Here is a 112,529-nt window from a genome sequence, read left to right on the forward strand (position 1 = left end):
AGGAACGCGCAGGCGGTCATCCCGTCCAATCCATCCCGCGCCAGGAAGCATAGCCTCGACAGGCACCTCTACGCTCAGCGCCACCTGATCGAATGCTGCTTCTCCAAGCTCAAGCAGTTCAGGCGTGTCGCGACCCGCTTCGAGAAGACCGCGCGAAACTACCTCGCCATCGTCACAATCGCTGCCATCGTCCTGTGGATCAGGTAACTGTCCACACCACCTAGAGCACGTTCCGTTCAAATGGCATCGCCATTTGAACGGTAAAACGTTCTCTATCAAAGTGTTAGAGGGTGATTCACCGATCAGATTGAGTCAATCTGATCGGATCACGCTCTAAGCGGGGACGGGCGCGAGGTGATCCTCGCGCCGAGCCCGGTCAGATCAGCAGGTCGCGCTTCTCGGTCACGGTCGCGTCCGGGCCGAGCCGGTAGACGATGGGCGCGCCGGTGGCGAGTTCGCGCTTCATGATGCCGGCCGGGCTGAGCTTCTCCAGCACCATCACCAGGGCGCGCAGCGAGTTGCCGTGCGCGGCCACCAGCGTGCGCTCGCCGCGCAGCACGCCCGGCAGGATCTCCTGCACGAAATAGGGCAGGGTGCGGGCCACAGTGTCCCGCAGGCTCTCGCCGCCGGGCGGCGGCACGTCATAGGAGCGGCGCCACACGTGCACCTGCTCCTCGCCGAATTTCGAGCGGGCATCGTCCTTGTTCAGGCCGGAGAGCTCGCCGTAGTCGCGCTCGTTCAGGGCGGGGTCGGCGATGGTCTTCAGGCCGGTCAGGCCCATCTCGCCCAGCACGAGGGCGCAGGTGCGCTGCGCGCGGGTGAGGGCCGACGTATAGGCGATGTCGAAGGACAATCCCTCCGCCGCCAACAGGGCGCCCGCGCGGCGCGCCTCGGCGACACCCTGCTCCGTCAGGTCGGGATCGCGCCAGCCGGTGAAGAGATTCTTGAGGTTCCACTCGCTCTGTCCGTGCCGGACGAGGACGAGAAGCCGGTCCATGGGCGTGATCCTTGCGTGACGCGAGGGCGCCGGCGGCCCGGCCGGGCGCGGCGTCCCTCAAACAGGAAGCCGGCGACACATATCCGAGCGCCGGCGAAAACTCAAAGGCGGCCCAGGATCGCAGGTGCCGGCGGGCTCATGCCACGGGCCTGGTCCTTGATCGCTCCGGGCGGGCCTCGCTCAGTCCGTGATGCCGAGCACGTCGGCCATGGAATAGAGACCCGGCTCGCGGCCCTTGGCCCACTTGGCAGCGGCCAGCGCGCCATTGGCGAAGATGCTGCGGTCCTCAGCCTTGTGCACCAGTTCGATGCGCTCGGACGGGCCGGCGAAGATCACCGCATGCTCTCCCACCACGGAGCCGCCGCGCAGGCTGGCGAAGCCGATGTCGCCGGGCCGCCGGGCGCCGGTGTGGCCGTCCCGCGCCTTCACCGTCCAGTCGGCAAGGCTCACCCCGCGACCGGCGGCCGCAGCCTCGCCCAGCAGCAGGGCGGTGCCGGAGGGCGCGTCTACCTTGCGGGCGTGGTGCATCTCGACGATCTCGATGTCGAACTCAAGGCCGAGCGCCGCCGCCGCGCGACGGGTCAGGGCGGCGAGCACGTTGACGCCGAGACTCATGTTGCCGGACTTCACCACGGCGGTGCGGCGGGCGGCGGCCTCGATGGCCGCATTCTCCGCCGCCGAGAAGCCGGTGGTGCCGATGACGACGGGAATGCCCGCCTCGGCCAGCCGCTCGGCGAGGCGCACGGAGGCGGCCGGGGAGCTGAAGTCCACCACCGCGTCGGTGCCGTTCAGCGTGCCGGCGGCATCGCTCTCCACCGTGATGCCGGTGGGCTTCAGCCCGGCGAGGACGCCGGCGTCCTCGCCCAGATGGCTGCTGGCGGAATGTTCCAGCGCGCCGACCAGGGCGAAGCCGTCGCCCTTGATGACCGCGCGCAGCAATTCCTGGCCCATGCGGCCGCCGGCTCCGTTGATGACCACGCGCAGATCGGACACGTGAACCTTCTCCCTAGGTGTTGGCGACGGGCCGGATGGCTCCGGCGGGGTCAGCCTGGTTGCGGGCCGTCATAGCCGGGGATGACGAGAAGGTCCGCTTCCGATACCGCCTGGCGAATGGCCAGGGCCTTCTGGTAGAGCGGCGAGCGATAGCATGCGAGCGCCGTCTCCACATCGGGAAAGCGCATCACGACGTTTCGGCCGCGCGCCGTCCCCTCGACGATCTCGATCCGCCCGCCGCGGGCGAGGGGGCTGCCGCCGTAGGCGGCCGTGGCTTCGGTGGCGAGGGCGGCATAGGCCTTGTAGCGTTCCGGGTCGCGCACTGCGACGCGCACGACCCAGTAGCCGGGCGCTGTCGCATCAGTGGGGGGCGGCGGCACCGGGGCGCCTTCGAGCACGATCACGTCGGCGGTGGAAAAAGGGCGGCGCAGGGCGATGGCCGCCTGATAGGCGGGGTCGCGGTAGGCGGCGAGCGCCGCATCGAAGCTGGGGAATTCCACCACCACGTTGTGGGATCGCGTCCGCCCTTCCATGGCGGTGAAGGGGCCGCCCCGCACGACGAAACGTCCGCCATGGGCGGCGATCGGCGGGCCGTTGGCGCGCCGATAAGGCGCGCAGGCTTCCATGTCCGGCACGTCGATGGCGGCCACCCAATAGCCTTTCGGCGTCGGTTCCTGAGCCATGGTCTCCCCCCTTGCTTCCGGTTCCGTCCGGCTCTCTGTCTGGGCGCACCCCGTCAGCCGAGGGCCAGCGCCAGTTCTTCCAGGATCGCCTGCGCCGCAGCCGAAGGATCGGCGGCTTCCGTGATCGGCCGGCCGACGACAATGCGGTTGGCCCCGGCGGCGATGGCGGCGCGGGGCGTGGCGATGCGCTTCTGGTCGCCCACGTCGGCCCCGGCGGGCCTTACGCCGGGCGTGACGATCTGGAAGCCGCTCCCCGTGGCCGCCCGGACCATGGCGGCGTCGGTCGGCGCGCAGATGACGCCGGCGATGCCGGCCTCCTGCGCCTGGAGCGCCCGGCGGCGCACCGTTTCCTCGACGCCCTGGGCATAGCCTGCGGCGGCGAGGTCCGCCGCGTCATAGGAGGTGAGGACCGTGACGCCGAGTACCTGGAGGGCGCTGCCCTGGGCGCCCCGGGCGGCGGCGGCCATCGTCTGAGGATAGGCATGGACCGTGAGCAGCGCGACGCCGCGCTCGGCGGCGGCCGCGACGGCCCGCTCCACGGTGTTGCCGATGTCGTGCATCTTGAGGTCGAGAAAGATCTTCTTGCCGGCCTCGATCAGGTCGGCGGCCAGGTCGAGGCCGCCGCCGACGGTGAGCTCAAGGCCGATCTTGTAGAAGCTTACCGCGTCGCCCAACTGCCAGACCATGGCCTCGGCCGCTGCGACATTGGGGAAATCGAGGGCGACGATCAGGCGGTCGCGGATGTCGGCGGAAATGTCGGTCACGGGAGCGGAGCCTCTTCCAGGGAGCGCCAGCGGTCCGGCGCGTCTGTGGCGGTCTGACGGAACCAGCATCCGCCACCCACCGGCGGCTGGTCATGGGCACGGGAAATGGTCTGGCCGGCGAGATGGCAGAGCAGCAGCGTGCCCACCCCGCCATGCCCGACGAAGAGGGTCGGAGTGCCCGGGGCCTCGGCCAGGGCGAGCCGCACGCCGCGGACGATGCGGTCCTGGGCATCCACCGCCCGCTCCCAGCCGCGCGCACTGTGCTCCGGATCGGCGAAGAAGGCGTTGGCCACCTGCTGGAATTCCGCCTCCGGCAGATAGCCGGTGGCGGAGCGGTCGTTCTCGTGCAGGCCGGGCCGTACCTCCTCCACCAGGCTCAGGGCGGCGGCGAGGATGGCGGCGGTCTCCCGCGCCTTGGCCTCGGTGGAGGACACCACGCGGCCGTAGGCCATCAGCGCCGGCTCCCGGGCGAAGGCCTCGGCGCGGGCGCGCCCCTGCTCGGACAGGCCCCAGTCGGGAACCGGCACCGCCGGGTCGATCCGGACCTGGGGATGGCTCACATAAAGGAAGGGGGTCATGGCCGGGCCCCGCGACCACTGCGCGCCGGGCCTCGGCCCGGTGGCTTCAGGGGTGGAATGCAGCGCCTCAGGCGGTCGGGCGGCGATAGGCCCACACGCGCGCGGGCGGCAGGTTCCACCACACGCGCGGCGAACGCTCGCCATGGATCTCGCCGGGCTTCAGCGGCACCGGGGAAACCACCGCATAGGTGAACTGCACGAAGGGCGCGCCGGGGCGCGACAGATCGAAGGCCTCGTTCACCATGCGGTCGCGTTCCTGCGGCGACTTGGTGAAGAGCGGCAGCGACGAAATGGTGCCCACCGCCGGCACGTCCAGGCGGCCGTGCAGCGTGTCATAGAGCGCGTAGGCGTCGCCGTGGATCACGGTCACGCCGGGATAGCGCTTGCGCAGCAGCCCGCAGAACTCGCGATTGTATTCGATGAGCACTAGGCGCTCGGGCGCGAAGCCGCGGGCCAGGAGCGCCCGGGTCACGGGTCCGGTGCCGGGGCCGAGTTCGATGACCGGCCCTTCCAGGCGCGGATCGAGATAGCTCGCCATCATCTTGGCGAGCGCTCGCCCGGACGGCGACACGGCGCCCGTCTTGAGCGGGCTCTGGAACCAGGATTGCAGGAAGCGCATCTCGTCATTGAGATGGGGCTTCACGGACACGCCGCGACGATGCGGGGATTGGAGCATTCGGTCGGCTCCGGCCAGGGACAAGCAAACGGTCACTGGCGATTAGACGGGAACGGACACCGGGTCAAGGCGCCCCTGACGGAAGCCGTCGGGGCGCCGCACGTCTGCCTTTAAGTCAGGCGTTCAGGAAGTTGCCCAGCTCGGCGCGGAATTCCGGTGCGATGTCCGGCCGCGAGAGGGCATAGGCCACGTTGGCCATGAGGAAGCCGATCTTCGAGCCGCAGTCATAGACCGCGCCATCAAAGCGCACCGAGAAGAAGCGCTCGCGTTCCATCAGCTTCAGCATGGAATCGGTGAGCTGGATCTCGTTGCCCGCGCCCTGCTCCTGCTTCGCCAGCAGGTCGAAGATGGTCGGCTGGAGGATGTAGCGGCCGGAAATGGCGAGGTTGGTGGGCGCCGTGCCCAGGGCCGGCTTCTCCACCATCTGGGTGATCTCGTTGCCGCAGGCGCCGACTTCCTTGCCAACGCCGACGATGCCGTACTGGTTGGTCTGGTCGTCCGGCACCTCATAGACCGAGACGACGTTGCCGCCGGTGCGGTTGAAGGTCTCCACCATGCTGGTGAGGCAGCCCTTGCCGTTGCCGTTGGGCAGATGGAGCATGTCCGGCAGCAGCAAAGCGAAGGGCTCGTCGCCGATCAGGTCGCGGGCGCACCACACCGCATGGCCAAGGCCGAGGGGGAGCTGCTGGCGGGTGAAGGATGTGGTGCCGGCCTTGGGCGTGTCGCGGTCGAGCTGCGCCAGTTCCTTGGTCTTGCCGCGGTCGGCCAGGGTCTTCTCCAGCTCAAACTGGCGGTCGAAATGGTCCTCGATGACCGCCTTGTTGCGGCCGGTCACGAAGACGATGTGCTCAATGCCGGCGGCCACCGCCTCGTCCACCACGTGCTGAACCACCGGGCGGTCCACCACGGTCAGCATCTCCTTCGGCACCGCCTTGGTGGCGGGCAGGAAGCGCGTACCAAGGCCGGCGACCGGCAGGATGGCTTTGCGGAGCGGCTTGGGCATGGGCAAACACCGTAGGTTTCGGAAGGTCAGGACGGGGTTGGTAACACAGGTCAGATGTCAGCGGCAAAACAACGGCGAAGCTCGAAAATAGTTGCAAAACAAATGCGTTTTGCCGGTGCGCCGCATGGATTGACGGGCTGTTCCCGCTGCCGCAGTTTCTCCGGCGACAGCCAAGGAGGACGGTACATGGCGGTGCTGGTTACGGGCGGGGCAGGCTATATCGGCAGCCACATGGTGCTCGCCCTCGTCGATGCCGGCGAGCCGGTGGTGGTGCTGGACAATCTGTCCACGGGCTTCCGCTGGGCGGTGCATCCGAACGCCACCTTCATCGAGGGCGACGTGGCCGACGGCGCCTTGGTGGCCCGCATCGTCGCCGAGCACGAGATCACGGCGGTGGTGCATTTTGCCGCGCGCATCGTGGTGCCGGATTCGGTCGCCGATCCGCTCGGCTATTATTACGCCAACACCGTGAAGACCCGCGCCTTGCTGGAGGCGGTGGTGGCCGCGGGCGTGCCGCACCTGATCTTCTCCTCCACCGCCGCGGTCTACGGCATGGTGGGCAACGAGCCGGTGGCCGAGGATGCGCTGCTCTCGCCCATCTCGCCCTACGGCCGCTCCAAGCTGATGAGCGAATGGATGCTGGAGGACACCGCGGTGGCCTTCCCGCTGCGCTATGTGGCGCTGCGCTATTTCAACGTCGCTGGGGCGGATCCCGCCGGGCGGTCGGGCCAGTCCACCGCCGGCGCCACCCACCTCATCAAGGTCGCCTGCGAGACCGCGCTCGGCAAGCGGTCGGGCATGTCGGTCTACGGCACCGATTATCCGACCCCGGACGGCACCTGCCTGCGCGACTACATCCATGTCAGCGACCTGGTGGCGGCCCATCTCGATTCGCTGATCTACCTCAGGCAGGGCGGCGCCAGCGCGGTGTTCAACTGCGGCTACGGGCGCGGCTATTCCGTGCTGGAGGTGATCGACACGGTGAAGTCCGTGTCGGGGGTGGATTTCTCCGTCACCTATGCGCCGCGCCGTCCGGGCGATCCTGCCGCCATCGTCGCCAAGGCGGAGAAGATCCGCGGCACGGTGGGCTGGACGCCCCACCTCGACGATCTTCCCACCATCGTGCGCAACGCGCTCGACTGGGAGCGCGGCCTCGACCGGCGGCGCAACTGAGCCCGCCGCCTCCGGTCCCGCAGTTGTGAGCGGATGCCGGAGGCGACCGTGGCACAAACTTGCCTTACGTTAACCCTGGCGCAACCATATTCGCTGCCCATTAGCCTGGAGGACCACCGGGCCGCGGCATGCCGCGGCAAAAAGGGCGGAGCGATTGCGGTGACCAAGACCGATACGACCACGACGACGACGGGGAACTGCGGGCCGACCGCCAAGGGCGGATGGGCGGCGGCCTTCGCGGTGGCTGCCTCGGTGTTCGCCATCGTTCCGGCCGGCGCGCAGGCGCAGACCACGGGCTCCATCTTCCAAGGTTTCCAACCCTTCCAGGCGCCGCAGCCGGCCGCCCCCGAGCGCGCCGGCCATCCGCTGATGCAGCCCGAGGCGATCGCCCAGGCGCAGGCCAACTTCCCGAACTGCATCGCCGCCATGCAGCCCCTGGCCCAGGCCAAAGGCGTCTCGCCGGCGAGCTACGCGCGCCTGACCGCCGGGCTGGAACCCGACATGAAGATCATGGACTTCATGGACAGCCAGCCGGAATTCTCCAAGGCCCTCGGCGACTACGTCACCATGCTGGTGAGCGAGAACCGCGTCACCAAGGGCAAGGAGATGCTGGCCAAGTACAAGCCCATCTTCGATCGCGTTGAGAAGGCCTTCGGCGTCGACCGCTACGTGGTGGCGGCCATCTGGGGCATCGAGACCAGCTACGGCGACCCCAAGGGCATCGGCGGACGCTCGGTGCTGCGGTCCACGGCGACGCTGGCCTGCATCGGCCGCCGGCAGGATTATTTCCGCGACGAATACCTCGCCACGTTGCAGATCATCGACAAGGGCGACGTTCCCGCCGACCACATGAAGGGCTCCTGGGCCGGCGCCTTCGGTCCGACCCAGTTCATGCCCACCTCGTTCCAGCGCTATGCGGTGGATTTCGACGGCGACGGCCACCGCAACGTGGTGGATTCCATCCCGGATGTGATCGCCTCCACCGCCAACAACCTCAAGCTCGACGGCTGGCAGTTCGGCCAGACCTGGGGCTATGAGGTCGAGTTGCCGGCGAACTTCGATTATCGCTACGTGGACCGCACCAAGCGCTATTCGCTCGGCCAGTGGGCTTCGCTCGGCGTCCGCCGGGCCAACGGGCAGGCCTTCCCGCGCTCCACTGACACGGCTTTCCTCCTGCTGCCCGCCGGGGCCAAGGGGCCGGCCTTCCTGATGCTGCCGAACTTCGGCGCCATCCTGAAGTACAATCCGGCGGATGCTTATGCGCTGGCCATCGGCCATCTGTCCGACCGGCTGCGCGGCGGTGGCAATTTCGTCCAGGCCTGGCCGGCGGAGGAGCGGGCGCTGAGCCGCACCGAGCGCATGGAGTTGCAGACCCGCCTGGTCCAGATGGGTTACGACATCGGCACGGTGGACGGCGTCCTCGGCCAGAAGACGCGCGTGGCGGTGCAGAACTTCCAGGTGCGCGCCGGCCTGGTGCCGGACGGCTACCCCAATGTCGAGGTGCTCCAGCGGCTGCGGCAATAGGCGCGACGCCGGAGCCGGCGCGCGCCGGCGGCTTCGGCCTCAGCCCGCGGCGCGGGGCAGGCTGACCCTGAGGCGTGCTCCCCCGCCCGGCCGGCCCTCGATGCCGACGTTGCCGCCGAGGTTTTCCACGATCTGCTTCACGATGGTGAGGCCGAGCCCGGCGCCGCCGGTGTCGCGGCTGCGCGAGGCATCGAGGCGGTAGAAGGGTTCGAACACCTTCTGCCGTTCCGCCTCCGGAATGCCCGGCCCGTCGTCCTCCACCACCAGTTCCACGCTCTGCCCCCGCGTAGCCACCCGGATATCGGCGCCGCCGGCATATTTGAGCGCATTGCCCATGAGATTGGCGACCACGCGCCGCAACGCCGGTGCGGCGCCGGCCACCGGGCAGGGCCCGTCCGGCGCAGCCATCTCCACCGCAGCTCCCTCCGCGCGGCGCGCCGCGCATTCCTCCACCGCGATGGCCGCCAGATCCGTCGAGGCGCCGGCCGGCGCGGAGAAGGAGCCGCGCGCGAACGACAGCGCGTCGTCCAGCAGGTTCTGCATCTCTTCCAGATCCGCCTGCGCCCGGGCGGTCTGCGGCCCTTCGGGGAGCAGTTCGACCCGCAGCCGCAGCCGGGTCACATAGGTCTTGAGGTCGTGGCTGAGCGCGCCGAGCACGAGGCTGCGGTTGCGGACCAGGTCGACGATGCGCTGCTGCATGGCGTCGAAGGTGGCGATCAGGCGCCGCACGTCCGGCGCGCCGCGCGGGGTGATGGCCTGCGCTTCGAGGCGCGTGCCGAAGCGCTCCAGCGCGGCGGACAGGTCGGACAAGGGCCTGGTCTCGCGGCGGATCGCCAGGACCGCCGCCAGCGCCACCGCCACGCCGAGCAGCCCGGCGAACAGCCCCACCGGCACGCCGAACAGGCGGGCGGTCAGGTCGCCGGTGGCCTCCACCTCAAGATAATCGCCGTCGGCGAGGCCGATGACCAGATTGAGGTGCGCGCCGCGCCATTGCGCCAGCAAGGGCAGCAGCTTGGCCCCGTACTGTCCCCGCGTGTCGATGGTGGCGGAAACGAACCGGGACGGGGGCGCACCGATCTGGGCCCGCAGGCGGCGCTCCACCACGGGCATGGTGTCGGAGGCCGGCCGGGGCGCGGGCGGCTCGGTGACGAGGCGGGCGAAGAAGCCGGGGGCGGTTGCCGCGCGCAGCACCAGGGGGCGGTCGGCCGCCGGCACACGGTCCAGCAACTCCACGAGCGCGCTCACCTGGCCCATCATTGGGCCGAGCGTGGCGCCGGCTGCCGCGCCCCGGCGATCCACGAAATAGGCCATAGTCATGAGGATCTGCCCCAGCACCAGCGCCCCCGCGACGATGAGGGCAAGGCGGGCGGCGAGGCCGAGACGGGCCATGGGTCAGCGCCCGGTGGTCACGGTGGCGGAGAACAGATAGCCGCCGTTGCGCACGGTCTTGATGAGCTGGGCGGCGTCGGCATCCACCGTCGCGAGCTTGCGCCGGAGCCGGCTGACCGAGACGTCAATGGTCCGGTCGAACGGATCGGCATTGCGGCCTCGCGTCCAGTCGAGAAGCTGCTCGCGCGAGAGCACGCGGCGCGGCCGCTCCAGGAAACAGGCCAGCAGCTCGAACTCGGCCGAGGTCAGGTCCACCTCCGTGCCGTTCGCGGTCTGCACGCTGCGGGCATCGAGATCGGCCACCAGCCCGGCGAATCCCACCGTGCGGCGCGGTGCGGGCACGGCCATGTCGGAGGCGGCGGGCACCGAGCGCCGCAGCACGGCCCGGATGCGGGCCAGCAGTTCGCGGGGATTGAACGGCTTGGGCAGGTAATCGTCGGCGCCCACCTCCAGGCCGACGATGCGGTCCACGTCGTCGCCCTTGGCGGTGAGCATCAGGATCGGCAGGTCGCCGCGTGCCCTGAGGCGACGGCAGATGGAAAGCCCGTCCTCGCCCGGCAGCATGATGTCGAGAATGACGAGATGCGGCCGCTCCTCGGCCAGCGCCGCGTCCATGGCCCGGCCGTCCTCGGCCATGCGCGGGACATAGCCTTCCCGCGCCAGGAAATCTGCCAACAAGGAGCGGATCTCGCGGTCGTCCTCGACGATGAGGATGGTCTTGGCGGCGGGGGCGGGAGCGGACATGGGGCCAATCTAGAGCCGGCCTGCGGCAAGGCAAACGGATCCGCGCGGACGTTACAAATCGTTACGTTCTGCCGCTCGCCTGACATCCGCCTGCGATCTCGACCGCGCATGGTCGCCGTCATGGAAGCGGTGCCGCCGATGACTGGAGGGGCCGATGGCCGGAATGACGAAGGCTGCGCCGACCGGGCGCCTGCGTCCCATCCTGCTCGCCGGAGCACTGCTGGCGATCTGGGGCGCGGATGCCTCGCAAGCCGCCACGTGGAGCCGGAGCGGCAGCGTGACGACGGCCCGCGGCACCTCTTCGGGCAGCGTCTCCGGCGCCTGCGCAGCGGGCACCTGCACGCGCGCCGCCACGGTGTCCGGGCCCTATGGCGGGACGGCGAGCCGGTCCGGCAGCATCACCCGGACGGGGCCGCACGCCTATTCGTATGCACGCACCACCACAGGTCCCTATGGCGGCAGCGTGTCCCGCAGCGGCTGGGTCGGCTGGTACTGACCCCCGCCGCCGGACCGGAGTGGATCGCCCCCCGCTTCGGTCCGGCGTCTCTTCTTCCAGGAGGAAACGACGATGACCTTGCGTTCGCACACTTTGCGTCCCCGCGACCTGCTGCTGCCGGCCATGGTGGCGGTGCCCGCGCTGTTCGCCGCCCTTGCCGGCCCGGCCAATGCCCAGGCGAATTCCCAGGCCGCGCAGATGATCCAGAAGGCCTGCGGCGCCGATATCAAGAAGCTCTGCGCCGACGTGCAGCCGGGCGGCGGCCGCATCATGCAGTGCATGAAGGCGAACGAGGCCGAGCTGTCGAGCACCTGCAAGTCGGCGCTGGCGACGGCCAAGACCAGCGCCGGCCGATAGGCGCAACCGCCATTCGCCCGCGCATCGAGGCGCGGGCGAATGGCGAGGGTTCGGTGCTCAGCCCTTGCCGCGCAGGGCCGGGTCGCCATAGCCGCCGCCGGTGGGCGTGACGATGATGACCGCTTCCCCGGCGTCCAGCTTGGTCTGGTCGCAGCCTTCCAGCTTCTCCATCGTGCCGTCGTTCCGGCGCACATAGCCCTCGCCCAACGCGCCCGGCTCGCCGCCGTGCAGGCCGAACGGTCGTACCCGACGGTGGGACGAGAGCAGGGCGCACTCCATCGGTTCGAGGAAGCGGATGCGGCGATAGGTGCCGCCGCCCGCGTTCCACCGGCCCTTGCCGCCGGAGCCCTCGCGCACGTGGAAATCCTCCAGCAGCACCGGGAAGCGCGTCTCCAGCACTTCCGGATCGGTGAGGCGCGAGTTGGTCATGTGCACGTGCACGCCGTCGGTGCCGTCGAAGCCGGGACCGGCGGGCGAGCCGGAGCAGATAGTCTCGTAATATTGGTAGATGTCGTTGCCGAAGGTCAGGTTGTTCATGGTGCCCTCGGAGGCGCCCATGGCGTCGAGCGCCCCGAACAGGCAGTTGGTGACCGCCTGCGAGGTCTCCACATTGCCCGCCACCACCGCCGCCGGATAGCGCGGCGACAGCATGGAGGCTTCCGGCACGATGATGCGGATCGGCCTGAGGCAGCCGGCGTTCATCGGGATCTCGTCCTCCACCATGACGCGGAAGACATAGAGCACCGCCGCGCGGGTGACGGGCTCGGGCGCGTTGAAATTGGTGGGCTGCTGGGGCGAGGTGCCGGTGAAATCCACCGTCGCCTCGCGCTTCTCCCTGTCCACGGAGATCTTCACCTTGATGACCGTGCCCTGGTCCATCTCATAGGTGAATTCGCTGTCGGAGAGCCGGTCCAGCACGCGCCGCACGCTCTCGGCGGCATTGTCCTGCACGTGGCCCATATAGGCCTTCACCACATCGAGGCCGAAGGTGGCGATCATCTTGTTGAGCTCGCGCACGCCCTTCTCGTTGGCCGCGATCTGGGCCTTGAGATCGGCGACGTTCTGCACCGGGTTGCGGGCCGGGTATTTCGCGCCGGTCAGCAGGCCCACCAGTTCCGCCTCGCGGAAATGGCCTTGGTCCACCAGCTTGAAATTGTCGATATAGACGCCTTCTTCCTCGATATTGGTGGCCAGCGGGCTCATGGAGCCCGGCGCGACGCCGCCCACGTCCGCATGGTGGCCGCGCGAGGCGGCCCAGAACAGCAGCTCCGAGCCGTCCGCATTGAACACCGGCGTCACCACCGTGATGTCGGGCAGATGGGTGCCGCCATTATAGGGCGCGTTGAGCGCGAACACGTCGCCGGGCCGCACGTTGCCGGCATTCTCGCGGATCACGGTTTCCACCGAGCGGTCCATGGAGCCGAGATGCACGGGCATGTGCGGCGCGTTCGCCACCAGTTCGCCGGCGCCGGAGAAGACCGCGCAGGAGAAGTCCAGGCGCTCCTTGATGTTCACCGAATAGGCGGTGTTCTGGAGCGTCACGCCCATCTGCTCGGCGATGGACATGAAGAGATTGTTGAACACCTCCAGCATCACCGGATCGGCCTTGGTGCCCACCGCGCCCTGACGCACCAGCACTTCCGTGCGGGCGAGCAGGAGGTGGTCCTTGGCCGTCACTTCGGCGCGCCAGCCGGGCTCCACCACCACGGTCTGGTTGGGCTCGATGAGAATCGCCGGCCCCTGCACCGCCATGCCGGGCCGGAAATCGGCGCGCAGCACCACGGGAGCCTCATGCCAGGCGCCGCGCGAGAAGAAGCGGGAATGGCGCGTCGCGCGCGGGGCGGAGGTGTCGAGCGGCCGGTCCGGCTCGTCGATGCCGGCCCCGCCACCGGAGGATTGCACCTCGATGGCCTCCACCACCACTGGCTTCTCCGGCGAGATGAAGCCGAACTGGGCGCGGTGCTTGTCCTCGAACTCGGCCATCATCGCCGTCACCTCGGCGAGGGTGACGGGCAGGGCCGTGTCCGTGCCCTCGTAACGCAGATGCAGCTTGGCCTCGTTGGTCACGGCGGCGCCGGTGACGCCCTGGCCGGCGAGTTCCGCCACGGTCTCGGCGGTGAGCGTGTCACGCAGGGCCGCGATGGTGGGCAGGGCTGCCGCCTCCAGTCGCGCGCCCACCGCCTTGGTGCGCAGGGCGCGGATGTCGGCGAGGCCCATGCCATAGGCCGACAGCAGGCCGGAGAAGGGGTGGATCAGCACCTTGGTCATGCCGAGCGCATCCGCCACCAGGCAGGCGTGCTGGCCGCCCGCGCCGCCGAAGCAGTTCAGCGCGTAGCGCGTCACGTCATAGCCGCGCTCCACCGAGATCTTCTTGATGGCATTGGCCATGTTCTCCACCGCGATGGTGACGAAGCCGTCCGCCACTGCCTCCGGCGCGCGACCGTCGCCGATCTCGGCGGCCATCGCTTCGAACTTCGTCCGCACCGCGTCGGCGTCCAGCGGCTCGTTCTGCGCGGGGCCGAAGATGCGCGGGAAGAAGTCGGGGATCAGCTTGCCCAGCATCACGTTGGCGTCGGTGACGGCGAGCGGGCCGCCGCGCCGATAGCAGGCGGGGCCGGGGTTGGCGCCGGCGCTGTCCGGGCCGACGCGGAATCTTGCGCCGTCATAGTGCAGGATGGAGCCGCCGCCCGCCGCCACGGTGTGGATGCGCATCATGGGCGCGCGGATGCGCACGCCGGCCACTTCGGTATCGAAGGCCCGCTCCAGCTCGCCGTCGAAATGGCACACGTCGGTGGAGGTGCCGCCCATGTCGAAGCCGATGATGCGCGGCAGGCCGGCGAGTTCGCCGGTCTTGGCCGCACCCACCACGCCGCCGGCGGGACCGGAGAGCAGGGCATCCTTGCCCTGGAACAGGTCCGCCGCGGTGAGGCCGCCGGAGGACATCATGAACATGAGGCGGATGGCCGCGCCGGTTTCCTCGGTGCCGGCGCCCAGCTCGTCCGCCACCTGGCGCACATAGCGGCGCAGGATGGGGGAGAGATAGGCATCCACCACCGTGGTGTCGCCGCGGCCCACCAGCTTGATGAGCGGCGAGACCTCGTGGGAGACGGAAACCTGGGCGAAGCCGATCTCGCGGGCCAGCGCCGCCACGGCCGCCTCGTGCGCGGGGAAGCGGTAGCCGTGCATGAGGACGATGGCCACGGCCTCGATGCCGTCCGCCTTGGCGGCCAGGAGCCCGGCGCGCACTGCCGACAGGTCGGGCGTCTGCTCCACCGTGCCGTCGGCGCGCACGCGCTCGTCCACCTCCAGCACGCGCTCGAACAGCATGTCCGGCTTGACGATCTTCTTGGCGAAGATCTTCGGCCGGGCCTGGTAGCCGATCTTCAGCGCATCCTTGAAGCCGGAGGTGGTGACCAGCAGCGTGCGGTCGCCCTTGCGCTCCAGAAGGGCATTGGTGGCGACCGTGGTGCCCATCTTGACGGCAGAAACCAGACCTTGGGGAATGGGCACGCCCGCCGGCAGGCCGAGCAACTCGCGGATGCCGTGCACGGCGGCGTCGCGATAGGCCTCGGGATTTTCGGAAAGGACTTTGTGAGCAAGCAATGTTCCGTCAGGCTTACGGCCGACGATATCGGTGAAGGTGCCGCCGCGATCGATCCAGAATTCCCAGTTTGCGGGGGCTTCCGCCGCGCGGATCGTCATGGCCTGCTCCTCATGGCATGCTCTTTGCTGTTACGTAACGTCCGGATAGGCTGGCCGGCGCATGCCATGCCGGCGAGGGCCGACAAAGCCATGGCGCCATAGCTTCGTCAACGATTTGTTGACAAAACATATAAAAGACATAAATATGCCGCTATTGCGCCAAGAACTCTTCCCCAGAGGATCTGCATGACCAGCGAAGTTCTTCGATGGCCGGTCGCCGATACGGTCCGTTTCAAGTCGGAACCACACCAGGGGCAGGGTTGCCTCCGAAAGGTCGGGGATCGATGATCCGGCGCTTTCTCGACGCGCTCTACCTGGGCGCTGGATGGTTGGCCGGGCTCTTCCTGCTGGCGATCTTCATTCTCATGATGCTGCTGTCCGTGGGGCGGCTCGTCAGCGTCAATATCCCGGCCGGCGATGATTTCGTTGCCTGGTGCATGGCCGCGAGCGCCTTCCTCGGGCTCGCGCACACGTTCAAGTCCGGCGAGCTGATTCGCGTCGGCTTGCTGACGGAAAAATTGCAGGGCACGACGAAGCGGGTCTTCGAACTCATCAGCCTTGTCATCGGTACCGGCTTCACCGGCTTTTTTGCCTGGCACGCCAGCGTGATGACCTACCAGTCCTGGCTGTTCAACGACATGGCCCAGGGCGTGCTGGCCGTGCCGCTGTGGATTCCTCAGCTCGGCTATTGCGGCGGTCTCATCATCCTCACCATCGCCTTCGTGGACGAACTGATCCACGTGCTGTTGGGCGGCGAGCCCCGCTATGAGAAACCGCCTGCCACCACCGCTGAGGAAGTGGTGGAGCGTGCCGTGCAGAGTGGGATCTGAGCCATGGAAATGATCGAGATTTCCGCGCTCCTCCTGGTGCTGCTCGCGGTGCTGCTGGGCGCCGGCGTATGGATTGCCATCTCGCTGCTCGCGGTGGGCTATGTGGGGATGCATTTCGTCGGCGGGGGCATTCCCACCGGCTCTGTGCTCGCCACCACCATCTGGGGCAACTCGGCCTCGTGGACGCTGGCGGCCCTGCCGCTCTTCGTCTGGATGGGCGAGATTCTTTATCGCACCCGCATCTCGGAGGAGATGTTCCGCGGACTGGCGCCGTGGCTCAACCGCATCCCCGGCCGCCTGCTGCATGTGAACGTGCTCGCCTGCGGCATTTTCGGCTCGGTGTCCGGCTCCTCGGCCGCCACCTGCGCCACGGTGGCCAAGATTGCGTTGCCGGAGCTGAAGAAGCGCGGCTATGACGACATGGTGAGCCTCGGCTCGCTGGCCGGCGCTGGTACGCTCGGCATTCTCATTCCGCCGTCCATCACCATGGTGGTCTATGCGGTGGCGGCCAACGTCTCCATCATCCAGGTGTTCCTGGCCGGCTTCCTGCCCGGGTTTCTGGTGATGGCGCTGTACTCCGGCTACATCGTGGTGTGGTCGCTGCTCCATCCGGACCGCAATCCGCCGGGCGAGCCGCCGATGCCGCTTCGCGAAAAGCTGAGGGAATCGGCCAACCTCATCCCGGTGGCATTGCTCATCTTCCTGGTGTTCGCCTCGCTGATGTTCGGCTGGGCCACCGCCACCGAATGCGCCGCATGGGGCGTGCTGGGCTCGCTGGCCATCGCCTGGTGGCAGGGCGCCCTGTCCTGGCCGGCCTTCTGGACCAGCATCATGGGGGCGACGCGGCTCACCTGCATGATCATGTTCATCCTGGCGGGGGCGTCCTTCATGTCGACGTCCATGGCGTACACGGGCATCCCGCTCGCGCTCGCCAGCTGGGTAGACAGCCTGCACCTGTCGCCTTACGCGCTGATTGCCGCTCTTACGGTGATGTACATCATCCTCGGCGCGGCGCTCGACGGGCTGTCGATGATCGTGCTGACCACCACCGTGGTCATCCCCATGATCAAGACCGCCGGCTTCGATCCGGTGTGGTTCGGCATCTTCCTGGTGCTGGTGGTGGAGATGGCGGAGGTCTCGCCGCCGGTGGGCTTCAACCTCTTCGTCCTGCAGACCATGTCGGGGCGGGATTCCAATACGGTGGCGCTGGCCTCGCTGCCGTTCTTCTTCCTTCTGGTGGCGGCCGTCGCCATCATCACCGTGTTTCCGCAGATCGTCATGGTCCTGCCGGAGATGGCCTTCGGAAAATAGCGGCGGCGGGCGCCAACCCGCCGCCATCACATGCTCGACGACAACCAGGGGACAACAAGACATGACAGCCTTGATCCGCTCGCTCGGTTCCGTGCTCGCACTCGGAGCCCTGGTGGCCGCCGGCCCCGTGGCCGCACAGACCAAGTGGAATCTGCCCAGCGCCTATCCGCTGGACAATTTCCACACCGAGAACCTGATGCAATTCTCCAAGGACGTGGAGGCTGCGACCGGCGGCAAGCTGGTCATCACCGTCCATGCCGGCGCCTCCCTGTTCAAGGCGCCCGAGATCAAGCGCGCGGTCATGACCGGCCAGGCCCAGGCGGGCGAGGTCATCATGTCGCTGCATGAGAACGAGGATCCGATCTTCGGCATCGACGTGGTGCCCTTCCTTGCCACCTCCTACCCGGCGGCGATGAAGTTGTGGCTGGCATCCAAGCCCGCCGTCGAGAAGAAGCTGGCCTCCCAGGGTCTCAAGCTGCTCTACACGGTGGCCTGGCCGCCGCAGGGCCTGTTCTCGAAGACCCCCATCACCAAGGTCGAGGACCTGAAGGGGGCCAAGTGGCGCGCCTACAATGTCGGCACCTCGCGCATCGGCGAGATGGTCGGCGCCCAGGCGGTGACCGTGCAGCAGGCTGAGCTTGCCCAGGCGCTCGCCACCGGCGTCGTGACGGCGCTGATCACTTCGGGCGCCACCGGCTATGACGTGAAGATCTGGGAGAGCATCAGCTATTTCTACGACACCCAGGCCTGGTTGCCGAAGAACATGATCTTCGTGAACCAGGCGGCGTTCGACGCCCTCGACAAGCCCTCCCAGGAAGCCGTGCTCAAGGCCGCCGCCGCCGAGGTCCGGGGCTGGAAGACCTCCGAGGAGAAGAGCACATGGTTCCTCCAGCAGCTCACCGCCAAGGGCATGACGGTTGCCCCGCCGAGCCCTGAACTGAAGGCGGGCTTCGAGAAGATCGGCAAGCAGCTCACCGCCGATTGGGAGAAGAAGGCGGGCGAGAACGGCGTTGCCATCATCAAGGCATACGAAGCCATGAAGTGAGCGGACGGTATCGACCATCCGCACCGTCTTTAAGCCAGGGCCGGCCGCCAGCGGCCGGCCCTGCGGAAACGTCCGCCGTTCCGCATTCGATCGGCGGCGGTGCTATCTTTCCGCGGCCGGCATGAACCGGTGGACGCCGGGAGCCCGTCATGACCAAGCGTTCGCACGAGGACATCGCCAAGCCCCTGTCGGGGTTGGGTTCCATCGTCTCCTCCGCGCATCTGGCCGAAGGCGCCCTGCCGGCGCTCTCCGAGGTGGAGTTCGGCCTCAACATGATCTCCCATGCCTACGGGCGGTGGATGGTCCGCTGCATGGCCGCCGCCGGCATTCCCGATCTGTCGGCTCTGGACGTCCAGGTGCTGCATCATGTGGTGCATCGCGACCGGCCGAAGACCATCGCCGATCTGTGCCTCGTGCTTGATGTGGAGGACACCCATCTCGTCACCTATGCCGCCAAGAAGCTCCAGGCGCTGGGCCTGGTGTCCGGCGGGCGGCGGGGCAAGGAGAAGACGCTGAGCGCCACCGTCACCGGCAAGAAGGCGTGCGCCCGCTATCGCGAGGTGCGCGAGGCGCTCCTGTCCACGGCAGTGGCGGCGACCGGAATCGCGCCGGACAAGCTGTCCGAGATCGCCGCCGTCCTGCGCGCCCTGTCGGGCCATTACGATCAGGCGGCCCGTTCCGCCGCCAGCCTCTAGGGACGGCCTGAGGCGGAAGGCGCCGTCGCCAAACCGCCGCTTTCGTGGGACGTTATGGCCCGATGGCAACGGGACCCCTGGGCATGGCGCCCCTGCACTCGACGTCCGGCATGATGGCGTTGCTCCGGAAGGCCGCCCGGCTTCCGGCGCTGCTGGCGCTTGTCCTGCTGGTGGCCGTCGGTACGCGTCCCGCCCCGGCCATGACGTGCGGCGACGTTCCGGTTGCCGCCCATATGATGGCTTCCGCCGTTCCTCATCCCCATGCCGCGCCGGATGTGCCGTCCGCGCATGAGACCCACCTGCATGGCGATGCGGCCCGCGCGGCGGATGCGGGCCATGGGTCCGCCGGGCATGACCATGCCCAGCCCTGCTGCCATACGGGCTGCCCCGCCTGCCTCGCGCAGGTGCCGGCCGCGCCCCTGGCCGTCCGCATGGTGGCGGATCCCGCCGCCATCGCCCTCGGCGCCACGCCGCTTCCGGCGGGCATCGTCCTGGCCCCGCCGCGCGCGCCACCCAAAGCCGCCTGATCATTCGATCCCGCTCTCCCGCGGCGCCGTCCGGCGCGCGGGAGGCTTCGGCTCATGCCCGGCAGGCTCCAGAGAGCGCCGGGCGCTTTGGTCAAGAGGACATTCCATGAACCGCCGTGAACTGATCCTGGGCGCGCTCGCCGCTGGCGTGGCCTTGCCGTCGCTCGAATCCGCATGGGCACAGGCCGTGCCGCCGGCCGCCCCGTCGCCCATGCCGCTCGCCGTCACCCGCCGCACCCTCGAGGTGAACGGCAAGGCGGCTTCCGTCTTCGGCCTCGCCCGGCCCGACGGCACGCCCGGCCTGACGCTGAATGCCGGCGAGGCCTTCCGTGTCGCGCTGTCCAACGCCGCCGACGCGCCGACCCTGGTGCACTGGCACGGCCTGACCCCGCCCTGGGCGCAGGATGGCGTGCCGGACATGCCCGCGCCGCTGCTCGCCCCGGGGGAAACCCGCCAGTATGACTTTCCGGCCGGTCCCGGCGGCACCCATTGGATGCACGCCCACACCTTGCAGGAGCAGGCGCTGCTCGCCGCCCCGCTGATCGTGCGCACGGCGCAGGACCAGGCGGCCGACGAGCAGGAGGTGGTGGTGCTGCTGCACGACTTCTCCTTCACCCCCGCCGAGGAACTGCTGGCGCGCCTGCGCGGCGGCGGACAGGGCGCCGTGAGCCCCGGCGCCATGAACCACGGCGCCATGGGCCAGGCTTCCATGGATCTGGCGTCGAAGAACCACGGCTCCATGGGCGGCATGTCCATGCCCATGTCGTCCATGCCCATGGCGGGCATGTCGCACGGGGCGATGGGGCATGGCGCGGGGGGCGGCATGGATCTCAACGACATCGCGTTCGATGCCTATCTCGCCAACGACCGCACGCTGGACGACCCGCAGGTGGTGCGGGTGGAGCGGGGCGGGCGGGTGCGGCTGCGCCTCATCAACGGGGCGACCGCCACCGCCTTCACGCTGGACAGCGCCGGGCTCGAGGGCGAGCTGATCGCCGTGGACGGCCAGCCGGTGGCGCCGGTGCGGGGACGGCGCTTTCCCATCGCCATGGGGCAGCGGCTGGATGTGCGCTTCGCCCTGCCGCAGGCGGGCGGGGCCTTTCCCCTGCTCGCTTTGCGGGAGGGCGCGCCGGAGCGCACGGGCGTCATCCTGGCGACGCCCGGGGCGGCGGTCGCCCGGCTTCCGGCCGCGGGCGAGGCGGCTGGGCCGGTGATCGACCTGGCGCTCGAGCAGGCGCTGCGGCCCCTCGCGCCGCTGCCGGCCCGGACGGCGGACCAGCGCTTCCAGGTCGCGCTGTCGGGCAATATGGCGGGCTATGACTGGAGCATCGGGGATGGCGCGCCGCTGGCCGTGCGGCGGGGCCAGCGGGTGGAGATCGCCATGCGCAACGCCTCGATGATGATGCACCCTATGCACTTGCACGGGCATCATTTTCAGGTGGTCGAGATCAATGGGCGGCGGCTGTCCGGGGCGGTGCGGGACACCGTGGCGATGCCGCCCATGAGCGCCGTGACCATCGCCTTCGACACCGACAACCCGGGCCGCTGGGCCTTCCATTGCCACCACCTCTACCACATGGCGGCGGGCATGATGTCGTTCGTGGCCTATGAGGGCGTCGGCTGAGGCGCCGGGTCGGGACCCGGCTTTGGACGCGGACTTACCCGAACGCGACACCGTGTCTCGCGACACCGGCCCGGCCCCGCCAAGGGCCGGTGCCGGCGGGATTTTCCGGCGCGGGGCGCGGCGGAACGGCCGCCGCGCCGATGCGATGAACGCGCCACTTCCCCCGCCGCCGCGAACCGTTCGACACATGTCGCGCGGCGGTGGTTTCCAGTTACCTTGACGGATGATCTCCCCCTCCCGCCGCCCGGCCGGCGACCGGCGGACGGACGACGGGAGGGGGGCTCAGCCGGCGGCGGGCTGGCGGGTGGTGGCGGCGAGGCCCCCGTCCACCAGCAGCTCGGTGCCGGTGATGTAGGCGGCGCGGTCGGAGGCCAGGAACAGGGCCGCCTCGGCGACATCGAAGGCGGTGCCCATCCGCCCCAGCGGGCATTGGCCGGCGCGCAGCGCCTTCATCCGGTCGAGATCCGCCGCGCCATAGGCGCCGGCCACCGTCTTCTCGATGCGCGGCGTGTCGATGAGGCCGGGGATGATGGTGTTGGCGCGGATGCCGTAGGGCGCGTTCTCCACCGCCAGCAGCCGCAGGTACTGGATGACGGCCGCCTTGGTGGTGCCGTAGGCGAGGTGGGGATAGCCCACGTCCCGCAGCCCGGCGATGGAGGAGGTGGCGAGGATGACGCCGCGCCCCCGCGCCCGCATGGCCGGCAGCACGGTGGCGGCGGCCAGGTGCAAGGCGGTGAGGTTGGCGTCGCAGATGCGGCGCCAGTCGGCCGGCGAGGTCGCCTCGGAGGGCCCCGCCTTGCCGATGCCGACGTTGAAATAGAGCACGTCGATCCGCCCATGCCGGGCGAGCACCCCGTCGAGCGCCCCGGCCAGGGCGGCGTCGTCGGTCACGTCGAGGGCGACCGCCGTGGCGGCGGCCCCGGTCTCTTGGCCGGTCTCCTGGGCGCCCGTCTCCTCGCCGCCCGTCTCCTGGGCGAGGAGGCGGCAGGTCTCCTGCGCCGAGGCGAGGTCGCGGTCGGCCACCACCACGGTGGCGCCGGCCTGGGCGAACAGCAGCGACACCGCCTTGCCGATGCCCCAGCCCGGCCCGATGGAGCCGCCGCCCAGCACGACGGCGACGCGGCCGTCCAGATCCCGCGCCCGGCCGCCCGCATGGGCGGCGCCGGGCGCTTCATATGTGCGCGGATGCATCAGCTTTCCTCCTCCGCGAAGGCGACGTCGCGCTTGCGGCGCAGGGAGGGCAGGGCCAGCATCACCAGGGTGACGGCCAGCGCGATGAGGATGGTCAGGCTGATCGGCCGCTCGACAAAGGTGAGCAGGCTGCCGCGCGAGAGCATCAGCGCCCGGCGCAGGTTCTCCTCCAGCATCGGCCCCAGCACGAAGCCCAGCAGCAGCGGCGCCGGCTCGCAGCCCAGCTTGATCAGCAGGTAGCCGATGGCGCCGAACGCCACCATCACCAGCACGTCGAAGCCGGAGTTGTTGAGGCTGTAGGCGCCGATGGCGCAGAACAGCAGCACCGCCGGGAACAGGTATTCGTAGCGCACCCGCAAGAGCTTCACCCACAGGCCGATGAGCGGCAGGTTGATGATCACCAGCATCAGGTTGCCGATCCACATGGAGGAGATCAGCCCCCAGAACAGCGCCGGCTGCTGCTTCAGCATCATCGGGCCGGGCTGGACGCCCTGGATGATGAAGGCGCCCACCAGCAGCGCCATCACCGCGTTGGTGGGCAGGCCGAGGGTGAGCAGCGGCACGAAGGAGGTCTGCGCCGCCGCGTTGTTCGCGGTCTCCGGCCCCGCCACGCCCTCGATGGCGCCCTTGCCGAAGCGGCTCGGATTGGCCGCCACCTTCTTCTCCAGGCTGTAGGAGGCGAAGGAGGCGAGCGTCGCGCCGCCACCGGGCAGCACGCCCAGCAGGCTGCCGACGGCGGTGCCGCGCAGGACGGCGGGCCAGGAGCGCCGCATGTCGTCGCGGGTCGGCCACAGGCTGGAGAGCGGCCGCACGGTGCCCACGTCCGCGCCCCGGTTCTCCAGGTTGCGCAGGATCTCCGCCACGCCGAACAGGCCCATGGCGAGGGGCACGAAATTGATGCCCTCCGCCAGCTGCATCAGGCCGAAGGTGAAGCGGAACTGCCCGGTGTTGATGTCCACGCCGATGGTGCCGAGGGCGATGCCCGCCGCCACCATGGTCACCGATTTGAGCACCGAGCCGTGGGCCAGCACGATGGACACCAGCAGGCCGAACAGGATCAGCGAGAAATAGTCCGCCGCCTCGAACGACAGCGCGGCCCGCGTCATGATCGGGCCGAAGGCGGCGAGCACCAGGGTCGCCACGCTGCCGCCGAACAGCGAGCCGATGGCGGCGATGGCGAGCGCGGCGCCGGCGCGGCCCTGCTTGGCCATCTGGTGGCCGTCCAGCGTGGTGACCACGCTGGAGGTCTCGCCCGGCAGGTTCAGCAGGATGGCGGTGGTGGAGCCGCCGTACTGGGCGCCGTAATAGATGCCCGCCAGCATGATGATGGAGGCTTCCGTGGGTAGCCCGAAGGTGAGCGGCAGCAGCAGCGCCATGGTGGCGGTGGGGCCGACGCCGGGCAGCACCCCGATCAGCGTGCCGAGCAGCGCGCCGATGAAGCAGAAGGCCAGATTCATGGGCTGCACGGCGACGCCGAGCCCCATGGCGATGTTTCCGAACAGATCGATCATGGCGTGAGGTCCGGCCATGTGGGGATGAGGATGCCGAGCCCGAGCAGGAACACCACCCAGCAGAAGCCGGCGAGGACGAGCGCGAGGACAAGGCGCGAGCGAAGCGTCAGGCCGGGCACGGCGGCGGTGGCGACCAGCACCAGGGCCATGCACGACAGGATGAAGCCGAGCGTCTGGGCGACCAGGGCGAACAGGACGAGGCCGCCGAGCACCAGCGCGAACGGGCGCCACGCCCAGCCGGTGATGCCCGGCCCGGCGACCAGCAGGCCCTTCAGCAGGATGGCGGCGCCGAGCGCGGCCAGCACGCCGAACACCACGGCGGGGAAATAGCCCGGCCCCATCTGGAGCGCCGTGCCCATGGGATAGGAAAAGCTGCCGAACACCCCGGCGAGGCCGGAGGCGAGGAAGATGGCGCCGGCGATGATGTCCTGGCTTGAGTGCTTGATGCCGAATGGCGTCATGATGAGGCTTCCGGTCTGAGGAGGCGGGCCGGTGGGTCCGCGCGGGTGCGGGCGCCGCGCGGACGGGAGGTGCCGGCGATGAGCCGGGGACGGGACCAGCCGGGGACGGCGCTACTGCTTGGGCACGCCCGCCTGGTCGATCACGCCCTTCCACTTCGCCAGCTCGGCGTCCACGTGGCGGGCGAGCTCCTCCGGCGTGCCGCCGCCGACCACGGCGCCGCTGTCGTGCAGGAACTTGATCATCTCCGGCTTCTTCAGCAGCTCGTTGGTGGCGGCGTTGACGCGCGCGACCACCTCCTTCGGCGTCCCGGCGGGCGCGAACAGGCCGAACCAGGAGGTGGCCTCGAACGTCGACAGGTCGACGCTCTTGGCCGCCTCCGCCACGGTGGGGATGTTCGGCGCCAAGGGCGAGCGCTGGAGCGTGGTGATGGCGAGCGCCTTGAGGTCGCCGCTCAGCACGTACTGGTAGGCCGAAGGCATGTTGTCGAACATCAGCTGGGTCTGGCCGCCGATGACGGAGGTGATGGCCTGCGCGCTGCCCGGGAAGGGGATGTGCGTCATCTGGATGCCGGTCTTGGCCTTGAACATCTCGCCCGACAAATGGGTGGAGGCGCCAATGCCCGAGGAGGCGTAGTTCAGCTTGTCGGGATTGGCCTTGGCATAGGCGATCAGCTCATCCACCGTGTTGACCGGCAGGTTCTTGTTGACCACCAGAATATTGGGAATGGCGTCCAGATAGACGATCGGGACGAAGCTCTTGACCGGGTCGTACTTCAGCGTGGTGTAGAGGTTGGGCGCGATGCCGTGGGAGGAGACCTGGCCGAGGAACAGCGTGTAGCCGTCCGGCTTGGCATTGGCCGCCAGCGTGGTGCCCAGCGTCGCGCCGGCGCCGGGCCGGTTGTCGACGATCACCGTCTTGCCGAGGATCGTGGTCAGCCCTTCGGCCACCTTGCGGGCGAGGATGTCGGTGGCGCCGCCGGCCGAATAGGGCACGATGATAGTGATGTTGCGCAGGGGCCAGGCGGTCTCGGCGGCGGCGCCACCGGCGCCGAGCGTGAGGCCGGAACCGAGCGTGAGGCCGGCGGCGAGCGCCGCGGCGAAGGCGGTCTTGATGCGTCGGAACATGGTTTCCTCCCGTGGGTCGATCTTGTTTTTTGCGTTGGTTGGTCAGGCGGCGCCGATGGTCATGCCCCCGCACACGTAGAGCACTTGGCCGGTGACGAAGCCGGCGCGGTCCGAGGCGAAGAAGGCGACCGCCTCGGCCACGTCCTCGGGGGTGCCGAGGCGGCCGACGGGCACCTTGTCGATGATGGCCCGGGTGCGCGGGGAGCCGGCCGGGTTCACCGCCTCGAACAGGCTGGTGCGGATCGGGCCGGGGCCGACCGCGTTGACGGTGATGCCGTGGGCGCCCAGTTCCAGCGCCCAGGTGCGGGTCATGCCGTGCAGGCCGGCCTTCGTCGCGGCGTAGGCGGTGCGCAGCTCCTTGCCCAGCGCGGCGCGGCTGGAGATGTTGACGATGCGGCCGCGCCCGGCCGCCTTCATCGCCGGCAGCACCGCCTGCGCGCACAGGATCGGCGCCTTGAGGTTGATCGCCGCCACCTGGTCCAGGCTGCCGGGCGTGGTGTCCTCCAGGCTCGCCGGCTGCACGATGCCGGCATTGTTGACGAGGCGCGTGACCGCGCGCCCGCCCGCCGCCTGCGCCAGCGCCCCGGCGGTGGCCGTGGCGTCGGACAGGTCCACCTGGAGGAACAGCTCCAGGTCGTCGTGCTCGGGCGGGACGATGTCCAGCACGATGACGCGGAAGCCGTCCTCGGAGAGGCGGCGGGAGATGGCGCCGCCGATGTTGCGGCTGCCCCCGGTCACCAGCGCGAAGTCGCCCACGGCTCAGGCCTCGTAGGGGATGGTCGTATCGACCAGATCCCAGATGAAGCGGCCGGCGGGGCGCTGCTGCTCCTCGGCGATGTGGGCCACCAGCCCGGCGGTGCGGCCGAGCACGGAGAAGCCGCGCATCAGCTCCACCGGAATGCCCATCTCGCCCAGCAGCGCCGAGACCGCGCCGGTGGCGTTGATGGTGATGTGCTTGCCGGCCTTTTCGTCCACCACCTGCGCCAGCAGGCGGAGCGCGGCCACATGGCGCCCGGCCAGGCCGTTCTCGGCGCCGATCTCCAACAGGCGGATGGCGCGCGGATCGTCCGGCCGGTGCAAATGGTGGCCGAAGCCGGGCAGGTGGGCGCGGCGGGCCTTGTGGTCGGCGACGATCTCCTCGGCCAGTGCCCGCTGCCCGGCCTCCGGCGCGGCGGCGATCTTGTCGAGCAGGCGGGCGTTGTTCTCCACCGTGCCGACGAACTGGCTGCCCACCGCCATCAGGCCGGCGGCGACCGCGCCCTGGAGGTTCTCCGGCGCGCTCATGTAGATGGAGCGGGTGGCGATGGCGCTGGGGGTGAGGCCGTGCTCCATCATGGTGATGAGGATGGCGTTCATCACCCGCCGCTCGCCGTCCGAGATTTCCCGGCCGAGGATGTGGGCCATGGCCTCGCTGACGAAATCCGGCGATGAGCCGGGTTTCAATATGTCCGCCACCAGATCCTTCTCGCGGTAGAAGATGGCGTCCGTGGTGTGGTGGCTGAGCGCCGTGGTGGGCGTCTTCATGCCGGATGTCTTGGGGGTGTTGGCGTTCATGAGCGGGCGTCCTCCTTGGCGGATGCGTGGGCGATATGGTCGTCCACCAGCACCTGCTTCTGCAGCTTTCCGTAGTTGTTGCGCGGCAGGCGCTCGTAGAATGCGACCGACTTGGGCGCCTTCACCGAGCCCAGCTTGTCCTTGACGAAGCGGATGATCTCGTCCGGGTCGGCCTGCGCGCCGTCGCGCAGCTCCACCGCCGCGTGCACCGACTCGCCCCATTTGTCGTCGGGCACGCCGAACACGGCGCAATCGGCCACCGCCGCGTGCTGGGCGATCACCGGCTCGACATCGATGGGATAGACGTTGAAGCCGCCGGTGATGATCAGGTCCTTGGCCCGGCCCTTGATGTAGAGGAAGCCGTCGGCGTCGAACTGGCCGAGGTCGCCGGTGTGCAGCCAGCCGTCGATCAGGGTCTCGGCGGTCTTGTCCGGCTGGCGCCAGTAGCCGCTCATCACCAGGTCGCCGCGGATGACGATCTCGCCATATTCGCCCTGCGGCAGCACTTGGCCCGCCTGATCCATGATGGCGACGCGGGTGAGGATGGTCTCGCGGCCGACCGAGGCGCGCAGCTCCGGCCGGGTCATCTCCTGGGCCGAGATCATGGTGGCGATCTGCGGCGCCTCGGTCTGGCCGTAGGTGGAGGCGATGCGCGGGCCGAACACCGACTGGGCCTCGGCGATGGCGTCCGGGCGCATGGGGGCGGAGCCGTAGACCAGGTTGCGCAGGTGGTCGTAATTGGCGGCGCGGGCGGCGGGCAGCTGCATCATCATGTAGATGACGGTGGGCGGCAGGAAGGTGGTGGCGATGCGCTCCTCGGCGAGGCAGCGCAGGGTGTCCTCCGGGCGCGGCTGGTCCAGCAGCACCAGCGTGCCGCCGGTGCCCAGCGTCGGCAGGATGTAGGTGGAGGTGCCGTGGGTGATGGGCGCGGCCGCCAGCATGCGGTCGCCTTCCTTGAGCCCCCAGGCCAGCACCTGGGTGGCGATGTTGGTGTTCCAGGCGCGGTAGGGCTGCATCACGCCCTTCGGCTTGCCGGTGGTCCCGCCGGTGAACTTGATGGCCTGGGTGTCGGAGAGCGGCAGCAGGTGCGGGCGGGGGGCCGCGCCCGCATGGGCGCGGGCGAGCGCGCCGGTGGTGCCGGCGCCGCCGTCAGGGTCGGCGACGAGGACCTGCGCCCCGGCGCCCTCCACGAGATGGCGGGAATGGGCATCCACGATCACCAGGCTCATCTGGGTGAAGTCGATGCCCTGGCCGATCTCGGCCGCCTTGTTCTTGGGATAGAGCGGCACCCAGACCTTGCCGGCGGCGATCACCGCCAGCCACGCCACCAGGTGCTCCACATGGTTGAAGCAGCAGATGCCGACGCGCGAGCCCGGTGCGGGATCGAGCGATTGCAGGCCGGCGGCGAGGGCGCAGGTGCGGGCCAGCAGCTCGCCATAGGTGCAGCGCTCGGCGCCGAACTCCACGGCGATGCGCTCCGGGGCGCGGGCGGCTTGGCGGTAGAACAGGTCGATAGGATACATCAGGCCACATCCAGGGTTTGAAAGCCGGCCGCGCGGACCGCTTGCGTCAGCACCCGCGCGATCTCCCGCCGCCGCTCGGGATACAGGCGCGAGATGGTGTTGGTGACCGAGACGGCGCAGACGACGGCGCCCTGCGCGAACACGGGAACGGCGACGGCGCCGATGTCGGGAATGATCACCGCGTCATTGAGCACGAAGCCGTCCCGCGCGAGGCTGGCGCAGGCGGCGCGGACGATGTCGGCGGTGAGGCGGCCGTATTTCAGGTAGCGCTCGCTCTCCTTGCGGATGATCGCCTCGCGCTCGGCCTCGCCGCGCACCGCCAGCAAGGCGAGGCTGGCGGCGCCGGCGCCGAGCGGACGGCGGGCGCCCACCTTCAGCGTGTTGACCAAGATGTCCGACTGGCCCTCCACCAGGTCGACGCACAGGGCCTCGCCGCGCGATTCCACCGACATGCAGACGATGCCGCTGACCTCCGCCTGCGCCCGCTCCAGGATCGGATGCAGCGTCTTGCGCAGCACCAGGAACTCCAGATCGTGGCCGGCGCGGGTGACGATCTCGTAGGGCATCAACCCCAGGCAATAGCGCTTGGTGTAAGGATCGAAATTGAGAAAGTCTTCCTCGACCAAAGATGTCAGAAGACGATGCGCGGTCGCCACATGAATATCCGCCCGCTTCGCGGCGGCGCTCAAGGTCATTCCGTTTTGTCCCCGCTCGGCGATAATCACCATGAGCGAGAGGGCCTTGGAGAGTGAGGATCTATTGCCGTCGGCGGACGGCTTTTCTGCCCTTGTCGGCAAAGGGCGCTCCCTGGTGCTTCATTATCGTTGCCGTCGAAAATAAAAAAGATGGCGCGACTGTCCATCGTTTTTTCCGCCCGCCGAAATTATGTTTCTCGCCTGACGAGAAGCCGCCCGCGCGGCGATACAAATCGCAACATGGCTGCATCACCCCCGCAAACCCCCTGTCGTTGAGTGAGCCCGGTCCCGCGCGGTCGCGCCCGCCGAGGCGCGCGCCGGGAGACAGAAAGGGTGTTCATCATGTGGAAGACGAGCGTTGCCGCCGCGATCCTGGCCGCCTGCGCGAGCACGGCCGGCGCCGGCGCGGCCGCCGCCGCCACCGGCGCCGTGGCGGTGAGCAATGTGAATCTCAGGGCCGGCCCGTCCACCGCCTATCCGGCGGTCACCGTGGTGCCGGCGGCGGCGCCCATCGTCACCTATGGCTGCGTCGCCGGATACAGCTGGTGCGACATCAGCTACGGCCCCTACCGGGGCTGGGTCGCCGCCGCCTACATCCAGGTGGTCTACCAGGGCGCACCGGTGGTGCTCAGCGCCCCGGTGGCGCCCCGGGTGGGCGTGGTGGTGGTGGGCTTCGACCGCACCTATTGGGACCGCTACTACACCGCCTATCCCTGGTACGGCCGCTGGGGCGCCTATCCGCCCTACGGCGCACCGCGCGCCACCGCGCACGGGGCAGCGGTGAGCTGCGGCGGCGGCACCTGCACCGGCGTGCGCGCCACCACCGGCTATTATGGCGGCTCGACCGCCCAGGTGCGCCAGTGCGGCGGCGGCGAGTGCTCCTCCACCCGGACCACGGTCGGCCCCAACGGCGGGGTCGCCACCCGCACCCGCAGCTTCGAGCGCTGAGGCGCCGCCTCTGACACGGAAACGCCCGGCGCTCCACAGGGAGCGCCGGGCGTCTTGGTTCGCGCGGTTCGGTGATGCGATGCTCAGTAGGTGCCGCAGCCGGGAGGCGGCGCGGCCATGGCCGACTGGCGGGCGGCGATCAGGTCGCCAAGGTGGCCCATCAGCCGCTCCTGCGGCAGCTCGGCCAGCTTGAGCTGTTCCGGGGTGAGGGCGGCGCGCAGCGCGGTCACCGCCTCCTTCAGCTTGCGGGCGCGGTCGGCCTTGGCAAGGATGGCGTCGGCGATAGCCTCGGGCACGGCGAAGGGCTTGCGCGGCTCCTTGGCCTGCTGCTCCTGCCACTGCGCCAGCCGCTCGCCGGTGGGCAGCAGGCCGATGACCGCCACCGTATAGGCCCGCCACGCGGGCAGCTGCGCCGGGGTGATGCCGATGGCGGTCTCCTGCGCCGCCAGCAGGGCGCCGACGATCAGCCGCGCCCGCGCCGGATCGAACGAACCGAGCGCGGAGGCGTCCATGGCCGGGCCCATGGCGCAGGCGTCGAGCGGGGCCGCGCCCTGCTGGGGCGGGGCGGCCGGGGTCTCGCCGCGGGCCGGAAGGGCGGCGGCGAGACCCGCCACGGCGGCGCAGACCAGGGAAGCGGCGACGAGGTTTTTCTTCATGATGTCGTCCTTGTTGAGATGGGACGACCGCACGCTAGCGGCGCGACTTTGCGCCGGTTGGTCAAAACATGACGGTTTGTATCAGCCCCGGCCCGGCGCCCGCCGGGGCGCCGGGCCGGCCGCCGGTCACCGGCCGGTCAGCAGGTCGTCGAGGCGGATGGGAAAGCGCCGGCACCGCCGGCCGGTGGCGTGCCAGACGGCGTTGGCCACCGCCCCGGCGGTGCCGGTGACGCCGATCTCGCCCACGCCCTTGATGCCCAGCGCGTTGACGTGGGGATCGTGCTCCTCGACGATCAGCGCCTCCAGCGCGGGCACGTCCGCATTCACCGGGATATGGTACTCGCCGAGGTTGGCGTTCAGGATGCGGCCGGAGCGGGGATCGGCCACGGCCTGCTCGTGGAGGGCGAAGGAGACGCCCCAGATCATGCCGCCGTAATACTGGCTGCGCACCAGGCGCGAATTGATCACCCGCCCGGCCGCGAACGCGCCGACGAGGCGGGTGGCGCGGATCTGGCCGAGATCGGGATCGACCTTCACCTCCGCGAACACCGCGCCATGGGCGTGCATGGCATAGGACGCCTGCGCATCCGGATCGGCGGCGCTGGTGCCGCGGGCGTCGATCTCGCCGAGGCCGGCGCGGGCGAGGATGTCGCCATAGCTCTCGCTGCGGCTCTCGTCGCCGCGGCGGAACAGCCGCCCGTCGCGCGCCACCACGCCGGCATTGCCGGCGCCGAACAGGGGCGAGCGCGCGTCCCCGGTGGCGAGATCCGCGAGCCTGGCGATGACGGCGGCGCCCGCATGGTGGATGGCCATGCCGGCGGTGGCGGTATGGGCCGAGCCGCCGGCGATGCCGGCGTCGGGCAGGTCCGAGGTGCCGGCGCGGAATTCGGTCCGCGCCATGTCGAGGCCCAAGGCGTCGGCGGCGATCTGGGCGAAGGCGGTCCAGGCGCCCTGGCCCATGTCGTGGGTGCCGCTTTCCATCACGCCGGTGCCGTCGCGCTTCAGCACCGCGCGCGCCTCGGCCTGGAACATCAGCGCCGGGAAGGTGGCGGTGCCCATGCCCCAGCCGACGAGGAGGCCGTCCTCATCGCGCATCTGCCGCGGCGCGAACGGGCGCCGCGACCAGCCGAAGCGCTCCGCCCCCTGCGCGTAGCATTCCCGCAGCGCCTTGGAGGAGAACGGCTTGCCGGAGATCGGCTCGACCTCGGCATAGTTCTTCAGGCGAAAGGCCAGCGGGTCCATGCCGCAGGCCCAGGCGGTCTCGTCGATGGCGCTTTCCAGCGCGATCGAGCCGGTGGCCTCGCCCGGCGCGCGCATGAACAGCGGCGTGCCGGTGTCGATCCGCACCGCCTCGTGCGAGGTGGCGATGGCCGGGCTGGCATAGAGCGTATGCGCGACGTCGGCGGCGGGCTCGAAGAAGTCGTCATAGGTGCTGGAGGTGGTCTTGGCGTGATGGCCGAGGGCGGTCAGCGTCCCATCCCGACCGACGCCGAGCCGCAGCCGCTGGCGCGTCGGCGCGCGATGGCCCACCGGCCCGTACATCTGCTCGCGGCGGAGTACCAGCTTCACGGGCCGGCCCACCATGCGGGCGGCCAGGATGCCGAGCGCCTGCGGGCCGGTGATGAAGCCCTTGGAGCCGAAGCCGCCGCCGAGGAAGGGGCTGCGGATATGGATATTGTCCGGGGCGATGCCGAACAGCCCGGCGATCCGCCCCTGGGCCATGGCGAGGGCCTGGCTCGGCGTGTCGATGGACAGGGCATCGCCGTCCCAGGCCGCGACGATGGCGTGCGGCTCCATGGCGTTGTGATACTGCGCTGGGGTCTCGTAGACCGCCTCGATGCGCGTCGCCGCCCCCGCGAGCCCGGCCTCCACGTCGCCGATGCGCACCTCGGCGGGGTTGCCGATGCCGACGGCGGCGGGGATGAAGGGCGTGTCGCCGTCGAGCCCGACGCGGGCGGGCAGGGTCTCATAGCGCGGCGCCAGCAGCGCCGCGCCCTCGGTGGCGGCTTCCAGCGTCTCGGCGATGACCACGGCGATGGGCTGGCCGGCGTAGCGCACCAGGTCGTTCTGCAACAGGTCGAGCCGGAACATGAAGGGGTGGAGCTTCGCGTCCGGGTCCTCCGCCAGCGGCGGCCGGTTGGCGGGCGTCATCACCGCGAGGACGCCGGGATGGGCCTTGGCGGCATCGAGGTCGAGGAAGGTGACGCGGCCCCGCGCGATGCTGCTGGTGGCCAGCACCGCATGGACCATGCCCTCGGGATGGTTGTCGGCGGCGTAGCGGGCGCCGCCGGTGACCTTGAGCGCGCCGTCGCGGCGGGTGAGCGGCTGGCCGATACTGGAGCCGTGCCGGGCGTGGGCGGGGGTGGTGGACAGGCGGATCTCAGGCGACATGGCGCGCTCCGGCAGCGGAGGAGAAGGGCGAGGCGGGCAAAGCGGGCAGGCGCTCCGGCGTGCCGGCGGCGGCCAGCGCCAGGGCGCGCGCGACCAGCCGGCGGGCAAGCTCGATCTTGAAGCCGTTGTCGCCGGAGGGGCGCGCGTCGGCCAATGCGGCCTGCGCGGCGCGCCGGAAGGCGTCGTCGTCCGGCCGGCGGCCGGCCAGCGCCTGTTCCGCCGCGCGGGATCGCCACGGCTTGGCGGCGACCCCGCCGAGGGCGAGCCTCGCCTCGGCGATGACACCGCCCTCCAGGCGCAGCGCGGCGGCGGCCGACACCAAAGCGAAGGCATAGGAGGTGCGTTCGCGCAGCTTCAGGTAGCGGGCGTTGGCGGCGAAACCGGCGGCTTCCGCCGGCAGGCGCACGGCGAGGATGAGGTCGCCGGGCGCCAGCGCGGTGTCCTGCGCCGGGGTGTCGCCCGGCAGGCGGTGCAGCGCCTCCAGCGGCATCTCGCGCCGGCCGTCGCGGCCTTCGATCTCCACCACGGCGTCGAGCGCCGCCAGCGGCACGCAGACGTCCGAGGGATGGGTGGCGATGCAGGCCTCGCTCCAGCCGAGCACCGCATGCAGGCGGTTCTCGCCGGCGCGGGCATCGCAGCCGCTGCCGGGCGCGCGCTTGTTGCAGGCGCTGGCCACGTCGTAGAAATAGCCGCACCGCGTGCGCTGCATCAGGTTGCCGCCCATGGTCGCGGCATTGCGCAATTGCGCCGAGGCGCCGGACAGCAGCGCCTCGGCCACCGCCGGATAGGTTTTCGCGAACAGGGCGTCGTGGGCAAGGTCGGCATTGCGCACCAGCGCGCCGATGCGCACGGCTCCGTCCGGCAGCGTCTCGATGCGGTCGAGCCCCGGCAGGCGGGAGATGTCCACGAGGCGCTCCGGCCGGGCGATGTCGCCCTTCATCAGGTCGAGAAGGTTGGTGCCGGCGGCGAGATAGGCGGCGCCGGGCGCCGTGGCGGCGGCGATGGCGTCGGCGACGCTGGCGGGGCGGACGTAGTCGAAAGTGTTCATGCGGCGTCCCTCCGGCCGGCATCGGCCAATGTCTTCTGCGCCTCCAGCACCGCCTCGGTGATGCCGGCATAGGCGCCGCAGCGGCAGAGATTGCCGCTCATGGCCTCGCGGACGCGCTCGGGATCGTCGCCCGCCTGGCCCTCGCGGATGAGGCCGACGGCGCTCATGATCTGGCCGGGGGTGCAGAAGCCGCACTGGAAGCCGTCATGGGCGATGAAGGCGGCCTGCACCGGGTGGAGTTCCTCGCCCTGGGCGAGGCCCTCGATGGTGAGGATGTCGGCGCCGTCGTGGCTGATGGCCAGCGCCAGGCAGGAATTGATCCGGCGACCATCAAGGAGGATGGTGCAGGCGCCGCACTGGCCGCGGTCGCAGCCCTTCTTGGTGCCGGTCAGGTCGAGGCGCTCGCGCAGCAGGTCGAGCAGGGTGACGCGCGGGTTGTCCAGCGCGACGTCGCGCCGTACACCATTGACGGTGAGGCTGATGGAGAGATCCATGCAAGGCTCCGATCGGTGGTCATGTCGAATGTCGTGAGACCGCACGCGGGGCGCGGCGCAGCCGGGCGGCGGGGGGCAGGCCGGCTGGACTGGCGCAACTGAGCTTGCGCAGGTGGGCTGGCGGCAGGTGGACTGGCGCAGGTGGACTGGTCGTGGACTTGGGACGGGCGGGCCCGCGACGGGCAGGCCCGCGGGGTGCGGGGAACGCCCGGCCGCGTCGGTCGGCCCATCGGCAACGGGCCTATCGGTGCGCCCGTTGGAATGATTATATGGAGGATCCCTCCGTTTTGCAAGCGGCGGGGTGAGAAGACGCGACCATGGCACGATCCGCAGGCGGGGAAGCCGCACCACAGCAAGCCGCGCCGGGGCAGAAGGCCCCGCGCAAGCCGCGCGCCGACGCCGCCCGCAATCGCGAGCGCGTGCTGGAAGCGGCCAAGGCGGTGTTCAGCGCCGGCGGGCCGGAGGCGAGCCTGGAGGCGGTGGCGCGCACGGCCGGCGTGGGCATCGGCACGCTGTACCGGCACTTTCCCACCCGCGAGGCGCTGTTCGAGGCGGTCTACCGGCGCGAGGTGGACCAGCTCGGCGACCTGGCGGAGCAGCTCAAGGACGATGCCGCGCCGGTGGAGGCGCTACGCCGCTGGCTCAGGGCCAATGTGGAACTGGTGGCCACCAAGAAGGGCATGATCGCCGCTTTGGCGCTCGCCACCACCGGCTCGTCGGACCTCTATGCCCACACGTTCGACCGCCTGACCAAAGCCATCGGCCTTCTGCTGGGGCGGGCGGTGGCGGCGGGGGAGATCCGCGCCGACGTGAGCGCGGAGGACATCCTGCGCACGCTGGTGGGCATGTGCTACCTGCACGAGCAGCCCGGCTGGCAGGCCTCCGTGGTGCGGCTGGTGGACATCTTCGTCGACGGCCTCTGCCGGCCCGCGCTCACACGCTGAGGCATTCCGCGCCGAACGCGCCCGCCCCGGACGGGGCGGGCCTGCGGGGCGATCAGAACGAACTGGTGCCGGTGGTGGCGACGGGGCGCGGCGGCACGATCGGCTGGGCCGGGGTGTTGACCGGGGTGGGACGCGGCATCGACATGCCCGGCTGGGTCGGGCGCGGCTTCTTGCGCGGCGGCGGGGGCGTCACGGTCGCCGCGGCCACCTTGGGCGCCGCCGGCTTGTCCATGGCGATCAGCTCGGACACGGTGACGAACTTGTAGCCCTTGGCGATCAAATTATCGAGCACGCGCGGCATGGCCGCCACCGTGGTGGCGTGGATGTCGTGCGCCAGCACGATGGCGCCGGGGCGCACCTGCTTCATGATCTGGTCGTTGATGTTCTGGGCGTCGCGGACCTTCCAGTCCAGCGGGTCCACCGACCAGAAGATCAGGTTCATCCCGTACTTCTGCTCGATATGGCGCTGGAGGGCCGGGGTCATGGAGCCGTAGGGCGGGCGCAGATTGGTCGGCTTGACGCCGGTGGTCGCCTGGATGGCGGCGGAGGTGTCCTCGATCTGCTTGTCCGCGGCGGCCTCGGAGATTTTGGTCAGCTGCGGGTGGTTCCAGGAATGGTTGCCGATCTCGTGGCCGGCGGCGGCGACGCTGCGCACCACGTCCGGATTGGCCGCCGCATTGGAACCGAGCATGAAGAAGGTCGCCTTGATGTGGCGGGCCTCCAGCATCTTCAGCAGCTTCGGCGTGGTCTCTGGATTGGGGCCGTCGTCGAAGGTCAGGGCGATATAGGGGCCGTCCACATTGGCCGAGCGATAGGCGGCGGGGCCGCGCGGCGGGGTGCTCGCGGGCGGCGTCATCGCCGTGTCCTGGGTCAGGCTCGGGAAGGCGGGGGCGGCGAAGGCCGGCGCGGCGACGGGCGCGGGCGTCGCCACCGCCACCGGCGGCGGGGTGTCGGTGACGCGCACCACCGGGGTCTGGGCAGCGCTGGTCGTGGCCACCGGCGCCGGCCAGAGCGGCAGCATCTGACTGAAGGCGAAGCCAAGGCCGAGCGCGGCCGTCGTGGCGAACGCAGACACTGCCAAAATTGCTTTCACGGCGCGGGCCCTGGACCTGTTGGAGAACACTGGAAGCCCAGTTTCGCTCTCCGCGTGTGGATAAAGTGTGAAGCTTGCCCTTTATGGATACCCTAAAATGAGGCAGCCGGCCACCACGGGCTTGCGGATCGGCCCGGCGGGCCCTGCGGCGACCGGCGTCCGGGCCCGGTCCGGGCGTCCGGCGATGGCCGGCGAAACGCCGGCGGCGGGCCGCGCCGGGGGCCACCCAAGGGTTGTGCCGCCTGGATCCGCGCCGCCGGGCGCCGCCATGTCATCCGCCGTTGTCCGGGGCGGCGGGCGGGCCGCGCCGGGGTGCCGGCCGGCCGCGCCATGCGGTGAGTGCATACCAGCCACGCCGGCCTCAGGAGGAGACGGCCCCGTCTCCCGCCATCGGGAAAGCCTGCGCCACGTGCGGGACATGGCGGGCAGGGCGGTGCCGGGGTCGGCGCCGCGTCGGTATCGGGATGGTGGATGCCGTATTGTCCAGTTGACGCTTGGTCATGCGACAAAGTAGCTTGCCATGGCCCCCGTTGTTTGGGATTAGCTCAATTCCATTGAACACGGTTCGGCGAGGCGGCCATGGCAGGTCATAAAACTGATCCAATGATCAGCAGGCGCGCACTTCTGGCTTCCACCGCTGCCGCGGCGCTCGTCGGTTCCACCCAGGCCAAGGCCCGCTTCCTCTCCGGCGAAGTGCCGTGGGCGCCCGGCGCCGCGACCCCGCCCGAGCCCGCCTTGCCCGGCGGCTGGATCTATTTCACCCCGGACGAGGCCCGCGCCGTCGAGGCCATCGTCGAGCGCCTGATCCCGGCGGACGAGCTCAGCCCGAGCGGCAAGGACGCCGGCTGCGCGGTGTTCATCGACCGCCAGCTCGCCGGCCCCTACGGCGGCGCCGAGCGGCTCTACATGAAGCCGCCCTTCGTCGCCGGCACCGCGCCGGAATTCGGCCCGCAGAGCCCGCTGTCGCCGGCCCAGCAATACCGCGTCGCGCTGAAGTCGCTCGACGCCTACTGCCGCTCCAACTTTGGCGGCAAGGGCTTCGCCGAGCTGGCGCCGGAGGAGCGCGACAAGGTGCTCGCGGCGATGGAGAAGGGCGAGCCCAAGTTCGACGGCTTCGGCTCGCGCCCGTTCTTCAACCTCGTGCTCCAGAATACGATGGAAGGCTTCTTCGCCGACCCGATCTACGGCGGCAATCGCGACATGGTGGGCTGGAAGCTGATCGGCTTCCCCGGCGCGCGCTACGACTATCGCGACTTCATCGACCACGTGACCGAGCCCTACACCCTGCCGCCCGTTAGCCTGCAGGGCCGCGCCGGCTGGAATCCCGGCCGCTGACGCGCGGCCGCCCTCACCTTTTTCTGTTCCCCAAGCCCGTTCAGCTATCCGGCGCGGACTGCCGATAAGGACCAAGAACGATGGCGCGAAAGCTCCCCAAGAAAGATGTGGTCATCATTGGCCTCGGCTGGACCGGCTCGCTGCTGGCCCATGAGCTGACCGATGCGGGCCTGGACGTGGTCGCCATCGAGCGCGGCCCCTGGCGCGACACCTCGACCGACTTCTCCCCGACGCAGGACCCGGACGAGCTGCGCTACGGCATCCGCCTCGACCTGTTCCTGCGCCCGGCGCAGGAGACCTTCACGCTGCGCCACAACACCGGGCAGAACGCGCTCCCCATCCGCTGGCCGGGCGCCTTCATCGTCGGCAACGGCGTCGGCGGCGCGGGCGTGCACTGGAACGGCCACACCTGGCGCTTCCTGGAGAGCGACTTCACCCTGAAGACCCGCCTGACCGAGCGCTACGGCGCGGCCGCCATGCCGGCGGACATGCAGGTGGAGGACTGGGGCGTCACCTATTCGGACCTCGAGCCGTTCTACGACAAGTTCGAATACATCTCCGGCACGTCCGGCCGGGCGGGCAACATCAAGGGGCAGATCCAGCCCGGCGGCAATCCGTTCGAGGGGCCGCGCTCGCGCGGCTATCCGCTGCCGCCGCTGAAGGACACCGCCCCCACCGCGCTGTTCGCCAAGACCGCGAACGAGATGGGCTACCACGCCTTCCCGCGCCCGGCGGGCAATGCGTCCGAAGCCTATGTGAACCCGCTGGGCATCGCCATGGGGCCGTGCACCTATTGCGGCTTCTGCGAGCGCTTCGGCTGCGGCAACTATTCCAAGGCCAGCCCCCAGGCCAACGTGCTGCCGGTGCTGATGCGCAAGAGCAATTTCAGCGTGCGCACCGAGAGCGAGGTGCTGCACATCAACAAGGACGCCAGCGGCAAGCGCGCCACCGGCGTCACCTTCGTCGATACGTCGGGCGAGGAGTGGGAGCAGCCGGCGGACATCGTGCTGGTGTGCGCCTACGGCCTGCACAACGTGCGCATGATGCTGCTGTCGGGCATCGGCACGCCCTATGATCCGCAGAGCGGCGAGGGCACGGTGGGGCGCAACTACGCCTACCAGTCCGCCGGCGCGGCGGGCCTGCTGTTCGAGGGCAAGCGCTTCAACCCGTTCGTCGGCACCGGCTCGCTCGGCCAGTGCATCGACGATTTCAACGGCGACAATTTCGACCATGCGGGGCTGGGCTTCTTCGGCGGCGCCAGCATCACCACCTCGAACTATCACGGCCGCCCCATCGCCTCCTCGGCCAACCGGGCGCCCGGCACGCCGGCCTGGGGCGCGGCCTGGAAGAAGCAGGTGTCGTCCACCTATCAGAACGCCTCGGCCGTGGCCGGGCAGGGCAGCGTCTATTCCTACCGGGACAAGTATCTGGACCTCGACCCGGTCTACAAGGACCGCTACGGCCGCCCGCTGCTGCGCATGACGTTCGACTGGCACGACAACGAAAAGAAGATGACGCGCTACATCGCCCAGAAGTGCGCCGAGATCGGCAAGGCGATGGGCGCCAAGCACGTCACGCCGCGCTCCATCCCCGAGCATTTCAACGTGGTGCCCTATCAGAGCACGCACAACACCGGCGGCGCGATCATGGGCGACAATCCCAAGCGCAGCGCGGTGAACCGCTATCTGCAGAGCTGGGACGTGCACAACGTGTTCGTGGTGGGCGCCTCCGCCTTCCCGCAGAACGCCGGCTACAACCCCACCGGCACGGTCGGCGCACTGGCGCTCTGGGCGGCGGAAGCCATCCGCACCCAGTATCTGAAGAACCCCGGACCTCTGGTTCAGGCATAGGGCCCAACCCATGAAACGCGCGCTCAGCCTCGCCGCCTCGGTCCTCGGCCTTGCCCTGGCGGGCGGGTCCACCGCCGCCCTCGCGGACGGCCAGGACTATGTGACCATCACCCGCGGCCAGTATCTCGCCACGGCGGGCGACTGCGTCTCCTGCCATACAGCGCCGGGCGGCAAGCCGTTCGCCGGCGGGCGCGGGATCATGACGCCGTTCGGCGTCATCTACACGCCCAACATCACCCCGGACCGCGAGACCGGGCTCGGCGCCTGGAGCAATGACGACTTCGTCGCGGCCATGCAGCACGGCGTCGGCAAGGACGGCGAGCTGCTTTATCCGGCGCTGCCCTATCCCTATTACACCAAGGTCACGCGCACCGACCTCGTGGCCATCAAGGCCTATCTCGACACGCTCGATCCGGTGCGGAACGAGGCGCCGCCGAACGGCCTGCCGTTCCCGCTCAACATCCGCACCGCGCTGATGGGCTGGAACATGCTGTTCTTCACCCCGGGCGAGTTCCAGCCGGTGGCCGGCAAGTCGGACGAGTGGAACCGCGGCGCCTATCTGGTGGAGGGCCTCGGCCACTGCGGCGCCTGCCACACGCCGAAGAACGCGCTGGGCGGCGACAAGGGCGACAAGGTGCTCGCCGGCGGCGTGCTGGACGAATGGACCGCCCCCAACCTCGGCGGCGACCTGCGCACCGGGCTCGGTGCCTGGAGCACCGAGGACATCGTCCAGTATCTGAAGACCGGCCGCAACGCCAAGTCGGCGGCCTCCGGCCCGATGGCCGAGGTGGTCTATTATTCCACCCAGCACATGACCGACGCCGACCTGAAGGCGATGGCCACCTATCTGAAGGACCGCGCCGGAGCGCCGGCCCCGGTCGCGCCCCAGCCGGTGGCCGCGACCGATCCGGTGATGCAGGCGGGCCTTGCCATCTACCAGGACAATTGCTCGGCCTGCCACGTCTCCAGCGGCGAGGGCATCGCCCGCCTGTTCCCGGCGCTGAAGGGCAGCGCCGTGGTCCAGGCCGACGAGCCGGAGACCCTGGTGCGCGTGGTGGTGCAGGGCACCCGCGCCGCTGCCACCCGCGCGGCGCCCACCGGCCCGGGCATGCCGGCGTTCGACTGGAAGCTCAGCGACGCCCAGGTGGCCTCGCTGCTCACCTATATCCGCAACGCCTGGGGCAATGCCGCCGCGCCGGTCTCCGCCGACACCGTGAAGAAGATCCACGGCCGGCTGACCGACACCGCCGCGACCCCCTGATCGACGCCAGGCCCGCCCTCTCGGGGCGGGCCTGCGCCCCTCGCGCTAAAGCCAGAAGCGCCAGGCATAGACCGCCGACATGGCGGTGCCGAAGGCGATCACCAGCGTGCGCACCACCGTCGCCGGCAGGACCGAGACCAGCCGGCCGCCGGCCAGCCCGCCGCCGATTGCACCCGTCAGCATCACCAGGGTCTGCGGCCAGCTCACCGCCTGCTGCACGGCGAAGATGGCGATGGCCACGGCGCTGACCGCGCTTGCCAGCAGGTTCTTCAGGGCATTGACCGCCCGCACGTCCTCGCGCCCGGTGATGGCCAGGACGGCGAGCAGCATGACGCCGAGCCCGGCGCCGAAATATCCGCCATAGACCGATGTCGCGGCGACCAGCGTGGCGCGCCCGGCGGCGCTGTCCGCCATGGCGGGAGGCAGCAGGGCCTGAATGCGCCGGCCGCAGGCGAAGGCCAGGGTGGCGAAGCCGACCAGCCCTGGCACCAGCAGGGTGAACAGATGCTCCGGCGTGACCAGCAGCAGCGCGGCTCCAGTGCCGCTGCCGCCGAGCGCGGCCGCAAGCGCGGCCCACAGGCGCCGGTCGTTTCGCGGCAGCCGGCGGCGGTCGGCGAAGGCGGCGACGAGATGGCCCGGCGTGACCGCCACCGCATTCGAGGCATTGGCCGGAATGGGCGGCAGGCCGGCGAGGATCATTGCCGGGAAGGTGATGAGCGTCGCCCCGCCGGCGACGGCATTGACGAGCCCCCCTGCGATACCCGCACCGAACAGCAGGGCATAAGTTCCGGCATCCATGCGATCTCTCCTCGCCGCCACGGATAGGAGCGCGTGCCGCCGCCGTCTGGAACGGAAGTGACGGCCTCGCCTATTCCGGCCGGCCCATGGCCGCGCGATAGGTGCCGGGGGTGATGCCGAACGCCGCCTTGAAGCGCCGGCTCAGATGGCTCTGGTCGGCGAAGCCGGCGTCCATGGCGCAGGGGGGCGGCGGTGTGCCGCGCGCCAGTTCGGCGCGGGCGGCGTTGAGCTGGTGGGCAAGGCGATAGGCGTGAGGCGTCATGCCCACGAGGCGGGTGAAGCGGCGGATCAGCCCTTCCCGCGTCAGCCCGGCGCGCGGCGCCAGGGCGGCGATCGGGGCGCGGCTCCCCAGCACCAGCGCCGTGAGGGCGCCGGCCGCGGTGTCCGGCCCGGCGCCCGCCGGCCCGATCATCTCCGCCACCCAGTCCGCCAGCATCCGCGGGCACGGTGTGCTGTCCAGCCAGCGGGGCGTCGCGACCACCACGGGGCGGCCGGCGGGCGGGGCATCGGGGAGGGCGAGGTAGAGATTGCGGCTGACGGCGGGCCCGGCCAGCCCGAGGGGCTGGTGCGGGGCGCCGGGCGGGATGAGCAGGATCTCGCCGGCGTGCGCGGCGACGGGGCCGTGGCGGGTGAGGAAGCGCCGCGTCCCGGCCAGTACCACGGTGACTTGCGCCTCGCGGTGGAAATGCGCGGCGAGCCCCGCCGGCGGGGCGCCCTGCCAGACGGCCTGCTCCAGGCCGCCGCGCCCGGCGGTGCGGCCATAGGTCCAGAACGATGGCGCGGCGGACGGCATGGACGGCGGCTCCCGAGGCGGGCCGGAGCGCGCGGCGCCCCGTCCGGGGATGATAGGGCGGGCGCGGCGTCCTGTCCCGCGCCGCCGGGCCGGCGCCGTTGAGCGGCGGCTCGGCAGGCGAGGGGGCGGCCCTGCCTGCCCCCCGACCGGGAGGTTAGTCCTTGGTGGTCTTCACGTAATGCGCCACCTGGGCGTGGGTGGCGAACCACACGTCGCCCTTGGCCTTGGCGTGGCGGATCACCTCTTCCAGGATCCAGATGCGCGAGCGCGGCGTGATGATGTGCGGGTGCATGGTGAGCTGGAACAGCCCGCCCGCTTCATAGGCGGCGTCGAACTCGCGCAGGAAGATGTCCAGCACGTCCTTCGGCGGCGTGTAGGGACGCAGCGACTGGAAGCGGTGCATCATGAAATACACCGCGTCGTCGCGGATCCATTCCACCGGCACTTCCACGATGCCGGTGGATCTGCCCTCCAGCAGCAGGTCGTAGCAATCCTCGTCGGCCATCAGCGACGAATCGTACAGCAGGCCGAGCTCCTCCTCGATGCGCAGCGTGTTGGGGCTGAAGTCCCAGGACGGGGTGCGCAGGCCCACCGGGCGGATGCCAGTGATCTGCTCCAGCGTGTCGGCGGAGCGGAACATCAGGTCGCGCTCCACCTCGTAGGGCAGCACGGAATTCAGCTCGTGGATCCAGCCGTGGATGCCGATCTCGTGGCCTTCCGCGATCACCCGCTTCTGCTCGTCGGGATAGAGCAGGGCGACCACGGCGGGCACGTAGAAGGTGGCCTTGATGTCGTTGCGCGCCAGCAGCTCCAGCACGCGCGGCACGCCGACGCGGTTGCCGTACTGGCCCCACGCCATGCGGCCGATGGACTTGCCGCCTTCGCGCAATTCGTTGGTGTCGTGGTCGGCGTCGAACGACAGCGCCACGGCGCAGCGCGCGCCGCCGGGCCAGCTCCTGGGCGCCAGCGTCTCGCCCGCGCGCACCTGGTTCACGAGGCCGCGCCAGTGGGCTTCCTCCCACTGCCAGGGCTCCAGCGGAGCGTCTGCGGAATTCTTGGTCATGACCGCGATCCTTCCTGCGATATCAACTATTTGCCGCCGTCCACGGACAGCACCTGCCCGGTGACGAAGCTGGCGAGGTCGGAGGCGAAGAACAGCACCGCCTTGGCGATCTCGTCGGCTGTGCCCAGCCGCTTCAGCGCGATGCCCTCCACCAATTGGCGCTGCCGCTCCGGGCCGTAGGCCGCCCACTGCCGCTCGGTGGCCGGATTGGTGCGCACGAAGCCGGGCGCCACGCTGTTGACCCGGATGCCGTGCGGGCCAAGCTCATGGGCGAGCTGCCGCGTCAGTCCCAGCATGGCGTGCTTGGCGGCGCAATAGGCCTGCACGCCGGTGAGCGAGGCCTGGAGCGCGGCGCCGGAGGTGACGGTGACGATGGCGCCGCCGCCGGCGCGCTTCATGGCCGGGGCGGCGGCGCGGCACAGCGTGAAGGCGGCGTTGAGATTGATGTCCACCACGCGGTCCCAGTCGGCGTCGGAGACCTCCTCCAGCGGCTTGCTGGCCTGCCCGGCGACGCCGCCGGCATTGCAGACGAGGATGTCCACGGCGCCGCCGGCCCTGGCTTCCACGGCGGCGATCCAGGCCGCGCCCGCCGCCCGGTCCAAGAGGTCCACCCTGGCGATCTCGATGCCGGGCGGCAGGTCGGCCGGCGGATCGAGGATGTCGCAGCCGAACACCCGCGCGCCGGCGGCGGCGAATTGCGTGGCGATGGTCCTGCCGAAGCCGATGGCGGCGCCGCTGATGGCCACCGTCCGGCCCTGGAAATCGAGCGTCATGTGCCAGTCTCCCGCTGGTGACGGGCCCCCGCCGGAGGGCGGGGGCCGCATTGCCTCAATGCAGATCGTCGTGCGCGGTCTCCGGCAGCGCGGCGATGACCAGGGCCGAAACCACGCCGGCGGCGATGAGGTAATAGGTCGGCGCCACCGGCGAGCCGGTGGCGTTGATCAGCCAGGTGGCGATGAACGGCGCGAAGCCGCCGAACACCGTGACCGCCAGGCTGTAGCCGGTGGACATCCAGGTGGAGCGCGAGTGGGTCGGGAACATCTCGGCGATGGCGGCGGGGCCGGGGCCGGAGAACATGGCGATCATCAGCGCGAACAGGATCTGGATGCCCATCACCGTCACCAGCGTCGCGCCCGAGGCCATGGCCGCGAACAGCGGGTAGGTGAGCAGCACGAAGGCGAGGCAGCAGGCGAGCAGCATCGGCTTGCGGCCGATCCGGTCGGAGATCAGGCCCATCAGCGGGATCAGCGCCGCCAGCACCACGAGGCCGAGCGTGTTGGACCACAGCGATTCGGTGCGGCTGAGGCCGGCATACTTCTGGGTGAAGGTCGGCATGTAATAGAGGATGACGTAGTAGGACACGGTCCACAGGATGGTGAAGCCGAACGCCCGGGTGGCGAGGATCCAGCCGGGAGCGTGAACCTTCGGCGGCGCCTTGGCCTGCGCGGCCGCAGCCTGGGCGGCCTGCGCCTCGCGATAGGCCGGGGTCTCGTCGATGCTGGAGCGCATGTAGAGGCCCACCGGCAGCAGGATGATGCCGAGGATGAAGGGGATGCGCCAGCCCCAGGCGTCCATCTGGTCGGGGCTCAGCAGGGTGCTGAACAGCGCCGCCGTGCCCGAGCCGAGCAGCAGGCCGCCGGCGACGCTCGCCTGCTGCCAGCTGCCGAAATAGCCGCGCTTTCCCTTGGGCGCCCATTCGACGATGAAGGCGGTGGCGCCGCCCCATTCGCCGCCGGCGGCGAAGCCCTGGAGCAGGCGGCAGGCCACCAGCAGGATGGGAGCGAGCAGGCCGATGGTGGCGTAGGAGGGGATGAGGCCGATGCCCACCGTGCCGATGGCCATGGTGAAGATGGTGAGCAGCAGCGCCGCCTTGCGGCCGCGGGTGTCGCCCATGCGGCCGATGATGATGCCGCCGAGCGGGCGGGCGGCGAAGCCGATGCCGAAGGTGGCGAAGGTGGCGAGCAGGCTGCTCACCTCGTCGCCGGGCGGGAAGAACTTGTGCGCGATGATGGTGGCGACATAGCCGTAGATGGCGAAATCGTACCATTCCAGCACGTTGCCGATGACCGCCGCCATGACCGCGCGGCGGCTCTCGCCCGCCGGAACGGCCGCCCCGCCGCGCTGGGTGGGATCGGTGCCCACATAAGTGCCTGACATCTGGAACCCCTCTGCCTGCATCGGATGCTGTGTGCCCAACATCATTGCATTTTGATTTAAAGTATTATAATGCAATACACAAAATCGTAATATGTAGGGCTTATATGTCAACAGACGAGACGGCCGACGTGCAGCGGGACCCGCTGTACGTATCCTCGGTTGCGAAGGCGTTCCGGGTGCTGGAGGCGTTCGGCCGCAGCAACACCGACCTCAGCCTGAGCGAGATCGCCCGGCATTGCGGCCTCGACAAGAGCGCCACGCAGCGCTTCGCCCACACCCTCTGGCAATTGGGCTATCTGGAGAAGGACGAGCGCACGCGGCGCTTCCGGCTCGGCAAGCCGGTGCTCGACCTCACCTTCTTCTACCTGCGCTCCAGCCCGCTGGTGGAGCTGGCGACGCCGGCGCTGCTCGACCTGCGCCAGCGCTGCGGCGAGCGGGCCAACCTCTCGCTCTATGACGACACCAGCATCATCTATGTGATCCGCCAGCAATCGAAGCGGGAGTATTTCGACAGCTCGCTGATCGGCCGCCGGGTGCCGGTGTTCTGCTCGGCCGGCGGGCGCGCCATCCTGGCCCAGCTGCCCCCGGCCGAGGCGGCGGCGATCATCGCGCGCTCCGACCTCGTGGCGCGGACGCCGAAGACGCTGACCGACCGCGACGTCATCCTCGCCAAGGTGGCGCAGGCGCGCGAGGCGGGCTTCGGCATGGCGGTGGAGGAGACCACGGTGGGCGAGATCACGCTGGGCGCGGCGGTGACCAATGCGGCGGGGCGGCCGGTGGCGGCGGTGCATATCGCCGCCTCGGTGAAGGACTGGAAGCCGGATGCCTTCGCCGAGCACTTCGCCCACATGGTGGTGGAGACCGCCCAGTCGCTCAGCCGCTCCCAGGACCATATCCCGCGCACCGCGCGGTAGGGGGCGCGCGGCCCCCGGCCGGCCTCAGGGCGCGTCCATGGTGAAGACGGTGCGCGTCCGGCTGTCGTCCTCGGGCCAGGCCCGCTCCACCTGGGAAAGCGGCACGGCCTTGCAGGCGATCGCAAAGCCGCCGGGCCCGGCGGCCTGGAACAGCGCGTCGATGCAGCGCACGAAGCGCGCCCGCGGCACGCTGCCGATGCCGCTGCCCATCAGCGAGATCGCCGCGGCGCGCAGCACCGCGCCGGGCAGCGTGATGTCTCCGCCGCTGGCCGCGCCCACCTGGACGAAGCGGATCGGCACGCCGTCCCGCCCGGCCTTCGCGCCGGCCAGGAGCAGGGTCTGCGCGCTCCGCCCCCACAGATAATCGATGACCACGTCGACCCCTTCGGCGAACTGCGCCTTCAAGCGCGCTTCCAGCGCCGCCTCGTCCGCGCCGAGGGGGATGGTCACGTCCGCCCCGAGGGCGGCGACGGCCTCCAGCGCGGCGGCGTCGCGCGCCGTGGCGATCACCGTCTTCGCCCCGAGATGCCTGGCGATCTGCACCGCGAGGCGCCCCGCCGTGCCGGTGGCGCCGTTGACCAGCACCGTCTCCCCGGCCTTCAGCCCGGCGCGTTCCGTATAGGCGGCCCAGGCCGACATGCCGGGATTGGCGATGGCGGCGGCGGTCACGTCGTCCAGCCCGTCTGGCAGGGCGATGCATTGCGCCTCCGGCACCACGACCCGCTGCGCCATGCTGCCGAACGGCGGGCGGGGCAGCACGAAATAGGCCCGGCTGCCGTCCGCGCGCCGCCCCACGCCGTCGATGCCGGCGACGAAGGGGAACTGGCCGGAGGAACTGTAGTGGGTGCCCGACGCCCGGCCTTTCACCAGATGGCTCATGGCGGCTGCGGTGACGGCGATGCGGACGTCGTCCGGCCCGGCGGGCGGCTCGGGGAAATCCCCGTAGACGGGCGCCTGTCCGGCGCTCTGCACGATGGCGGCTTTCATGATGGTGGCCCTTTCGGCTCCCGGTCTAATATGTGTATGATGCACATATATGGAGATCGCCGATGCCGTCAACGAAAAACGTGCAAAATACACATATCAACGCCCAGCTCCGCCAGTTGCACGGGGCGATGCTCGATATCGTGAGCGTCATGAACCGGCCGCAGCGCGACGAGGCGATGATCCGCGCGGCGGGGATTCCTCTCGATCGCGCGCTGTTTCCCCTGCTGGTGGGGATCGAGCGGTTCGGGCCGATCGGCGTGGTGGAACTGGCCGACCGGGTGGGGCGCGACTACACCACCGTCAGCCGGCAGGTGGCCAAACTGGAGAGCCTCGCCCTGGTGGAGCGCAAGGGCAGCGCCGCCGACCGCCGCGTGCGGGAGGCGGTCATCAGCCCGAAGGGCAAGGCGATGACCGACCGCGTGGACGCCGCGCGCGAGCGGATCGGCCGCGCCATCTTCGAGACCTGGGCGCCGGAGGACATCGACGATCTGGCGCGCCTGATGCGCCGGTTCGCCGATGCCCTGGTGGAGGTGCCGGACGCCGAGGCATAGATTTGGCCGCAGCTCCCGCCTTTCGTCCCGAAGCCGCTGGCGGGTTTCGCCGCCGGTAGCCGCCTGCCCGCGCCGCCGCGGGGCCGCCGCCGGGAAAGGGCGGGAGCGGCTTTGCGGGCTGGGCCGCGGCGGCGTCCCGTGGCATGATGCGACATCTTGGCAGCGGGCGGGCAGCGATGGGATGCGCCGGCCCGGCCCCAATTGTGGAGCGCTCCATTATGGGCTCTGCCCACGCTGCGACGGTCCCGCAGATCACGCATACGGTCGAGGACGGCTGCGCCTTCGTGCGCATGCGGCTGCCGCCCGGCGGGCAGGTGGCGGTCAACCGCATCTTTCACGACAATATCGTCCTCATCGCCTTCACCGGCGCCACATGGCAGAGCCGCCAGTCGGGCCGCACCCATCTGGAGGTGCCGGGCAACGTGGTGGTGCGCGACGCCGGCCAGGTGTTCGACGCCCGGACGCTGCATGTGGACGAGGCCGGCGGCTCGCTCTGCCGCGAGATCCATCTGCCGGCCGGCAAGCTGATGGCGCTGACCGACGTGGACGACGCGCGCGTGCCGATGATCGACTTCAGCGATCCGGTCATCGCCCACCCGCGCATCCATGATCTGCTGGTGGAGACCCACAAGCTGCACGAGCGCGGCGATTGCAGCCTGATGCGGAGCTCCTACCTCGCCGCGCTGGTGCTGGGCCTCGCCCAGGTCACCAGCGGCCGGCCGGTGACGCTGTCGGGCAAGGGCTGCCGGCGCCGCCATGGGCGGATCGTCGACTACATGCGCAGCCATTACGGGCGGACCATCACGCTGGAGGAACTGGCCGAGATCGCCCAGGTCAACCCGTTCGTGCTGATCCGCCAGTTCCGCAAGGAATACGGTGTCACCCCGCACGAATACCTGCGGGTCTACCGGGTCAACCAGGCGCGCAGCCATATCCAGCAGGGCATGCGCCTCGCCGAGGTGGCGGCCCTGTGCGGCTTCTCCGACCAGAGCCACATGACCCGCCAGTTCAAGCGCACCGTGGGCGTGACGCCGGGCCAGTTCATCGCCGCAGGCGCGCCGGGTCCCTAGAGGGCGATTCACCGTTCGAATGGCGATGCCATTTGAACGGAACGTGCTCTGGCGCCGCGCGCGCCCGCCGGGCTGCCGCTGCGTCCGCCGCGCGACCGTGCAAAAACGCCGCGAAGCAACAAGACGCCGGCGGCGCCCGCCGCCACCCTCGATCCACGCCAGCCGACGATGACCGTCGGAGGATCACGCGGCGAGGAGCCCATGCCGATCACCTCCCCATCCGCCCCGGAGGCGTCGTCCCGCGCCGGCCGCGCCCCGGCGGGCGCCGGGACCGGCGCATGAGGATGTATCTCATGTCGCTGGGCGCCGGCCTGCTGGTGGGCATCATCTACAGCCTGATCCAGGTGCGCTCGCCCGCCCCGCCGGTGGTGGCGCTGGTCGGCCTCCTGGGCATCCTCATCGGCGAGCAGGTCCCGCCGCTCGTCAGGAGCGCCTGGCGGCGCGAGCCTGCCCCCTTGTCCTGGCTCGGCCAGGTCAAGCCGCACATGTTTGGCCATCTCCCCAAAGGCGCGCCCGACAGCACACCCTCGGGCGCGCCGGCCGCCCGCGCTGAAGACGCTGAAGACAAGGAACACCCGCATGCCTGAGGCACAGGTCGCCGACACCATCCTCCACCACGGCCTCGTCACCACGCTGGACACAGGCAACCCCACGGCGAGCGCCATCGCCGTCAAGGACGGCCGCTTCCTCGCCGTGGGCGGCGACGCGGAGATCATGGCGCTTGCCGGTCCGCAGACGAGGATCGTCGACCTCAAGGGCCGGCGCGTGCTGCCCGGCCTGATCGACAACCACACCCACGTCGTGCGCGGCGGGCTCAACTTCAACATGGAGCTGCGCTGGGACGGCGTGCGCTCGCTGGCCGACGCCATGGACATGCTGAAGCGCCAGGTGGCGATCACCCCCGCCCCGCAATGGGTGCGCGTGGTGGGCGGCTTCACCGAGCACCAGTTCGCCGAGAAGCGTCTGCCGACCATCGCCGAGATCAACGCGGTCGCCCCCGACACGCCGGTCTTCCTGCTGCATCTCTACGACCGCGCCTTGCTGAACGGCGCGGCGCTGCGCGCGGTGGGCTACACAAGGGACACGCCGAACCCGCCGGGCGGCGAGATCACCCGCGACGCCAACGGCAACCCCACCGGCCTGCTGCTGGCCAAGCCCAATGCCGGCCTGCTCTACGCGACGCTCGCCAAGGGGCCGAAGCTGCCGTTCGACTATCAGGTCAATTCCACCCGCCACTTCATGCGCGAGCTGAACCGGCTCGGCGTCACCGGGGTGATCGACGCGGGCGGCGGCTTCCAGAACTATCCCGACGACTATGCCGTCATCCAGACCCTCTCCGACGCCGGCCAGATGACCGTGCGCCTCGCCTACAACCTGTTCACCCAGAAGCCCAAGCAGGAGAAGCAGGACTTCCTGAACTGGACCTCCTCGGTCACCTACAAGCAGGGCGACGACTATTTCCGCCACAACGGCGCCGGCGAGATGCTGGTGTTCTCCGCCGCCGACTTCGAGGATTTCCGCGAGCCGCGCCCGGAGATGCCGCCCGAGATGGAGGGCGAGCTGGAGGAGGTGGTGCGCATCCTGGCGCAGAACCGCTGGCCGTGGCGGCTCCACGCCACCTATGACGAGACCATCTCCCGCGCCCTCGACGTGTTCGAGACGGTGAACCAGGACATCCCGCTGGAGGGGCTCAACTGGTTCTTCGACCATGCCGAGACCATCTCGGACCAGTCCATCGACCGCATCGCGGCGCTGGGCGGCGGCATCGCCGTGCAGCACCGCATGGCCTATCAGGGCGAATATTTCGTCGAGCGCTACGGCCTCGGCGCGGCCGAGGCCACCCCGCCCATCAAGCGCATGCTCGACAAGGGGGTGAAGGTCTCCGCCGGCACCGACGCCACCCGCGTCGCCTCCTACAATCCCTGGGTCTCGCTGGCCTGGATGGTCACCGGCCGCACCGTGGGCGGCATGGAGATCTATCCCCGCCGCAACTGCCTCGACCGCGAGACCGCGCTGCGCATGTGGACCGAGAACGTCACCTGGTTCTCCAACGAGGAAGGCAAGAAGGGCCGCATCGAAACCGGCCAGTTCGCCGACCTCATCGTGCCGGACAAGGACTTCTTCGCCTGCGCCGAGGACGAGATTTCCTTCCTCACCTCGGACCTGACCATGGTGGGCGGCAGGATCGTCTACGGCGCCGGGCCGTTCGCGCCGCTGGACGAGAACGACGTGCCCCCCGCCATGCCGGACTGGTCGCCGGCGCGCACGTTCAAGGGCTATGCCGCCTGGGGCGAGCCTGAGGGCGCGGGCCGCAACTCGCTGCATCGCGACAGCCTGCGCCGCATGGCGGCCTCCGCCTGCGGCTGCAATACCGCCTGCGGCGTCCATGGCCACGACCATGCCGGCTCCTGGACGTCGAAGATCCCGGTGGCCGACCTGAAGGGCTTCTTCGGCGCGCTGGGCTGCGCCTGCTGGGCGGTCTGAGCGCCGTGCCCGCGCCGCTCGCCGCCCTGGAGGCGCGGCTCGCCGGCCTTGCCCGGCCCCTCCTGGCCTCGGGCGCCGTGCGCGTCCTCGGCCTCGCCGCCCTGTGCGCCGCCTATCTCCAGGGCGGGCTGAACAAGCTGGTGGATCTGCCCGGCGCGATGGCGGAGATGGCGCATTTCGGCCTCGCGCCGGCGGCGCCCTTCGCCGCGGCGGTGATCGTGCTGGAGCTGGGCGCCTCGGCGCTGATCCTCTCCGGCGTGCTGCGCTGGCTCGGGGCGCTGGCGCTGTGCGGCTTCACACTGCTGGCCACCCTGCTGGCGCTGCGCTTCTGGGAGATGCCCGACGGTCCCGCGCGCGTCATGGCGGCCAACGCCTTCTTCGAGCACCTGGGCCTTGCCGGCGGCTTCCTGCTGGTGGCCTGCTGGGACCTGCGGGAGAGGGCCCCCGGTGAGCCAAGGCTCATCGCGCACCGCACCGCGCGATGATGCAAAAGTCCTGGGTTCCGACAAGACTGCGCCGCCGGGCAGGGCCATGGTCCCGGCGCAACATCACACCCAGGACCTGACAATGGCCATCACCGCCACGCCGACCCCCGGCAAGAAGCTGATCTCGCCGACGGACCACGCGCTGATCCTGATCGACTTCCAGTCGCAGATGTCGTTCGCGACCAAGTCCATCGACGCCACCCTGCTGCGCAACAACGCCGCGCTCGTCTCCCGCGCCGCCGCCGGCTTCGGCGTGCCCACCATCCTCACCACGGTGGCGGAGAAGAGCTTCTCCGGCCCCATGTATGCGGAGATCACCGACGCCTTCCCCGGCCAGCCGCTGCTCGACCGCACCTCCATGAACACCTGGGAAGATGCGCAGGTCATCAGCAAGATCAACGAGATCGGCAAGACCCGTCTGGTCATGGCCGGCCTGTGGACCTCGGTCTGCCTCGTCGGCCCCTCGCTCTCGGCGCTCGACCAGGGCTTCGAGGTCTATCTCATCACCGACGCCTGCGGCGACATCTCCACCGAGGCGCACGAGCGGGCGGTGGAACGCATGATCCAGGCCGGCGTTCAGCCGATGACCGCGCTGCAATACCTGCTGGAGCTCCAGCGCGACTGGGCGCGCACCGGCACCTACGACATGACCACGGGCATCGCCAAGCTCTATGGTGGCGCCTACGGCCTCGGCATCACCTATGCCAAGACCATGTTCGGCGCCCACGAGGGTTGAGCGCGGCCGAGCGAGCCTTCCGGCGCGGGCCTCGCGGGCCGCGCCGGTCCTCCCACCCCCAGGGGAGCCCCATGACCTCCGACACGTCCGACCCCGCCTACGCCCTGACCCGCCGCTCCGCCCTCATCGGCGGCGCGGCGGTGATCGCCGGCGCGGCCCTTCCGCTTCCGCTTTTTGCAGCAACCGCACCCGCCAGCACAGGAGTTGCCCCCATGCCCATGATCAAGACCCAGGACGGCACCGAGATCTTCTACAAGGACTGGGGTCCGAAGGACGCCCAGCCGATCGTGTTCCACCACGGCTGGCCGCTGTCGTCGGACGACTGGGACGCGCAGATGCTGTTCTTCCTCGGCAAGGGCTACCGCGTCGTCGCCCATGACCGGCGCGGCCACGGCCGGTCCAGCCAGGTCAGCGGCGGCCACGACATGGACCATTACGCCGCCGACGCCTCCGCCGTGGCCGAGCATCTCGACCTGAGGAACGCCGTGCATATCGGCCATTCCACCGGCGGCGGCGAGGTGGCGCGCTATGTCGCCAAGTTCGGCCAGCCGCAGGGCCGCGTCGCCAAGGCGGTGCTGGTCAGCGCCGTCCCGCCGCTGATGGTGAAGACCGCCAGCAACCCCGGCGGCACGCCGATCGAGGTGTTCGACGGCTTCCGCGCCGCGCTCGCCGCCAACCGCGCGCAGTTCTTCCTCGATGTCCCCACCGGCCCGTTCTACGGCTTCAACCGTGAGGGCGCGAAGGTCTCGCAGGGCGTGATCACCAATTGGTGGCGCCAGGGCATGATGGGCGCCGCCAAGGCCCACTATGACGGCATCAAGGCCTTCTCCGAGACCGACCAGACCGCCGACCTGAAGGCGATCACCGTGCCCACCCTGGTGATGCACGGCGACGACGACCAGATCGTGCCGATCGCCGATTCCTCCGAGCTGTCGGTCAAGCTGCTCCAGAAGGGCGAGCTGAAGGTCTACAAGGGCTTCCCGCACGGCATGCTGACCACCCATGCGGACGTGATCAACCCCGACCTGCTCGCCTTCATCAAGGCCTGAGCCCCGCGGCCGGCGCGGCTCGTCCGCGCCGGCCGTTTCCGTCAGGACCGGGGGGCACTGGGTCTCCCGGCAAGGGAGGACGACCCCCCGGATGACCAGCCCCGCAGCCCCCGCCCCACAGCCGCCCGCGGCCCCCGCCAGCAGCTTCGCGCCGTTCCGCTGGCCGGTGTTCGCGGTGATCTGGGCCGCCACCGTGATCGGCAACATCGGCAGCTTCATGCGCGATGTGGCCTCGTCCTGGCTGGTCACCGACCTGTCCGGCTCACCCGCCGCCGTGGCGCTGGTGCAGGCGGCGGCGACACTGCCCATCTTCCTCCTCGCCATTCCCGCCGGCGTGCTGTCGGACATTCTCGACCGGCGGCGTTTCCTCATCGCCGTGCAGCTTCTGCTGGCCTGCGTCAGCGCCAGCCTGATGGTGCTGTCGCACACCGGGGTGCTCACCGTCGGCCTGCTGGTGGGCCTCACCTTCATCGGCGGCATCGGCGCCGCGCTCATGGGGCCGACCTGGCAGGCCATCGTGCCCGAGCTGGTGCCGAGGAGCGACGTGCGCAGCGCCATCGCGCTCAACTCGCTGGGCATCAACGTGGCGCGGGCCATCGGCCCGGCGGCGGGCGGCGCGCTGCTGGCGGCGTTCGGCGCCTCCATCGCCTATGGCGCGGATGTGCTGAGCTATGTCTTCGTCGTCGGCGCGCTGCTGTGGTGGCGCCGCCCGGCGGGCGCGGACGATGACCTGTCCGAGCGCTTCTTCGGCGCCTTCCGCGCCGGGCTGCGCTATGCGCGGGCAAGCCACGACCTGCATGTGGTGCTGGGCCGCGCGGCGGTGCATTTCCTTTTCGCCAGCGCCATCTGGGCGCTGCTGCCGCTGATCGCCCGCCGGCTGCTGGGGGGCGACGCGGCCTTCTACGGCGTGCTGCTCGGCGCCGTCGGCCTCGGCGCCATCGGCGGGGCGCTGCTGCTGCCGCGCCTGCGCGCCCGCCTCTCCGCGGACGGGCTGCTACTGCTGTCCGCGGTGATCACCGCGCTGGTCATGGCGGTGCTGGCCGCCGGGCCGCCGCAGGCCCTGGCGGTGGTGCTCCTGCTGCTGGTGGGCGCCGCCTGGATCGCCGCGCTGACGACGCTGAACGGCGTCGCCCAGGCGATCCTGCCCAATTGGGTGCGCGGCCGGGCGCTGGCGGTCTATCTCACCGTGTTCAACGGCGCCATGACCGTGGGTAGCCTGTGCTGGGGCCTCGTCGCCCAGGAGACCGGCATCCGCGCGGCGCTGCTGATCTCGGCGGCGGGCCTCGCGGTGGCGGCGGCCCTGCTCCACCGCGTCCGGCTGCCGGAGGGCGAGGCGGACCTCATGCCCTCCAACCACTGGCCGGAGCCCCTGACCGGCGAGGAGGTGGAGCATGATCGCGGGCCGGTGCTGGTGCTGATCGAATATCGCGTCGCCAGGGCCGACCGCGCCGCCTTCCAGCAGGCGGCGGACCGCTTCGGCGAGGAGCGCCGCCGCGACGGCGCCTATGCCTGCGGCATCACCGAGGACGCGGCCGATCCGGAGAGGCTGGTGGAGTGGTTCATGGTGGAATCCTGGGCCGAGCACCTGCGCCAGCACAAGCGCGTCTCGCAGGCCGACGCGGACCTGCAGACCGACATGCTGCGCTACCATATCGGCCCCGAGGCGCCGGTGGTGCGCCATTTCCTCACCCTGGAGCCGCCGGCGCGACGGTAGCCGGCGGCCGGCCTCCATCACGGCTTCGTGGCCGGGAAAGCCACGGGGGGAGCTATAGGATACAAGACGGGGCGTCCCGGATCAGGCTTTGTGGACGTGCAGCGGTCGGGGCTGCGGCGGTTGGGGCTCAGCCTCGCCCGTCGTTCCGCGACGTCGCGGCAGGCCCTGTGGCAGTCTCGAATCCGTCCGGGAAGATGAATCATCGCTCCACCCAAGACGTGTTTTCGGAATTCGGCGCCGCGGACGCGGCGTTCCGGCCGGCGCTCGGCGACATGGCCCGCGCGCCGCTCGGCGCAGGAGCGGGGGAGGCAGGAGCGGGCGAGGCGGTGGCGGGCGAGGCGCAGGTCGCCTTCGGCGACTTCCTCCTCTGCCGCGCGACGCAGCGCGTCAGCCGCAACGGCCAGACCGTCCGCCTGGGCAGCCGTGCCCGCGACATTCTCTTCGCCCTGCTGGAGACGCCGGGCCAGGTGGTGCCGCATCAGGCGCTGATGGCGCGGGTCTGGCCGGACACGGTGGTGGAGGAGGGCGCGCTACGGGTGCATGTGGCGGCCCTGCGCAAGGCGCTGGACGACGGGCCGGACGTGCGCATGATCGTCACCGAGACCGGCCGGGGCTATCGCTTCGCAGCGCCCGTGACGGTGCGCCCCGGCGCGTCCGGATCGCCCGATCCGCGCCCCCAGCCGCAGGGAACGCTGCCGACGCCGCTCTACAAGCTGATCGGCCGCGGCGACCTCGTCACCGGCCTGGTCGAGCAGGTCCTCAGGCACCGCCTGCTGACCATCGCGGGGCCGGGCGGCATCGGCAAGACCTCGGTCGGGCTGGCGGTCGCCCACGGCTTTGCCGCCCGGACCGGCCATCCGGCCTGCTTCGTGGATCTGGCGCCGGTGATGAACGGCGCGCGCGTGGCGGCGGCGGTGGCCCGCCGGCTGGGCATCACGGTGGCGCAGGAGCACGCGCTCCCCGCGCTCACCGCCGCCCTCGCCGAGCGGCCGACCCTGCTGCTGCTGGACAATTGCGAGCATCTGGTGGACGCGGTGGCGGACCTCGCCGAGACGCTGCTGCGCGGCGCCCCCGCCGCCCGCCTGCTGCTGACCAGCCGTGAGCCGCTGCGGGCGGAAGGCGAATGGGTGCACCGCCTCAGCGCCCTGGCGGCCCCGCCGCCGGAGGAGAGCCATGCGCCCGGCCGGGCCATCGCCTATCCGGCGGTCGAACTGTTCGTCGAGCGGGCGCGGGCGATCCAGCATCATTTCGTGCTGACCGAGGCCAATGTGGCGGCGGTGTGCGACATCTGCATCCGGCTGGACGGCCTGCCGCTGGCGCTGGAATTCGCCGCCGCGCGGCTCGACGTCATGGACGTGGCGACGCTGGCGGGGCGGCTCGATGACCGCTTCTCGCTGCTCACCAAGGGCAAGCGCACGGCGGTGCCGCGCCAGCAGACGCTGCGCGCGGTGCTGGACTGGAGCTACGAACTGCTGGACGGGCCCAGCCAGGCCGCGCTGCGCCGGCTCTCGGTGTTCCGCGCCTGCTTCGATCTGCGGGCCGCCATGGCGGTCATCGCCGGGCCGGGCCCGGACGGGACCGGGGGACGCTACCGGACAGCACAGCTGGACGAGGCCGAGGCGCTCGACGCGATCGCCGACCTCGTCGCCAAGTCGCTGCTGGTGGTGGAGGCGCGGCATGGCGGCTCGGACTACCGGATGCTGGAGACCACCCGGCAATATGCCCTGCGGCGGCTGGCGGAGACCGAGGAGGAGGCCGACGCCAAGCGGCGCCATGCCCGGCACTATTGCGTGCTGTTCTCCGAGGCCAATGCGGTGTGGGAGGGCAAGGCCAGCCGCGACTGGATCCGCGCGCGCAGCCGCAGCATCGACGACATCCGCGCCGCCTTCGCCTGGGCCTTCTCGGCCGAGGGGGACGCGGCCATCCGGCTGCAATTGCTCAGCACGGCGGCCTTCGTCTGGTTCGACCTGTCGCTGCCGTCCGAATTCATGCCGCTGGCGGAGCGGGCGCTCAGCCGCACCAGCCTCGCCGATTTCGAGGGCACGGCGGAGCATGTGGGCCTGCTCACTGCCTATGGCCATGCGCTCTGGCACGTGCGCGGCCCGGGGCCGGAGATGAGCGGCGCGTTCGCGAGCGCGCAGGCCATGGCCCGCGGGCTCGGCCTGGCCTCGCTGGAGCGGCGCGCGCTGTGGGGCGTCTGGGCGCACCATCTGCTGTCGGGCGATTATCCGGCCAGCCTGGAGGCGGCCGAAGCCTATGAGCGCCTCGCCCCCAACGGGGAGGACGTGGCGGGCTACGCCGCCGGGCGGCGCATGTTCGCCATCTCCCGCCATTTCCTCGGCCACCACGGCGAATGCCGGCAGATCGTCGAGGGCCTGATGCAGGCCGAGCGGACCTTCGCCCGGCCCAATTACGCCAATGTGGCGCAGGTGGACGCGCGCATCGCCGCGCTTGCCTTCCGCATGCGCACGCTCTGGCTGGAAGGCCATGTGGACGAGGCGCTGGAGCTGGCGCGCGGCTTCGCCACCTACGGCTCGGTCGGGCACGACCTGTCGGCCTGCTATTGCTATGCGGTGGGCGCGCTGCCGGTGGCGCTGTGGAGCGGCGACACCAATCTCGCCTCGGCGCTGCTGCCGGGCCTCCTGGCCCGCGCCCGCCAGCGCGGCCTGCGCTACTGGGAGCTGTGGGGCGAGGGCTTCGCCGAGGCGCTCGGCCAGCGCGCCGCGCCGCCGGACGAGGCCGACATCATGCAGCTGGAGATGTTCGCCACCTTCGGCTCGCAGGCCGCGCTGGCCCGGCTGGAGGCGGCCGGGCGCCTGGACGCCGCCGCCTGGACCCAGCCCGAGCTGCTGCGCCGGCGCGCGCTGCGGCGGATGGACGGCGACCCCGCCGGGGCGGAGGCGGACCTCACGCGCGCGCTGGCCCTGGCCGAGCGGCAAGGCGCCCGCTCCTGGGCGCTGCGCTGCGCCACCGCCCTGGCCGGCCTGCTGCGGACGCAGGGGCGGGATGCGGCGGCGCTGGCCCTGCTGGCGCCGGCGCGCAGCCGTCTCGACGGCGGCCGGGCGAGCGCCGACGTGGCGGCGGCGGACCGGCTGATCGCCGGCCTGAAAGGGGCGTAAGGCCCCGGTGGCAGGCGCGGCTTTGCATCACTTCACACAGCTTAACGCCGCGCGCGGGAGCGTCCGGACTAGGCTGCCGGTGTCCGGGCCGCCCGCCCTGAGCCCGGCCGCCCTGGAGAGATCCATGCCCCTGGCACCCCCGTTCCGGCGTCCCCCGGCGCCGGCCGAGCCCGATCCCGAGACCTCCGCCTTGCTGAGTGCCCGCCTGCGCCGCCTGCTGGACGAGGCCGGGCAGGCGCTGGAGGGGGACATGAACCGCGCCCGCGGCTGCATCGCCCGCGCCACCGCTCTGCTGCGGCAGGAGGAGGCCTCGGCCGGGGCCGGCTCCGGCCGGCTCGCGCCGTGGCAGATGCGCGAGGTGACGCGCTTCATCGACGCCCACATCGCCCGCAACATCGCCATCGAGGAGCTGGCGGCGCTGGCGCGCCTCAGCCCGAGCCATTTCTCCAAGCGCTTCCGCGCCCGCTTCGGCCTGTCGCCCTACAATTACGTGCTCGCCCGCCGGGTGGAGCTGGCGCAGCAGATGATGACCGGCTCGCAGGACAGCCTGTCGGAGATCGCGCTCAACTGCGGCTTCTCCGACCAGGCGCATTTCTCCCGCGTGTTCAAGCGCGTGACCGGGGAGAGCCCGAACGCCTGGCGCCGCCTGTGGCGCGCCGCCCCGCCGCGCCCGCGCGTGTCCGCCACCGAGGCCGCCGAGGCCGCCCGGGACAGCGGGATGGGACGATGAGGGGAGGGCGGACCACCTCCGGCGCGAGCCCGCCGCACCGGCGCGGCCGCCGGGCGGCAATGCCACGCACGGGGCCGGGCCGTGCCCCGCAGGACGTTCGAGCGTGATCGGAATTCGCCGTGGTGTCACCGCAGGACAAGGACCTTGGGGCGGCGTCCCCGCCGGATGGGCTGGCGACGCCGGCCTCCGCCCATCCGGTGCTGGATGCGCTCACCCAGGCCTTTCTGGATAAGCTGGCGGAAGGCCCCGAGGGCGGGGCCGAGCCCGCCGGCCCCGCCGCGGCGCGGGCGCGCTTCGAGCGCCTCCAGGCCGGCCATGGCGGCATCGCCTGCGCCGCCACCTGCCACCTGCTGGCGGCCGGCCCGGCGGGCGCGGTGCCGGTCGTCATCTACCGGCCGGCGCCGGCCGGGCCGCCGCTGCCGTTCCTGTTCTATGTCCATGGCGGCGGCTGGGTTGCCGGCGGCGGCGCCACCCACGAGCGGCTGGCCTGCGACCTCGCCCTCGGCGCCGGCATCGCCGTGGTGCTGGTGGAGTGTCCGCACGCCCCGGACCATCGCCATCCGGCGCAGGTGGAGCTGGCCTATGCGGCGCTCGCGCACGTGGTGGCGCAGGCCGGCGCGCTCGGCCTCGACGGCGCGCGCTTCGCCCTCGGCGGCGACGGCACCGGCGGTACCACGGCGGCGGTGCTGGCGCTCCTGGCCAAGGCCCGGCGCGGCCCGGCGGGCCGGCTTCAGCTGCTGTTCTGCCCGGTCACCGCGCCGCCGTCGGACCGGGGCTCCTATGCGGATTTCGCGCACGGGCCGTGGCTCACCGCCGCCACCATGCGCCTGCTGTTCCTGGCGCAATTCCCCGACGGCCCGCCGGCGACGGTGGCGGCCCTGCCCTGCCACGCCACGGCGGCGGAGATGGAGGACCTGCCGCCGGCGCTGATCGTCACCGCCGAGGCGGACGTGCTGCGCGACGAGGCGGAGGCCTATGGCCGCCGCCTGATGCAGGCGGGGGTGCCGGTCACGCTCACCCGCTATCTCGGCGCCATCCACGGCTTCATGGTGCTGAACGCCTTGGCCGAGACCGTCGCCGCCCGCGCCGCCGTGGGGCAGGCCTGCGCCGCGCTGCGCTCCGCGCTGGAAGCGGCCTGAGCCGGGGCCCGCGTCGTGCCGTTGTGGCCCTGTTGTGGCCCGCTTCATGCAAAGCGTCCGGTGCCGGCGGGCATCACCGCGCGTGCCGGCACCGGAAATCCAGGGCTGGCCAGCCTCCGCGCGGCCGGCGGGAGGCGGGACCATGCCGTTGTTCAGCTATCATTGTCCGACCTGCGACAAGGATGTCGAGCTGCTGATGCGCCTGTCGGACACGCCGGTGTGCCCCACCTGCGGCGGCACGGCGATGGAGCGCCTGATGTCGCGCGTGGCGCCGGAACTGAAGAGCCCCGGCCTGCTGAAGGCGGCCCGCGCCCGCGCCGGCCGCGAGGGGCACCTGAGCAATTTCAGCCGCTCGGAACGCGGCGGCTGACCGGCCGCGCCGTCCGGGCGCTCAGGCGCTCCGGCGCAGCACGGCGACGAGGGTGAACAGGCCGCAGGCGGCCACCGCGAACCAGGCGAGGCCGTGGGTGGTACCTTGCATGGCGAAGCCCGCCGCCAGCGGGCCGACCAGCGCGCCGCCGCCCCAGGTCAGGCCCATCACCGCATAGATGCCCACCAGGTTGCCGCCGCTGAAGCGGCTGCCGACGATGGTCAGCGTCAGGGTGTAGATGCCGACGAACGCCCCGCCCCAGACGAACAGCAGCGCGTAGGTGGCGATCGGATTGAGCAGCGCCAGCGGCCACAGCGCGGCGCCCGCCGTGGCGATGACGCCGCAGCCGATCACCAGCGTGCGGCGGTCGAATGTGTCGCCCAGCCAGCCGATGGGCAGCTGGAGCAGGATGGCGCCCACCATCATCACCGTCATGAGTTGGGTGGCCTGCGCCTCCGCCCAGCCGAGGTTGATCGCATAGAGGGCGAGGAAGGACAGGCCCGCCGTCTCCACCGCCGCGTTCAGCACGGTGGCGGCGATGGCCACCGGCGCCATGGCGGCGAAGCGCAGAGGATTGCCGACGCTGGGCTTCTCATAGGCCGGGGCGGAGACGAAGGGGGCGAGGATGAACACGCCCGCCGCCAGCGCGAGGCCGGCGCCCACCAGATAGGGCATCGGCCCGTGGGTGCCCAGCAGCGAGAGGATCCACGGCCCCAGCGCCAGGCCGATGGAGAGCGCCGCCGTGTAGATGGCCATGGAACGGGCGCGGGTGTCCTCGGTGGACAGGGCGTTGATCCAGGTCTCCGACAGCACGAACAGGGCCTCCGCGGACATGCCCAGCAGCACGCGCAGCACGAACCACAGCCAGATCGCCGAGACCTGGGAGAAGGCCACCAGCACCGCCGCCGAGGCGGCGAGCGAGGCGAGGATCAGCCGGCGCGGGCCGAGCCTGGCCACCAGGCGCGGCAGCAGCACGGCGGTGATGAGCACGCCCACCGCGTGCATGGCCGCATTGGCGCCGATCACGGCATCGCTCAGCCCGCGCTGCGCCAGGTCGAAGGCGATCAGCGGCGCGCTCAGCGAATAGGTGAGGCCGAACATCATCGCGGTGAGGATGACGGCGGCGCGGGAGAGGATGTCCGCGCGTGGCGCGCGCGTGGGCAGGCTGCTCATGAGGTCGCTGTGTCCAGGGAGCGGTCGGTCCTGAGGCGGCGCAGGAAGGCGAGGGCACGCACGTGCCAGGGGTCGCGGGCGCTATCGACGATGCGTTGCAGCGCCCGCGCGTAGTCGAGCACCATGCCCGGGGTCCAGCACATGGTCTGCGCCCGCGCGCGCAGGTAGGCGGCGGCCCAGAGGTCCGGGTTGAGTTGCAGCGCGAACACCCGCAGCAGCGGGAAGCGGCAGTCCAGCACGCCTTCGAGGGCCGAATCCAGCGCCCCGGCCACCGCCACCGAGCAGTTGCGGTTGGTGAGGTTGTAGATGGAGTCCTGCTTGTAGCCGGCCCAATAGGCCCGCAGGCGTCGCGGGCTGAAATGGCGCAGCTCCACCTTCTGGTCCGCCGGGCACCATTCCGCCGATTCCGCCGCATAGGACGGCTGGAAGCGGCCGGGCATGTTGGCGGCTTCCCGCCCGTGGAACAGCCGGGTCACCGGGCTGTTGGCGTCGATGTCCGCGCCGGGCCAGTGGCTGATGTAGAGATCGTTGTATTCGAGCGCGGAATGGCCGGTGGACATGGCTCCGTCCACGTCCCGCGCGCCGATGTAGCGTTCGATGACCGGCCGGCGTTCCTTCACGTCGGCCGAGCCGACCGGCGTCCAGATGCGCACCGTCAGCACGCCCTCCGGCGGCGGCTCCGGCGTGTCGGAGCGCACCAGCACGGGGGCGTTCTCGTTCCAATTCCGCGTGCCGAAGGCGGGCAGCGCGTAGAACGCCACTTCCTCCGGCTCGTTGCGCAGCCACAGGCCGATGCGCAGCACGCCGACGCCCCAGCCGGCCAGCAGCAGGCTGAGGCACAGCGGCACGTTGTAGCTGTGCGGCAGCGGCCATTCGACGATGATCAGCACCGCCAGCACCACCTCGCCCGCCACCAGCGCGGCCGAGAGCGGCCAGCGCCGATAGCGCACCAAAGCGATGGTGCCGAGCCGCCACAGGCCGTCGGCGATGAGGCTGAGCCCCAGCAGCCAGGCGAGGATGGCATCGGAATGCATCGGATGGTCGAGGACCAGGAAGCCCACCAGCAGCATGAGCGCCGCCTTCACGCCGCGCAGCAGCCGCGCCGTCAGCGTCTGCGCGTGGACGAGGCCGGACAAAGCGACGATCCCCTCCAGCAGGAACACCACGCCGAAGGCCTGCGTCGCGGTGGAGGCGAAGCCGTCCACGAGGTCGCCGATCAGCAGCGCCGCGCAGGCGAGCAGGGCGACGCCCAGCCCGGCGAGCACCCACCAGCGCCGACGCACCGCATCCGCGCCGATCAGCAACAGGGCAAGCTGGACCATGAACGACAACTCTCGTGTGGGCCGGGGATGCTCCGGGCGATCCCGGACGGCCCCAAGCCGGCAAATCGACACACGGTGTTATCGCTTCCGGGTGAGGCTTGTCGAGAGCGCCGGCGCGCCGGCCGGAACCGGCGCGGGAGAGGGCGTTATCGCGGTTGACGCAACCTCAACGCCGCCGCCGGGGGCGTCCCGGACGGGCCAGGTCCGATCGACATTCACCCGACCGCAGGTCTTGGGGCCAAGGCTTCTGTAGCCAAGACTCCTGTGGCCGAGACGCCTGTGGCGACACCAGACGCCTGCTGGCGCCCGCCCACCTATCAGGGTGCGTTCGTGCGGGACGGGCCGACGCCTGCACAGGCAGGGGCACCTCCCCCCTTGCGGGGGAGGGCAGGGAGGGGGGTGAAGCGCCATCCGCTTTCACCCCGGCCTGCCGTCTTGCGCATCGGCGCACGGGCACCTGAAACGGGCGCACCCCGGGTCCCACAGCGGTCGCGATCGGCGCGCGTTTCACCCCCCTCCCCAACCCTCCCCCGCAAGGGGGGAGGGGGCGCGGTGTGCGGGATTGGGGACGAGAGTTCCCGGTTACAGGAGGCACCGTCACAAGAGGCACCGGGCCGGAATGTCGATCGGTCCTAGGCGAAGGCGGCCCGCGCCGCGTCCCGCAACCGCTTGGCGTCCACGGCGATGGCCGCCGCGTCCTTGCCCGGCTTGTAGAGCGCCGAGCCGATGCCGAAGCCGGAGGCGCCGGCCTGCCGGTAGGCGGCCATGTTGGCGGTGTCGATGCCACCCACCGGCAGCAGCGGGATGTCGGTGAGCACCGCCCGCCAGGCCTTCACCACGTGCGGGGGAATGCCTTCCGCGGGGAACAGCTTCAGCGCGTCGGCCCCGGCGGCGCGGGCGGCGAAGGCCTCCGTGGGGGTGGCGACGCCGGGGGTGCAGACGAGGCCGCGCGCCTTGGCGGCGCGGATCACCGCCACGTCCGCATGGGGCATGACGATGATCCGCCCGCCGGCCGCCGCAACGGCATCCACGTCGGCGGGGGAGAGCACCGTGCCGGCGCCGATCAGCGCGCGCTCGCCGAATGCCTCCGCCAGCAGGCGGATGGAGACCAGGGGCTCGGGCGAATTGAGCGGCACCTCGATCAGGGTGAAGCCGGCCTCCACCAGCGCCGCGCCGATGGCGGGGGCCTCGGCGGGCGTGAGGCCGCGCAGGATGGCGACCAGCGGGCAGGCGGCGAGGGCGTCGGCGAAGGTGAGGGACATGGGAAGGCTCCGCGATCGATCAGGTCAGATGAGCCCGGCGGCCTTGGCCACCGCGAACTGGCCGGCGGGCGCGCAGCCGGCGGGCGCGCTGGCGTGGGCGAGGCCGAGCAGGTCGGCGGCGGCGGCATAGCGCTCGGTCAGCGCCGCATTGGCCACCAGGGTGAAGCCCTCATGGCCGCGCGTGGCGTCGGCCAGCTCGGTGCCGATCAGCAGGCCGGAGAGGAAGTCGGCGCTGTCGGCCTCGGCGAGGCGGCCGGTCAGGCCCAGCGCGCGCACCGAGAACAGCCGCGCCAGCAGGCCGCCCGGCCCTTCGAGCGCGCGCGCGGCCAGCACCCCGCGGCGGAAGCCCTCCACGGACTGCGCCTTGATCGGCTGGGCGCCGGTGGGCTCGGACTGCATCATGCGGCCGAGAATGGTGTGGCCCTTCAGCGCCGCGAACACGTCGCCGGTCATGTAGGTGGAGAAACGGGCGATGCGCCCGCCGTCCACCCGCACCCATTTGGAATGGGTGCCGGGCAGCACGAACAGGCCGTCGGCGCGGTGCAGGCGGTTGAGGGCGCCGAACACCTCCACCTCCTCGCCGCGGATCACGTCCGGCGTGTCGGCATCGTCGCGCAGCAGGCCGGGCACGATGGCGACCGGGCCGAAGGGATGCGGCGCGTCGGGCACGGGGGTGAGGCCGGCGGCGAGGTCGGCGAGGCCCGCCGGGGTCGGCACGTAGCGCGCCTCCACCCAGCCCTGGCGGCTGCCGATCATGCCCGACAGCAGGACGGGGAGCGGGCCGTGGGCATGGGCCCAGGCGCCGGCATTGGCGGTGAGCACGTCGGCGAAGCTGGCGCCGTCCAGGGACATGATGCCCTGGAACGCCGTGCGGCTGTCCAGGATCGCCCCGTCGGCGGCCTGGAGATAGGCGCGCAGCGAGGTGGTGCCCCAGTCGAGGGTGATGAGGGCGGCGGGGGCGGGCATCGGCGGTTTCCTTGGGACCCGGTCGCTGAGTCGGCGGAGTATAGACGCGATCGGCCGGGGCGGCAGGGCGGTGTTCGGGCGGGACGACCGCGCGCCGCCGCGCCCGGCGCCTCAGTGGTGCAGGATCTGGCCGAGGAAGGTGCGGGTGCGCTCGTTGGCCGGGTTGGCGAAGAAGGTCTCGGGCGGGCCCTGCTCGACGATCTCGCCCTTGTCCATGAAGATCACCCGGTCCGCCACCTGGCGGGCGAAGCCCATCTCGTGGGTGACGCAGATCATGGTCATGCCGTCCTGGGCCAGCGAGATCATGGTGTCGAGCACTTCCTTGACCATCTCCGGGTCGAGCGCCGAGGTCGGCTCGTCGAACAGCATGACCTTGGGGTTCATGCACAAGGCGCGGGCGATGGCGACGCGCTGCTGCTGGCCGCCGGAGAGCTGGCCGGGATACTTGTTCGCCTGCTCAGGAATGCGCACGCGCTCCAGATACTTCATGGCGATGGCCTCGGCCTCCTTGGGCGCGATGCCGCGCACCTTGCGCGGGGCCAGCGTGCAGTTCTGCAGCACGGTGAGGTGCGGGAACAAATTGAACGACTGGAACACCATGCCCACTTCCGCGCGCACCTTGTCGAGCCCCTTGGAGGAGGCGCCGACCTCGGTGCCGTCCACCTCGATGCGCCCGCCTTGGTGGTGCTCCAGCGCGTTGATGCAGCGGATCAGCGTGGACTTGCCCGAGCCGGAGGGGCCGCAGATGACGATGCGCTCGCCGGCGGTGACGGTGAGGTTGATGTCCTGGAGGGCGTGGTAGGTGCCGTACCACTTCTCCACCTTCTCCATGCGGATCATGACCGCGCCGCTCTCCGGCGGGCGCACGGATCCGGCGGCGCCGGACGCGGGGCTGAGGCTGGCGGGGCTCGTCATGACAGGTCTCCGGGATGGGCAGAGGGTAGAGCGCGATCCGATCAGATTGACTCAATCTGATCGGCGCGTGCTCTAAGGATCGCGGGCGCCCGGGGCGCCCGCGGAAAGCGCGATCAGAACGTGGGCATCACCGGAAGCGGGGTCTTGAACCACTTCTGGTTGATGGCGTCGAGCTCGCCGTTATTCTTCACGAAATACAGGAAGGTGTTGATCCACTGGAGGAAATCCGTGGAGCCGCGGCGCACGGTGATGCCGTTATACTGGCTGCGCAGCACGACCTTGCGCTCGATGCCCATGTCCGGATTGGCGGCGTCGAGCTGGGCGCCGATGATGTTGTTGGAGCCGAGCAGGTCGGTCTGGCCGGAGATGAAGGCCTGGGCGGCGGTGGCGTCGTCGTCGAAGCGCATGATGGTGGCGCCCTTGGGCACGGCGGCGGTCAGCGCGGTGTCCTGTGTGGAGGCGCGGGCCACCGCGATCTTCTTGCCCACCGTCTGCTCCAGGCTCTTCACCTCAAGCTTCTTGGGGCCGAGCAGCTGGATCTCGATGGTGGAATAGGGGATGGAGAACTGCACCTGCTTGGCGCGCTCCGGCGTGATGCCGAAGGTGGCGATCAGCACGTCCACCTTGCTGGTGAGCAGGTAGGGGATGCGGTTCGGCCCGGTGACGGGGACGATCTCCACCTCGACGCCGAGATACTTGCCCATCAGCTTGGCGACGTCGGCGTCATAGCCTTCCGGCTTGCCCTGGGCGTCCAAGAGGCCGAACGGCGGCAGGTCCACCAGCATGCCCACCTGGAGCTTCTTCTTCGACAGGATGTCGTCGATGGACTGGGCCGAGGCGCCGTGCGGCAGCGCGCTCGCGGCCAGCGCCGCGAGGCCGGTGGCGGCGATCACGCGCCGCGCGGATTTCAGGACCGATCCGAACATGTGGCTTCCTCCTTGTGAGCCCCTTTTCGAGGGGCGGCGTTTCCGGGCGGGCCCGGCCGTGGCAGATGGACCGTCAGCGCGAGACGGTGCCGAATTTCTTTTCCAGGTGGCGGGAATAGAGCGAGAGCGGCCAGCACAGGACGAAGTAGATCGCCGCCACGATGCCGAACACCAGGAACGGGCGGAAGGTGGCGTTGTTGACGATCTGCCCGGCGCGCGTCAGCTCGACGAAGCCGATGATCGAGGCCAGCGAGGTGCTCTTCACCAGCAGCACCAGGAAGCCCACCGTGGGCGCCACCGCGATCTTGGCCGCCTGCGGCAGGATGATCTCGCGCATCCGCGTCACATAATGCAGGCCGAGCGCGGTGGAGGCCTCCCACTGGCCCTTGGGGATGGCCTGGATGCAACCGCGCCAGATCTCGCCCAGGAAGGCGGCGCCGTTCAGCGTCAGGCCGATGGCGGCGGCGGTGAGCGGGTCGATGCCGCCGCCCAGCATGGTGGCGCCGAAGAACACCAGGAACAGCTGCATCAGGAGCGGCGTGCCCTGGAAGATCTGGATATAGGTGCCGGCCACCGCCCGCAGCCAGGCGTAGGGCGAGGTGCGGGCCAGCGCCACCAGCACGCCGCCCAGCGCGCCGCCGACGAAGGCGATGGCCGAGAGCAGCAGCGTCCAGCGCACCGCCATCAAGAGGAACAGGAATTCGGCGGAGGTGAATTGACGGATCATGGCTCGCCCCCCTCAGCGCGCGGCGTCGGACCGCGCGAACACCGCGCGGTAGATGAGCTCGAAGGCGGCGGCGAACATCAGCGACATGGCCAGATACATGGCGGTGACCACGATGTAGATCTCGAACGAGCGGAAGGTCTGCGACTGCAGATTGTTGGCGATCGCGGTCAATTCCTCCGCCGAGATGGCCGAGACCACCGAGGAGGTCAGCATCAACAGGATGAACTGGCTGGTGAGCGAGGGGTAGATCGCCTTCAACGCCGGGAAGATGACCACATAGGCGAACACCTGGATCGGCTTCAGCCCCAGCGCCAGCCCGGCCTCGATCTGCCCCTTGTGGATGGTCTCGATGCCGGCGCGCACGATCTCGGTGGCGTAGGCGCCGACGTTCACCACCATGGCGAGCAGCGCCGCCTCGTTGGCGTCGAGCCGGATGCCCATGCGCGGCAGGCCGAAGAAGATCAGGAAGATCTGCACCAGGAAGGGCGTGTTGCGGACCACCTCCACATACACGTCCACCAGCCAGCGCACCGGGCGCGGGCCGCCGGTCTTGCCCAGCGCGCACAGGATGGCCACCATCAGGCCGATGGCCATGGCCATGGCCGAGAGGCGGATGGTGAGCCAGGCGCCCAGGAGCAGTTCGGGCCAGGCGTCGAACACTTCGCCGAACTGGAAGACGTAGTTCATCTCAACGCTTCCTTCAGGGGGTTGGTCCGCCGGCGCGCCGGCGGGAGAGCGGGGGAGCGGCCTTCGCCGCCCGGCCGCGCTGGCCGGGGGCGGCGCCGCAGGACTGGCGGATGATGAGGCGCGGCGGCACGATGATCTGCTCCGGCGGGCGGCTCGGATTCTCCACCCGGCGCAGCAGCAGGCGGGCGGCCTCGCGGCCGACCACGCGCGGATCGGTGGTGAAGGTGGTGAGCGCGGGGCGGTGGAGCCCGGCCTCGGCCACGTCGTCGCAGCCGACCACGGCCACGTCCTTGCCCGGGGTGAGCCCGCGCTCAGCCAGCGCCAGCATGACGCCGAACGCCACCACGTCGTTGTAGCAGACCAGCGCGGTCGGGTGGTCGCCGGCGGCCAGCAGGTCGCGCGCGGCGGCATAGCCGTCGGCGCGGTCGAGCACGGCGCACGGCACCACCGGCCCGCTCTTGAGGCGGTGGCGGCGCAGCGCGCGGCGGAAGCCGGCGAGGCGCTCGGCCAAAGGCGCGATGCGGCGCACGCCGCCGATGAAGCCGATGTGCCGGTGGCCCAGCCCGATCAGGTGCTCGGTCACCAGCTCCATGCCGGCGCCGTAGTCCGGCCCGACATAGTCGCCGGAAAAGCCCTCCACGCGGCGCTGCGCCACCACGCGGGGCAGGTTGCCGCAGTGCGCGTCGTCGAACACCTCGGCCTTGGTGTCCTCGGCGGGCACCAGCACGACGCCGTCCACGCCGTGCTCCTGCATGCGCACCAGCAGGCGGCGCTGGCGCGCGGCGTCTTCCTCGGAATTGGTGATGAAGGCCACATAGCCCTCGCCGTCCAGCACGTCGTCGATGCCGGAGGTGAGCTGGGCATAGTTGGGGGTGGTGATCTCGCACAGCACGAGGCCGATGGTGCGCGAGGCGCCGGAGCGCAGGTTGGCGGCGCGGCGGTTGTAGACATAGCCGAGCTCGGCCATGGCCGCATCCACCTTGGCGCGGGTCTCGTCGGCCACCAGCGGGCTCTTGCGCAGCACCAGCGAGACGGTGGCGCGGGAGACGCCGGCATAAGCGGCGATGTGGTTGAGCGTGACGCGCGGCGGGGCGCCGTGGGCGGCGGCCGCATGGCCGGACGGGGCATGGCTGGCGCCCGAGCCTTCCGCCCGCGCGGCCCCTTTGGGCGCGGTCTGGCCCGGCTGGGCATCGCCGCCCCTGGGCTTATGCGGCTTGCGCGTCTGCACCGTGGCATTTCTCCCCCGGCCGTGACGGCCGGCTGACGTGGCGGACGCGCTTTTCCGCGCGCCAGGGGCGCCGGACGCAGGTCTCGTTGTTCGCGGCACGGGCGGTGCCGGCGGCTGCCGCCGGGCGTTCGGCCCCAGCGGCAGGAGCTTGTCTAATGGAGCGGCGCGCGGCCGGTCAACGACTTTTTTAGATCGATCTAAAACTTCGCCGACGCGGCAATATGACCGGCCCGGACGTGCTGCGATGCAGCATCTCAATGGCGGCGCGGCGCGGGCTCCCGCCGCGGGCCGGCGGGGCCGCCAGGGCGCCCCGCGTCATGTTGCATAGCATCAAATATTTGCCGCGCGTTCCCCCGGCGGGGTGTGGGGTGTGGGGCGCGGGGCGCGGCGGGCGCGGGGGAGGATGCGCGCCATCTCGTCCGGGCGCGGCAAAAACCCTCTCCCGCTTGCGGGGGAGGGAAGGGGTGGGGGCCGAAGCGCAGCTTCGGAAACGCTTGTTCCATCCGCGCGGGCGCTGCTGCCGCGGCGCGCGCACCCACCCCGCGACCTGTTCGCCGCTGGCACGGCGCCCCACCCCGGCCCTCCCCCGCAAGCGGGAGAGGGAGCGCGTCGCGCGAAGGGAGGGCGCGCGCGGGGAGAGGTGCGCTCCGTCCAGGTGCGGGTCAGCCCTGGCGCTGCGCCATATAGGCGCGCCAGCCGCCCAGCGCGGTGATCTCGCGCGCGTCCTTCACCGCATGGGCCTCGCACAGGAAGCCGGAGGCTTCCGAGCCGTCGTCCAGGCGGATCTTGCCCACGCCCAGCGGCGCCGGGATGCGGGCGACGAAGGCGCCGAAGGCGGCGGGGGCGAGCGCCCACACCTCCACGTCGAGGCCGGGGCCGGCGAAGCCCGGCTCGCGCACCAGCCCCGGCTTCTCCGGCACCGTGCCGGGCAAGGCATAGAGCCGATAGTCCGGCGCCGTGCGGCAGCGGCGGATCAGCCGGCCGCCGGTCTCGGTCAATTCGCGGTTGAGCGGCATGCCGGAGAGATGGGCGCCCACCACGACGATGGGCAGGGTGTCCTGCGTCCCGGTCATGCGCCTGCCTCCAGCACGGCCACCACATCGCCGGTGCGCACCGTGCGCCCCGGCGCCACGCGCACTTCCCGCAGGCGCCCCGGCGCATGGGCGGTGATGGCGATCTCCATCTTCATGCTCTCGATGATGGCGATGGTCTCGCCCGCCGCCACCGGGGCGCCGGGTGCCACCAGCACCTTCCACACATTGCCCGGCACGCCAGCGCTGACCCCGAAGCAGCCTTCGGGAATGGCGTCCGGCGCCAGCGCCGGGCCGCCGTCGTCAGTGACGAAGCTGTCCAGCCCCTCCGCCTTCCAGCGCGCCCGCTCCGCCTCGAACGCCGCCTGCTGGCGGGCCTTGAAGGCGGTGATGGCGGGCTCGTCCCGCTTCAGCCCGGCGGCATAGTCCGCATAGGAGAACTGCCCCTCCTCGATGCGCACCGGATAGGCGCCGTGCGGGAAGGCGGCGCGCGCCTCGGTGAGTTCCGCGTGGGAGACCGGGAAGAAGCGGATCTGATCGAAGAAGCGCAGCAGCCAGGGCGTGCCCTCGGCGAAGGCCGGGGTGGCGCGCCAGGTGTTCCACATCTGGATGGTGCGGCCGAACAATTGATAGCCGCCCGGCCCCTCCATGCCGTAGATGCACATGTAGGCGCCGCCGATGCCCACCGCATTCTCCGGCGTCCAGGTGCGGGCGGGATTGTATTTGGTGGTCACCAGGCGATGGCGCGGGTCGATCGGGGTCGCCACCGGGGCGCCCAGATAGACGTCGCCCAGGCCCAGCACCAGATAGCGCGCGTCGAACACCACGTCCTTGACCGCCTGCTCATCGGCCAGCCCGTTGATGCGGCGGATGAACTCGATGTTGGACGGGCACCAGGGGGCGTCGGGCCGCACCAGCTCCTGATACTTGCGCATGGCGCGCTGCGCGTCCGGGTCGTCCCAGGACAAGGGCAGGTGGACGGTGCGGCTCGGCACCACCACGTCCTCGGCCTTGGGCAGCGCGGCTTCGATCTCCTGCAACAGCCCGACCAGCCGGGCGCGGGAAAGCGCGCCGCCGTCATAGTGGATTTGCAGCGAGCGGATGCCGGGGGTGAGGTCGATGAGGCCGGGCAGCTTCGCCTGCGCCACCGCCTGCGCCATCAGGTGCGCCCGCAGCCGCAGGGCGATGTCGAGCCGCATGTCGCCGAATTCCACCAGCAGATTGTCGTCGCCCTGGCGGCGGTAGACCACCTGAACCGGGCCGTCGTCGCGCCGCGCCACGATGGGCGAGGCGGCCTCCGGCACGGAGCGGACGGCGGGCCCGGCCACGGCATCGTGCGGCCGGGCCAGCGGGACGAAGCGCACGCTGTCGCCGGGCTTCAACTGGCCCATCTTCCATTGCTCGTCGCGGGCGATCACCGCCGGGCAGACGAAGCCGCCGAGCGAGGGGCCGTCCGGCCCGAGGATGATGGGCATGTCGCCGGTGAAGTCGATGGCGCCCACCGCATAGGCATTGTCGTGCAGGTTGGAGGGGTGCAGCCCCGCCTCGCCGCCATCGGCGCGGGCCCAGCGCGGCGTCGGCCCCATCAGGCGCACGCCGGTGCGGGCGCTGTTGTAATGCACCTCGTAGGATGCCGCGAACAGATCGGCGATGTCCGCGTCCTGGAAGAAGTCCGGCGCGCCGTGCGGGCCGTAGACCACGCCGATCTCCCACGTCCGCGTCAGCGGCGCGGGAGCAAGCGGGGCGCTGGCGTCCTCGACTATTGAGCCGATGTGCAGCGCATCGCCGCCCTTCAGCGTGCCGGTGGCATGGCCGCCGAAGGCGCCGAGCGCGAAGGTGGCGCGCGAGCCCAGCACCTCGGGCGCGTCGAAGCCGCCGCGCACGGCGAGATAAGCGCGCTGGCCCGGCCCCTGGATGGCGCCGAGCGCCAGCACCTGCCCGGCCGCCACCGCGAACGGGGCGTCGTGCGGCACGTTCGCGCCGTCCAGCACCGCCGGCATGTGCGCGCCGGACAGCGCCACCTCGGCGGCGGCGTGGAAGCGCAGGGTCGGGCCGTTGACGGTCAATTCCAGCGCCGCCGTGTCCGGCGGATTGCGCACCAAGGCGTTGGCGCGGCGGAAGGAATGGGCGTCCATCGGGCCGGACGGCGGCACGCCCACATGCCAGAGGTGGAGGCGCCCCGGCAGCTCCTGAAGGCTCGACTGCGCGCCGGGGCTGAGCACCTCGATGCTGCGCGGCGCGAAGTCGAAATCCTTCAGCGCGGTGGTGGCCACCTTGCCGGAAGCGAGCAGATCGGATGCCGCGATGGCCCGCAGATAGGTGAGGTTGGTCTCGATGCCGGACAGCCGGGTCGCGTCCAGCGCCGCCCGCAGGGCTTGGAGCGCGGCGGGGCGGTCGGCGCCGGTGACGATCACCTTCGCCAGCATGGGGTCGTAATAGGGCGTGACCTCCGTGCCCGTCTCCACCCAGCCGTCCACCCGCACGCCGTGCGGGAAGGCGACCTCGGTAAGCAGGCCGGCGCTGGGCTGGAAGTTGGCGTGGGGGATCTCCGCATAGATGCGGGCCTCGATGGCCGCGCCCTGGGGGGTGAGGGGTTCGGCGGGAATGGGGTCCTCGCCCGCCGCCTGCCGCACCATCCATTCCACCAGGTCGATGCCGAACACCGCCTCGGTGACCGGATGCTCAACCTGGAGGCGGGTGTTCACCTCCAGGAAGTAGAATTCCGCCCGCGCCGGGTCGTAGATGAATTCCACCGTGCCGGCGGAGGCATAGGCGACGCTTTCCCCCAGCGCCACGGCGGCGGCGTGGAGGCGGGCGCGCACGTCCTCCGGCAGCAGCGGGGCGGGGGTTTCCTCGATCACCTTCTGGTTGCGGCGCTGGAGCGAGCAGTCGCGCTCGCCGAGCGCCACCACGCGGCCGGCGCCGTTGCCGAAGATCTGCACCTCCACATGGCGGGCATCGGCCACGAAGCGCTCCAGATAGACCCGCGCGTCGCCGAAGGAGGCGCGCGCCGTGCGCTGCACGCGCTCGAACGCGGCGGCCAGGTCCTCCGGGCCGGCGCAGAGCTGCATGCCGATGCCGCCGCCGCCCGCCGTGCTCTTGAGCATCACCGGGTAGGAGATGGCTTGCGCGGCCTCCAGCGCCTCCTCCACGCCCTCGATCAGGCCGGTGCCGGGCAGCAGCGGCACGCCGCTCCTTTGCGCGATCTCGCGGGCGGTGTGCTTGAGGCCGAAGGCCCGCAGATGCTCCGGGCGGGGGCCGATGAAGGCGATGCCTTCCGCCGCCAGCCGCTCGGCGAAGGCGACAGTCTCCGACAGGAAGCCGTAGCCGGGATGCACCGCCTGCGCGCCGCTGGCCTTGGCGGCGGCGATCACCGCCTCCATGTTCAGATAGCTCTCGGCGGCGGGGGCCGGGCCGAGGCGGTGGGCTTCGTCCGCCGCCAGCACCGGGCGGGTGAAGCGGTCGGCGTCCGAATGGACGGCGACGGCGCGGATATGCATCGCGCGCAAAGTCCGGGCGATCCGGCCGGCGATCTCGCCCCGGTTGGCAATCAGGACCGTGTCGAACATGGGTCAGCCCTCGTCCCCGGCGAAGATCAGGATGGCGATGGGCGTGGGGTTGAAGCCGTTGCAGGGATTGTTGATCTGGGGGCAGTTGGAGATGACGCAGAGGAGGTCCATCTCGGCCCGGATCTCCACATAATCGCCCGGCTTCGACACCCCGTCGACGATGGCCAGCTCGCCGTTTGGCGAGATCGGCACGTTCATGAAGAAGTTGATGTTGGGCACGATGTCGCGCTTGGTCAGGCCGTATTTCGAAACCTCATATACGAAGTTCTCGCGGCAGGCGTGCAGGTAGCGGGTGTGCTGGCCGAAGCGCGCGGTGTTGCTCTCGCACGAGCAGGCGCCCGCCGAGGTGTCGTGCCGGCCGCAGGTGTCGGCGGTGACGACGCCCATCAGATGCCCCTCGTTGGAGATGAGGCGGGTGCCGGTGGTGACATAGGCCGCGCCCTGCACGCGCACGGTGTCCTGCGCCGAATAGCGCTCGGCGAGGTCGCCCGCCTTGTAGAACAGGGTGTCCACCGCCTGCTGGCCCTCCAGGTCGATGATGCGGATGGATTGGCCGCGCCTGACGAGGCCCGACCAGGGGGCCTGCGGGGGCACATGGTGGGTGGCGATCGCGGATTTCGGGTCATGCACCGGGGCGGCGAAGAAGCTTTTGGCGTTCATGTCGGTCGCTCCCTTCAGCGCGCGAGGTTCTCGAAGCCGCGGGCGGCTTCGGGGGTGGCGGTGCGGCAGAGGTCGTCGAACGCAGCGGGCGGGGCCTGGAAGCGGATCGCCTCGACGCTGCCGGCGGCATGGTCCGGGCGCGGGTCGAGCGGGTGCGGGCAGTTGGAGAGCGCCACGAGGAGGTCCATCTCCGCCCGCAGGTCGACGAAATCGCCCGCCTGCCGGGTGTCGGCGCCCCATGCCAGCCTGCCGTCCGCGTCGGTGTTCACCGGGGCGAAGAAGGTCATGCACGGCGGGATGTCGCAGCGCGCGAGGCCGAGCTTGCCGGCGGCGAGGATGAAATTGTCCCGCGTGTTGCGCAGCCGCTCGCTATCGGCCTTGGCGCCGTAGCGGGCGCGGTTGGAGGCGGCGGTGGAGCCGCCCACCAGCGCGTCATGGGCGCAGCCGGTATCCTCCACCAGCGAGAGCATCACCCGGCCCATGTCGGAGAACAGCACGCGGCCCTTCTGCAATCTGGCGGTCCACTGGATCTTCAGCGTGTCGGCATAGTTCAGCCGCTCGCTCGTCTCGTGCGCGTTCCAGCAGACCAGCGCGACGGCGGCGGGCGCGTCCATCAGCGCGATGCGCAGCGCCTCGCCGGCCTTCAGCCGCGTGGTGAAGTACCAGCCGGGCGGGATCGTCTCGCGGGTCAGCGGGCCGGGCGGCAGCGGCAGGCCGCGCGCCGTGGGCGCGGGCAGCACGGCGGGGGCGTGGCCGCCGGCGGCCTTCAGCTCCTCGTAGCGGCGCTTGTTGGCCGCGATGCGGTCCAGCGTTGTGGTGTCGGCAGTCATGTGCTCTCTCCTCAGGCGCTCATGAGTGCCGGGTCGTCCCGGCCATGCCCCGTCTCGATCGCCGGGTCGTCCCGGCCGGGGCTGGAAGGCGCGCCGGCGATGCGGCGCGGCCAGACGTCGATGTCGCGCGCCACCGTGGCGCCGAAGCGCGCGCGCTCCTCCGGCCGGTCGCGGCGGCGCTCGAAGGCGATGACGCGGGTGGCGAGCGTGAAGGCCTCGCGCAGGTCGTGCGTCACCATCACCACCGTCATCTCGCAAGAGTTCCACAGCTTGCGCATCAGGGTGTGGATGTCGGCGCGGATGCCGGGGTCGAGCGCGCCGAACGGCTCGTCCAGCAAGAGGATGCGCGGCTTGCGCATGATCGCCTGGGCGAGCGCGAGGCGCTGCTGCATGCCGCCCGACAGCGCGGCGGGATATTTGTCCTGCGCCCCGGCAAGGCCCACTTCGTCGATCAGCGCGCGGGCCTCCTCAGCCGCCGCGTGGCGGGCGGCGCCGAACAGGCGGCCGGTGAGCGGCGCGCGCGGTAATTCCGCCGCCAGCAGCACGTTGCCCAGCACGGTGAGGTGCGGGAAGACGGAATAGCGCTGGAACACCACGCCCCGGTCGGCGCCGGGCTCGCGGGCGATGGGGCGGCCGTCGATCAGCACGCTGCCGCGGGTCACGCTCTCCTCGCTGAGCAGGATGCGCAGGAAGGTGGTCTTGCCGCAGCCGGAGGGGCCGACCAGGGCGACGAAGGAACGCGGCGCGAACTCGAGGCAGATGTCCTCCAGCACGATCTGGTCGCCATATTCCTTCCACAGGTGCTGCACCGAGATGGCGGTCATGCGCCCCTCCCGCCGAACCAGGGGAAGGCGGCGCGGCGCAGCCGCACGAGGCCATAGTCCATCAGCACCGAGAGCAAGGTGATCCAGGCGACGTAGGGCAGGATGACATCCATGGCGAGATACCGCCGCACCAGGAAGATGCGATAGCCGAGGCCGCTCTCGGCCGCGATCGCCTCCGCCGCGATGAGGAACAGGAAGGCCGGGCCGAGCGACAGGCGCACAGCGTCGATGAGGCGCGGGGCGATCTGCGGCAGCACCACGCGCAGCGCGATCTGCCAGCTTGAGGCGCCCAGCGTCTGCGCCTTGATCATCTGCTCGCGCGGCAGTTCCTCCACCCGCATGGCGAGGTCGCGGATGAGAAAGGGCGTCACCCCGATGGTGATCAGCGCCACTTTCGAGACCTCGCCCAGCCCGAGAGCGATGAACAGGATGGGCAGCAGCGCCAGCGGCGGCACCATGGAGACCATGGCGACGAACGGCGCCAGCAGCGCCCGCACCATGGGCAGCATGCCGATCATCACGCCGGCGACGAGGGCGATGGCGGTGGACAGCGCCAGCGCGGTGACGAGCCGGTCCAGCGTCGCCAGCGTGTCGCTGATGAGCAGATAGTCACCCGTGCGGGCATCGGGATTGAGCGCCACGCGGGCGATGGCATCGCCGATGGTGGCGAGGCTCGGCAGCAGCTTGTCCGCCGGGTTGTCGGCGAGCCGCGCGGCGGAGCCGAGCACATAGGCGAGGATGAGGCACGCGAACGGCAGCATGGCCAGCAGCAGCGCTGCCGTGCGGTCCGGCCGGCGGTTGATGAGGCGCATGCGTGCGGGCTCCGGGTTTCGTTCGGCGGGCGGGCGCGGGGTGGCGGGCCGTCCGTTGGGTGTGGCGGGCAGGCCCGCCTGGCGACGAGCACACCCTCGCCGCTGGCGCGACGGGCTCCCTCCCCCGCAAGCGGGAGAGGGTGAAATCGGCGGGCGGGCGCCGGGTGGCGGGTCGTCCGTCCGGCGTCGGCGGACGTGACCGCGCGAACCCCTCAGAGCTTGCCGTCGGCCGCCAGCGCCATGTAGGTGTCGATGAAGCGCAGCTTCACGTTCTTGGCGTCGCCCAGCACCTTGCCGTCGGGCAAGGCGATGCCGATGGCGTCGGCGGATTTCGCGTTCTCGCCCAGCAGCTTCTTCTCGAACAGGAACTTGCGCACCCGGTCCATGGTGGTGCCGACGGCGGGGGACTTCACGAACGCCACCGCATCGGCCGCCTTGTCGAACAGCTTGGTGGCCTTGAGCTGGCTTTCGAAGCCGGCGAGATCGGTGCCCGACGCCTTGCCCATGGCGGCGCGCGCCGCCTTGCCCGCCTCGCTCTCGGCGGTCATCAGGGTGACGGTCTCGTACCAGATGCCGGCCAGCGCCTTGCCGAAGTCGGGATTGTCGGTGAGCGTCTGCGTATTGGCGACCATGAGGTCCATGATCTCGCCGGGGATCTTGGAGCTGTCGAACACGTTCTTGGCGCTCTTCTCGGCCAGGATCTCGGACACCAGCGGGTTCCAGGTGACGACCGCCGTCACCGCCTTGGTCTTGTAGGCGGCCACCATGTCGGCGTCGGAGGTGTTCACCACCTTCACGTCGCGCTCGGACAGCTTCACGCTCTCTAGCGCCCGCGCCAGCAGGTAATGCGAGACCGAGAATTCCACCAGATTGACCTTCTGGCCCTTGATGGCGGCCAGGCTGTCCTTGCCCTTCAGGATCACCGCGTCATTGCCGTTGGAGAAGTCGCCCATGATGACGGCGGAGGTGTCCACGCCGCCGGCGGCGGGCACGGAGAGGGCGTCCATATTGGTCACGGTCAGCGCGTCGAACGCGCCGGCGGTATATTGGTTGATGCTTTCGACATAATCGTTGAACTGCACCACGTCGATCTTGAGGCCGTATTTGTCGGCCCATTTCTTCACGATGCCATGGTCTGCGGCATAGCCCCAGGGCATCCAGCCCACATAGATCGACCAGGCGACCTTGAAGTCCTTCTTGGGCGCGGCCTGCGCGGGGGCGGCCAGCGGGCCGATGTTGAGCATCAGCGCAGCGGCGCCGGCAAGGCCGAGCAGCGCCGCGCGGCGGGCGAGCCGCGTTGAAGCGAGGGGCGAAGCAACGAGGCGTGAGGACAGAAGCGTCGCAATCGAGAAGCGCATAGTGTTCCCCTTGTTGAAAATCGGGGAATTGGCGGAGACTCGCGTGCCACCAATTCCTTGGCCACCGAGGTCTCCCGGGCTTTTATCCCGCCGTGCGCCCGGCCCGGATGTCTCCCGGGCCGGTGGCAGCTCTCGGACCAGCACGCCGCAACGGCGCCGGAACCCTAGCCACCAACTCTGGCCCTTAACTAGCAAGTGGTGTGCCACGGAAAAATGCTGGAGAATCAAGGGCAGGCAGGAGGTGTGCGGAGGGTCTTGCGCCCGCGTTGGCGGCAAACGGCGCCGAAATAGGCAAAAATGCCCTGCGTCCGCCATCTTGCATGCACGCCGCCGCAAAACTTGCCGGGCCTTGTCGCCGGCATTGGGTCGGGGGCCGTGCCGTCATGGGTATTCCCGGCCCCCCGCCCCTATTTCTCCGTCTCCGTCAGCCCGTCCACGAACAGGCGCTGCATGGCGAGGATCACCGCCACCGGCGGCAGCAAGGCGAGGATGGCGGTGCCCATCACCAGGTGCCAGACCGGGGCCTCCTGGTTCGCCGTGGCGGCGAGGCGCTGGATCGAGGTGACGATGGTGGCGTGGCTCGCCTCTGTCGTCACCATCAGCGGCCACAGATACTGGTTCCAGCCATAGATGAAGAGGATGACGAACAGCGCCGCGATGTTGGTGCGCGAGAGCGGCAGCAGGATGTGCCAGAAGAAGCGCATCGGCCCGGCCCCGTCCATCCTGGCCGCCTCCGTCATCTCGTCGGGAATGGTCATGAACACCTGCCGGAACAGGAAGGTGGCGGTGGCGCTGGCGATCAGCGGCAGGATCAGCCCGCCCGGCGTGTTCAAGAGCGCGAGGTCCGCCACCACCTTGTAGGTGGGCAGGATGCGCACCTCCACCGGCAGCATCAGGGTGATGAAGATCAGCCAGAAGGCCGTCACCCGGAACGGAAAGCGGAAATAGCTCACCGCGAAGGCCGACAGCAGGGAGATGGCGATCTTGCCCACGGCGATGCCCAGCGCCATGACGAAGCTGTTCCACAGCATGGGGCCGATGGGCGGGACCCCCGGCGGCGGCGCGCCGAGGCCGACCAGCGCGGCGTAATTGGCCGGCCCGTCCGGGCCCGGCAGGACGCCGATGCGCCCGCCCAGGAAATCGGCGCCCGGATGGGTGGAGGCGACGAAGGCCAGATAGACCGGCAGCACCATGACCGCGACGCCGAGGATGAGCACGCCGTGGGCGGCGAGCGTCAGCGCGCCGTCGCGCTCCACCATGCCGTCGCGCCGGGCCATCAATATTGCACCTTGCGCTCGATATGGCGGAATTGGAGCACGGTGAGCGCCGCCACGATGGCCAGCAGCACCACCGACTGGGCGGAGGACGAGCCCAGGTCCAGCCCTTCGAACCCGTCCTTGAACACCTTGTAGACCAAGGTGGTGGTCGCCCGCCCCGGCCCGCCGCCAGTGGTGGCGTGGATGATGCCGAAGGTGTCGAAGAAGGCATAGGTCACGTTCACCACCACCAGGAAGACGGTGGTGGGCGCCAGCAGCGGGAAGACGATGGCGGTGAAGCGCCGGACCGGCCCCGCCCCGTCCAGCGCCGCCGCCTCGATGAGGGGGCGGGGAATGGCGCGCAGACCGGCGTAGAAGAACAGCAGATTGTAGCTGACCTGCTTCCAGGCCGCCGCCAGCACCACCAGCAGCAGCGCCTGCCGGCCGTCGAGGAAGTGGTTCCAGGTGACGCCGAGGCCGCGCAGGGCGCGGGCGGCGACGCCGACATTGGGATCGAACATGAACCAGAACAGGATGGCGGCCACCGCCGGGGCCACCGCATAGGGCCAGATCAGCAGGGTGCGGTAGAGGCCGGCGAGGCGCCCGGCCTTCTCCGCCGCCAGCGCCAGCAGCAGGCCGAGGGCGAGCGAGAGGCCCGCCACCGCGCCGGAGAAGAGGAAAGTGACGCCCACCGCCTCCAGATAGGCCGGGTCGCGGGCCAAAGCGGCGAAATTCTCCAGGCCGACGAACTGCCGGGAGAGGCCGAAGGCATCCTCCGCATAGAGCGCGCCGAGAAGCGCTTCGCCCGCCGGCCAGAGGAAGAAGACGGCGGTGACGGCGAGCTGCGGCGCCAGCAGCAGGTAGGGCAGCACTTTGTTGGGGAAGGTGACGCGCTTGGCCTGCATGGCGCCTCGGGATCGGCGAAGGGACGGCGATCGGGCGGCCCGCTGATCGCTCGATCAGCGGGCCGGAGGGACTATGGGTTGGCCTTCTCGAACGCCAGCAGCAGCGTGTTGCCGCGCGCCTGGGCGTCATCCAGCGCCGCCTTGGCGGTCTTGCTGCCGGCAAGCGTCGCCTCCAGCTCCTCCTCGATCACGTCGCGGATCTGGGCGAACGAGCCGAAGCGCAGGCCCTTGGAATTCTCCGTCGGCGGGTTGAGCGTCATCTGCAGGATGGAGACGTCGGTGCCGGGGTTCTTGTCATAGAAGCCCTGGCTCTTGGAGAGGTGGTAGGCGGCTTCCGTGATCGGCAGGTAGCCGGTCTGCTGGTGCCACCAGGCCTGCACCTCGGGGCGCGAGAGATAGGTGAAGAATTTCGCCGCGCCCTTGTACTCCGCCTGCGGCCGGCCGGTGAGCACCCACAGGGTGGCGCCGCCGATGATCGAATTCTGCGGCGCGCCTTTCACATCCGGCCAATAGGGGATCATGCCGTATCCCAGATCGAATTTGGCATTGGCGAGAATCGCGGCGCGCGCGGCCGAGGAGCCGATGGACATGGCGCATTCGCCGGAGAAGAATTTCGGGTCCGCCTTCGCCTGGCGTCCGCCATAGTCGAAAAGCCTGGATTTCTGCCACTCCGCCAGCTTTTCCCAATGGTGTTGTACCAGGGTGTTCGAAATGGTGAGCTGTGTGTCCAAACCGCCCATTCCGTTCTGCTTCGTGCCGATGGGCACGTTATGGAAGGCGGAAAGGTTCTCCACATTCACCCAGGACGGCCATTGGGTGGTGAAGCCGCAGGGCACGCCGGAGGCCTGAAGCTTTTTCGCCATCGCCTCCAGTTCCGGCCAGGTCTTGGGCGGGACGGCGGGGTCGAGGCCGGCCTTCTGGAACAGATCCTTGTTGTAATAGAGGATCGTGGTGGAGGAATTGAACGGGAAGGACAGCAGATTGCCTTGGGTGTCCGAGTAATAGCCGGTCACGGCGGGCAGATAGGCCTTGGGAGCGAAGGGTTCGCCTTGCTCGGCCATCAGCTTGTACACGGGATAGACCGCGCCCTTGGCGGCCATCATGGTGGCGGTGCCGACCTCGAACACCTGGACGATGGCCGGCTGCTGCTTGGCCCGGAACGCGGCGATGGCCCCGGTCATGGTCTCCGGATAGGAGCCCTTGAATACCGGGACGATTTTGTATTCGCCTTGCGAGGCATTGAAATCGCTGGCGATTTTCTCCAGCTTCTCGCCCAGCGGCCCGGACATGGCGTGCCACCACTGGATCTCCACCTCGGCCCTGGCCTGCCCGGCCAGCAGGCCCAGCCCGAGCACCCCGGCCGCCAGCGCCCGTCCCGTCCTCGTCCACATGCCCATGTCCGCCTCCGGTCTGCCGCCGGCAGGGCCGGCTGTCTCCGGCGGAGGCTTGGGGGCTTTGCATGAAGGCGCCGTGACGACGCGATGACGGCCATGTGACCGCCGTACCGGAATGGCGAACAGCCTTGATCCGAAGCCGCTTAGCGCGTAACAAGCCCGCCCTTCGGAGATCCCCCATGGCGGCCTGCGGCCTCGATTTCGGTACGTCCAACACCACGCTCGGCGTGCCCACCGGCCAAGGCCCGGTGCTGGCGGCGCTGGAAGACGGGCGCGACACCGTGCCGAGCGCGGTCTTCTACGACCGCGCCGGCCATCCGCGCATCGGCCGCGCCGCCGTGAGGGCCTATGTGGAGGGCGAGGACGGCCGGCTGATGCGCGCGCTCAAATCCGTGCTCGGCACCGCCCTGCTGGACGAGAGCACGGCGGTCGGCCGGCGCCGGATTCCGTTCCGCGCGGTGATCGGCGACTTCATCGCCACCGTGAAGGCGCGCGCCGAGGCGGAGCGGAAAGCCGAATTGACCCAGGTGGTTATGGGCCGCCCGGTGTTCTTCGTGGACGAGGACCCGGCGGGCAACGCCAGGGCGCAGGAGGCGTTGGAGGAGATCGCGCGCGGCGCCGGTTTCGCCGACGTGACCTTCCAGTTCGAGCCCATCGCCGCCGCGCTCGACTATGAGCAGCAGGTCGGCCACGAGGAACTGGCGCTGATCGCCGACATCGGCGGCGGCACTTCGGATTTCTCCATCGTGCGCCTCGGCCCCGACCGCCGCCGGCTGCCGGACCGGGCCGGCGACATCCTGGCCAATGACGGGGTGCGCATCGGCGGCACCGACTTCGACCGCCAGCTCTCGCTGGGCGTGGTGATGCCGCTCCTGGGCTACCGCACCCCCATGAAGCAGCCGGGCCGCGACGTGCCGAGCGCCTATTATTTCGACCTCGCCACCTGGTCCGCCATCAACCGGCTCTACACGCCGAAGACGGTGCGCGAGATCATCGAGGTGCGGCGCGACGCGGCCGAGCCGGCCCGGCTGGAGCGCCTCATCAAGGTGATCGAGGAGCAGCGCGGCCATACGCTGGCCATCGCCACCGAGGGCGCCAAGATCGCGCTGGCGGAAGAAGGCGAAGCCCGGCTCGACCTCCAGGAAGTGGAGGCGGGGCTAGAGGCCGCGCTCGACCGCGACGGCCTGGAGAGCCACACCGCGACCCTGGCCGAGCGCATCGCCCGGCGCGTGGACGTGTGCCTCCAGCAGGCCGGCGTCCCGGCGGAGCGGATCGACGCGGTGTTCCTCACCGGCGGCTCCACCCGCCTTGCCCATGTGCGCGCGGCGATCCTCGCCTGCCTGCCGGCCGCCCGGGTGGTGGAGGGCGACACCTTCGGCTCGGTCGGCACCGGGCTGGCCCTGGAAGCGGCCCGGCGCTTCGCCTGACTATTGCTGCGCGGCGAGGAAGCTGCGGAAGCGGGCGAGGCTGAAGGCGAAGAACAGCCCGCCGATGGCCAGCGTCGCCAGGAAGCGCGGCCACACCACGTCGAACCCGGCGCCGCGATAGAGGATGGCCTGGGCGAAGGCGACGAAGTGCGTCGAGGGCGAGAATTGCGTCGCCCATTGCATCCACACCGGCATGCTCTCCAGCGGGGTGAAGCCGCCGGACAACAGGTTCATGGGCAGCACGGTGAGGATGAACAGCAGCCCGAGCTGCGGCATGGAACTGGACACCGTGCCGAGGAAGATGCCGAACGAGGCCGAGAAGAACAGATAGAAGGCCACCCCCAGCAGGAACAGCGGCACCGAGCCGGCGATCTGCATGCCCATGACGCCGCGCAGCACCGCCAGGATGGAGACCGCCGTCACCAGCAGGATGACCGCGCCATTGGCGATGATCTTGGCCAGCATGATCTCGGACGGGCGTACCGGCAGCACCAGCACGTGCTCCAGCGTGCCGTGCTCGCGCTCGCGGATCAGCGCCGCCCCCGCCAGCAGCACCGACAGCATGGTGATGTTGTTGATGAGGCCCATGGTGCCGGTGAACCAGGAGGATTCCAGCGTCTGGTTGAAGGCCGAGCGGATCTTCAGGTCCACCGGCGAGGGCGTGGTGTTGTCGGTGCGGTTGACGAAGCGCGCCACCTCCTGCTCGAAGATGGCGGAGATGTCGTTGGCGCCGAGCCCGGCCTGCATCAGCGCGGTGGCGTCGATGAGCAGTTGCACCGAGGGCGAGCGGCGGGCCAGCACGTCGGCCTCGAATTTCGGCGGGAAGTTCAGCACGAAGGTGTAGCGGGCGCGGTCCATGTCGCGGTCCACGTCGCCGGGGGCGAGCGCCACCGGCGTCTGGAAGCGCGGCGGCAGCAAGGCGTCGGCGATGGCATGCGACAGGGTGGAATTGTCCTCGTCCACCACGCCCACGGTGGCGCGGTTGAGATCGTGGCTCATGCCCTTGGCCTGCATGTAGATGGCCGCCGTGAAGGCATAGAGCACCAGCACCAGCATGGCCCGGTCGCGCCACAGGCTGATGAGTTCCTTGCGGATGAGGGAAGAGAGGGCGGCCCAGCTCATGTCAGGCCTCCTGTTTCCTGAGGAGAGCGTAGGCGATGAGCAGCAGCGCCGGCCAAAAAGCGAAGCAGGACACCGCGAACGGCACCAGCTCGGCGAAGTCCAGCCCCTTGGTGAAGGCCCCGACGCTGGCGCGCAGGAAATAGCTGGTGGGGAACAACGTGCCGAGCACCCACGCCCCGCCCTCCAGCGTCGCCACCGGCTGGAGCATGCCGGAGAACTGGGTGGCGGGCATCATGGTGGCGAGCGTGGTGGCGAACAGCGCCGAGACCTGGGTGCGGGTCAGGGTGGAGGAGACGAGGCCGATGGCGGTGGTGCCGAGCACATAGGCCACCGCCGCCAGCGAGAGGCCGAGGAAGCTGCCCTTCAGCGGCACGCCGAAGATGACCAGCGCCATCACCACCATGAGCAGGTAGTTGAAGCAGGCGAGGCCCACGTAGGGCAATTGCTTGCCCAGCAGGAATTCCAGCTTGGTGACCGGCGTGACGTAAAGGTTGGTGATCGAGCCCAGCTCCTTCTCCGTCACCACCCCGAGCGCGGTGAGCACGGAAGGAATGAACACCAGCATCAGCGCGATGACCGCCGGAACCATGGCCTCGATGCTGCGGAACGCCTGGTTGTAGCGGTAGCGCATGGCGAGGCTGGCGCTGGCGGTGGTGCTCTTGCCTGCCGCCGCCGCGGCCTCGGTGAGAAACTGGAGGTGCGCGCCCTGCACATAGCCGCGGATGGTCTCGGCGCGGAACGGCATGGCGCCGTCGATGGTGACCAGCACCTCGGTGGACCGGCCCGAGCGCAGGTCGGCGCCGAACTGGGGCGGGATCTCGATGGCGAAGGCGATGTCGTTGGACATCAGCCCCCGTTGCAGCGCGGCGGGGTCGGCCAGCGGCGCCTCCACCTGGAAATAGGTGGAGTGGGCGAAGGTGTCCGTATAGGCGCGGCTCTCCGGCGTCTGGTCGCGGTCCAGCACGGCGAAGCGCACATGGTCCACGTCGAGCGTGATGCCGTAGCCGAAGATCAGCATCAGCAGCGCCGTGCCCAGCAGCGCGAAGGTGAGGCGCACCGGGTCGCGGCGCAGCTCCGTGGTCTCGCGCCCCGCATAGGCGCTGAGGCGGCGCAGCGAGAAGGCGCCCTGCCGGCCCACCGCGTCGGCGGAGGGCGGCAGGCGGGGCGGCGCGGCGGTCGAGCGCCCGCCTTCCTCCATATAGGCGATGAACGCCTCTTCCAGCGTGGCCGCGTGCTTCTCGGCCTGGAGTTCGGCCGGGCTGCCGGTGGCGATCACCCGGCCGGCATGCATGAAGGAGATGCGGTCGCAGCGCGCCGCCTCGGCCATGAAATGGGTGGAGATGAAGATGGTGACCTTGTCCTCGCGCGACAGCCGCAGCAAGTGCGCCCAGAAGCCGTCGCGGGCCACCGGATCGACGCCGGAGGTGGGCTCGTCGAGGATCAGCACGTCCGGCTTGTGCAGCACCGCCACCGCCAGCGACAGCCGCTGGCGCACGCCGAGCGGCAGGCTCTCGGCCAGTTGGTCGAGCACCTCGCCGAGGTCGTAGTCGCGGGCCAGCTCGGCGATGCGCGCTTCGGCGGCTTCCGGCGCGAGGGCGAACAGGCGGGCGTGCAGGTCGAGGTTCTGGCGCACCGTGAGGTCGCCATAGAGCGAGAAGCTCTGCGACATGTAGCCGACGCGCCGGCGCGTCGCCATGTCGTCCGCCGCCACCGGGACGCCGAACAGCAGCGCCTCGCCGCTGGAGGCCGGCAGCAGGCCGGTGAGCATCTTCATGGTGGTGGACTTGCCGCAGCCGTTGGAGCCGAGGAAGCCGAAGATCTCGCCCTGGCGGATGGTGAAGTTCACCGCGTCCACCGCGATGAAATCGCCGAAGCGCCGGGTCAGGCCGCGCGATTCGATCGCCACCGGCGCGTCCGGGGCGATCTCCGCCCGCGCGGTGGGGGCGATGTCGCCGCCGCGCGCGTCCGGCGGCAGCAGGGCGATGAAGGCGCGCTCCAGGTCGGCCTCGCCAGTGCGGGCCAGCAGGTCGGCCGGCGCGCCGTCATCCAGGATCCTGCCGTCGTTCATCATCACCACGCGGGGAAAGCGCGCGGCTTCCTCCATGTCGGCGGTGGCCACCAGCATGGCGAGGCGGGGGCGGTCGGCGCGGATGGCGTCCACCAGTTCCCAGAACTGCTTGCGGGAGAGCGGATCGACGCCGGTGGTCGGCTCGTCCAGCAGCAGGAGGTCGGGCTCGTGCACCAGCGCGCAGCACAGGCCGAGCTTCTGCTTCATGCCGCCGGAGAGCTTGCGCATCAGCCGGTCGGCGAACGGGGCGAGGCCCACCGCCTCCAGCAGCGGCGCCATGCGCGCGCCGGCCGCCTTGGCGTCGGCGCCGAACAGGCGGGCGAAGAAGGCGATGTTCTCCCGTACCGTGAGGCCGGGATAGAGGTTCTTGCCCAGGCCCTGCGGCATGAAGGCGATGCGCGGCTGCACGCTTTCCCGGGCGCGGGTGGAGGCCAGATCGGCGCCGAGCGCCTCGACCCGCCCCTCCTGGATGCGCTTGGCGCCGGCGATCAGCGCCAGCAGGGTGGACTTGCCCACCCCGTCCGGCCCCACCAGCGCCATGGCGCCGCCGGCCTCCAGCGCGAGGTCCACCTTGTCCACCGCCAGCACCCCGCCGTAACGATGGGTGATGCCGGACATCCGGAAGCCGCCGCCCGCCGCTTCCGTCTCCGTCTCGCTCATTGCGCGGGCCGGGTCAGGTCGGATTCGAGCCAGCCGGGCCAGGCCGTCTTCGGGTCGGTGCGCACATAAGCGACGCCGGTGACGCCGGTCTTCACCTGCTCGATGTAGCGCTGCACCAAGTCGCTCGGGATGCGCACCTTGGCGCGGAACATCATCCGGTCGCGCTCGCTCTGGGTCTCCACCTGCTTGGGGGTGAATTGCGCGCGGGCGGAGATGAATGACACCTTGGCCGGGATGGCGATGTCCGGGATCGGCTCCAGCAGCAGCCGGGCGTCGGCGCCGACCGCCAGTTGCCCGGCCAGTGAGGCGGGCAGGAACACGGTCATGTACACGTCGGACAGATCGAGCAGCGTCAGCACCTTGCCGCCGGCGGAGAGCACCTCGCCCGGCTCGGCGAGGCGGTAGAGCACGCGGCCGGAGCGGGGCGCGATCAAGGTTCCGTCCACCACCTGGCGGGTCAGGCGGTCCTCTTCCGCCTTGGCCGAGCGGATGGCGGCCTCATAGGCGTCCACGGCGCTCATGGCGGCGTTCAGCGCCGCCTCGGCGGTGACCTTGGCGGTGCGTTCCTGGTCCACCTTCTGCTGGGTGGCGAAGCCCTTGGCGAGCAGGGTCTCGTCGCGCTGCAATTCCTTGATCGCGAGGTCGAGCTCGCCCTGGCGCTGCTCCACCACGTGCTTGGCCTGCTCGTAGGAGCGCTGGGCCTGCTCGGCCTGGGCATGGGCGCTGCGCAGCGAGGCCTCGGTCTCCTGCACGTCCATCTGCGCCACCACCTGGCCCTGGCGCACGAAATCGCCTTCCTCCGCATTCACCTCGGCGACGCGCCCGGCATTCTTCGCCGCCACGTCCACCTCGGTCGCTTCGAGCCGGCCATTGGCCGCCACGATGCCGGCGGGCAGCACCTGGCGGTGGCTGTAGACGTAATATCCGCCGCCTCCCGCCGCTGCGAGGACAAGGACGAGGCCGGCGATCAGCCAGAAGCGGCGTGTCATGCGGAAGGCTCCAGGGCGGCTGGCGCGGTTTCGGGGGCAAGGCAGGTCTGGAACAACTGGTCGATGCGCGTGGCCAGCGTGGAATGCTCCACCCCGGCCAAGGCGGACATGCCCATGACGTTGCGCATCACGGCGATGCCGAGGCTACAGGCGGCGAGCAGCGCCGCGCGCTGCTGCGCCTCGGCCTCGGAGACGCTGGCCTGCCCGCTCCGGGCGACCTGCGCCGCCGGGGCGAGGAAGGCCTCCTCCGTCCAGGCCCGCAGCACCGGCGCGGCGTGGGGATCTGAGACGGAGCGCACCAGCATCTGCAGCGGGTCGCCGCCCTCCTGCATGGCGGTGGACAGGAGGTGCGCGGTGATCTCGTGCGCCAGCTCGGGGGGATTGGAGGCGGTCCACGGCCATTCGCCGAAGGCGCGCCGCACGCAGGCGGCGAACAGCGCCTCCTTGGAGCCGAACATGCGGTGGACGCGGGCCACGTCCAGCCCGGCATCGGCCGCGATGTGCCGCAGACCCACATGCTCGTAGCACTGGGTGGAAAAGCGCCGCGTGGCGGCGGCCAGCGCCAGCTCGCGCGCCGCTTCGCCACGCCGTGCCGGAGGAGATGGTTCGGTCATTGGCTCCTGCCCTTGCTCCGCGCCCGAGGCGCAACGGTGGGAGCACTAGAGCGGTGCAGTGCACAACAGTCGTTGAGGGAAATCAAGGGTTTCAAGGGCTTCGACCAAGGTCGGGGGGGCCTGGGGAGCGGCCCGGCGCGGGCCTCGCGCTGGGGCAGGGGCCGGTCAAGGTTTGCCACCGCGTGACCGGCTTCCGATAGTTGAGGACCGATTCGGAGACCCGGAGAAACGGCATGAAAGTGGGCATCATCGGCTTCGGCGCCATCGGCGGCACGCTGCTCCACGCCCTCCGGGCGGAGCCGCCCGGCGCCGCAGAGGTGGTGGGCGTGCTGGTGCGTGGGTCCGGGGTGGCGCGCGCCCGTGCCGCACTGCCACCGGAGGTGGCGGTCACCAGCGATGCCGCCGCCTTCCTGGCGCTCAGGCCGCAGGTGGTGGCCGAGTGCGCCGGCCACGCCGGCCTTGCCGCCCACGGGCCACAGGTCCTGGAAGCGGGGTGCGACCTCGTGGTCGCCTCGGTTGGGGCGCTGGCGGACCCCGCGCTCGAAGCCGCCTTGCATGCCGCTGCGGCACGGGGCGGGCGCATCGTCATCCCCGCCGGCGCCGTGGGCGGGCTGGATGCCCTTGGCGCCGCCCGCCGCGCCGGGCTGGAGCGGGTGCGCTACGTGGCGCGCAAGGCGCCGGCCGCCTGGATGGGCACGGCGGCGGAGCGGGTGGTCGATCTCTCTGCCGTGCGCGCGCCCATGGTCGTGTTCGCCGGCACCGCGCGGGCGGCGGCGTTGGCCTTTCCGCAGAATGCCAATGTGGTCGCTGCCGTGGCCCTGGCGGGCCTCGGGTTCGAGCGCACCGAGGTCAAGCTCATGGCCGACCCGCAGGCCACAGGAAACCGCCATCTGGTGGAGGCGGAAGGCGCGTTCGGCAGCCTGTCCGTGGCGGTGGAGGGGCGCACCCTGCCGGACAATCCCAAGACCTCCATGCTGGCGCCCTACAGCCTCGCCCGCGCGGTGCTCAATCTCGGCGCGCGGCTGGTGGTCTGACCTCAGCTCAGCGGGGCGACAGCACGTCGCCCTCCGGCACGATGGCCTGGGGCAGCAGGAACGGGCCGTTCGGCACCGCATTGACGCGGGCGGCGATGCGGAAGGCGGAGGCCAGGGTCGCGTCGGTCATCACCGCGGCGGGCGGGCCGCCGGCCACCAGTTCGCCGGCCACCAGCACCACCATGCGGTCCGCCGCCATGGCCGCGAGGTTGAGGTCGTGCAGCACCGCCAGCACCGCGCCGCCCGCCGCCGCATGGGCGCGGGCCTCGCGCAGCACCAGCAATTGGTGGGCGAGGTCGAGGCTGGCGGTGGGCTCGTCCAGCAGCAGATAGCGCGGCTTGTCCGGGTCCATCACCTCCACCTGGGCGAGGGCCCGGGCGAGTTGCACCCGCTGGCGCTCGCCGCCGGACAGGCTGTCGTAGGACCGCCCGGCGAAGTCCGGCAGGTCCACCCGCTCCAGCAGGCGGGCGATGCGCGCCTCGGTGCCGGGCTGTGAGCCGAGCAGGCCGATGCGCACCACCTCGTCCACGCGGAAGGCGAAGGCGACCTCGGCGGATTGCGGCAGCACCGCCCGCCGCCGCGCCAGGACGGCGGGGGACAGGCGCCGGATGTCGGTGCCGTCGAGGGTCGCTCGACCGCTGGTGGGCGCCGTCTCCCCGGCGATCAGCTTCAGCAGGCTGGACTTGCCCGCGCCGTTGGGGCCGACCAGCACGGTGACGGTGCCGGGCTCCAGGGTGAGCGAGACGTCGCGCACCAGCGCGCGCCCGTTGAGCGTCAGGCCGATCGCTTCGGCGGTATACATGGCTCTATCCGATGAGGCGGCGGCGCAGCAGCAGCCAGAGGAAGAAGGGCGCGCCCACCAGCGCGGTGACGACGCCGAGCGGCAGCTCGGCCGGCGCGGCCAGCATGCGGGCGCAGATGTCGGCGGCCAGCAGCACGGCGGCGCCGAGCAAAGCGGAGGCCGGCAGCAGCACCCGGTGGCCGGGGCCGAGCCACATGCGCACCAGATGCGGCACCACGAGGCCGACGAAGCCGATCACCCCGGCGGCGGCGACGCAGGCCCCGACCCCGGCGGCGACGGCGAGGATGGCGAGCCGCTTCAGCCGCTCCACCGGCACGCCCACATGGAAGGCTTCCGCCTCGCCCAGCGCCAAAGCGTCGAGCCCGCGGGCAAGGAACGGCCCGCCGATCAGCAGGGCGCCGACGAAGGGCGCCACCAGCGCCACTTTCGGCCAGGTGGCGCCGCCCAGGCTGCCCAGCGTCCAGAAGATGAACTCCCGCGACTGCTGCTCGCTGGAGATGAACACCAGGAGGCCGGTGCCGGCGCTGGCCAGCGCGCCGAGGGCGAGGCCGGAGAACAGGAGGGTGGCCACCGACATGGTGCCGTCGCGCATGGCGAGCCGGGCGATGACGAGCGTGGTGGCAAGGCTGCCGGCGAAGGCGGCGAGCGGCAGGCCGAGGGTCTGGAGCGCGGCCGGCAGCAGTTCCAGCGCCGGCGCGCCGAGCACGATGAAGGCCACCGCCGCCAGCGCGGCACCGGGCGCCACCCCCACCAGGCCCGGATCGGCCAGCGGGTTGCGGAACACGCCCTGCATCACCGCGCCGGCGAGCGCGGTGCCGGCGCCGGTGAGCAGGCCGAGCACCGCGCGGGGCAGGCGGATGTCCAGCACCACCATGCGCTCGCGCAATGCAGTGCCGATCTCGTCCGTGGGCGCGGAGAAGGCGTCGGCGAGGATGGCGAGGACATGGGTCGGGGCAATGGTCACCGGCCCGATGGCCAGCGCGCCCACAAAGGCGAGGGCGGCGAGGGTCGCGCAGGCGGCGATGCCGACCACGGCCGCCGGGCGGCCGGCGGCCCGGCGGGAGACCCGTACCCCGGGCGCGGCGGCCACGGTCATGGATTGGGCTCGCTCGACCAGGAGTGCGCCGGCAGCGGCGCGAGGCGGGCGTTGCCGCGCACGGCGAGGGCGAGGTCGCGGGCCGCCTGCGGCGTGCGCGGCCCGAAGCCCAGCAGATAGGAGCCGGGCAGGGTGACCAGGCGCTTGTCCTTGGCGGCGGGCGAGGCCTTGAAGGCGGGCAGGGAGAAGATGAGGTCGGCCGGCAGCGCCTGGCCGCCGCCGCTCATCACCACGATGGCCTCGGGCGCGGCGGTGAGCAGGACCTCGTCGCCGGCGGGCTTGTAGCCCTTCACGCCGGAAACCGCATTCTCGATGCCGGCGAGGCGGAACATGGCGTCCGCGCCGGTGCCGCTGCCGCCCACCACCGGGCTGCCGCCGGCGGCGGAGAGCACGAACACCGCTTTGGGCCGCCGCCGCAGGGTGGCGACCTCCTTGGCGAGCTGGGTGAAGTCCGCCTTCACCTCGGCGGCGAGGTCGGCGCCCTTGCGCGGAATGCCCACCGCCGCGGCCACCATCTCGATCTTGCGGATGACGCCCTCGGCCGAGTGGCCGTCGGGCACGATCACCACCGGCACGGAGGAATGCTCCAGCACCTCGATGGCCTCGCGCGGGCCGGCGCCCTCGATGGCGATGATCAGGCTGGGGGTCTTGGACAGCACGCCCTCCGGCGACAGGGCGCGGGAATAGCCGACGTTGGGCAGCTTGCGCGCGGCCTCCGGATAGGTGCTGGTCTGGTCCACCGCCACCACCCGCTCGCCGACCCCGAGGGCGAACAGGATCTCGGTGACCGCGCTGCCGATGGCGACGATGTGCGCCGTGTCACGCACCTCGACGAGGCGGCCGGTGGCGTCGCGCACGTGATGCGCGGCCGCCGGTGTCGCGAGGCCGGGCGCCAGCAGCAGGGCCGAGGCCAGCAGGGCAAGAGCTGCGCGCCGGGCGGCCTTGCGCGCGGGGTGCGCGCTCATCGAGCCACGGTTGGACGTTAGTTCTTGGCCCATATTTGAATTCTTCCAGTTCTGTTCCGGCCGTCGCCGGATGCCTACTGTTAAGACTGTCGAGTTGTTTTGTCACCCAAGCAAGCTTAGAACTAATCAACTTGACCATTGGTCAGGTGCGCGATAGCTGATGTTACAGCGCAGCTTGAACGTCGCTTCGGGCGCGCCGTCACAGCTTCTGTTTCTCCACAGAAGATGCTCGGGCCGGAGGATCGATCCTCCTGCCGGATGTGCCTCGCGTCCATTTGAAACCCTCGCGTGCCCCGCGCGAGGGTGATCCTCATATGCCCGCCAAGCCCGCTTCCGGGTGGTAGCCAGCCGTTCAGCCCTGGAGGTCTTCATGGCTCCCCCGTTCCCGGGTGCGTCCGCGCGCCTGCGCGTCTCAATGCCGATGTCCGGCTGTTCGTCCACGTCCCGCCGCATCCATCATAGCATCCGGGCGCTCGATGGTGTGGCCGGCGTCGCGCTGCTCGCCTGCGGCGTGCTGTGGGCGGGAAGCGGCCCGGCGCTGGCCCAGTCCGCCGCCGCGTCGGGACCCGCGGCGGCTGCCGGCTGGCCGGCCGCCTCCGCGCCGGCCATGACAACGGGCGAAGGCGGCGAAATTGCGCTGGATGCGGTCACGGTGGTGGCCACCTACACGCCGATCCAGACCATCGACGCGCTCGCCGGCGTCAGCGCCGTGCGCGCCGAGACGCTGGAGCAATGGCTGCCCGACCGCACCGCCGACGTGTTCTGGGGCATGCCGGGCGTGACCGCCATCCAGAACGGCAACAGCACCCAGACCTCGGTGAACATCCGCGGCTTGCAGGACTTCGGCCGCGTCGCGGTGATCCTGGACGGGGCGCGGCAGAACTTCACCCAGCTCGGCCACGCCAATTCCGCCGGCTCCTTCTTCGTCGAGCCCGGCCTGCTGGCGGGCGTGGACGTGATCCGCGGCCCGGTCTCCAACATCTACGGCTCCGGCGCCATCGGCGGCGTCGTCACCATGCGCACCAAGGATACCAACGACATTCTCAAGCCCGGCCAGACCTGGGGCGTGGAGGGTACCGGCGAGATGGGCTCGAACGGCCCCATGGGGTTCGGCTCGGCCTTCGGCGCGGCGCGCGTCGGGCAGAATGTGGACCTGTTCTGGGGCGGCACCTACCGCAGCCAGTCGGACTATGCCGACGGCAATGGCGACACCGTGCCCGGCACGGGCGCCACCACCTGGACCGGCATCGCCAAGGCCACCATCCGCCCGGCGGACTTCCACGAGGTGAAGCTCACTGCCCTCAATTACGACAGTTCCTACACCACCAGCACCGCCAGCGTGCTGACCACGCCCACCACCAGCCAGTACGGCACCGACATCACCAACCGCACGCTGACCGCCAGCTACAATTACGCCAACCCGGATGACAATCTGTTCGACTGGCGCAGCACGGTCTACTGGAACCAGGTGCAGCAGGATCAGGTGAAGGTGTCGGGCACCGCCTCCACCATCACCGGCGCCGTCGGCAACCCGCGCAGCTTCACCATCGAGACCACCGGCTTCGATGCCAACAACACCACCCGCTTCGCCCTTGGCGCGGTGCGCAACGCGGTGACCATCGGCGGCGACTATTTCCACGACGACGTGTCGAACGTGGACAATTACGGCTTCGCCGACGGCTACAACCCCTCCGGCACGCGCGGCGTGGGCGGCGCCTTCGTGCAGTGGCAGGCCAATTATTCCACCTGGCTCGAAGTCATCGGCGCGGTGCGCTACGACACCTACACGCTGAACGGCGACGACGTGTCCAACAGCGGCGACCGCTTCTCGCCGAAGATCACGGTGGGCCTCACGCCGATCCCGTGGTTCACGCTCTACGGCACCTATGCGGAGGGCTACCGCGCGCCGGCGGTCACCGAGACGCTGGTGTCCGGCGCGCATCCGCCCTCCATCCCCATCGTCACCTGCCCGGACGGCAGCGTCGGCACCTTCTGCTTCATGCCCAACGCCAACCTCAATCCGGAGGTGGGCAAGAACAAGGAAGTGGGCGTCAACGTGAAGTTCGACGACCTGCTGACCAAGGGCGACAAGATCCGCCTCAAGGCGGATGTCTACCGCAACGACGTGAGCGACTTCATCGAGCTGGTGCAGTACGGCACGACGCGCTACGGCACGACGGCCTATGCCCAATACCAGAACGTCTCCTCCGCGCGCCTCCAGGGCTTCGAACTGGAGAGCATGTATGACGCCAAGGTGTGGTTCGCCGGCCTGTCGGCGACGATCAGCGAGGGCAAGAACACCGAGGACGACCAGCCGCTCTCCAGCATCCAGCCGGACAATGTGGCGGCGACGGTCGGCCTGCGCTCGCCGGACCAGAAGCTCACCCTGTCGCTGCGCTGGCAGTGGGTGGCGGCGGTGACCGAGGCGGACCTGCCGTCCACCTCGGTCTATGATCCGACCCCGAGCTTCAATCTCGTGAATGTCTATCTCGGCTACCAGCCGAGCGAGAACGTGCTGGCCTCGCTCAGCGTCGAGAACCTGCTGAACGAGCAGTACACCCAATACCAGCAGTTCCTGCCGAGCGCGGGGCTGACGGTGAAGGGGGCGGTGACCATCCGCTTCGGCGGCGGCGAGATGGCGGCGGCGACGCCGGCCCGGATCACCAAATAGCCGGAACCCGGCACCGCCGGGGCCAGTCCCGTACCGCAGGGCGGATCAGTCGCGCCTCCCGGACTGCCGTCCGGGCGGCGCTGCCCCCATTTCAGGGCCGGTTCCGTCTAGGATGGAGCCGACCCGCTTTTGTCCCGGACCCCGGTCGGGTCCGGTTCGGCCGATCGAGAAAAGGAGCACGGCATGTTCATCGCGATGAATCGGTTCAAGGTCAAAGTGGGCTCGGAGGCCGAGTTCGAGCGGGTGTGGCGCGAGCGGGACAGCCATCTCGCCACCGTGCCCGGCTTCGTCACCTTCAACCTGCTGAAGGGGCCGCAGAAGGAGGAGTACACGCTCTATGCCTCGCACACCCACTGGGCGAGCAAGGCGGACTTCGAGGCCTGGACGCGCTCGGAGGCGTTCCGCGCCGCCCATGCCAGCTCCGGCCCCAACAAGGTGAACTACATGGGCCCGCCGGAATTCGAGGGCTTCGAATCGGTGCTCTCGCTGTCCATCGGCGACAAGGCCGCCTGAGGCACCGCGCCGTGGCCGGCGGGGCCGGCCACGGGTGGCCCGGCCTGGCCTCCGCGAAGAAGCGGGATTGCGCCGCGCGCCGTTGGCTCGTACCCCTCACCGGGTGCGGGCCGGCGCGCAGGCGGCCGCCCGCCTGTCGCGGAGGGGGCCATGGCGAGCGTTCGGACGATGGGAAGCGCGGCGGCGCTGCTGATGGGGCTCGGCGTACTGCCGGCCGGCGCCCAGGAGAAGAGCTCGACGGCGCTCGACGTGCTGATCCAGCAATGCGCGCCGTGCCACGGCGTGGACGGCATCGGCCACGATACCGAGATCCCCAACCTTGCCGGCCAGCACGACCGCTATCTGTGGTTGCAGATGATGGCGTTCCGCAGAGGCACGCGCCGTCACCAGGAGATGCGCTACATGAGCCGCTCGCTCAGCGAGGACGAGATCGCCGCGCTGGTGCAATACTATTCCAGCCTGCCGCGCTGACCCCGGCGCCGCCCGGACGGGGGTCGTCCCGGCGGCGGGGAGGCGTCTCCGGGGCAGCGCTCCTCAGGGCGTCGGCAGGAAGGCGGCCTGGACCTTGTCCGGGGCGGTGACGCCGTTGGCCAGCAGCAGTTGCAGCAGCACGCGGGCCTTGGCCGGGTTGTAGAAGGCGGCGGCCACGAAGCCGAGTTCGTCGTCGTTCAGCTCGATGTTGCGCAGCACCGGTCCGGCGCCCGTCCGGCTGGAGCGCACCACCACCACGCCGGCCTTCGCCGCCGCCTGGAGCGCGGCGATGGTGGCCTTGGAGGCATTGCCGTCGCCCACCCCCGCCAGGACGATCCCCCTGGCGCCGGCGGCGCGCGCCGCTTCCACCGGCCTGGCGTCCACGCCCGCATAGGCATAGACGATCTCCACCTGCGGCAGCGGGCCCCCCTTGGACGGGAAGGACTGCCGCGATGCCGGGGCGGCGTAGAACACCACCCTGTCCGGCGAGACGCCGCCCACCGGGCCGAAATTGGGCGAGCGGAAGGTCTGCACCGACACGGTGTCGGTCTTGGTCACGTCGCGGGCGCCGTGGATGGTGTCGTTGAGAACCACCAGCGCGCCGCGCCCGCGCGCCTGGGGGCTGGCCGCCACCATCACCGCCTCCAGCAGGTTGCGCGGGCCGTCGGCGCTCACCGCAGTCGCCGGGCGCATGGCGCCCACCAGCACGACGGGCTTGTCCGTGCGGGTGGCGAGATCGAGGAAGAGCGCGGTTTCCTCCAGGGTGTCGGTGCCGTGGGTGATGACGATGCCGGCCACGTCGGCGGTCTTGTCCAGCGCGTCGATGCGCGCGGCGAGCTTCAGCCAGACCTCCTCGCTCATGTCCTGGCTGCCGATGGCGGAAATCTGCTCGGCGGACAGCCGCGCATGGGCGCTGATGCCCGGCACGGAGGCGATGAGCGCGTCGGCCGAGATCGCGCCCGCGTTGTAGCCGAGGCCCGAGCGCGGGTCTGCGGCGCCGGCGATGGTGCCGCCGGTCGCCAGGATGACGATGTGCGGCAGGTCCGCCGCGCGCGCCGGATCGCCGGCGAGAGACGCCACTGTCATGGCCATGGCACACACAAGGGTTCGCAGCATGGGACTGGTCTCCGCATAGGTACGGCAAGTCGCGCCGATTCGCCCCCTCGCTGTCGCTCGCAAGAGCCGGGCCACGCCGGACCCGGCGGAGCCGCGCAGCATCGCGGCGGGATGTGAGCAAAATCAATGCCCGTCCTGTCCATGCCACATAGTAATGGGACGAATGACGGGCGTGCATCCCGTTGCGGAACACCTGGAGGCCGGCAGGCTCGGGTGTGGGATCCGCGCATCTGTGGAGCGTTCGTCGCCCGATCCGGCCGGCGCAAGCGGGCCGCGGGCGCAAGCGGGGCGGAGGACCTGATGTCGCTGAGTAAGAGAGAGAATGCCGCCGCCTTCCCGACCGCCATCGTGGTCGGCATCATCTTCGGGGCGGTCTGCGCGCTGGGCCTCGCCTGGGTCGTCACCGGCCTCAAATAAGCGCTCGTCCGGGCCTCGCGGTGCCCGCGCCGGCATCCCGTCCAGGCACCGGCTGGTCCCTCCGGCCCGCTGGACCGGAGGGAGGGGGCCGGAGGGTTCAGGCCGCCGGGCGGCTCAGACGTTGCGCAGCAGGCCGCCGTCGACGCGGATCTTGCTGCCGGTGAGATAGGACGCGCGGGCCGAGCACAGGAAGGCCACCACGTCGGCGAACTCCTGCGGATCGCCATAGCGCCCCACCGGGATCTGCGCCTTGGAGGCGGCTTCCACCTCCTCCCGCGTCTTGCCCTGCTTCTTGGCGTTGGCGGTATCCAGCTGGCCGATGCGCTCGGTCAGGATGCGGCCGGGCATCACGATGTTCACCGTCACGCCATCCGCCGCCACTTCGCTGGCCAGCGTCTTCGACCAGCCGAGCACGGCGGCGCGGATGCCGTTGGACAAGGCAAGGTTCGGGATCGGCTGCTCGATGCCCGATGAGGCGATGGTGACGATGCGGCCCCAGCCCTTGGCGCGCATGGCCGGCAGCAGGCGGCCGGCGAAGTGGAACAGGTTCGCGGCCATGGGGGCGAAATTGGCGATCCACTGGTCGCGGGTGATCTCGGCCGCGACGCCGGGAGGCGGGCCGCCGGTGTTGCCCACCAGGATGTCGGTGCCGCCCTTGGCGAGCACGCGGTCGGCGAGGGCATCCACGGAGGCGAGGTCCGCGCCGTCGAACTGCACCGCCTCCACCCGGCCGCGCGCCTCCTCCGGCAGGGCGGCGCGCCAGGTCTCGATGTCCGCCACCGTGCGCGCGGCGGCGATCACGCTGGCGCCTTCCAGGGCCAGGGTGCGGGCGCTGGCGGCGCCGAGGCCGCGGCTTGCCCCCATGACCACGGCGGTTTTTCCGTTGAGACCCAGATCCATGCGTTCACTCTCCTGAGGATGGACGGCCGCCGCCGCGCCGGCCGGCGCGCGGGGCCGTTCGTGCCGGCGGGGATTTGCTCGCGTTCGCCGGGCGCTGGCAAGGGCGTTGGGCGCGGCATTGACGCAAAAGTGCGGGCGCGGGCCTCCCGCCCCGCCGCGTCAGGGCCTATCTAGCCCCTGCCGCCGCCGCTGCCCCGGGCGGAGTTCCGTCACGGCAGAGCGGTTCCGTTCGCGAGACAAGGACAACGCCAATGACAGCTTCGCACACGAGCCCGCTTCCCACCCGGCCGTTCGGCCGCGCCGGCATGGACATCACGCGGGTGGGCTTCGGCGCCTGGGCCATCGGCGGGCCGGACTGGGCGGTGGGCTGGGGCGCGCAGGACGACAGTGCCTCGGTCGCGGCGATCCGCCATGCGGTCGGGCGCGGCATCAACTGGATCGACACCGCCGCCGTCTACGGCCTCGGCCATTCCGAGGAGATCGTCGCGGCGGCGCTGAAGGATATTCCGGCGGCCGAGCGGCCCTACGTCTTCACCAAGGGCGGCCTGATCTGGGACGAGGCGAACCGCGGCGCCATTCCCCAGCGCATCGGCAAGCCTTCGAGCATCAAGCGCGAGGCCGAGGCCTCGCTGAAGCGGCTCGGCGTCGAGCGCATCGACCTCTACCAGATGCACTGGCCGGCCCAGGACGGCACGCCCATCGAGGATTATTGGCAGGCGTTCCTGGATCTGAAGCGCGAGGGCAAGGTGCGCGCCGTCGGCCTGTCCAACCACAGCGTCGAGCAGCTTGAGAAGGCCGAGGCGCTCGGCCATGTGGATACGCTCCAGCCGCCCTTCTCCGCCATCCGCCGCGAGGCGGGCGCGGCCGAGATCGCCTGGTGCCACGCCCATGGCACGGGGGTGATCGTCTACAGCCCCATGCAGTCGGGCCTGCTCACCGGGCGCTTCACCGCCGCCCGCGCCGCCGGGCTGCCGGCGGACGACTGGCGCTCGCGCAATCCCGAATACCAGGGCGAGAAGCTGGAGCGGAACCTCAAGCTGGCGGACGCACTGAAGCCCATCGCGGCGCGGCACGGCGCGTCGGTTGCTTCGGTGGCGGTGGCCTGGACGCTGGCGTGGCCGGGCGTGACCGGCGCCATCGTCGGCGCCCGCAGCCCCGAGCAGGTGGACGGCTGGCTGGACGCGGCGAAGCTGGACCTGACGCCGGACGACCTGGCTGAGATCGCCCGGGCCATCGAGGCTACCGGCGCCGGCGCCGGCCCGGTGGGCCGCGCCGGCTGAGCGGCAAGGCGCATTGCGCGGTCCCGGTTTCGCCGGGGCCGCGCCCTCAGGCGCTCAGGGCTTGCCGCCGTACACCACCACGTGGGAGCCGCGGCGGAACTGCTCGTAGTCATCGTCGCCGCTGGGCAGCACGAAGACCTCGCTGAAGCCGAAATTGCGCAGCAGGAACAGCAGCGCGTTCAGCGACGGCACGACGGCGATGTCGGTGGAGCCGCCCTCGCGGCGCGCCGCGTAGTCGGGCGCGAGGCCGAACACGCCCTCGATCGGGCGCATGTGCTTGTAATGGCCGTCCTCAAGCTGCCCGGAGATGTCGTAGGGGAATACCTGGGTCTCGATCAGGATGTGCTTGCGCGCCATCTGGCTGGCCAGCCGGATGGTGTGGACCGGGTTCTCCAGATGGTAGATCAGGCCGTAGAGCAGCACGAAATCGGCGGTCTGGGCCGGATCGAACGCCATGGTCTGGAGGTCGGCCTCCACATAGTCGATGTTCGGGGCGCCGATCACGTCGGTGATCAGGCGCGCCGCGTCCCGGCTGGATTTGCGGATCTCGTAGCCGCGCACCGACTTGAAGTGGCGCGCCAGCTCCAGGGAATAATAGCCCTCGTGGGAGGCGAGGTCGAAGGCGGTCAGGTCCTGCGCGTCGGGCACGCGGTTCTGGATGATCCAGGCCAGCTTGTCGCGGCGCGAGGTGTGGATGGGCAGCACATCGGCCGGAATGTCCGTGGCCGTGCGCGTCCCGTCGGGCAGGTCGAACTCATAGAACCACGTGCGGTCCTTGACCTGCTGCAGCTTCGCCGCGTCCACCATCCTGGCTGCCCCTTCCCGCCATCTGCCGATGGGCGAAGCTCATAGCACCATGCCGCCGCCCAAGGCCACCCATCGTCCGCCCCTTCAGGCGCGGACGCGCGGCGTGTGGCCGGCGCGCTCCCACAGCCGGCGGGAGACGGCCTGCGCGGCAGCGATCACCTCGGTGCCGTCGAACCGCGTGGGCCGGCCGTCCTCCAGCAGCACGGCGCCGTCCACCACCACCGCGTCCACATTGCCGCCCTGGGCGCTGTGCACCACGAGGCCCGGCCCGTCGATGAGCGGGGCGAGGTTGGGGGCGTTGGTATCCAGCAGCACGAGGTCGGCCTTGGCGCCCGGCGCCAGGATGCCGATTTCGCCCGCGAGGCCGAGCGCGGCGGCTCCGCCATGCGTCGCCCAGCGCAGCACGTCGTGGGAGGAGACGGTGAAGCCGGCGCCATGGATGCGGGTGGCGGCCAGCGCCATGCGCATGGCCTCGATCATGTCGCCGGACTTGGTGTCGGTGGCGAGCGTGATGCGCGCGCCGGCCTGCTCCAGCGCCCGGATGGGGGCCACCGAGCCGTGCGCCGCATTGCCCACCGGCACATGCGCCACCGCCGCGCCGCGGGCGCCGAACAGGGCGATGTCGGCCTCGGTCATGTGGATGCAATGGCCGGCCACGAGGCGGGGGCCGAGCAGGCCGACCTCGTCCATCAGCTCCACCGGGCGCCTGCCGTCGCGGGCGGTGACGATCTCCACCTCCATGGGCGACTGGTGCAGGTGGGTGTGCAGGATCAGCTGCCCGGCCTCCGCCAGCTCGGCCACCTGGCGCAGCAGAGCGGGCGAGCAGGTGTCCGGCGCGTGCGGGCCGAGCACCGGGGTGACCATGTCGGTGCGCCCGCTCCAGGCGGCGACGAAATCCATCGCCTCGCGCAGCGTGCGCTCGCCCTGGGCGGGATCGGCGCGCCATTCGCGGCGGGCGAGGGCGGCGGTGTCCGCATCCATGATGCGCCCGCCGATGAAGCTCCTGAGGCCGATCTCCCGCGCGGCGCGGGCCAGCGCCTGCGGGTGGCGATAGAAGTCCACCACCGTCGTTGAGCCGAAGCGCAGCATCTCATAGGCGCCGAGGCGGGCCAGCAGATAGGCTTCCTCCTCGGACAGCATGTCGCCCTGGGGCACGCCGGGCGTATAGGCGGGGGCGAAGCCCACGTCCTCCACCATGCCGCGCACCACCATGATGGGCGTGTGGTTGTGGCTGTTCACCAGCCCCGGCATCAGCAGGTGGTGGGCGGAACCGAGCGTGCGCGCCGGCACGTAGAGGGCGGCCATCTCCGCCGCCGGGCCGATGTGGGCGATGCGGTCGCCCACCACCGCCACGGCGACGTCGGACAGCACGGTGCCCTGCGCATCCAGCACCAAGGCGGCGCGGGCGCGGACGAGCAGATCGCAGGGCTGGGGGGCGCCGGGCGGGGGAGCGGACGCGGTCATCGGGCGGTTCCGGTGAGGGTGGCGAGAACGGCGGCGCCGGTCAGCCGGGTGTGGCTGGCGAGCGAGGCGGAGAACCCGGCCGCGTCGCGGGTGCGCAGCAGGGCCATGAAGGCCTCGTGCTCGGCAAGCGAGGCATCCCAGCGGGCGGGGTCGTAATTGGCCTGGGCGCGGGCGCGGTAGATCTTCGCGCTCATGGCGGTCCAGGTGGCGAGCAGCACCGGGTTGCGCGCCAGCCGGGTGATCTCGGCGTGGATCTGCTGGTTCTGGCGGAAATAGTCGGCGCGCTGCTCGCCCTGGTGGAAGGCCGCGAGCTGGGCGTGCATCTGCTCCAGCCGGGCGAGGTCCTCGGCCGTGGCGTGGGAGCAGGCGAGGCCGCCGGCGAGGCGGTCCAGCGCCTCCATGACCTGGAACACGGAGCCGATCTCCTCCGCGTCCACCGGCGTCACCACCGGGGTGCGGTGGGGGCGCAGCTCGATCAGCCCCTCGGTGGCGAGCACCTTGAATGCCTCGCGCAGCGGCGTGCGGGAGACGCCGAAGGTCTCGCACAGCATGCGCTCGGGCAGAGGGCTGCCCGGGCGCAGCTCGCCCCCCAGCACCATCTCGCGCAGCCGGGCCAGCAACTGGCCGTGCAGCGAGGCGGTCTGCAACGGGCGGCTCGCCTCCTGCGCGGACAGCTTGAGGCGGGCCGGCTTGAAGCGGACCCGCGCCTTGGCCCGAGCCGGCTTCGCGGCGGCGGGCTCCGCCGCAGCCGCGGGCAAGGCGGCAGGGGCGACCATGGCAGTGTCGGCGGCCGGCGCGGAAAACTCTGGCGATTTTTTAGTCTTGGTGCTCACAAAAGCGGCTTTCAAATCAGAATTTCAAAGATTATATCATTGAAAAAACAGGTGAAAACATAAATCGCATACCGAATGCAACTTCTGCCGCAAGCCGCGCGTCGCCGGCCGGTGGCCGGCACCTTCCAGGGGTTCTCCATGAAGCGATTGCTCTCCCGCCTTGCCGTCGCCCTGGCCGTCGCGGCCGGCACGGCCTCCCTCGCCCAGCAGGCTCAGGCGCAGTCCGAGCCGACCATCAAGCTGGGCTATGCCAAGTGCGCCCACTGCACCCCGCTGGTGCTGGTTCCCGAATATGCCAAGGGCGCCAAGGTGGAGGCCATCGGCTTCAACACCGGCAACGACGTGCTGACCGCGCTCATCTCCAAGAGCATCGACGTGGCGCAGGTGACCTACCTTCACTACGCCACCGCGCTCGACAAGGGCTTCGACGTGGTGGCCATCTCCGGCCAGGTGGAAGGCGGTTCGCAGATCGTGGTGCAGAACGACCTGGCGGTGAAGGAGAACGACTGGGACGGCCTGAAGGCGCTGATCGCCAAGTACAAGGCCGACGGCAAGCCGTTCCGCGTCGCCGCCTCGCGCGGCAACGCGCAGGACATCCACATGCGCGGCGCCTTCGCCAAGCACGGCATCGACGTCAACAAGGACGTCCAGTTCATCAACATCCCCAACCCCTCGGACCACATCCAGGCGCTGCGCCGGGGCGAGGTGGAGCTGATCTGCACGGTGGAGCCGTTCGCCACCCAGATCGTCCAGGCCAATGCGGCCAAGCTGTTCGCCTATCCCTATGATCAGGCCGCCGGCAACCTGACCAACCTGATGCTGACCCGCTCCGACGTGGTCGCCGCCAACCCGAAGGGCTTGCAGGCGACGGTCAAGGCCATCGTCGACATCGACAACAAGATCGCCGCCGACAAGCCGCTGTGGGTTTCCGTGATCACCAAGGTGACGGGCCTCGACAAGGCGATCGCTGAGGGCGCGATCAACAATTTGGTGCCGGACTACAAGATGTACCGCAAGGAGGCCGTCGCCATCGCCACGATGATGAAGGACCTGAAGTACATCACCAACGACGTCTCCGCGCAGGTGGAGAAGAACATGGACTACCAGTTCCTTGAGGCTGCCACCGGCAAGCCCAAGGCCGATCTCGGCTACTGAGGACCAGAGGACGCCATGGCATCGCTGATGCGGTTCGGCAGGCCGGAACGGTTCGTCGTTCCGGTTCTCATCCTCGCCGGGTGGGAGATGTTCTCCCGCTCCGGCGCCCTGCCGCCGGCGCTGCTGCCGGCGCCCTCGGCCGTGGCGTGGGCCTGGCTGGACTGGGTGTTCAATATCGACGGCAACACCCAGTCCTACGCCGGCCACTGGATCTTCGACGTGATGGCCAGCACCTGGCGCGTGGCGGCGGGCTTCGGCATCGCCACCGTGCTGGCGGTGGTCCTGGGCGTCGCTATCGGCTGGTCGCGCTTCATCGAGGTGACCATCGAGCCCACCTTGCAGATGCTGCGGCCGATCCCGCCGGTGTCGTGGATCCCGCTCGCCATCATCTGGTTCGGCATCGCCGACAAGCCGGCCATCTTCCTGGTGTTCCTGGGCGCCTTCTTCCCCATCCTGCTCAACACCATCCACGGGGTGAAGACGGTCGACCGCAACCTGATCCGCGCCGGCGCCATGGTCGGCGGCGGGCAGCGCCAGCTGCTGCGCTTCATCGTGCTGCCGGCGGCCATGCCCTCCATCTTCGCCGGCCTGCGCATCGGCATCGGCTCGGCCTGGATGCTCACCGTGACCGCCGAGATGGTGGCGGTGAAGAGCGGCGTCGGCTACGTGTTGTGGGACAGCTACTACTTCCTGCGCTACGACATCGTCATCGCCGCCATGGCCTCCATCGGCCTGCTCGGCTATGTGAGCGACCTGCTCATCCGCCTCATCGCCGCCCGCGTCCTGCGCTGGCAGCACGGCACCACCCTCAGCGGTTCGGAGGGCTGAGCCATGGCGACCATCGAGATCTCCGGCGTCTCCAAGATCTTCAAGGACGCCATGCGCAAGACCGACGTGACCGCGCTGACCGGCGTGGACGTCACCGTCCAGCGCAACGAATTCCTCTGCCTGCTCGGCCCCTCCGGCTGCGGCAAGTCCACCTTGCTCAACATGATCGCCGGCTTCGACAAGCCCTCCACCGGCACGGTGAAGGTGGACGGGCAGGTGGTGGAGGCGCCTGGCTCCGACCGCAGCGTGGTGTTCCAGCAGGCCAACCTGATGCCCTGGCTGCCGGTGTGGGAGAATGTCGCCTTCCACCTGAAGATGCGCGGCGCCCAGAAGGGCGAGCGGCGCGAGAAGGCGCAGATCTATATCGACATGGTCGGCCTCACCGGCTTCGAGAACCATTTCCCCGCCGAACTCTCCGGCGGCATGAACCAGCGCGTCGGCATCGCCCGCGCGCTGTTGATGAACCCCGGCGTCATCCTGATGGACGAGCCGTTCGGCGCGCTGGACGAGCAGACCCGCATGGAGATGCAAAATGAGCTGGTGCGCATCTGGCAGCACCACAAGGGCACCATCGTCTTCGTCACCCACGGCATCGACGAGGCGCTGACGCTGGGCACCCATGTCGCCGTCATGTCCGCCCGCCCGGGCCGCATCGCCGAGATGATCCATCTCGACCTGCCGCGCCCGCGCGACATCACCTCGCCGCGCTTCAACGACGTGAAGCGCCACATCCTCGACCTGCTGCGCCCCGCCGGCGCGGCGGCGGCCCACAGCTAACTCTCCGGACCTGCCATGCGTGATCGCGTTCTCATCGGCATGCTCACCCCCTCGTCCAACACCGTGCTGGAGCCGGTGACGCAGGCGATGGTGGCGGGCCTGCCCGAGGTCTCCGTCCATTTCGGCCGCTTCAAGGTCACCGAGATCGCCTTGTCCGACCAGGCGCTCAAGCAGTTCGACGACAGCGAGATCCTGCGCGCGGCGGAGCTGCTGGCCCACGCCAAGGTGGGCGTCATCTCCTGGAACGGCACCTCGTCCGGCTGGCTCGGCTTCGAGGCGGACGCGCGGCTGTGCGAGCGCATCACCGCCGCTACCGGCATCCCCGCCAACACCTCCATGCTGGCGCTGAACGAGATCCTCGCCGCCCGGAAGGTGAAGAGCCTGGGCTATGTGACGCCCTATCTCGACGCCGTGCAGGCGCGGATCGTCGCCAACTACGCCGCGCTCGGCCACGCCTGCAAGGGCGACCGGCACCTCAATCTCCAGGACAATTTCTCCTTCTCCAACGTCACCGCCGAGCAGCTTGCCGGCATGACGCGGGAGGTGGCGGCCGAGAAGCCGGACGCCATCGCGGTGATCTGCACCAATCTGCGCGCCGCGCCGCTGGTGGAGCAGCTGGAGGCCGAGACCGGCATCCCGATCTACGACACCATCGCCACCTCGGTGTGGAAGAGCCTGAAGATGACCGGCGTCGATCCCCGCCGCGTCACCGGCTGGGGCTCGCTGTTCCGCGACCTGCCCTGAGCCCATGGCGCGCCCCTCGGACACCGCCGTCTTCGTCACCGGGTCCTCCGGCTTCATGGGCCTTGCGGTGTGCGAGGCGCTGCTGGCGCGGGGCGAGCACGTGGTGGGGTTCGATCTCGCCGCGCCCCCCGAGGCGGCGCGGCGGGCGTTCGCCCGCCTGCCCGGCCGGTATGAGGCGATCGCCGGCGACATGCGCGAGGCGGCGCAGGTGCAGCGCGCGGTGGCGGAGAGCCGTGCCCGCCGCATCGTCCACCTGGCGGCGGTGACGGCGGATGCGGCGCGCGAGCGGCGCGACCCAGCTTCGGTGTTCGCGGTCAATGTGGGCGGCACGCTCAACATCATCGCCGCCGCGCAGGCGGCGGGCGCCGCGCGCATCGTCCATGTCAGCTCCGGCGCGGTCTATGGCGCCAGCGGCCGCGAGCGGGCGCTGCTGCGCGAGGACACGACGGTGCCGCGCCCCGAGGGGCTCTACGGCATCTCCAAGCAGGCGGCGGAGGCGGCCGCGCTGCGCCTCGCGGCGCTGCACGGGCTCGACCTCGTGGTCGGCCGCCTCGGCACCTGCTTCGGCCCCTGGGAATACGCCACCTCCGCCCGCGACACGCCGAGCGCGCCGCTCCAGGTGCTGCTCAGGGCCATGCGCGGCGAGGCGGTGGTGCTGCCCCGTCCGCACCTGCGCGATTTCCTCTATGCCCGCGACGGCGCGGCGGCGATCCTGGCGCTGCTCGACGCGCCATCCCTGCCGCACCACATCTATAATCTCGCCGCCGGCTTCGTCTGGACGCTCCAGGCGCTGTGCCAGGGCCTTGCCGCGCGGCGGAAGGCGTTCGCCTGGAGCTTCGGCGCGCCCGGCACCATCGCGCTCTACGCGGACTACGACCGCGCCGTCATGGATTGCGCCCGCCTCGCGACGGACACCGGCTTTCAGCCGCGCTTCGATCTCGATGCGGCGCTCGACGACTACCTGCCCTGGTTCGAGGCCCATCCGGACCTGTTTCCCAACCCTGCGAGCTCTTCATGATGCTGTCTCCCGACGCGCGGCGCCTGGACGGGCGCGTGGCCATCGTCACCGGCGGCGCCTCCGGCATCGGCCGGGCCATCGCCCGCCTGTTCGCCGCGCATGGCGCCCGGGTGGTGGTGGCGGACGTGACCGAGCAGGTGATCGAGGGCGGCGCGCCCACCGTCGCGCTGATCGCCGGGGAGGGCGGCACCGCGCTGTTCCAGCGCTGCGACGTGTCGCAGGCGGCCGAGGTGGAGGCGCTGGTGGCCCGCGCGGTGGCGGAGTTCGGCGCGCTGGACGTGATCGTCAACAATGCCTGCATCCGCCATCCCCGCCCGCTGCTGGAACTGGCGGAGGCGGACTGGAAGCGGGTGCTGGACGTCAATCTGACCGGCGTGTTCCTGTGCTGCCAGGCGGCGGTGCGGCAGATGCGGGCGCAGGCGCCGCGCGGCGAGGTGCGCGGGCGCATCGTCAATTTGTCCTCCCAGCACGGCATGATCGCCGCGCCGGGGGACTTGGCCTATGGCACCACCAAGGCCGGTATCGCCTACATGACGCGGCAGATCGCGGCGGACTATGCCAAGGACGGCATCGTCTGCAATGCGGTGGCGCCGGGCAAGATCGTCACCGGCCAGGGCGGCCGGCTCGCGGACGAGGATGTGCTGGACCGCGCCCGCCGCCGCACGCCGTGGCCGCGCTTCGGCGCGCCGGACGACGTGGCGCGCGCGGCGCTCTATCTCGCCAGCGACGACGCCAGCTTCGTCACCGGCGTCAACCTGATGGTGGATGGCGGCTGGATGGCCGCCTGACGCATTGGCTGCCCGATCCGGGGCCGGCTGACGCCCCGCTCAGCGCGAGGGCGGGTCCACCTTCACGCCGTTCGGCCCCACCTGGATCTGGAGCGAGCGCTCCTTCTCCTCATGGGCCTGGTAGGACTGGTAGGCGAAGACGCCGCCGCCCACCACGAGGACGGCGATGATGGCGTAAAGCGCGTTGCGGCTCATGGCTGCGGACCCTCCGTTGCGTGTCGGTGGGGAAACGCAAGCTGCGCCTTGGGGGTTCCATGCCCGTGGGTGAATGCCACGGGCCGGACGCTTGCGCATCCGGCCCGCATGTTCGTCCAGAGCCCGTCCGTTCACATGGCATCGCCGCTTGAACGGTGAAACGGCCCTTCTCTATGTCTTCGGGGCGGATCGTGCTCTGACGTGATGATAGAGAACGCGTTATCCGATCAGCTTGCATCGCACGCTGATCGGCGCGTGCTCTAGGACTTGAGCGCGCCGCTCTTCTTCGCCGCCCAGGTGGCCAGGGCGTCCATCAGCGGCGGGTTGAGGCAATCATAGGGCTCCAGCCCCAGGCCCTTCAGGCGGGCGCGGATGTCGTCCATCTCGGACGGGTCGACGCCGCCCTCGATCACCGAGGAGACGAAGGCCGCGAAGCCCGGCTCGGCCCAGCCGTCCTCCTCGAACCGCTCGGGATGGATGAAGTCGAGCCCCTGGAAGGCATGCTCGCGCTCCACCGGGCCGTACAGGTGCACGCCGCACACGGTGCAGGCGTGGCGCTGGATCAGCGCGCTCGGGTCCACCACCTTCAGCTTGTCGCCATTCTCCAGCACGCTCACCTGGCCGTGCGGCACCACGGCGACGACGGAGAAGGCGGCGCCTTCCGGCTTCCAGCACTTGGTGCAGCCGCAGGCATGGTTGTGGGCCACATTCGTTCCGATGCGGACCTTCACGGGCCGGTCGGAGCATTTGCACACGAGCGTGCCGCCGCTGAAACTGGGGTTGCCCTTCTTGACCCCGCCGTCGATCGCGGGATGTAGCAGTCTGCCGGCCATGAATGTCTCCTCATTATACTTGTCGCTCTGAACGCGGAATGCCGAAGCCTCCGGGTGCGGGTCGGGGGACCCGCGCGCGGGCAATCAGGATGGACCCCAGGCCCCGCCTTGGCGTGCGGGCCCTGTCCGTTTTGCGGCGGGACGAATGGGTCGGTCTGACGCGCGTGGGACCGGGAGGTTCAGGCTGTTCCGCCGGCAAGGTTACGCGGCTCCCCGCCACCGCCGCAAGACATGCGGCACGTTTCGCCAAATATAAGAATGCCGCATCGCAAGTGTTGCACTGCACGCAAAGGCGGCGAATATTCGGGATCGTTGCATTCTGTACTATGTTGAAGCGGTAGCGGTGTCCCGCCACCCCGCCCGTCCCGCCCGCGCCAAGGGGGTGCCGTGGTGCGGTTGCGCCCGGTCCGCCGGGCACGGCATAAGGCGCGGGACCGGCAGGGTGGGCCATCGGGCGGCACCGGCGGCGGGCGAGGAGCAAGGCGTGGCACGGGTGTATCTGGCGGGACCGGAGGTCTTTCGCCCCGACGCGGTGGCGGAAGGCGGGCGCCTGCGCCGCCTGTGCGCCGTCCATGGGCTGGAGGGGCTCTACCCGCTGGATGGCGGCGCGGCGGAGGATACCGCCCACGACATCCGCGTGCGCTGCATCGCCGGCATCGTGCGGGCGGATGCGGTGGTGGCCAACATCACGCCGTTCCGCGGCGCCCACATGGACCCCGGCACGGCCTGGGAGATCGGCTTCGCCGAGGCGCGCGGCGTGCCGGTCTTCCTGTGGTCGTCCGATCCGCGCGCGCTGGCCGAGCGCATCCCCGGCACGCCCGGCCATGACGGGCTGCGCGACGCGGACGGGCACCTGCTGGAGGATTTCGGCCAGCCGGAAAACCTGATGATCGCGCCGCCCGGCGTCATCGTCTGGCCCTCGCCGGAGGCGGCGGTGGCCGCCGCCGCCGAGATGCTGGCACTGCGCCACAGCCTGCGGCTCGGGCTGCTGCCCAAGGTGCTGATCGCGCTCGCCGCCTCCATCGTGGCGGGCTATGTGGCCCGCCTCGTGCTGCACTGGTAGGCGCCGGGGCGCCTATTCGGCGGCGGGCGCATCCAGTTCGCGGAACACCTCCTGGGCGAGGCGCGAGGTCTCGATGGCCACCGGCACGCCGCAATAGACGCCGATCTGGAGGATGGTCTCGCGGATCTCCTCCCGGGTCGCCCCGTTGGTGAGCGCGCCGCGCAGGTGCAGCTTCAGTTCGTGCGGGCGGTTGAGCGCGGACAGCATGGCGATGTTGAGCAGGCTGCGGGTGCGCCGGTCGAGGCCCGGCCGGCCCCAGATGTTCCCCCAGCAATATTCCGTCACCATCTCCTGCAGCGGTCGGGAGAAATCGTCCGCATTGGCGATCGCCCGCTCCACATAGGCGGTGCCCAGCACCTCCTTGCGAATCTTCAGGCCGGTGTCGAACAGCGGGCGGGGGGCGTCGTCGGTGTCCATGGGGAACCTCCTTGATTTGTGAGGGGATGCCGGGCGGCCGGACGGCCGTGGTGTCGCTCCTGCGGGCGGCCCGCGCCGTCGCGGCTGGCCGCCGGGGGCACGGGCAAAACCTTCTCCATCAATCCCTTGACCATCGATCTCCCGGTTCCGGCGCGGGAAGCGCCGGGACGTCGGGATGCCTTTCGGCGCGGTCGCGCGGATCGTACAGGAGCGGGGGATTTGATGGTATGCAGTCGATCACGCGTCGTGCGCCATATGTCGCAGCCG

General features: G+C 70.5%; 104 protein-coding genes, 1 pseudogene and 1 riboswitch. Of the genes and pseudogenes, 42 read left to right on the forward strand and 63 right to left on the reverse strand.

From position 1 onward, the window contains the following. Positions 1-207: IS5/IS1182 family transposase (locus tag YU1_RS0107285; RefSeq protein WP_029003346.1), on the forward strand; the 207-nt coding region annotated here is incomplete at its 5' end. A gap of 169 nt (positions 208-376) precedes the next feature. Here YU1_RS0107285 and YU1_RS0107290 read toward each other — a convergent pair. From YU1_RS0107290 to YU1_RS0107325, 7 genes are all read right to left on the reverse strand, one after another. Beyond that, positions 377-997 carry a 2,3-bisphosphoglycerate-dependent phosphoglycerate mutase gene (locus YU1_RS0107290; protein WP_029003512.1) on the reverse strand — a complete coding sequence of 207 codons (621 nt, stop codon included), beginning with the start codon at positions 995-997 and terminating at the stop codon, positions 377-379. Between the two features lie 180 nt (positions 998-1,177). Beyond that, on the reverse strand, positions 1,178-1,990 hold the full coding sequence (gene dapB, locus YU1_RS0107295; RefSeq protein ID WP_029003513.1) for a 4-hydroxy-tetrahydrodipicolinate reductase: 813 nt from the start codon (positions 1,988-1,990) through the stop codon (positions 1,178-1,180). Positions 1,991-2,040: 50 nt separating this feature from the next. Next, on the reverse strand, positions 2,041-2,673 hold the full coding sequence (locus YU1_RS34825; protein WP_035714360.1) for a DUF1330 domain-containing protein: 633 nt from the start codon (positions 2,671-2,673) through the stop codon (positions 2,041-2,043). Between the two features lie 53 nt (positions 2,674-2,726). Continuing rightward, positions 2,727-3,428, reverse strand: coding sequence for an orotidine-5'-phosphate decarboxylase (pyrF, locus tag YU1_RS0107310; protein WP_029003514.1), 702 nt, complete (start codon positions 3,426-3,428; stop codon positions 2,727-2,729). Between the two features lie 5 nt (positions 3,429-3,433). Continuing rightward, positions 3,434-4,015, reverse strand: a complete 582-nt coding sequence (locus YU1_RS0107315) for a histidine phosphatase family protein (RefSeq protein WP_029003515.1) — start codon at positions 4,013-4,015, stop codon at positions 3,434-3,436. A gap of 67 nt (positions 4,016-4,082) precedes the next feature. Further along, complete coding sequence (locus YU1_RS0107320) at positions 4,083-4,691, reverse strand: class I SAM-dependent methyltransferase (protein ID WP_029003516.1); 609 nt, start codon at positions 4,689-4,691, stop codon at positions 4,083-4,085. Positions 4,692-4,806: 115 nt separating this feature from the next. Further along, the gene (locus tag YU1_RS0107325; RefSeq protein WP_029003517.1) at positions 4,807-5,694 is read right to left on the reverse strand and encodes a UTP--glucose-1-phosphate uridylyltransferase; all 888 of its coding nucleotides are present in this window, start codon (positions 5,692-5,694) and stop codon (positions 4,807-4,809) included. 186 nt (positions 5,695-5,880) lie between these two features. Between YU1_RS0107325 and galE the strand changes: the two genes are divergently transcribed. Further along, on the forward strand, positions 5,881-6,867 hold the full coding sequence (gene galE / locus YU1_RS0107330; RefSeq protein ID WP_029003518.1) for a UDP-glucose 4-epimerase GalE: 987 nt from the start codon (positions 5,881-5,883) through the stop codon (positions 6,865-6,867). A gap of 159 nt (positions 6,868-7,026) precedes the next feature. Continuing rightward, positions 7,027-8,391 (forward strand): lytic murein transglycosylase, encoded by a 1,365-nt coding sequence (locus YU1_RS28395; RefSeq protein WP_245263256.1) that lies wholly within the window; start codon positions 7,027-7,029, stop codon positions 8,389-8,391. A 39-nt stretch (positions 8,392-8,430) separates the two neighbouring features. Here the strand turns inward: YU1_RS28395 and YU1_RS0107340 are convergent, their stop codons facing one another. Further along, on the reverse strand, positions 8,431-9,780 hold the full coding sequence (locus YU1_RS0107340; RefSeq protein ID WP_029003519.1) for a sensor histidine kinase: 1,350 nt from the start codon (positions 9,778-9,780) through the stop codon (positions 8,431-8,433). A gap of 3 nt (positions 9,781-9,783) precedes the next feature. Then, entirely contained in the window at positions 9,784-10,524 is a 741-nt protein-coding gene (locus tag YU1_RS0107345) for a response regulator (RefSeq protein WP_029003520.1), read from the reverse strand. A gap of 154 nt (positions 10,525-10,678) precedes the next feature. Between YU1_RS0107345 and YU1_RS0107350 the strand changes: the two genes are divergently transcribed. After that, positions 10,679-11,020 carry a hypothetical protein gene (locus YU1_RS0107350; RefSeq protein WP_156921996.1) on the forward strand — a complete coding sequence of 114 codons (342 nt, stop codon included), beginning with the start codon at positions 10,679-10,681 and terminating at the stop codon, positions 11,018-11,020. A gap of 72 nt (positions 11,021-11,092) precedes the next feature. Then, on the forward strand, positions 11,093-11,377 hold the full coding sequence (locus YU1_RS0107355; protein ID WP_029003522.1) for a cysteine rich repeat-containing protein: 285 nt from the start codon (positions 11,093-11,095) through the stop codon (positions 11,375-11,377). Between the two features lie 57 nt (positions 11,378-11,434). Here YU1_RS0107355 and YU1_RS0107360 read toward each other — a convergent pair whose 3' ends face one another. Next, positions 11,435-15,079: a hydantoinase B/oxoprolinase family protein gene (locus YU1_RS0107360; RefSeq protein ID WP_029003523.1), complete on the reverse strand. Its 3,645-nt coding sequence runs from the start codon at positions 15,077-15,079 to the stop codon at positions 11,435-11,437. Positions 15,080-15,363: 284 nt separating this feature from the next. Between YU1_RS0107360 and YU1_RS0107365 the strand changes: the two genes are divergently transcribed. The 6 genes from YU1_RS0107365 to YU1_RS0107390 all read left to right on the forward strand — a co-directional run bounded on the left by YU1_RS0107365 (position 15,364) and on the right by YU1_RS0107390 (position 21,111). Then, positions 15,364-15,909 (forward strand): TRAP transporter small permease, encoded by a 546-nt coding sequence (locus YU1_RS0107365; RefSeq protein ID WP_035714366.1) that lies wholly within the window; start codon positions 15,364-15,366, stop codon positions 15,907-15,909. Positions 15,910-15,912: 3 nt separating this feature from the next. After that, on the forward strand, positions 15,913-17,220 hold the full coding sequence (locus tag YU1_RS0107370; protein WP_029003525.1) for a TRAP transporter large permease: 1,308 nt from the start codon (positions 15,913-15,915) through the stop codon (positions 17,218-17,220). Between the two features lie 61 nt (positions 17,221-17,281). Then, positions 17,282-18,265, forward strand: coding sequence for a TRAP transporter substrate-binding protein (locus YU1_RS0107375; protein ID WP_084539728.1), 984 nt, complete (start codon positions 17,282-17,284; stop codon positions 18,263-18,265). A gap of 149 nt (positions 18,266-18,414) precedes the next feature. Next, complete coding sequence (locus YU1_RS0107380; RefSeq protein ID WP_029003527.1) at positions 18,415-18,960, forward strand: winged helix DNA-binding protein; 546 nt, start codon at positions 18,415-18,417, stop codon at positions 18,958-18,960. 83 nt (positions 18,961-19,043) lie between these two features. Next, a complete protein-coding gene (locus tag YU1_RS0107385; protein WP_029003528.1) occupies positions 19,044-19,487 on the forward strand; it encodes a hypothetical protein in 444 nt (147 codons plus the stop codon). Between the two features lie 106 nt (positions 19,488-19,593). Next, a complete protein-coding gene (locus YU1_RS0107390; protein WP_029003529.1) occupies positions 19,594-21,111 on the forward strand; it encodes a multicopper oxidase family protein in 1,518 nt (505 codons plus the stop codon). Between the two features lie 282 nt (positions 21,112-21,393). On the opposite strand, the gene YU1_RS0107395 is transcribed toward YU1_RS0107390, so the two are convergent. From YU1_RS0107395 to YU1_RS0107430, 8 genes are all read right to left on the reverse strand, one after another. Further along, entirely contained in the window at positions 21,394-22,302 is a 909-nt protein-coding gene (locus tag YU1_RS0107395) for an SDR family NAD(P)-dependent oxidoreductase (RefSeq protein WP_051356597.1), read from the reverse strand. Next, on the reverse strand, positions 22,302-23,810 hold the full coding sequence (locus tag YU1_RS0107400) for a tripartite tricarboxylate transporter permease (protein ID WP_029003531.1): 1,509 nt from the start codon (positions 23,808-23,810) through the stop codon (positions 22,302-22,304). The genes YU1_RS0107395 and YU1_RS0107400 overlap by 1 nt, the downstream gene beginning before the upstream one ends. Beyond that, the gene (locus tag YU1_RS0107405; RefSeq protein WP_035714371.1) at positions 23,810-24,274 is read right to left on the reverse strand and encodes a tripartite tricarboxylate transporter TctB family protein; all 465 of its coding nucleotides are present in this window, start codon (positions 24,272-24,274) and stop codon (positions 23,810-23,812) included. Before YU1_RS0107405 ends, YU1_RS0107400 begins: the two co-directional genes overlap by 1 nt. Positions 24,275-24,385: 111 nt before the next feature. After that, positions 24,386-25,399, reverse strand: a complete 1,014-nt coding sequence (locus YU1_RS0107410) for a Bug family tripartite tricarboxylate transporter substrate binding protein (protein ID WP_051356598.1) — start codon at positions 25,397-25,399, stop codon at positions 24,386-24,388. 42 nt (positions 25,400-25,441) lie between these two features. After that, positions 25,442-26,155, reverse strand: coding sequence for an SDR family NAD(P)-dependent oxidoreductase (locus tag YU1_RS0107415; RefSeq protein ID WP_029003534.1), 714 nt, complete (start codon positions 26,153-26,155; stop codon positions 25,442-25,444). Positions 26,156-26,158: 3 nt separating this feature from the next. Further along, positions 26,159-26,953 carry a citryl-CoA lyase gene (locus tag YU1_RS0107420; RefSeq protein ID WP_198018858.1) on the reverse strand — a complete coding sequence of 265 codons (795 nt, stop codon included), beginning with the start codon at positions 26,951-26,953 and terminating at the stop codon, positions 26,159-26,161. Next, a complete protein-coding gene (locus tag YU1_RS0107425) occupies positions 26,950-28,476 on the reverse strand; it encodes a class I adenylate-forming enzyme family protein (protein ID WP_029003536.1) in 1,527 nt (508 codons plus the stop codon). The genes YU1_RS0107420 and YU1_RS0107425 overlap by 4 nt, the downstream gene beginning before the upstream one ends. Further along, positions 28,476-29,273 carry an IclR family transcriptional regulator gene (locus YU1_RS0107430; protein ID WP_156921997.1) on the reverse strand — a complete coding sequence of 266 codons (798 nt, stop codon included), beginning with the start codon at positions 29,271-29,273 and terminating at the stop codon, positions 28,476-28,478. Before YU1_RS0107430 ends, YU1_RS0107425 begins: the two co-directional genes overlap by 1 nt. Positions 29,274-29,513: 240 nt before the next feature. Here YU1_RS0107430 and YU1_RS28400 point away from each other — a divergent pair, with 240 nt between their 5' ends. After that, positions 29,514-30,119 carry an SH3 domain-containing protein gene (locus YU1_RS28400; protein ID WP_084539740.1) on the forward strand — a complete coding sequence of 202 codons (606 nt, stop codon included), beginning with the start codon at positions 29,514-29,516 and terminating at the stop codon, positions 30,117-30,119. Positions 30,120-30,202: 83 nt separating this feature from the next. On the opposite strand, the gene YU1_RS31840 is transcribed toward YU1_RS28400, so the two are convergent. The 4 genes from YU1_RS31840 to YU1_RS0107455 all read right to left on the reverse strand — a co-directional run bounded on the left by YU1_RS31840 (position 30,203) and on the right by YU1_RS0107455 (position 34,708). Then, positions 30,203-30,775 (reverse strand): hypothetical protein, encoded by a 573-nt coding sequence (locus YU1_RS31840; RefSeq protein ID WP_051356599.1) that lies wholly within the window; start codon positions 30,773-30,775, stop codon positions 30,203-30,205. 126 nt (positions 30,776-30,901) lie between these two features. Beyond that, complete coding sequence (locus tag YU1_RS0107445) at positions 30,902-33,166, reverse strand: xanthine dehydrogenase family protein molybdopterin-binding subunit (protein WP_029003538.1); 2,265 nt, start codon at positions 33,164-33,166, stop codon at positions 30,902-30,904. Beyond that, positions 33,156-34,214: an FAD binding domain-containing protein gene (locus tag YU1_RS0107450; RefSeq protein ID WP_029003539.1), complete on the reverse strand. Its 1,059-nt coding sequence runs from the start codon at positions 34,212-34,214 to the stop codon at positions 33,156-33,158. The genes YU1_RS0107445 and YU1_RS0107450 overlap by 11 nt, the downstream gene beginning before the upstream one ends. Then, positions 34,211-34,708 carry a (2Fe-2S)-binding protein gene (locus YU1_RS0107455; protein WP_029003540.1) on the reverse strand — a complete coding sequence of 166 codons (498 nt, stop codon included), beginning with the start codon at positions 34,706-34,708 and terminating at the stop codon, positions 34,211-34,213. Before YU1_RS0107455 ends, YU1_RS0107450 begins: the two co-directional genes overlap by 4 nt. A gap of 317 nt (positions 34,709-35,025) precedes the next feature. Between YU1_RS0107455 and YU1_RS28410 the strand changes: the two genes are divergently transcribed. Continuing rightward, positions 35,026-35,652 carry a TetR/AcrR family transcriptional regulator gene (locus tag YU1_RS28410; RefSeq protein ID WP_084539730.1) on the forward strand — a complete coding sequence of 209 codons (627 nt, stop codon included), beginning with the start codon at positions 35,026-35,028 and terminating at the stop codon, positions 35,650-35,652. 52 nt (positions 35,653-35,704) lie between these two features. Here YU1_RS28410 and YU1_RS31845 read toward each other — a convergent pair whose 3' ends face one another. Further along, positions 35,705-36,727, reverse strand: a complete 1,023-nt coding sequence (locus YU1_RS31845; protein ID WP_051356600.1) for a polysaccharide deacetylase family protein — start codon at positions 36,725-36,727, stop codon at positions 35,705-35,707. Between the two features lie 621 nt (positions 36,728-37,348). Here YU1_RS31845 and YU1_RS0107470 point away from each other — a divergent pair. From YU1_RS0107470 to YU1_RS28420, 3 genes are all read left to right on the forward strand, one after another. Then, a complete protein-coding gene (locus tag YU1_RS0107470) occupies positions 37,349-38,080 on the forward strand; it encodes a gluconate 2-dehydrogenase subunit 3 family protein (protein WP_035714374.1) in 732 nt (243 codons plus the stop codon). An 80-nt stretch (positions 38,081-38,160) separates the two neighbouring features. Further along, positions 38,161-39,930, forward strand: coding sequence for a GMC family oxidoreductase (locus YU1_RS0107475; RefSeq protein ID WP_029003542.1), 1,770 nt, complete (start codon positions 38,161-38,163; stop codon positions 39,928-39,930). A 10-nt stretch (positions 39,931-39,940) separates the two neighbouring features. After that, entirely contained in the window at positions 39,941-41,191 is a 1,251-nt protein-coding gene (locus YU1_RS28420; protein WP_035714377.1) for a c-type cytochrome, read from the forward strand. Positions 41,192-41,236: 45 nt separating this feature from the next. Here YU1_RS28420 and YU1_RS0107485 read toward each other — a convergent pair whose 3' ends face one another. The 5 genes from YU1_RS0107485 to YU1_RS28430 all read right to left on the reverse strand — a co-directional run bounded on the left by YU1_RS0107485 (position 41,237) and on the right by YU1_RS28430 (position 46,002). Continuing rightward, entirely contained in the window at positions 41,237-41,989 is a 753-nt protein-coding gene (locus YU1_RS0107485) for a sulfite exporter TauE/SafE family protein (RefSeq protein WP_029003543.1), read from the reverse strand. A 70-nt stretch (positions 41,990-42,059) separates the two neighbouring features. Continuing rightward, a complete protein-coding gene (locus tag YU1_RS31850) occupies positions 42,060-42,782 on the reverse strand; it encodes an AraC family transcriptional regulator (RefSeq protein ID WP_029003544.1) in 723 nt (240 codons plus the stop codon). 154 nt (positions 42,783-42,936) lie between these two features. Continuing rightward, on the reverse strand, positions 42,937-43,845 hold the full coding sequence (locus tag YU1_RS0107495; protein WP_029003545.1) for a polysaccharide deacetylase family protein: 909 nt from the start codon (positions 43,843-43,845) through the stop codon (positions 42,937-42,939). 26 nt (positions 43,846-43,871) lie between these two features. Then, positions 43,872-44,618 (reverse strand): SDR family NAD(P)-dependent oxidoreductase, encoded by a 747-nt coding sequence (locus YU1_RS0107500; RefSeq protein ID WP_029003546.1) that lies wholly within the window; start codon positions 44,616-44,618, stop codon positions 43,872-43,874. 55 nt (positions 44,619-44,673) lie between these two features. Next, a complete protein-coding gene (locus YU1_RS28430; protein ID WP_051356628.1) occupies positions 44,674-46,002 on the reverse strand; it encodes an MFS transporter in 1,329 nt (442 codons plus the stop codon). Positions 46,003-46,106: 104 nt separating this feature from the next. Here YU1_RS28430 and YU1_RS0107510 point away from each other — a divergent pair, with 104 nt between their 5' ends. After that, positions 46,107-46,916 carry an IclR family transcriptional regulator gene (locus tag YU1_RS0107510; protein ID WP_029003547.1) on the forward strand — a complete coding sequence of 270 codons (810 nt, stop codon included), beginning with the start codon at positions 46,107-46,109 and terminating at the stop codon, positions 46,914-46,916. A 24-nt stretch (positions 46,917-46,940) separates the two neighbouring features. Here YU1_RS0107510 and YU1_RS0107515 read toward each other — a convergent pair whose 3' ends face one another. After that, a complete protein-coding gene (locus tag YU1_RS0107515; RefSeq protein WP_029003548.1) occupies positions 46,941-47,903 on the reverse strand; it encodes a quinone oxidoreductase family protein in 963 nt (320 codons plus the stop codon). A 62-nt stretch (positions 47,904-47,965) separates the two neighbouring features. Here YU1_RS0107515 and YU1_RS0107520 point away from each other — a divergent pair, with 62 nt between their 5' ends. The 12 genes from YU1_RS0107520 (at position 47,966) to YU1_RS0107575 (ending at position 61,350) form a co-directional block, all read left to right on the forward strand. After that, positions 47,966-48,454, forward strand: a complete 489-nt coding sequence (locus YU1_RS0107520) for a MarR family winged helix-turn-helix transcriptional regulator (protein ID WP_029003549.1) — start codon at positions 47,966-47,968, stop codon at positions 48,452-48,454. Positions 48,455-48,672: 218 nt separating this feature from the next. Next, complete coding sequence (locus YU1_RS31855) at positions 48,673-49,524, forward strand: helix-turn-helix transcriptional regulator (protein WP_051356601.1); 852 nt, start codon at positions 48,673-48,675, stop codon at positions 49,522-49,524. 278 nt (positions 49,525-49,802) lie between these two features. Then, positions 49,803-50,111, forward strand: coding sequence for a XapX domain-containing protein (locus tag YU1_RS0107530; protein WP_029003550.1), 309 nt, complete (start codon positions 49,803-49,805; stop codon positions 50,109-50,111). Further along, positions 50,104-52,008, forward strand: a complete 1,905-nt coding sequence (locus YU1_RS0107535; protein ID WP_029003551.1) for an amidohydrolase — start codon at positions 50,104-50,106, stop codon at positions 52,006-52,008. Before YU1_RS0107530 ends, YU1_RS0107535 begins: the two co-directional genes overlap by 8 nt. 26 nt (positions 52,009-52,034) lie before the next feature. After that, entirely contained in the window at positions 52,035-52,493 is a 459-nt protein-coding gene (locus YU1_RS28440; RefSeq protein WP_051356629.1) for a DoxX family protein, read from the forward strand. 88 nt (positions 52,494-52,581) lie between these two features. After that, positions 52,582-53,229 (forward strand): hydrolase, encoded by a 648-nt coding sequence (locus tag YU1_RS0107545; RefSeq protein ID WP_029003552.1) that lies wholly within the window; start codon positions 52,582-52,584, stop codon positions 53,227-53,229. Between the two features lie 212 nt (positions 53,230-53,441). After that, positions 53,442-54,278 (forward strand): alpha/beta fold hydrolase, encoded by an 837-nt coding sequence (locus YU1_RS0107550; RefSeq protein ID WP_425339140.1) that lies wholly within the window; start codon positions 53,442-53,444, stop codon positions 54,276-54,278. A gap of 91 nt (positions 54,279-54,369) precedes the next feature. Continuing rightward, positions 54,370-55,992, forward strand: coding sequence for an MFS transporter (locus YU1_RS0107555; RefSeq protein ID WP_029003554.1), 1,623 nt, complete (start codon positions 54,370-54,372; stop codon positions 55,990-55,992). A 194-nt stretch (positions 55,993-56,186) separates the two neighbouring features. Then, positions 56,187-59,111, forward strand: a complete 2,925-nt coding sequence (locus YU1_RS28445) for an ATP-binding protein (RefSeq protein WP_051356602.1) — start codon at positions 56,187-56,189, stop codon at positions 59,109-59,111. 124 nt (positions 59,112-59,235) lie between these two features. Continuing rightward, positions 59,236-59,841, forward strand: a complete 606-nt coding sequence (locus YU1_RS28450) for a helix-turn-helix domain-containing protein (protein ID WP_051356603.1) — start codon at positions 59,236-59,238, stop codon at positions 59,839-59,841. A gap of 119 nt (positions 59,842-59,960) precedes the next feature. Beyond that, on the forward strand, positions 59,961-60,980 hold the full coding sequence (locus YU1_RS28455) for an alpha/beta hydrolase fold domain-containing protein (protein ID WP_051356604.1): 1,020 nt from the start codon (positions 59,961-59,963) through the stop codon (positions 60,978-60,980). A 142-nt stretch (positions 60,981-61,122) separates the two neighbouring features. After that, the gene (locus YU1_RS0107575; RefSeq protein WP_029003555.1) at positions 61,123-61,350 is read left to right on the forward strand and encodes an FmdB family zinc ribbon protein; all 228 of its coding nucleotides are present in this window, start codon (positions 61,123-61,125) and stop codon (positions 61,348-61,350) included. A 21-nt stretch (positions 61,351-61,371) separates the two neighbouring features. On the opposite strand, the gene YU1_RS0107580 is transcribed toward YU1_RS0107575, so the two are convergent. The 19 genes and pseudogenes from YU1_RS0107580 to ugpB form a co-directional block, all read right to left on the reverse strand. Next, positions 61,372-62,523 (reverse strand): MFS transporter, encoded by a 1,152-nt coding sequence (locus tag YU1_RS0107580; protein WP_029003556.1) that lies wholly within the window; start codon positions 62,521-62,523, stop codon positions 61,372-61,374. Next, a complete protein-coding gene (locus YU1_RS0107585) occupies positions 62,520-63,845 on the reverse strand; it encodes an HdeD family acid-resistance protein (protein ID WP_029003557.1) in 1,326 nt (441 codons plus the stop codon). The genes YU1_RS0107580 and YU1_RS0107585 overlap by 4 nt, the downstream gene beginning before the upstream one ends. A gap of 632 nt (positions 63,846-64,477) precedes the next feature. Further along, a complete protein-coding gene (locus YU1_RS0107590) occupies positions 64,478-65,107 on the reverse strand; it encodes a 2-dehydro-3-deoxy-6-phosphogalactonate aldolase (RefSeq protein ID WP_029003558.1) in 630 nt (209 codons plus the stop codon). Positions 65,108-65,131: 24 nt separating this feature from the next. Next, entirely contained in the window at positions 65,132-66,073 is a 942-nt protein-coding gene (locus YU1_RS0107595; protein WP_029003559.1) for a 2-dehydro-3-deoxygalactonokinase, read from the reverse strand. Positions 66,074-66,184: 111 nt separating this feature from the next. Beyond that, positions 66,185-66,913, reverse strand: coding sequence for an amino acid ABC transporter ATP-binding protein (locus YU1_RS0107600; RefSeq protein ID WP_051356630.1), 729 nt, complete (start codon positions 66,911-66,913; stop codon positions 66,185-66,187). 188 nt (positions 66,914-67,101) lie between these two features. After that, positions 67,102-67,914, reverse strand: a complete 813-nt coding sequence (locus YU1_RS0107605; RefSeq protein WP_029003561.1) for a transporter substrate-binding domain-containing protein — start codon at positions 67,912-67,914, stop codon at positions 67,102-67,104. 73 nt (positions 67,915-67,987) lie between these two features. Beyond that, a complete protein-coding gene (locus YU1_RS0107610) occupies positions 67,988-68,641 on the reverse strand; it encodes an amino acid ABC transporter permease (RefSeq protein WP_156922000.1) in 654 nt (217 codons plus the stop codon). Positions 68,642-68,653: 12 nt separating this feature from the next. Next, positions 68,654-69,328, reverse strand: coding sequence for an amino acid ABC transporter permease (locus YU1_RS0107615; protein WP_029003563.1), 675 nt, complete (start codon positions 69,326-69,328; stop codon positions 68,654-68,656). Between the two features lie 13 nt (positions 69,329-69,341). Next, a complete protein-coding gene (locus YU1_RS28460; protein ID WP_245263257.1) occupies positions 69,342-70,556 on the reverse strand; it encodes a LacI family DNA-binding transcriptional regulator in 1,215 nt (404 codons plus the stop codon). Between the two features lie 662 nt (positions 70,557-71,218). After that, positions 71,219-71,602 (reverse strand): annotated as a pseudogene (locus YU1_RS28465) (allophanate hydrolase-related protein); the annotation flags it as partial. A 23-nt stretch (positions 71,603-71,625) separates the two neighbouring features. Next, complete coding sequence (gene uca / locus YU1_RS0107630; RefSeq protein ID WP_029003564.1) at positions 71,626-75,156, reverse strand: urea carboxylase; 3,531 nt, start codon at positions 75,154-75,156, stop codon at positions 71,626-71,628. Between the two features lie 3 nt (positions 75,157-75,159). Next, the gene (locus YU1_RS0107635) at positions 75,160-75,816 is read right to left on the reverse strand and encodes an urea amidolyase associated protein UAAP2 (RefSeq protein ID WP_051356606.1); all 657 of its coding nucleotides are present in this window, start codon (positions 75,814-75,816) and stop codon (positions 75,160-75,162) included. 14 nt (positions 75,817-75,830) lie between these two features. Further along, positions 75,831-76,646, reverse strand: coding sequence for an urea amidolyase associated protein UAAP1 (locus tag YU1_RS0107640; protein ID WP_029003566.1), 816 nt, complete (start codon positions 76,644-76,646; stop codon positions 75,831-75,833). An 11-nt stretch (positions 76,647-76,657) separates the two neighbouring features. Then, the gene (locus YU1_RS0107645; protein ID WP_029003567.1) at positions 76,658-77,470 is read right to left on the reverse strand and encodes an ATP-binding cassette domain-containing protein; all 813 of its coding nucleotides are present in this window, start codon (positions 77,468-77,470) and stop codon (positions 76,658-76,660) included. Then, positions 77,467-78,282 carry an ABC transporter permease gene (locus tag YU1_RS0107650; protein WP_029003568.1) on the reverse strand — a complete coding sequence of 272 codons (816 nt, stop codon included), beginning with the start codon at positions 78,280-78,282 and terminating at the stop codon, positions 77,467-77,469. Before YU1_RS0107650 ends, YU1_RS0107645 begins: the two co-directional genes overlap by 4 nt. Positions 78,283-78,494: 212 nt before the next feature. Continuing rightward, positions 78,495-79,526: a putative urea ABC transporter substrate-binding protein gene (locus YU1_RS0107655; protein WP_051356631.1), complete on the reverse strand. Its 1,032-nt coding sequence runs from the start codon at positions 79,524-79,526 to the stop codon at positions 78,495-78,497. Positions 79,527-79,709: 183 nt separating this feature from the next. After that, positions 79,710-79,819, reverse strand: a riboswitch (guanidine-I (ykkC/yxkD leader). A 228-nt stretch (positions 79,820-80,047) separates the two neighbouring features. Beyond that, the gene (gene ugpE, locus YU1_RS0107660) at positions 80,048-80,899 is read right to left on the reverse strand and encodes a sn-glycerol-3-phosphate ABC transporter permease UgpE (protein WP_029003570.1); all 852 of its coding nucleotides are present in this window, start codon (positions 80,897-80,899) and stop codon (positions 80,048-80,050) included. Positions 80,900-80,916: 17 nt separating this feature from the next. After that, positions 80,917-81,801, reverse strand: coding sequence for a sn-glycerol-3-phosphate ABC transporter permease UgpA (gene ugpA, locus YU1_RS0107665; protein ID WP_029003571.1), 885 nt, complete (start codon positions 81,799-81,801; stop codon positions 80,917-80,919). A gap of 71 nt (positions 81,802-81,872) precedes the next feature. Further along, positions 81,873-83,192 carry a sn-glycerol-3-phosphate ABC transporter substrate-binding protein UgpB gene (gene ugpB, locus YU1_RS0107670; protein WP_051356632.1) on the reverse strand — a complete coding sequence of 440 codons (1,320 nt, stop codon included), beginning with the start codon at positions 83,190-83,192 and terminating at the stop codon, positions 81,873-81,875. 182 nt (positions 83,193-83,374) lie between these two features. On the opposite strand from ugpB, the gene YU1_RS0107675 reads away from it, so the two are divergent. Beyond that, the gene (locus YU1_RS0107675) at positions 83,375-84,622 is read left to right on the forward strand and encodes an Hsp70 family protein (protein WP_029003573.1); all 1,248 of its coding nucleotides are present in this window, start codon (positions 83,375-83,377) and stop codon (positions 84,620-84,622) included. Here the strand turns inward: YU1_RS0107675 and YU1_RS0107680 are convergent, their stop codons facing one another. The 4 genes from YU1_RS0107680 to YU1_RS28470 are packed head-to-tail and all read right to left on the reverse strand — an operon-like array spanning position 84,623 to position 90,075. After that, positions 84,623-85,744: an ABC transporter permease gene (locus YU1_RS0107680; RefSeq protein WP_029003574.1), complete on the reverse strand. Its 1,122-nt coding sequence runs from the start codon at positions 85,742-85,744 to the stop codon at positions 84,623-84,625. A gap of 1 nt (position 85,745) precedes the next feature. Continuing rightward, positions 85,746-88,472, reverse strand: coding sequence for a ribosome-associated ATPase/putative transporter RbbA (gene rbbA / locus YU1_RS0107685; protein ID WP_051356607.1), 2,727 nt, complete (start codon positions 88,470-88,472; stop codon positions 85,746-85,748). Beyond that, the gene (locus YU1_RS0107690) at positions 88,469-89,461 is read right to left on the reverse strand and encodes an HlyD family secretion protein (protein WP_029003576.1); all 993 of its coding nucleotides are present in this window, start codon (positions 89,459-89,461) and stop codon (positions 88,469-88,471) included. Before YU1_RS0107690 ends, rbbA begins: the two co-directional genes overlap by 4 nt. After that, positions 89,458-90,075, reverse strand: a complete 618-nt coding sequence (locus tag YU1_RS28470; RefSeq protein ID WP_051356608.1) for a TetR/AcrR family transcriptional regulator — start codon at positions 90,073-90,075, stop codon at positions 89,458-89,460. The genes YU1_RS0107690 and YU1_RS28470 overlap by 4 nt, the downstream gene beginning before the upstream one ends. Before the next feature lie 233 nt (positions 90,076-90,308). On the opposite strand from YU1_RS28470, the gene YU1_RS0107700 reads away from it, so the two are divergent. Then, the gene (locus YU1_RS0107700; protein WP_029003577.1) at positions 90,309-91,109 is read left to right on the forward strand and encodes an aspartate dehydrogenase; all 801 of its coding nucleotides are present in this window, start codon (positions 90,309-90,311) and stop codon (positions 91,107-91,109) included. Positions 91,110-91,116: 7 nt separating this feature from the next. Here the strand turns inward: YU1_RS0107700 and YU1_RS0107705 are convergent, their stop codons facing one another. From YU1_RS0107705 to YU1_RS28475, 3 genes are read right to left on the reverse strand one after another with little or no spacing between them, the layout of a single operon-like run. Further along, positions 91,117-91,911, reverse strand: a complete 795-nt coding sequence (locus YU1_RS0107705; RefSeq protein ID WP_029003578.1) for a heme ABC transporter ATP-binding protein — start codon at positions 91,909-91,911, stop codon at positions 91,117-91,119. 4 nt (positions 91,912-91,915) lie between these two features. Further along, on the reverse strand, positions 91,916-93,007 hold the full coding sequence (locus YU1_RS0107710; RefSeq protein ID WP_029003579.1) for a FecCD family ABC transporter permease: 1,092 nt from the start codon (positions 93,005-93,007) through the stop codon (positions 91,916-91,918). Then, the gene (locus YU1_RS28475) at positions 93,004-93,972 is read right to left on the reverse strand and encodes a heme/hemin ABC transporter substrate-binding protein (RefSeq protein ID WP_035714397.1); all 969 of its coding nucleotides are present in this window, start codon (positions 93,970-93,972) and stop codon (positions 93,004-93,006) included. The genes YU1_RS0107710 and YU1_RS28475 overlap by 4 nt, the downstream gene beginning before the upstream one ends. Before the next feature lie 481 nt (positions 93,973-94,453). On the opposite strand from YU1_RS28475, the gene YU1_RS28480 reads away from it, so the two are divergent. From YU1_RS28480 to YU1_RS0107730, 3 genes are all read left to right on the forward strand, one after another. After that, a complete protein-coding gene (locus YU1_RS28480; protein ID WP_245263258.1) occupies positions 94,454-96,643 on the forward strand; it encodes a TonB-dependent hemoglobin/transferrin/lactoferrin family receptor in 2,190 nt (729 codons plus the stop codon). Between the two features lie 183 nt (positions 96,644-96,826). Then, positions 96,827-97,156, forward strand: a complete 330-nt coding sequence (gene hmuQ, locus YU1_RS0107725; RefSeq protein ID WP_029003580.1) for a heme-degrading protein HmuQ — start codon at positions 96,827-96,829, stop codon at positions 97,154-97,156. A gap of 150 nt (positions 97,157-97,306) precedes the next feature. Then, positions 97,307-97,627, forward strand: a complete 321-nt coding sequence (locus tag YU1_RS0107730; RefSeq protein WP_029003581.1) for a c-type cytochrome — start codon at positions 97,307-97,309, stop codon at positions 97,625-97,627. Positions 97,628-97,690: 63 nt separating this feature from the next. Here YU1_RS0107730 and YU1_RS0107735 read toward each other — a convergent pair whose 3' ends face one another. Continuing rightward, complete coding sequence (locus YU1_RS0107735; RefSeq protein WP_029003582.1) at positions 97,691-98,743, reverse strand: asparaginase; 1,053 nt, start codon at positions 98,741-98,743, stop codon at positions 97,691-97,693. 531 nt (positions 98,744-99,274) lie between these two features. Next, positions 99,275-100,060 (reverse strand): SDR family oxidoreductase, encoded by a 786-nt coding sequence (locus YU1_RS0107745; protein ID WP_029003583.1) that lies wholly within the window; start codon positions 100,058-100,060, stop codon positions 99,275-99,277. A gap of 251 nt (positions 100,061-100,311) precedes the next feature. On the opposite strand from YU1_RS0107745, the gene YU1_RS0107750 reads away from it, so the two are divergent. Next, complete coding sequence (locus YU1_RS0107750) at positions 100,312-101,340, forward strand: aldo/keto reductase (RefSeq protein ID WP_029003584.1); 1,029 nt, start codon at positions 100,312-100,314, stop codon at positions 101,338-101,340. 54 nt (positions 101,341-101,394) lie between these two features. On the opposite strand, the gene YU1_RS0107755 is transcribed toward YU1_RS0107750, so the two are convergent. The 3 genes from YU1_RS0107755 to YU1_RS0107765 form a co-directional block, all read right to left on the reverse strand. Next, positions 101,395-102,147, reverse strand: coding sequence for a class I SAM-dependent methyltransferase (locus YU1_RS0107755; RefSeq protein WP_029003585.1), 753 nt, complete (start codon positions 102,145-102,147; stop codon positions 101,395-101,397). Positions 102,148-102,231: 84 nt separating this feature from the next. Then, the gene (locus YU1_RS0107760; protein ID WP_051356610.1) at positions 102,232-103,611 is read right to left on the reverse strand and encodes an amidohydrolase family protein; all 1,380 of its coding nucleotides are present in this window, start codon (positions 103,609-103,611) and stop codon (positions 102,232-102,234) included. After that, positions 103,608-104,387 carry a GntR family transcriptional regulator gene (locus tag YU1_RS0107765; RefSeq protein ID WP_051356611.1) on the reverse strand — a complete coding sequence of 260 codons (780 nt, stop codon included), beginning with the start codon at positions 104,385-104,387 and terminating at the stop codon, positions 103,608-103,610. Before YU1_RS0107765 ends, YU1_RS0107760 begins: the two co-directional genes overlap by 4 nt. Before the next feature lie 195 nt (positions 104,388-104,582). Here YU1_RS0107765 and YU1_RS0107770 point away from each other — a divergent pair, with 195 nt between their 5' ends. From YU1_RS0107770 to YU1_RS0107795, 6 genes are read left to right on the forward strand one after another with little or no spacing between them, the layout of a single operon-like run. Further along, the gene (locus YU1_RS0107770) at positions 104,583-105,599 is read left to right on the forward strand and encodes an ABC transporter substrate-binding protein (protein ID WP_029003588.1); all 1,017 of its coding nucleotides are present in this window, start codon (positions 104,583-104,585) and stop codon (positions 105,597-105,599) included. 15 nt (positions 105,600-105,614) lie between these two features. Continuing rightward, positions 105,615-106,427, forward strand: coding sequence for an ABC transporter permease (locus YU1_RS0107775; protein WP_029003589.1), 813 nt, complete (start codon positions 105,615-105,617; stop codon positions 106,425-106,427). 3 nt (positions 106,428-106,430) lie between these two features. Next, positions 106,431-107,204 carry an ABC transporter ATP-binding protein gene (locus YU1_RS0107780; RefSeq protein WP_029003590.1) on the forward strand — a complete coding sequence of 258 codons (774 nt, stop codon included), beginning with the start codon at positions 106,431-106,433 and terminating at the stop codon, positions 107,202-107,204. Between the two features lie 15 nt (positions 107,205-107,219). Continuing rightward, a complete protein-coding gene (locus tag YU1_RS0107785) occupies positions 107,220-107,948 on the forward strand; it encodes a maleate cis-trans isomerase family protein (protein ID WP_029003591.1) in 729 nt (242 codons plus the stop codon). A gap of 4 nt (positions 107,949-107,952) precedes the next feature. Continuing rightward, positions 107,953-108,966 (forward strand): NAD-dependent epimerase/dehydratase family protein, encoded by a 1,014-nt coding sequence (locus YU1_RS28485; protein ID WP_051356612.1) that lies wholly within the window; start codon positions 107,953-107,955, stop codon positions 108,964-108,966. After that, on the forward strand, positions 108,963-109,754 hold the full coding sequence (locus tag YU1_RS0107795) for an SDR family NAD(P)-dependent oxidoreductase (protein ID WP_245263259.1): 792 nt from the start codon (positions 108,963-108,965) through the stop codon (positions 109,752-109,754). The genes YU1_RS28485 and YU1_RS0107795 overlap by 4 nt, the downstream gene beginning before the upstream one ends. Positions 109,755-109,793: 39 nt before the next feature. On the opposite strand, the gene YU1_RS33955 is transcribed toward YU1_RS0107795, so the two are convergent. Continuing rightward, positions 109,794-109,949, reverse strand: a complete 156-nt coding sequence (locus YU1_RS33955) for a hypothetical protein (RefSeq protein WP_198018860.1) — start codon at positions 109,947-109,949, stop codon at positions 109,794-109,796. 260 nt (positions 109,950-110,209) lie between these two features. Then, positions 110,210-110,782, reverse strand: a complete 573-nt coding sequence (gene gfa / locus YU1_RS0107805; RefSeq protein WP_029003593.1) for an S-(hydroxymethyl)glutathione synthase — start codon at positions 110,780-110,782, stop codon at positions 110,210-110,212. Between the two features lie 484 nt (positions 110,783-111,266). On the opposite strand from gfa, the gene YU1_RS0107810 reads away from it, so the two are divergent. Next, positions 111,267-111,845, forward strand: a complete 579-nt coding sequence (locus YU1_RS0107810) for a nucleoside 2-deoxyribosyltransferase (RefSeq protein ID WP_029003594.1) — start codon at positions 111,267-111,269, stop codon at positions 111,843-111,845. A gap of 12 nt (positions 111,846-111,857) precedes the next feature. On the opposite strand, the gene YU1_RS0107815 is transcribed toward YU1_RS0107810, so the two are convergent. Beyond that, the gene (locus YU1_RS0107815) at positions 111,858-112,262 is read right to left on the reverse strand and encodes a carboxymuconolactone decarboxylase family protein (protein ID WP_035714401.1); all 405 of its coding nucleotides are present in this window, start codon (positions 112,260-112,262) and stop codon (positions 111,858-111,860) included. Positions 112,263-112,529: the final 267 nt, after the last annotated feature.

Origin of the sequence: Azorhizobium doebereinerae UFLA1-100 (assembly GCF_000473085.1) — a bacterium.
In the GTDB taxonomy this organism is placed as follows: Bacteria; Pseudomonadota; Alphaproteobacteria; order Rhizobiales; family Xanthobacteraceae; genus Azorhizobium; species Azorhizobium doebereinerae.

Bases quoted from the DNA above. Each gene is read 5' to 3' on its own strand.
- YU1_RS0107290 (WP_029003512.1), bottom strand. From the start codon at position 997: ATGGACCGGCTTCTCGTCCTCGTCCGGCACGGACAGAGCGAGTGGAAC.
- YU1_RS34825 (WP_035714360.1), bottom strand. From the start codon at position 2,673: ATGGCTCAGGAACCGACGCCGAAAGGCTATTGGGTGGCCGCCATCGAC.
- YU1_RS0107315 (WP_029003515.1), bottom strand. From the start codon at position 4,015: ATGACCCCCTTCCTTTATGTGAGCCATCCCCAGGTCCGGATCGACCCG.
- YU1_RS0107320 (WP_029003516.1), bottom strand. From the start codon at position 4,691: ATGCTCCAATCCCCGCATCGTCGCGGCGTGTCCGTGAAGCCCCATCTC.
- YU1_RS0107325 (WP_029003517.1), bottom strand. From the start codon at position 5,694: ATGCCCAAGCCGCTCCGCAAAGCCATCCTGCCGGTCGCCGGCCTTGGT.
- galE (WP_029003518.1), top strand. From the start codon at position 5,881: ATGGCGGTGCTGGTTACGGGCGGGGCAGGCTATATCGGCAGCCACATG.
- YU1_RS0107340 (WP_029003519.1), bottom strand. From the start codon at position 9,780: ATGGCCCGTCTCGGCCTCGCCGCCCGCCTTGCCCTCATCGTCGCGGGG.
- YU1_RS0107345 (WP_029003520.1), bottom strand. From the start codon at position 10,524: ATGTCCGCTCCCGCCCCCGCCGCCAAGACCATCCTCATCGTCGAGGAC.
- YU1_RS0107350 (WP_156921996.1), top strand. From the start codon at position 10,679: ATGGCCGGAATGACGAAGGCTGCGCCGACCGGGCGCCTGCGTCCCATC.
- YU1_RS0107355 (WP_029003522.1), top strand. From the start codon at position 11,093: ATGACCTTGCGTTCGCACACTTTGCGTCCCCGCGACCTGCTGCTGCCG.
- YU1_RS0107360 (WP_029003523.1), bottom strand. From the start codon at position 15,079: ATGACGATCCGCGCGGCGGAAGCCCCCGCAAACTGGGAATTCTGGATC.
- YU1_RS0107365 (WP_035714366.1), top strand. From the start codon at position 15,364: ATGATCCGGCGCTTTCTCGACGCGCTCTACCTGGGCGCTGGATGGTTG.
- YU1_RS0107370 (WP_029003525.1), top strand. From the start codon at position 15,913: ATGGAAATGATCGAGATTTCCGCGCTCCTCCTGGTGCTGCTCGCGGTG.
- YU1_RS0107375 (WP_084539728.1), top strand. From the start codon at position 17,282: ATGACAGCCTTGATCCGCTCGCTCGGTTCCGTGCTCGCACTCGGAGCC.
- YU1_RS0107380 (WP_029003527.1), top strand. From the start codon at position 18,415: ATGACCAAGCGTTCGCACGAGGACATCGCCAAGCCCCTGTCGGGGTTG.
- YU1_RS0107385 (WP_029003528.1), top strand. From the start codon at position 19,044: ATGGCGCCCCTGCACTCGACGTCCGGCATGATGGCGTTGCTCCGGAAG.
- YU1_RS0107390 (WP_029003529.1), top strand. From the start codon at position 19,594: ATGAACCGCCGTGAACTGATCCTGGGCGCGCTCGCCGCTGGCGTGGCC.
- YU1_RS0107395 (WP_051356597.1), bottom strand. From the start codon at position 22,302: ATGCATCCGCGCACATATGAAGCGCCCGGCGCCGCCCATGCGGGCGGC.
- YU1_RS0107405 (WP_035714371.1), bottom strand. From the start codon at position 24,274: ATGACGCCATTCGGCATCAAGCACTCAAGCCAGGACATCATCGCCGGC.
- YU1_RS0107410 (WP_051356598.1), bottom strand. From the start codon at position 25,399: ATGTTCCGACGCATCAAGACCGCCTTCGCCGCGGCGCTCGCCGCCGGC.
- YU1_RS0107420 (WP_198018858.1), bottom strand. From the start codon at position 26,953: ATGAACGCCAACACCCCCAAGACATCCGGCATGAAGACGCCCACCACG.
- YU1_RS0107425 (WP_029003536.1), bottom strand. From the start codon at position 28,476: ATGTATCCTATCGACCTGTTCTACCGCCAAGCCGCCCGCGCCCCGGAG.
- YU1_RS28400 (WP_084539740.1), top strand. From the start codon at position 29,514: ATGTGGAAGACGAGCGTTGCCGCCGCGATCCTGGCCGCCTGCGCGAGC.
- YU1_RS31840 (WP_051356599.1), bottom strand. From the start codon at position 30,775: ATGAAGAAAAACCTCGTCGCCGCTTCCCTGGTCTGCGCCGCCGTGGCG.
- YU1_RS0107445 (WP_029003538.1), bottom strand. From the start codon at position 33,166: ATGTCGCCTGAGATCCGCCTGTCCACCACCCCCGCCCACGCCCGGCAC.
- YU1_RS0107450 (WP_029003539.1), bottom strand. From the start codon at position 34,214: ATGAACACTTTCGACTACGTCCGCCCCGCCAGCGTCGCCGACGCCATC.
- YU1_RS0107455 (WP_029003540.1), bottom strand. From the start codon at position 34,708: ATGGATCTCTCCATCAGCCTCACCGTCAATGGTGTACGGCGCGACGTC.
- YU1_RS28410 (WP_084539730.1), top strand. From the start codon at position 35,026: ATGGCACGATCCGCAGGCGGGGAAGCCGCACCACAGCAAGCCGCGCCG.
- YU1_RS0107470 (WP_035714374.1), top strand. From the start codon at position 37,349: ATGATCAGCAGGCGCGCACTTCTGGCTTCCACCGCTGCCGCGGCGCTC.
- YU1_RS0107475 (WP_029003542.1), top strand. From the start codon at position 38,161: ATGGCGCGAAAGCTCCCCAAGAAAGATGTGGTCATCATTGGCCTCGGC.
- YU1_RS28420 (WP_035714377.1), top strand. From the start codon at position 39,941: ATGAAACGCGCGCTCAGCCTCGCCGCCTCGGTCCTCGGCCTTGCCCTG.
- YU1_RS0107485 (WP_029003543.1), bottom strand. From the start codon at position 41,989: ATGGATGCCGGAACTTATGCCCTGCTGTTCGGTGCGGGTATCGCAGGG.
- YU1_RS31850 (WP_029003544.1), bottom strand. From the start codon at position 42,782: ATGCCGTCCGCCGCGCCATCGTTCTGGACCTATGGCCGCACCGCCGGG.
- YU1_RS0107495 (WP_029003545.1), bottom strand. From the start codon at position 43,845: ATGACCAAGAATTCCGCAGACGCTCCGCTGGAGCCCTGGCAGTGGGAG.
- YU1_RS0107500 (WP_029003546.1), bottom strand. From the start codon at position 44,618: ATGACGCTCGATTTCCAGGGCCGGACGGTGGCCATCAGCGGCGCCGCC.
- YU1_RS28430 (WP_051356628.1), bottom strand. From the start codon at position 46,002: ATGTCAGGCACTTATGTGGGCACCGATCCCACCCAGCGCGGCGGGGCG.
- YU1_RS0107510 (WP_029003547.1), top strand. From the start codon at position 46,107: ATGTCAACAGACGAGACGGCCGACGTGCAGCGGGACCCGCTGTACGTA.
- YU1_RS0107515 (WP_029003548.1), bottom strand. From the start codon at position 47,903: ATGAAAGCCGCCATCGTGCAGAGCGCCGGACAGGCGCCCGTCTACGGG.
- YU1_RS0107520 (WP_029003549.1), top strand. From the start codon at position 47,966: ATGCCGTCAACGAAAAACGTGCAAAATACACATATCAACGCCCAGCTC.
- YU1_RS31855 (WP_051356601.1), top strand. From the start codon at position 48,673: ATGGGCTCTGCCCACGCTGCGACGGTCCCGCAGATCACGCATACGGTC.
- YU1_RS0107530 (WP_029003550.1), top strand. From the start codon at position 49,803: ATGAGGATGTATCTCATGTCGCTGGGCGCCGGCCTGCTGGTGGGCATC.
- YU1_RS0107535 (WP_029003551.1), top strand. From the start codon at position 50,104: ATGCCTGAGGCACAGGTCGCCGACACCATCCTCCACCACGGCCTCGTC.
- YU1_RS0107550 (WP_425339140.1), top strand. From the start codon at position 53,442: ATGCCCATGATCAAGACCCAGGACGGCACCGAGATCTTCTACAAGGAC.
- YU1_RS0107555 (WP_029003554.1), top strand. From the start codon at position 54,370: ATGACCAGCCCCGCAGCCCCCGCCCCACAGCCGCCCGCGGCCCCCGCC.
- YU1_RS28445 (WP_051356602.1), top strand. From the start codon at position 56,187: ATGAATCATCGCTCCACCCAAGACGTGTTTTCGGAATTCGGCGCCGCG.
- YU1_RS28450 (WP_051356603.1), top strand. From the start codon at position 59,236: ATGCCCCTGGCACCCCCGTTCCGGCGTCCCCCGGCGCCGGCCGAGCCC.
- YU1_RS0107575 (WP_029003555.1), top strand. From the start codon at position 61,123: ATGCCGTTGTTCAGCTATCATTGTCCGACCTGCGACAAGGATGTCGAG.
- YU1_RS0107580 (WP_029003556.1), bottom strand. From the start codon at position 62,523: ATGAGCAGCCTGCCCACGCGCGCGCCACGCGCGGACATCCTCTCCCGC.
- YU1_RS0107585 (WP_029003557.1), bottom strand. From the start codon at position 63,845: ATGGTCCAGCTTGCCCTGTTGCTGATCGGCGCGGATGCGGTGCGTCGG.
- YU1_RS0107590 (WP_029003558.1), bottom strand. From the start codon at position 65,107: ATGTCCCTCACCTTCGCCGACGCCCTCGCCGCCTGCCCGCTGGTCGCC.
- YU1_RS0107595 (WP_029003559.1), bottom strand. From the start codon at position 66,073: ATGCCCGCCCCCGCCGCCCTCATCACCCTCGACTGGGGCACCACCTCG.
- YU1_RS0107600 (WP_051356630.1), bottom strand. From the start codon at position 66,913: ATGATCCGCATGGAGAAGGTGGAGAAGTGGTACGGCACCTACCACGCC.
- YU1_RS0107605 (WP_029003561.1), bottom strand. From the start codon at position 67,914: ATGTTCGGATCGGTCCTGAAATCCGCGCGGCGCGTGATCGCCGCCACC.
- YU1_RS0107610 (WP_156922000.1), bottom strand. From the start codon at position 68,641: ATGATCCGTCAATTCACCTCCGCCGAATTCCTGTTCCTCTTGATGGCG.
- YU1_RS0107615 (WP_029003563.1), bottom strand. From the start codon at position 69,328: ATGAACTACGTCTTCCAGTTCGGCGAAGTGTTCGACGCCTGGCCCGAA.
- uca (WP_029003564.1), bottom strand. From the start codon at position 75,156: ATGTTCGACACGGTCCTGATTGCCAACCGGGGCGAGATCGCCGGCCGG.
- YU1_RS0107635 (WP_051356606.1), bottom strand. From the start codon at position 75,816: ATGAACGCCAAAAGCTTCTTCGCCGCCCCGGTGCATGACCCGAAATCC.
- YU1_RS0107640 (WP_029003566.1), bottom strand. From the start codon at position 76,646: ATGACTGCCGACACCACAACGCTGGACCGCATCGCGGCCAACAAGCGC.
- YU1_RS0107645 (WP_029003567.1), bottom strand. From the start codon at position 77,470: ATGACCGCCATCTCGGTGCAGCACCTGTGGAAGGAATATGGCGACCAG.
- YU1_RS0107650 (WP_029003568.1), bottom strand. From the start codon at position 78,282: ATGCGCCTCATCAACCGCCGGCCGGACCGCACGGCAGCGCTGCTGCTG.
- YU1_RS0107655 (WP_051356631.1), bottom strand. From the start codon at position 79,526: ATGCTCAACATCGGCCCGCTGGCCGCCCCCGCGCAGGCCGCGCCCAAG.
- ugpE (WP_029003570.1), bottom strand. From the start codon at position 80,899: ATGGTGGAGCGCGACGGCGCGCTGACGCTCGCCGCCCACGGCGTGCTC.
- ugpA (WP_029003571.1), bottom strand. From the start codon at position 81,801: ATGCAGGCCAAGCGCGTCACCTTCCCCAACAAAGTGCTGCCCTACCTG.
- ugpB (WP_051356632.1), bottom strand. From the start codon at position 83,192: ATGTGGACGAGGACGGGACGGGCGCTGGCGGCCGGGGTGCTCGGGCTG.
- YU1_RS0107675 (WP_029003573.1), top strand. From the start codon at position 83,375: ATGGCGGCCTGCGGCCTCGATTTCGGTACGTCCAACACCACGCTCGGC.
- YU1_RS0107680 (WP_029003574.1), bottom strand. From the start codon at position 85,744: ATGAGCTGGGCCGCCCTCTCTTCCCTCATCCGCAAGGAACTCATCAGC.
- rbbA (WP_051356607.1), bottom strand. From the start codon at position 88,472: ATGAGCGAGACGGAGACGGAAGCGGCGGGCGGCGGCTTCCGGATGTCC.
- YU1_RS0107690 (WP_029003576.1), bottom strand. From the start codon at position 89,461: ATGACACGCCGCTTCTGGCTGATCGCCGGCCTCGTCCTTGTCCTCGCA.
- YU1_RS28470 (WP_051356608.1), bottom strand. From the start codon at position 90,075: ATGACCGAACCATCTCCTCCGGCACGGCGTGGCGAAGCGGCGCGCGAG.
- YU1_RS0107700 (WP_029003577.1), top strand. From the start codon at position 90,309: ATGAAAGTGGGCATCATCGGCTTCGGCGCCATCGGCGGCACGCTGCTC.
- YU1_RS0107705 (WP_029003578.1), bottom strand. From the start codon at position 91,911: ATGTATACCGCCGAAGCGATCGGCCTGACGCTCAACGGGCGCGCGCTG.
- YU1_RS0107710 (WP_029003579.1), bottom strand. From the start codon at position 93,007: ATGACCGTGGCCGCCGCGCCCGGGGTACGGGTCTCCCGCCGGGCCGCC.
- YU1_RS28475 (WP_035714397.1), bottom strand. From the start codon at position 93,972: ATGAGCGCGCACCCCGCGCGCAAGGCCGCCCGGCGCGCAGCTCTTGCC.
- hmuQ (WP_029003580.1), top strand. From the start codon at position 96,827: ATGTTCATCGCGATGAATCGGTTCAAGGTCAAAGTGGGCTCGGAGGCC.
- YU1_RS0107730 (WP_029003581.1), top strand. From the start codon at position 97,307: ATGGCGAGCGTTCGGACGATGGGAAGCGCGGCGGCGCTGCTGATGGGG.
- YU1_RS0107735 (WP_029003582.1), bottom strand. From the start codon at position 98,743: ATGCTGCGAACCCTTGTGTGTGCCATGGCCATGACAGTGGCGTCTCTC.
- YU1_RS0107745 (WP_029003583.1), bottom strand. From the start codon at position 100,060: ATGGATCTGGGTCTCAACGGAAAAACCGCCGTGGTCATGGGGGCAAGC.
- YU1_RS0107750 (WP_029003584.1), top strand. From the start codon at position 100,312: ATGACAGCTTCGCACACGAGCCCGCTTCCCACCCGGCCGTTCGGCCGC.
- YU1_RS0107755 (WP_029003585.1), bottom strand. From the start codon at position 102,147: ATGGTGGACGCGGCGAAGCTGCAGCAGGTCAAGGACCGCACGTGGTTC.
- YU1_RS0107760 (WP_051356610.1), bottom strand. From the start codon at position 103,611: ATGACCGCGTCCGCTCCCCCGCCCGGCGCCCCCCAGCCCTGCGATCTG.
- YU1_RS0107765 (WP_051356611.1), bottom strand. From the start codon at position 104,387: ATGGTCGCCCCTGCCGCCTTGCCCGCGGCTGCGGCGGAGCCCGCCGCC.
- YU1_RS0107770 (WP_029003588.1), top strand. From the start codon at position 104,583: ATGAAGCGATTGCTCTCCCGCCTTGCCGTCGCCCTGGCCGTCGCGGCC.
- YU1_RS0107775 (WP_029003589.1), top strand. From the start codon at position 105,615: ATGGCATCGCTGATGCGGTTCGGCAGGCCGGAACGGTTCGTCGTTCCG.
- YU1_RS0107780 (WP_029003590.1), top strand. From the start codon at position 106,431: ATGGCGACCATCGAGATCTCCGGCGTCTCCAAGATCTTCAAGGACGCC.
- YU1_RS0107785 (WP_029003591.1), top strand. From the start codon at position 107,220: ATGCGTGATCGCGTTCTCATCGGCATGCTCACCCCCTCGTCCAACACC.
- YU1_RS28485 (WP_051356612.1), top strand. From the start codon at position 107,953: ATGGCGCGCCCCTCGGACACCGCCGTCTTCGTCACCGGGTCCTCCGGC.
- YU1_RS0107795 (WP_245263259.1), top strand. From the start codon at position 108,963: ATGATGCTGTCTCCCGACGCGCGGCGCCTGGACGGGCGCGTGGCCATC.
- YU1_RS33955 (WP_198018860.1), bottom strand. From the start codon at position 109,949: ATGAGCCGCAACGCGCTTTACGCCATCATCGCCGTCCTCGTGGTGGGC.
- gfa (WP_029003593.1), bottom strand. From the start codon at position 110,782: ATGGCCGGCAGACTGCTACATCCCGCGATCGACGGCGGGGTCAAGAAG.
- YU1_RS0107815 (WP_035714401.1), bottom strand. From the start codon at position 112,262: ATGGACACCGACGACGCCCCCCGCCCGCTGTTCGACACCGGCCTGAAG.